Source organism: Streptomyces sp. NPDC104307 (assembly GCF_055584045.1).
The window spans coordinates 207875-305058 of sequence record NZ_JBVJMU010000009.1 but is presented as its reverse complement, the minus strand read 5'-3'; the positions used below and the strand labels follow the sequence as shown (position 1 = coordinate 305058).

General features: G+C 69.7%; 97 protein-coding genes and 2 pseudogenes (1 of these 99 cut by a window edge). 57 read left to right on the top strand and 42 right to left on the bottom strand.

All coding sequences use genetic code 11. From position 1 onward, the window contains the following. Positions 1-99 (bottom strand): biotin carboxylase N-terminal domain-containing protein (locus tag ACZ601_RS23955; RefSeq protein ID WP_217199574.1); only part of this gene is annotated, 99 nt, incomplete at its 3' end. Positions 100-488: 389 nt separating this feature from the next. Here ACZ601_RS23955 and ACZ601_RS23950 point away from each other — a divergent pair. Beyond that, on the top strand, positions 489-947 hold the full coding sequence (locus ACZ601_RS23950) for a hypothetical protein (protein WP_469541217.1): 459 nt from the start codon (positions 489-491) through the stop codon (positions 945-947). Between the two features lie 68 nt (positions 948-1015). Here ACZ601_RS23950 and ACZ601_RS23945 read toward each other — a convergent pair whose 3' ends face one another. From ACZ601_RS23945 to ACZ601_RS23930, 4 genes are all read right to left on the bottom strand, one after another. Further along, on the bottom strand, positions 1016-1633 hold the full coding sequence (locus ACZ601_RS23945; RefSeq protein ID WP_469541216.1) for a Maf family protein: 618 nt from the start codon (positions 1631-1633) through the stop codon (positions 1016-1018). Between the two features lie 87 nt (positions 1634-1720). Continuing rightward, on the bottom strand, positions 1721-1846 hold the full coding sequence (gene mmpB, locus ACZ601_RS23940; protein ID WP_440575325.1) for a morphogenic membrane protein MmpB: 126 nt from the start codon (positions 1844-1846) through the stop codon (positions 1721-1723). A gap of 88 nt (positions 1847-1934) precedes the next feature. Further along, positions 1935-2141 (bottom strand): acyl-CoA carboxylase epsilon subunit, encoded by a 207-nt coding sequence (locus tag ACZ601_RS23935; protein WP_440575324.1) that lies wholly within the window; start codon positions 2139-2141, stop codon positions 1935-1937. A gap of 14 nt (positions 2142-2155) precedes the next feature. Then, entirely contained in the window at positions 2156-3739 is a 1584-nt protein-coding gene (locus ACZ601_RS23930; protein WP_440575323.1) for an acyl-CoA carboxylase subunit beta, read from the bottom strand. A 157-nt stretch (positions 3740-3896) separates the two neighbouring features. Between ACZ601_RS23930 and ACZ601_RS23925 the strand changes: the two genes are divergently transcribed. From ACZ601_RS23925 to hutH, 5 genes are all read left to right on the top strand, one after another. After that, positions 3897-4760: a biotin--[acetyl-CoA-carboxylase] ligase gene (locus ACZ601_RS23925; protein ID WP_469541212.1), complete on the top strand. Its 864-nt coding sequence runs from the start codon at positions 3897-3899 to the stop codon at positions 4758-4760. A 121-nt stretch (positions 4761-4881) separates the two neighbouring features. Next, positions 4882-6066, top strand: a complete 1185-nt coding sequence (locus ACZ601_RS23920; RefSeq protein ID WP_390086629.1) for an adenylate/guanylate cyclase domain-containing protein — start codon at positions 4882-4884, stop codon at positions 6064-6066. 77 nt (positions 6067-6143) lie between these two features. Then, on the top strand, positions 6144-6956 hold the full coding sequence (locus ACZ601_RS23915) for an enoyl-CoA hydratase/isomerase family protein (RefSeq protein WP_469541209.1): 813 nt from the start codon (positions 6144-6146) through the stop codon (positions 6954-6956). 84 nt (positions 6957-7040) lie between these two features. Then, on the top strand, positions 7041-8225 hold the full coding sequence (locus tag ACZ601_RS23910; RefSeq protein ID WP_469541206.1) for a GGDEF domain-containing protein: 1185 nt from the start codon (positions 7041-7043) through the stop codon (positions 8223-8225). Between the two features lie 85 nt (positions 8226-8310). Beyond that, positions 8311-9861 carry a histidine ammonia-lyase gene (gene hutH / locus ACZ601_RS23905; protein WP_469541203.1) on the top strand — a complete coding sequence of 517 codons (1551 nt, stop codon included), beginning with the start codon at positions 8311-8313 and terminating at the stop codon, positions 9859-9861. 73 nt (positions 9862-9934) lie between these two features. Here the strand turns inward: hutH and ACZ601_RS23900 are convergent, their stop codons facing one another. Continuing rightward, positions 9935-10234, bottom strand: coding sequence for an LPXTG cell wall anchor domain-containing protein (locus tag ACZ601_RS23900; RefSeq protein ID WP_469541201.1), 300 nt, complete (start codon positions 10232-10234; stop codon positions 9935-9937). Positions 10235-10353: 119 nt separating this feature from the next. Between ACZ601_RS23900 and ACZ601_RS23895 the strand changes: the two genes are divergently transcribed. From ACZ601_RS23895 to ACZ601_RS23880, 4 genes are all read left to right on the top strand, one after another. Further along, positions 10354-10788 (top strand): hypothetical protein, encoded by a 435-nt coding sequence (locus ACZ601_RS23895; RefSeq protein ID WP_440575316.1) that lies wholly within the window; start codon positions 10354-10356, stop codon positions 10786-10788. A gap of 297 nt (positions 10789-11085) precedes the next feature. Continuing rightward, a complete protein-coding gene (locus ACZ601_RS23890) occupies positions 11086-12351 on the top strand; it encodes a L,D-transpeptidase (RefSeq protein ID WP_469541197.1) in 1266 nt (421 codons plus the stop codon). A 156-nt stretch (positions 12352-12507) separates the two neighbouring features. Beyond that, a complete protein-coding gene (locus ACZ601_RS23885; protein ID WP_469541194.1) occupies positions 12508-13971 on the top strand; it encodes an ABC transporter permease in 1464 nt (487 codons plus the stop codon). A 44-nt stretch (positions 13972-14015) separates the two neighbouring features. Beyond that, positions 14016-14699, top strand: coding sequence for an ABC transporter ATP-binding protein (locus ACZ601_RS23880; RefSeq protein WP_073732467.1), 684 nt, complete (start codon positions 14016-14018; stop codon positions 14697-14699). Between the two features lie 42 nt (positions 14700-14741). On the opposite strand, the gene ACZ601_RS23875 is transcribed toward ACZ601_RS23880, so the two are convergent. Continuing rightward, on the bottom strand, positions 14742-15284 hold the full coding sequence (locus ACZ601_RS23875; RefSeq protein WP_469541239.1) for an RDD family protein: 543 nt from the start codon (positions 15282-15284) through the stop codon (positions 14742-14744). Positions 15285-15862: 578 nt separating this feature from the next. Between ACZ601_RS23875 and gdhA the strand changes: the two genes are divergently transcribed. Next, positions 15863-17242, top strand: coding sequence for an NADP-specific glutamate dehydrogenase (gene gdhA, locus ACZ601_RS23870; RefSeq protein WP_469541191.1), 1380 nt, complete (start codon positions 15863-15865; stop codon positions 17240-17242). Positions 17243-17715: 473 nt separating this feature from the next. Beyond that, positions 17716-17934 (top strand): hypothetical protein, encoded by a 219-nt coding sequence (locus tag ACZ601_RS23865; protein WP_469541188.1) that lies wholly within the window; start codon positions 17716-17718, stop codon positions 17932-17934. A gap of 164 nt (positions 17935-18098) precedes the next feature. Here the strand turns inward: ACZ601_RS23865 and ACZ601_RS23860 are convergent, their stop codons facing one another. After that, complete coding sequence (locus tag ACZ601_RS23860) at positions 18099-18461, bottom strand: YrdB family protein (protein WP_469541187.1); 363 nt, start codon at positions 18459-18461, stop codon at positions 18099-18101. 197 nt (positions 18462-18658) lie between these two features. On the opposite strand from ACZ601_RS23860, the gene ACZ601_RS23855 reads away from it, so the two are divergent. The 9 genes and pseudogenes from ACZ601_RS23855 to ACZ601_RS23815 form a co-directional block, all read left to right on the top strand. Continuing rightward, a complete protein-coding gene (locus ACZ601_RS23855; protein ID WP_469541184.1) occupies positions 18659-19237 on the top strand; it encodes a GNAT family N-acetyltransferase in 579 nt (192 codons plus the stop codon). A 572-nt stretch (positions 19238-19809) separates the two neighbouring features. Beyond that, positions 19810-20346, top strand: a complete 537-nt coding sequence (locus ACZ601_RS23850) for a DUF6879 family protein (protein ID WP_469541181.1) — start codon at positions 19810-19812, stop codon at positions 20344-20346. Positions 20347-20708: 362 nt separating this feature from the next. Further along, entirely contained in the window at positions 20709-21233 is a 525-nt protein-coding gene (locus tag ACZ601_RS23845; RefSeq protein ID WP_469541178.1) for a DUF6879 family protein, read from the top strand. Positions 21234-21252: 19 nt separating this feature from the next. Next, positions 21253-22101: a DUF5753 domain-containing protein gene (locus tag ACZ601_RS23840; RefSeq protein ID WP_469541176.1), complete on the top strand. Its 849-nt coding sequence runs from the start codon at positions 21253-21255 to the stop codon at positions 22099-22101. Between the two features lie 89 nt (positions 22102-22190). Next, the gene (locus ACZ601_RS23835) at positions 22191-22403 is read left to right on the top strand and encodes a hypothetical protein (RefSeq protein WP_469541173.1); all 213 of its coding nucleotides are present in this window, start codon (positions 22191-22193) and stop codon (positions 22401-22403) included. A gap of 5 nt (positions 22404-22408) precedes the next feature. Then, entirely contained in the window at positions 22409-22621 is a 213-nt protein-coding gene (locus tag ACZ601_RS23830) for a hypothetical protein (RefSeq protein ID WP_469541170.1), read from the top strand. 326 nt (positions 22622-22947) lie between these two features. Then, positions 22948-23379, top strand: coding sequence for a glycine-rich domain-containing protein (locus ACZ601_RS23825; RefSeq protein WP_469541167.1), 432 nt, complete (start codon positions 22948-22950; stop codon positions 23377-23379). 75 nt (positions 23380-23454) lie between these two features. Next, positions 23455-23886, top strand: a complete 432-nt coding sequence (locus tag ACZ601_RS23820; protein ID WP_469541165.1) for a hypothetical protein — start codon at positions 23455-23457, stop codon at positions 23884-23886. 32 nt (positions 23887-23918) lie between these two features. Then, a pseudogene (locus ACZ601_RS23815) lies at positions 23919-24065 on the top strand (IS5/IS1182 family transposase); the annotation flags it as partial. A 52-nt stretch (positions 24066-24117) separates the two neighbouring features. Here ACZ601_RS23815 and ACZ601_RS23810 read toward each other — a convergent pair. Next, a complete protein-coding gene (locus ACZ601_RS23810; protein WP_469541162.1) occupies positions 24118-25029 on the bottom strand; it encodes an alpha/beta hydrolase family protein in 912 nt (303 codons plus the stop codon). A gap of 102 nt (positions 25030-25131) precedes the next feature. Here ACZ601_RS23810 and ACZ601_RS23805 point away from each other — a divergent pair, with 102 nt between their 5' ends. Continuing rightward, positions 25132-25701 (top strand): TetR/AcrR family transcriptional regulator, encoded by a 570-nt coding sequence (locus ACZ601_RS23805; protein WP_469541159.1) that lies wholly within the window; start codon positions 25132-25134, stop codon positions 25699-25701. A gap of 186 nt (positions 25702-25887) precedes the next feature. Here ACZ601_RS23805 and ACZ601_RS23800 read toward each other — a convergent pair whose 3' ends face one another. Next, entirely contained in the window at positions 25888-27048 is a 1161-nt protein-coding gene (locus ACZ601_RS23800) for a methyltransferase domain-containing protein (RefSeq protein ID WP_469541157.1), read from the bottom strand. A gap of 1158 nt (positions 27049-28206) precedes the next feature. Between ACZ601_RS23800 and ACZ601_RS23795 the strand changes: the two genes are divergently transcribed. Both ACZ601_RS23795 and ACZ601_RS23790 read left to right on the top strand, forming a co-directional pair. Next, on the top strand, positions 28207-29073 hold the full coding sequence (locus tag ACZ601_RS23795; protein WP_469541154.1) for a helix-turn-helix domain-containing protein: 867 nt from the start codon (positions 28207-28209) through the stop codon (positions 29071-29073). Beyond that, positions 29054-29296 (top strand): DUF397 domain-containing protein, encoded by a 243-nt coding sequence (locus ACZ601_RS23790; protein WP_328865631.1) that lies wholly within the window; start codon positions 29054-29056, stop codon positions 29294-29296. The genes ACZ601_RS23795 and ACZ601_RS23790 overlap by 20 nt, the downstream gene beginning before the upstream one ends. 90 nt (positions 29297-29386) lie before the next feature. On the opposite strand, the gene msrA is transcribed toward ACZ601_RS23790, so the two are convergent. From msrA to ACZ601_RS23775, 3 genes are all read right to left on the bottom strand, one after another. Next, positions 29387-30052 carry a peptide-methionine (S)-S-oxide reductase MsrA gene (msrA, locus tag ACZ601_RS23785; protein ID WP_469541150.1) on the bottom strand — a complete coding sequence of 222 codons (666 nt, stop codon included), beginning with the start codon at positions 30050-30052 and terminating at the stop codon, positions 29387-29389. 84 nt (positions 30053-30136) lie between these two features. Next, positions 30137-30259 (bottom strand): hypothetical protein, encoded by a 123-nt coding sequence (locus ACZ601_RS23780; protein ID WP_440579311.1) that lies wholly within the window; start codon positions 30257-30259, stop codon positions 30137-30139. Between the two features lie 83 nt (positions 30260-30342). Continuing rightward, positions 30343-31446 carry a hypothetical protein gene (locus ACZ601_RS23775; protein ID WP_469541146.1) on the bottom strand — a complete coding sequence of 368 codons (1104 nt, stop codon included), beginning with the start codon at positions 31444-31446 and terminating at the stop codon, positions 30343-30345. 68 nt (positions 31447-31514) lie between these two features. Between ACZ601_RS23775 and ACZ601_RS23770 the strand changes: the two genes are divergently transcribed. Further along, positions 31515-32660 (top strand): cystathionine gamma-synthase, encoded by a 1146-nt coding sequence (locus tag ACZ601_RS23770; protein ID WP_469541143.1) that lies wholly within the window; start codon positions 31515-31517, stop codon positions 32658-32660. A gap of 96 nt (positions 32661-32756) precedes the next feature. Here ACZ601_RS23770 and ACZ601_RS23765 read toward each other — a convergent pair whose 3' ends face one another. The 4 genes from ACZ601_RS23765 to ACZ601_RS23750 all read right to left on the bottom strand — a co-directional run bounded on the left by ACZ601_RS23765 (position 32757) and on the right by ACZ601_RS23750 (position 34426). Beyond that, a complete protein-coding gene (locus ACZ601_RS23765; RefSeq protein ID WP_327338728.1) occupies positions 32757-32948 on the bottom strand; it encodes a DUF1059 domain-containing protein in 192 nt (63 codons plus the stop codon). Positions 32949-33112: 164 nt separating this feature from the next. Further along, positions 33113-33364, bottom strand: a complete 252-nt coding sequence (locus ACZ601_RS23760; protein WP_469541141.1) for a hypothetical protein — start codon at positions 33362-33364, stop codon at positions 33113-33115. After that, positions 33361-33837: a sigma factor-like helix-turn-helix DNA-binding protein gene (locus tag ACZ601_RS23755; protein ID WP_469541139.1), complete on the bottom strand. Its 477-nt coding sequence runs from the start codon at positions 33835-33837 to the stop codon at positions 33361-33363. The genes ACZ601_RS23760 and ACZ601_RS23755 overlap by 4 nt, the downstream gene beginning before the upstream one ends. A gap of 58 nt (positions 33838-33895) precedes the next feature. Next, complete coding sequence (locus ACZ601_RS23750; protein ID WP_073736779.1) at positions 33896-34426, bottom strand: MarR family winged helix-turn-helix transcriptional regulator; 531 nt, start codon at positions 34424-34426, stop codon at positions 33896-33898. A gap of 156 nt (positions 34427-34582) precedes the next feature. On the opposite strand from ACZ601_RS23750, the gene ilvA reads away from it, so the two are divergent. The 3 genes from ilvA (at position 34583) to ACZ601_RS23735 (ending at position 37932) form a co-directional block, all read left to right on the top strand. After that, positions 34583-35812 (top strand): threonine ammonia-lyase, encoded by a 1230-nt coding sequence (ilvA, locus tag ACZ601_RS23745; RefSeq protein WP_440575391.1) that lies wholly within the window; start codon positions 34583-34585, stop codon positions 35810-35812. A 249-nt stretch (positions 35813-36061) separates the two neighbouring features. After that, the gene (locus ACZ601_RS23740) at positions 36062-37069 is read left to right on the top strand and encodes an ATP-binding cassette domain-containing protein (RefSeq protein ID WP_440575392.1); all 1008 of its coding nucleotides are present in this window, start codon (positions 36062-36064) and stop codon (positions 37067-37069) included. Then, the gene (locus ACZ601_RS23735) at positions 37066-37932 is read left to right on the top strand and encodes an ABC transporter permease (RefSeq protein ID WP_469541134.1); all 867 of its coding nucleotides are present in this window, start codon (positions 37066-37068) and stop codon (positions 37930-37932) included. Before ACZ601_RS23740 ends, ACZ601_RS23735 begins: the two co-directional genes overlap by 4 nt. Positions 37933-38014: 82 nt before the next feature. On the opposite strand, the gene greA is transcribed toward ACZ601_RS23735, so the two are convergent. Continuing rightward, positions 38015-38512 carry a transcription elongation factor GreA gene (greA, locus tag ACZ601_RS23730; protein ID WP_024488974.1) on the bottom strand — a complete coding sequence of 166 codons (498 nt, stop codon included), beginning with the start codon at positions 38510-38512 and terminating at the stop codon, positions 38015-38017. 183 nt (positions 38513-38695) lie between these two features. Next, positions 38696-39112: a DUF4307 domain-containing protein gene (locus ACZ601_RS23725; RefSeq protein ID WP_440575394.1), complete on the bottom strand. Its 417-nt coding sequence runs from the start codon at positions 39110-39112 to the stop codon at positions 38696-38698. 149 nt (positions 39113-39261) lie between these two features. Between ACZ601_RS23725 and mca the strand changes: the two genes are divergently transcribed. Together mca and ACZ601_RS23715 are read left to right on the top strand one after the other, a co-directional pair. Next, complete coding sequence (gene mca / locus ACZ601_RS23720) at positions 39262-40143, top strand: mycothiol conjugate amidase Mca (protein ID WP_311303547.1); 882 nt, start codon at positions 39262-39264, stop codon at positions 40141-40143. A 1-nt stretch (position 40144) separates the two neighbouring features. After that, entirely contained in the window at positions 40145-40411 is a 267-nt protein-coding gene (locus ACZ601_RS23715) for a hypothetical protein (protein WP_469541131.1), read from the top strand. Between the two features lie 187 nt (positions 40412-40598). On the opposite strand, the gene ACZ601_RS23710 is transcribed toward ACZ601_RS23715, so the two are convergent. From ACZ601_RS23710 to ACZ601_RS23685, 6 genes and pseudogenes are all read right to left on the bottom strand, one after another. After that, complete coding sequence (locus ACZ601_RS23710; protein WP_469541128.1) at positions 40599-43838, bottom strand: tetratricopeptide repeat protein; 3240 nt, start codon at positions 43836-43838, stop codon at positions 40599-40601. 211 nt (positions 43839-44049) lie between these two features. Further along, positions 44050-45393 carry a hypothetical protein gene (locus tag ACZ601_RS23705; protein ID WP_469541124.1) on the bottom strand — a complete coding sequence of 448 codons (1344 nt, stop codon included), beginning with the start codon at positions 45391-45393 and terminating at the stop codon, positions 44050-44052. Between the two features lie 297 nt (positions 45394-45690). Then, positions 45691-46230: a hypothetical protein gene (locus ACZ601_RS23700; RefSeq protein ID WP_469541122.1), complete on the bottom strand. Its 540-nt coding sequence runs from the start codon at positions 46228-46230 to the stop codon at positions 45691-45693. A 20-nt stretch (positions 46231-46250) separates the two neighbouring features. After that, positions 46251-48245 carry a hypothetical protein gene (locus tag ACZ601_RS23695; protein WP_469541120.1) on the bottom strand — a complete coding sequence of 665 codons (1995 nt, stop codon included), beginning with the start codon at positions 48243-48245 and terminating at the stop codon, positions 46251-46253. Further along, positions 48242-49404, bottom strand: a pseudogene (locus tag ACZ601_RS23690) (5'-methylthioadenosine/S-adenosylhomocysteine nucleosidase family protein). Before ACZ601_RS23690 ends, ACZ601_RS23695 begins: the two are co-directional and overlap by 4 nt. Continuing rightward, complete coding sequence (locus ACZ601_RS23685; RefSeq protein ID WP_469541117.1) at positions 49405-50148, bottom strand: NUDIX hydrolase; 744 nt, start codon at positions 50146-50148, stop codon at positions 49405-49407. It abuts the pseudogene before it with no gap. A gap of 281 nt (positions 50149-50429) precedes the next feature. Here ACZ601_RS23685 and ACZ601_RS23680 point away from each other — a divergent pair, with 281 nt between their 5' ends. After that, positions 50430-52697, top strand: a complete 2268-nt coding sequence (locus tag ACZ601_RS23680; RefSeq protein WP_469541115.1) for a tetratricopeptide repeat protein — start codon at positions 50430-50432, stop codon at positions 52695-52697. 398 nt (positions 52698-53095) lie between these two features. Here ACZ601_RS23680 and ACZ601_RS23675 read toward each other — a convergent pair whose 3' ends face one another. Then, complete coding sequence (locus tag ACZ601_RS23675) at positions 53096-53662, bottom strand: Uma2 family endonuclease (RefSeq protein ID WP_469541112.1); 567 nt, start codon at positions 53660-53662, stop codon at positions 53096-53098. Positions 53663-53858: 196 nt separating this feature from the next. On the opposite strand from ACZ601_RS23675, the gene ACZ601_RS23670 reads away from it, so the two are divergent. Continuing rightward, the gene (locus tag ACZ601_RS23670; protein ID WP_469541109.1) at positions 53859-55877 is read left to right on the top strand and encodes a thioredoxin domain-containing protein; all 2019 of its coding nucleotides are present in this window, start codon (positions 53859-53861) and stop codon (positions 55875-55877) included. A gap of 54 nt (positions 55878-55931) precedes the next feature. Here ACZ601_RS23670 and ACZ601_RS23665 read toward each other — a convergent pair whose 3' ends face one another. The 3 genes from ACZ601_RS23665 to trhA all read right to left on the bottom strand — a co-directional run bounded on the left by ACZ601_RS23665 (position 55932) and on the right by trhA (position 58933). Next, a complete protein-coding gene (locus ACZ601_RS23665; RefSeq protein WP_469541106.1) occupies positions 55932-56567 on the bottom strand; it encodes a TetR/AcrR family transcriptional regulator in 636 nt (211 codons plus the stop codon). 11 nt (positions 56568-56578) lie between these two features. After that, positions 56579-58099, bottom strand: a complete 1521-nt coding sequence (locus tag ACZ601_RS23660; RefSeq protein WP_469541104.1) for an MFS transporter — start codon at positions 58097-58099, stop codon at positions 56579-56581. Between the two features lie 135 nt (positions 58100-58234). Next, positions 58235-58933 (bottom strand): PAQR family membrane homeostasis protein TrhA, encoded by a 699-nt coding sequence (gene trhA, locus ACZ601_RS23655; RefSeq protein WP_469541101.1) that lies wholly within the window; start codon positions 58931-58933, stop codon positions 58235-58237. Positions 58934-59144: 211 nt separating this feature from the next. Between trhA and ACZ601_RS23650 the strand changes: the two genes are divergently transcribed. Together ACZ601_RS23650 and ACZ601_RS23645 are read left to right on the top strand one after the other, a co-directional pair. Further along, positions 59145-60971 (top strand): phosphoenolpyruvate carboxykinase (GTP), encoded by a 1827-nt coding sequence (locus tag ACZ601_RS23650; protein ID WP_469541099.1) that lies wholly within the window; start codon positions 59145-59147, stop codon positions 60969-60971. A 124-nt stretch (positions 60972-61095) separates the two neighbouring features. Beyond that, positions 61096-63225, top strand: coding sequence for a DUF7927 domain-containing protein (locus ACZ601_RS23645; RefSeq protein WP_469541097.1), 2130 nt, complete (start codon positions 61096-61098; stop codon positions 63223-63225). An 87-nt stretch (positions 63226-63312) separates the two neighbouring features. Here the strand turns inward: ACZ601_RS23645 and ACZ601_RS23640 are convergent, their stop codons facing one another. Both ACZ601_RS23640 and ACZ601_RS23635 read right to left on the bottom strand, forming a co-directional pair. Next, entirely contained in the window at positions 63313-63705 is a 393-nt protein-coding gene (locus ACZ601_RS23640; RefSeq protein ID WP_469541094.1) for an SCO4983 family protein, read from the bottom strand. Positions 63706-63830: 125 nt separating this feature from the next. Next, positions 63831-65042 carry a pyridoxal phosphate-dependent aminotransferase gene (locus tag ACZ601_RS23635; protein ID WP_469541092.1) on the bottom strand — a complete coding sequence of 404 codons (1212 nt, stop codon included), beginning with the start codon at positions 65040-65042 and terminating at the stop codon, positions 63831-63833. A 748-nt stretch (positions 65043-65790) separates the two neighbouring features. Here ACZ601_RS23635 and ACZ601_RS23630 point away from each other — a divergent pair. Next, complete coding sequence (locus ACZ601_RS23630; protein ID WP_440579490.1) at positions 65791-66684, top strand: S1 family peptidase; 894 nt, start codon at positions 65791-65793, stop codon at positions 66682-66684. Positions 66685-66803: 119 nt separating this feature from the next. Here ACZ601_RS23630 and ACZ601_RS23625 read toward each other — a convergent pair whose 3' ends face one another. Next, positions 66804-67649, bottom strand: a complete 846-nt coding sequence (locus ACZ601_RS23625; protein ID WP_469541088.1) for a DUF1206 domain-containing protein — start codon at positions 67647-67649, stop codon at positions 66804-66806. 120 nt (positions 67650-67769) lie between these two features. Between ACZ601_RS23625 and ACZ601_RS23620 the strand changes: the two genes are divergently transcribed. Beyond that, entirely contained in the window at positions 67770-67937 is a 168-nt protein-coding gene (locus ACZ601_RS23620) for a DUF5670 family protein (protein WP_440579444.1), read from the top strand. Positions 67938-67947: 10 nt separating this feature from the next. On the opposite strand, the gene ACZ601_RS23615 is transcribed toward ACZ601_RS23620, so the two are convergent. Further along, positions 67948-68778 carry a TetR/AcrR family transcriptional regulator gene (locus ACZ601_RS23615; protein ID WP_469541085.1) on the bottom strand — a complete coding sequence of 277 codons (831 nt, stop codon included), beginning with the start codon at positions 68776-68778 and terminating at the stop codon, positions 67948-67950. Between the two features lie 90 nt (positions 68779-68868). On the opposite strand from ACZ601_RS23615, the gene ACZ601_RS23610 reads away from it, so the two are divergent. Next, entirely contained in the window at positions 68869-69711 is an 843-nt protein-coding gene (locus ACZ601_RS23610; protein WP_469541236.1) for a siderophore-interacting protein, read from the top strand. A gap of 13 nt (positions 69712-69724) precedes the next feature. Here the strand turns inward: ACZ601_RS23610 and ACZ601_RS23605 are convergent, their stop codons facing one another. Both ACZ601_RS23605 and ACZ601_RS23600 read right to left on the bottom strand, forming a co-directional pair. Then, entirely contained in the window at positions 69725-71344 is a 1620-nt protein-coding gene (locus ACZ601_RS23605) for an N-acyl-D-amino-acid deacylase family protein (protein ID WP_469541084.1), read from the bottom strand. Positions 71345-71460: 116 nt separating this feature from the next. After that, a complete protein-coding gene (locus tag ACZ601_RS23600) occupies positions 71461-72777 on the bottom strand; it encodes an amino acid deaminase (RefSeq protein ID WP_469541082.1) in 1317 nt (438 codons plus the stop codon). A gap of 157 nt (positions 72778-72934) precedes the next feature. Between ACZ601_RS23600 and ACZ601_RS23595 the strand changes: the two genes are divergently transcribed. From ACZ601_RS23595 to ACZ601_RS23580, 4 genes are all read left to right on the top strand, one after another. Beyond that, positions 72935-74095: a sugar kinase gene (locus tag ACZ601_RS23595; protein WP_469541080.1), complete on the top strand. Its 1161-nt coding sequence runs from the start codon at positions 72935-72937 to the stop codon at positions 74093-74095. Then, positions 74092-74850 carry an IclR family transcriptional regulator gene (locus ACZ601_RS23590; protein ID WP_073736755.1) on the top strand — a complete coding sequence of 253 codons (759 nt, stop codon included), beginning with the start codon at positions 74092-74094 and terminating at the stop codon, positions 74848-74850. Before ACZ601_RS23595 ends, ACZ601_RS23590 begins: the two co-directional genes overlap by 4 nt. A gap of 6 nt (positions 74851-74856) precedes the next feature. Beyond that, positions 74857-75267 carry a RidA family protein gene (locus ACZ601_RS23585; protein ID WP_073736754.1) on the top strand — a complete coding sequence of 137 codons (411 nt, stop codon included), beginning with the start codon at positions 74857-74859 and terminating at the stop codon, positions 75265-75267. Positions 75268-75391: 124 nt separating this feature from the next. Then, positions 75392-76867: a GntP family permease gene (locus ACZ601_RS23580; protein WP_469541076.1), complete on the top strand. Its 1476-nt coding sequence runs from the start codon at positions 75392-75394 to the stop codon at positions 76865-76867. 102 nt (positions 76868-76969) lie between these two features. Here ACZ601_RS23580 and ACZ601_RS23575 read toward each other — a convergent pair whose 3' ends face one another. Beyond that, the gene (locus tag ACZ601_RS23575; protein WP_469541071.1) at positions 76970-78706 is read right to left on the bottom strand and encodes a chitinase; all 1737 of its coding nucleotides are present in this window, start codon (positions 78704-78706) and stop codon (positions 76970-76972) included. 582 nt (positions 78707-79288) lie between these two features. Between ACZ601_RS23575 and ACZ601_RS23570 the strand changes: the two genes are divergently transcribed. From ACZ601_RS23570 to ACZ601_RS23505, 14 genes are all read left to right on the top strand, one after another. Continuing rightward, on the top strand, positions 79289-80155 hold the full coding sequence (locus ACZ601_RS23570) for a hypothetical protein (RefSeq protein WP_469541069.1): 867 nt from the start codon (positions 79289-79291) through the stop codon (positions 80153-80155). Between the two features lie 139 nt (positions 80156-80294). Beyond that, positions 80295-81002, top strand: a complete 708-nt coding sequence (gene cpaB, locus ACZ601_RS23565) for a Flp pilus assembly protein CpaB (RefSeq protein WP_440575655.1) — start codon at positions 80295-80297, stop codon at positions 81000-81002. Between the two features lie 7 nt (positions 81003-81009). After that, entirely contained in the window at positions 81010-82281 is a 1272-nt protein-coding gene (locus tag ACZ601_RS23560; RefSeq protein ID WP_469541067.1) for an AAA family ATPase, read from the top strand. Positions 82282-82546: 265 nt separating this feature from the next. Continuing rightward, positions 82547-82867, top strand: coding sequence for a septum formation initiator (locus ACZ601_RS23555; RefSeq protein WP_469541065.1), 321 nt, complete (start codon positions 82547-82549; stop codon positions 82865-82867). A gap of 3 nt (positions 82868-82870) precedes the next feature. Continuing rightward, a complete protein-coding gene (locus ACZ601_RS23550; protein ID WP_440575632.1) occupies positions 82871-83242 on the top strand; it encodes a TadE/TadG family type IV pilus assembly protein in 372 nt (123 codons plus the stop codon). Between the two features lie 46 nt (positions 83243-83288). Then, the gene (locus tag ACZ601_RS23545; protein ID WP_440575633.1) at positions 83289-84626 is read left to right on the top strand and encodes a CpaF family protein; all 1338 of its coding nucleotides are present in this window, start codon (positions 83289-83291) and stop codon (positions 84624-84626) included. Positions 84627-84636: 10 nt separating this feature from the next. Then, positions 84637-85575 (top strand): type II secretion system F family protein, encoded by a 939-nt coding sequence (locus tag ACZ601_RS23540; RefSeq protein ID WP_440575634.1) that lies wholly within the window; start codon positions 84637-84639, stop codon positions 85573-85575. A 14-nt stretch (positions 85576-85589) separates the two neighbouring features. Continuing rightward, positions 85590-86474: a DUF5936 domain-containing protein gene (locus ACZ601_RS23535; protein ID WP_469541061.1), complete on the top strand. Its 885-nt coding sequence runs from the start codon at positions 85590-85592 to the stop codon at positions 86472-86474. Positions 86475-86524: 50 nt separating this feature from the next. Further along, positions 86525-87904 (top strand): sensor histidine kinase, encoded by a 1380-nt coding sequence (locus tag ACZ601_RS23530; protein WP_469541058.1) that lies wholly within the window; start codon positions 86525-86527, stop codon positions 87902-87904. Positions 87905-87918: 14 nt separating this feature from the next. Further along, positions 87919-88995, top strand: a complete 1077-nt coding sequence (locus ACZ601_RS23525; protein WP_469541055.1) for a response regulator — start codon at positions 87919-87921, stop codon at positions 88993-88995. A gap of 210 nt (positions 88996-89205) precedes the next feature. Beyond that, positions 89206-89436, top strand: a complete 231-nt coding sequence (locus ACZ601_RS23520; protein WP_469541053.1) for a hypothetical protein — start codon at positions 89206-89208, stop codon at positions 89434-89436. After that, on the top strand, positions 89436-90092 hold the full coding sequence (locus tag ACZ601_RS23515) for a pilus assembly protein TadG-related protein (RefSeq protein ID WP_469541051.1): 657 nt from the start codon (positions 89436-89438) through the stop codon (positions 90090-90092). The genes ACZ601_RS23520 and ACZ601_RS23515 overlap by 1 nt, the downstream gene beginning before the upstream one ends. 31 nt (positions 90093-90123) lie before the next feature. Beyond that, positions 90124-90729 (top strand): hypothetical protein, encoded by a 606-nt coding sequence (locus ACZ601_RS23510; protein WP_469541049.1) that lies wholly within the window; start codon positions 90124-90126, stop codon positions 90727-90729. Positions 90730-90740: 11 nt separating this feature from the next. After that, positions 90741-91391, top strand: coding sequence for an OmpA family protein (locus ACZ601_RS23505; RefSeq protein WP_469541047.1), 651 nt, complete (start codon positions 90741-90743; stop codon positions 91389-91391). A gap of 250 nt (positions 91392-91641) precedes the next feature. Here the strand turns inward: ACZ601_RS23505 and ACZ601_RS23500 are convergent, their stop codons facing one another. Then, positions 91642-91977: a hypothetical protein gene (locus ACZ601_RS23500; protein ID WP_469541044.1), complete on the bottom strand. Its 336-nt coding sequence runs from the start codon at positions 91975-91977 to the stop codon at positions 91642-91644. A gap of 62 nt (positions 91978-92039) precedes the next feature. On the opposite strand from ACZ601_RS23500, the gene ACZ601_RS23495 reads away from it, so the two are divergent. Then, positions 92040-92993 carry a GNAT family N-acetyltransferase gene (locus ACZ601_RS23495; RefSeq protein ID WP_469541041.1) on the top strand — a complete coding sequence of 318 codons (954 nt, stop codon included), beginning with the start codon at positions 92040-92042 and terminating at the stop codon, positions 92991-92993. On the opposite strand, the gene ACZ601_RS23490 is transcribed toward ACZ601_RS23495, so the two are convergent. From ACZ601_RS23490 to ACZ601_RS23470, 5 genes are all read right to left on the bottom strand, one after another. After that, on the bottom strand, positions 92968-94107 hold the full coding sequence (locus tag ACZ601_RS23490) for a hypothetical protein (RefSeq protein ID WP_469541040.1): 1140 nt from the start codon (positions 94105-94107) through the stop codon (positions 92968-92970). The two genes, ACZ601_RS23495 and ACZ601_RS23490, sit on opposite strands and share 26 nt — an antisense overlap. Continuing rightward, a complete protein-coding gene (locus tag ACZ601_RS23485) occupies positions 94104-94679 on the bottom strand; it encodes a sigma-70 family RNA polymerase sigma factor (RefSeq protein WP_469541039.1) in 576 nt (191 codons plus the stop codon). The genes ACZ601_RS23490 and ACZ601_RS23485 overlap by 4 nt, the downstream gene beginning before the upstream one ends. Next, positions 94676-94924 (bottom strand): hypothetical protein, encoded by a 249-nt coding sequence (locus ACZ601_RS23480; protein ID WP_469541038.1) that lies wholly within the window; start codon positions 94922-94924, stop codon positions 94676-94678. Before ACZ601_RS23480 ends, ACZ601_RS23485 begins: the two co-directional genes overlap by 4 nt. 363 nt (positions 94925-95287) lie before the next feature. Beyond that, positions 95288-95479: a hypothetical protein gene (locus tag ACZ601_RS23475; protein ID WP_469541036.1), complete on the bottom strand. Its 192-nt coding sequence runs from the start codon at positions 95477-95479 to the stop codon at positions 95288-95290. 10 nt (positions 95480-95489) lie between these two features. Beyond that, entirely contained in the window at positions 95490-96341 is an 852-nt protein-coding gene (locus tag ACZ601_RS23470) for a helix-turn-helix domain-containing protein (protein ID WP_469541035.1), read from the bottom strand. Positions 96342-96650: 309 nt separating this feature from the next. On the opposite strand from ACZ601_RS23470, the gene ACZ601_RS23465 reads away from it, so the two are divergent. Continuing rightward, positions 96651-97184, top strand: the 5' portion of a protein-coding gene (locus ACZ601_RS23465; protein ID WP_469541032.1) for an ATP-binding protein. 6 nt of this gene lie beyond the right edge of the window; the window shows 534 of its 540 coding nt (coding positions 1-534); its start codon is at positions 96651-96653; its stop codon lies beyond the right edge, outside the window.

Genomic DNA, 97184 nt, shown 5'->3' with positions numbered 1-97184 from the left:
GTCCGCGTAGACGGCCACGCTCCCGATCCCCGCGTCCCGGCAAGCACGGGCAACACGGACAGCAATTTCGCCACGGTTGGCGATGAGCACCTTGCGCACGATGGCTCCCTCCTTGAAACAAGCTGAGTTTAGGGACTACCGACACGGCCCTACGACCCGTCCCCAATGGTGAGCTTGCCCACACGGAGTGTGATTCGAGGCCTGCTCAAGTCGCGAAATCCCTTGTGGAACCACGGTACGCCGGGAACCATAACCGCACAGTAGCCACGAGGTGTGGTCCAGGTCTCTGTCGGTACGGGCAGCGACGCCCGGTGTTTCTTTGTCTGATTCCTACTAACGGCCGCGCATTTCTTTGCCCAGCGCCCGGCCGCCCGCGCCGCAGGGGCCCGCATTGCCGCCCGCAGGACCCCGAAGCGGTCCAAACCCTTGTCCCGGGCATTACCCGTTAGTAGGGTCCGCGCTATCGCACGTACTGCAGGTAACAGGGGGTGAGCGCCGTGGTGCGCAGGCCGGTGGCATTCATATCCGCGATCGTGCTGGTCGCGGAAGCCGTGGGCGTCGTGATCGTCAACGGTGTCATGGCGACGTTCGTCAAGAACCAGGACATGTCCCTGGCGGGGACGGATCCCGACGTCATGGCCAACGGCGCCTGGGTACTGGGCGGGATCTCCGGACTGTTCCTGCTGCTCTGCGGTGTGCTGCTCCTGCTCACCGGCATCCGCGACCGGGCCCCCGGCCGGATCGCCAGGGTCGTCCTCATCGGCTGCGCCGTCATCCACGGGGTGCTGGGCGCGCTCGCGGTAGGGCTGATCGGCTGGACCGCGTTCGTGTCCATGATGGTGGTGCTCGGCCTGATCGTGCTGACGCTGGTGGCGTACGGCCCCGGCCGCGAGGAACCGGCCACCGGGACGGACGCCGAGAAGCCGGTGGCCCCGGCCACCGCCTGACCGGACGGGCCGCCTTCGTCTGCCGCCCGGACGGGCCGTCTCCGCTCAGCCCGGACGCCCGGTTCCGCTCAGGCCCACAGCTCGGTCACCGTGATCCCCAGCTCGCCCAGGAGCCGCCGCAGCAGGGGCAGTGAGAGCCCGATGACGTTGCCCGGGTCGCCGTCGATGGAGTCCACGAACGGCGCGGAGCGGCCGTCCAGGGTGAAGGCGCCCGCCACGTGCAGCGGCTCGCCGGAGGCCACGTAGGCGGCGACCTCCGCGTCCGTCGGCTCACCGAAGCGGACCGTCGTGGACGCGGTCTCCGAGACGGTCCGGCCGCTCGCGGTGTCGGTCAGGCTGTGACCGGTCCGCAGCACCCCGGACCGGCCCCGCATCGACTTCCAGCGGGCCGTGGCCTCCTCGGCGTCGGCCGGCTTGCCGAGCGCCTCGCGGTCCAGTTCGAGCACCGAGTCGCAGCCGATGACCAGGGCCCCCGCGACCTCCGGCAGGGCGGCCACGGCGGCGGCCTTGGCCTCGGCGAGCACCAGCGCCAGCTCGGCGGGGGTGGGGGCGCTCAGCGCGTCCTCGTCCACCCCGCTGACGATCACCTCGGGCGCGAAGCCCGCCTGCCGGAGCAGGCCGAGGCGGGCGGGGGAGGCGGAGGCGAGCACGAGGCGGCGGGGCGCGGGATCAGTCATGCGCGCCATCGTACAAATCAGCCGCGGGCGTGGACGGCTCCCGGGGGCGCTGCCTGGGCCTGTAGAGCCCCCCGCTCCTCGACCGCCGGAGGGGCTCTACAGGCCCAGTACGAACATCGCGACCACCATGGCCAGCGCGAGCACCAGACCCGCGCGCCGCATCATGTCCTGGGCGTCGCGCAGTTCCTTCGGCGGCTTGTTCTCGGGATCGGACCACAGCATGCCTCCGATCCTGCTGCGAGGGGTCGCGCCCGCGCCTGAGTACGCATACTCAACAACCGTTTCGCGCGTACCTGCCCCGGACCAGCCCCTACCCGGGCCAGTACGTACGGGCCCAGGCGCGCGGCCCCGGCAGAGGGCGGCCGCGCCGGGCGACCCGGCCGGGGTCGGACCACTGTCCGGGCAGCTCCGGCGCTCCGGACGAGACGGCGGCCACCGCGGCGGCGCGTGCCTGGACGACCGCGAGCGCGGCTGCCAGTTCTTCCGGGGTGGGATTGCCCCGTACGACCTTGATCATGGCCAGAGCCCTTTCTAGAGAGGGATGTTGCCGTGCTTCTTCGGCGGCAGCGACTCCCGCTTGGTGCGCAGCTGCCGCAGTCCCTTGACCACGTGCGCCCGGGTGTCAGAGGGCATGATCACCGCGTCCACGTAGCCGCGCTCTGCCGCCACGTACGGGTTGAGCAGCGCGTCCTCGTAGTCCGCCATCAGCCCGGCGCGGGTGGCGTCCTGATCCTCCGCGGCGGCGATCGTGCGGCGGTGCAGGATGTTGACGGCGCCCTGGGCGCCCATGACGGCGATCTGGGCGGTCGGCCAGGCGACGTTGATGTCGGCGCCCAGGTGCTTGGAGCCCATGACGTCGTACGCGCCGCCGAACGCCTTGCGGGTGATCACCGTGATCAGCGGGACGGTCGCCTCCGCGTACGCGTAGATGAGCTTGGCGCCGCGCCGGATGATGCCGCCGTACTCCTGGTCGACGCCGGGCAGGAAGCCGGGCACGTCCACGAAGGTCAGCACCGGCACGTTGAACGCGTCGCAGGTGCGGACGAAGCGCGCGGCCTTCTCGCTCGCGTTGATGTCCAGACAACCGGCGAACTGCATCGGCTGGTTGGCGACGATGCCGACCGGATAGCCCTCGACCCGGCCGAAGCCGGTGAGGATGTTCGGCGCGAACAGGGCCTGGGTCTCCAGGAATTCGCCGTCGTCCAGCACGTGCTCGATCGCGGTGTGCATGTCGTACGGCTGGTTCGCGGAGTCCGGGATCAGCGTGTCCAGCTCGCGGTCCTCCTCGGTGACCGCGAGGTCCGCCTCCTCCGGGAAGGACGGGGCCTCCGAGAGGTTGTTCGACGGGAGGTAGGAGAGCAGCGACTTGACGTACTCGATGGCGTCCTTCTCGTCGCCCGCCATGTGGTGCGCCACCCCGGAGGTGGTGTTGTGGGTGCGGGCGCCGCCCAGCTCCTCGAAGCCGACGTCCTCGCCGGTGACCGTCTTGATGACGTCGGGCCCGGTGATGAACATGTGCGAGGTCTGGTCGACCATGACCGTGAAGTCGGTGATCGCGGGGGAGTAGACCGCGCCGCCCGCGCACGGTCCCACGATCAGCGAGATCTGCGGGACGACACCGGAGGCGTGCACATTGCGCCGGAAGATCTCCGCGAAGAGGCCCAGCGCCGCCACGCCTTCCTGGATGCGGGCGCCGCCGCCGTCGTTGATGCCGATGACCGGACAGCCGGTCTTCAGCGCGAAGTCCATCACCTTGACGATCTTCTCACCGTAGACCTCACCGAGCGAGCCGCCGAAGATGGTGAAGTCCTGCGAGTACACGCAGACGGGACGGCCGTCGACCGTGCCGTACCCGGTGACGACACCGTCCCCGTACGGCCGGTTCTTCTCGATCCCGAAGTTCGTCGAGCGGTGCCGGGCGAACTCGTCGAGCTCGACGAAGGAGCCCTCGTCCAGCAGCAGCTCCACGCGCTCGCGCGCCGTCAACTTGCCCTTCGCGTGCTGCTTCTCCACCGCGCGGGCGGACCCCGCGTGGGTCGCCTCCTCGATACGGCGCTGCAGGTCCGCGAGCTTGCCCGCGGTGGTGTGGATGTCGGTCTCTTCCGGCTCGGACATCGGGTTGCGGCTCCCTGCCTGGTCACGGGGACGACTGCGCTGCTGATCAGCGGATGAACGGCTGAGGGTCCGCAGCGCCGAACGGCTACTGATCCGTAGCGTATCGGCGCGGATACGGTTCGGCAGTGCGTCGTTTGACACACCTAGGGTGGCTTGCATGACACCCTCGGATGCGTCTCACAGCCGTTGGTCGGACCTGGACCGGCCGCCCCTGAACGTTCCCGCGCTGCGGCGCGGTCTGCTCCGGCCGGACGGCCTGTGGAGCGCCCTCGACGTGGTGGACGCCACCGGGTCCACCAACTCCGACCTCGCGGCGCGCGCCGACGGGCTCACCGAGGGCACCGTGCTGGTCGCGGAGGAGCAGACCGCGGGACGGGGACGCCTCGACCGGACCTGGACCGCACCGGCCCGTTCTGGCCTCTTCTTCTCCGTCTACTTGACGCCGGGCGCGGTGCCCGTCCAGCGCTGGGGCTGGCTGCCGCTGCTCACCGGGGTTGCGGTGGCGACGGGCCTGGCGAGGTCCGCGGGTGTCGACACGGCACTGAAGTGGCCCAACGACCTGCTGGTCACCGTCGGCACCGAGGAGCGCAAGGCGGGCGGCATCCTGGCCGAACGCGCCGGGGACGGCGTCGTCATCGGCATCGGCCTCAACGTCTCCCTGCGCGAGGACGAGCTGCCCGCCCCCACGGCCGCCTCGCTCGCCCTGGCCGGAGCGGTCTCCACCGACCGCGAGACGCTGCTCAGGGGCGTCCTGCGGTCGCTGGAGCAGTGGTACGGGAAGTGGCGTGCGGCGGACGGGGACGCGGCCGCGAGCGGCCTCCAGGAGGCGTACGCGGCCGGCTGCGCGACGCTCGGGCGCACGGTGCGGGCCCAGCTGCCGGGCGACCGCACGCTCACCGGGGAGGCGGTGGCGATCGACGGGGACGGGCGCCTCGTCCTGTCGGCCGGCGACGGTCTCCGGGAGCCGGTCTCCGCAGGCGACATCGTGCACCTGAGGGGCGCCGGGGGCGGTCTGACCTGAGCGGCGCGTCCCAGGTCGGGGCGGACTGAGGACGTGAGGTAGGGCACACCTGCCGTATCGTTGAGGCGATCCACCGACAGATCGGCAGGGCAGTGCGCAGGGAACGGGCAGGAGGCGGCTGGTGACCGTCGACGACACGACGTCCGGCGATGGCTCGGAGCCCTCGTCGGACCCATCGGTCCACGCGACACCCCATCACGAAGTCGACCACACGGCGGAGCCGACCGACGATCCCCTCGCGATCAGGCTGGAAGCGCTGATCCTGGGCGCCGACCGGCGCTACACCCCGTTCCAGGCCGCCCGGACCGCGGGCGTCTCGATGGACCTGGCGTCACGGTTCTGGCGGGCCATGGGCTTCGCGGACATCGGCCAGGCCAAGGCACTGACCGAGGCGGACGTGCTGGCGCTGCGGCGGCTCTCCGGTCTGGTCGAGGCCGGGCTGCTCAGCGAGCCGATGGCGATCCAGGTGGCCCGGTCCACCGGGCAGACCACCGCCCGGCTGGCGGAGTGGCAGATCGACTCCTTCCTGGAGGGCCTGACAGAGCCGCCCGAGCCCGGCATGACCCGCACCGAGGTCACCTACCCGCTGGTCGAGCTGCTGCTGCCGGAGCTGGAGGAGTTCCTGGTCTACGTGTGGCGGCGCCAGCTGGCCGCCGCCACTGGCCGGGTCGTGCAGGCGGCGGACGACGACGAGATGGTCGACCGCCGCCTCGCCGTCGGCTTCGCGGACCTCGTCGGCTTCACCCGGCTCACCCGCCGCCTGGAGGAGGAGGAGCTCGGCGAACTCGTCGAGGCCTTCGAGACCACCTGCGCCGACCTGGTCGCCGCCCACGGCGGCCGGCTCATCAAGACTCTCGGTGACGAGGTCCTCTTCGCCGCCGACGACGCGGGCACCGCGGCCGAGATCGCGCTGCGCCTGATCGAGGCGATGACGCTGGACGAGCAGATGCCCGCGCTGCGCGTCGGCATCGCGTTCGGCACGGTCACCACCCGGATGGGCGATGTGTTCGGCACCACCGTGAACCTCGCCAGCCGGCTCACCTCGATAGCGCCGAAGGACGCCGTCCTGGTGGACGGGGCGTTCGCACAGGAGCTGACCCGTACCGGCGACGCCCCCGCCTCCGAGGCGCGGGCCGCCGAGGAGGCCGCCGCTGCCGCCGAGCGCGCCGGCCGGGAGGGCGCGGACGGCGAGGAGCCGAGGCCGGTGCCCAAGTACCGCTACGGGCTCCAGCCGATGTGGCAGCGCCCGGTGCGCGGCCTCGGCGTCGTCGAACCGTGGCTGCTGGCCCGTCGCGGCGGCTCCTGACCCGTTCCGGGCCCCCTGTGACGAGAGAGCTCTAGGATCCCTCCGGTAACGCTCGTTAACCGAACAGGGGTGCAGCCATGACCGTCACGTCCGAGCAGCGGTTCGGGGAGTTCGTCGTCGTCCGGGGTCACGAGGGCCTGGAGCACGTCGCCGAGCTGGTCCTCGACCGGCCGGGGGCCATGAACGCGGTGTCCACGGACATGGCGCGCTCGATCGCCGCCGCCTGTGGAGCGCTCGCCGCAGACCCGGACGTCCGGGTCACCGTCCTCACCTCCAGCCATGAGCGGGCCTTCTGCGTGGGGGCGGACCTCAAGGAGCGGAACTCCTTCACCGACGCGGACCTGGTGCGGCAGCGGCCCACCGCCCGCGCCGCGTACACCGGTGTCCTCGAACTGCCGATGCCGACGATCGCCGCGGTGCACGGGTTCGCGCTCGGCGGCGGCTTCGAGCTGGCGCTGTCCTGCGATCTGATCGTGGCCGACGCCACCGCGCTGGTGGGCCTTCCCGAGGTCTCCGTCGGGGTCATCCCGGGCGGCGGCGGTACCCAGCTGCTGCCGCGCCGGATCGGGGCGGCGCGGGCGGCCGAGCTGATCTTCACCGCCCGCCGGGTGGCGGCGGCGGAGGCCCGCGAGCTGGGGCTGGTCGACGAGCTGGTGGCGGCGGGCGAGGACCGGTCGCAGGCGCTGGCGCTGGCCGGGCGGATCGCGGGGAACTCCCCGGTGGGCCTGCGGGCGGCCAAGCGGGCGCTGCGGCTCGGGCACGGGCTCGATCTACGGGCAGGGCTGGAGGTGGAGGACTCCGCGTGGCGCTCCGTGGCCTTCTCCGGGGACCGTGCGGAGGGGGTCGCCGCGTTCAACGAGAAGCGGAAGCCGAACTGGCCCGGAGAGTGACCCTCGGTGACCCCGGGGGTTGCGTGGTGACGCTCCGGAGTTTTCTGGCGGCGCATACATCTCTTTTCAACCTAAACTGGGGCAATGGGTGAAGATGCGCGGCTCCGGGCCGTGGTTTCGCTTGCACAGGCGATGGCAGCGGCGCACACCCCACGGGGGTGCTGGCGGGCGGCCGCGCTGGGGGCGTGCGAGGCGCTGGGCGGCTCCTTCGCCGCGCTGTCGGTCTGGGAGCGCGGACGGGGGCGGCTGCGGGTCCTGGTGAACGCGGGCGACCGGGCCGAGGGGGAGGAGGAGTTCCCCGACGAGGAGACCTACCCGGTGCACCAGTTCCCGGAGATCACCGAGTTCCTCCACGAGCGGTGGGCCGGGGGCGGTGAGCCGGACGCCTGGGTGGAGACGGCCGAGGGGCCGGTGGAGCCCGAGGCCTCGGATAGTGGCCGGGAGGCCGGGGCGGCGGGTGCGCACGGCTACCGGCACGGCTACTGCCACGAGCGCGTGGCGGCGCTGCGCCGACGCGGGCGGGGCTGCTGCGTGGTGGCGCCGATCGTGCTGCACGGCCGGGCCTGGGGCGAGCTGTATGTGGCGCGGCCGGTGGGGGAGCCGGTTTTCGGGCGGGCGGACGCGGACTTCGCCACCGTGCTGGCCGCCGTGGTGGCCGCCGGGATCTCCCAGACGGAGCGCCTGGAGGAGGTCCGCAAGCTGGCCTTCACCGACCCGCTGACCGGCCTCGCCAACCGGCGGGCCGTCGACATGCGCCTCGACGAGGCGGTGGAGCGGCACCGGGCGGACGGTTCGGTGGTCAGCCTGGCCGTCTGCGATCTCAACGGGCTGAAGACGGTCAACGACACCCATGGCCACGCGGTCGGAGACCGACTGCTGGAACGTTTCGGCTCGGTGCTGTCCCGGTGCGGCGCGATGCTGCCCGGAGCGCTCTCCGCCCGGCTCGGCGGGGACGAGTTCTGTCTGCTGGCGGTGGGGCCCGGCGCGGACGAGGTGGTCGCGGTGGCCACCGAGCTGTGCGAGCGGGCGGCCGAGCTGGAGTTCGGGAACGGGGTCGCCTGCGGGATCGCCTCCACCGGCGACCCGATCGGCCCGGTCGTCTCCGCGCGGCGGCTGTTCCGGCTCGCGGACGCGGCCCAGTACCGGGCGAAGGCCGACCGCTCACTGCGGCCCGTGGTGGCGGGGCGCGACGGCGAGGTGATCCGGCTGGCCGACTCCCCGCCGGAGGCCGCCCACGACCGCCGCCGGCTGCGCGGCAACCGCCCCTGAGCCGCCCCGGTGCCGTCCCGGCGGTAAGGGGTCAACCCGGCGACCACTAGTGACATGAAGAGATTCAATCCGTACGCTTCTGAATATGGATATGCATACAGTCGTGGTGGGGACGTCCGGTACCACCGCCCAGGACGTCATCGCCGTGGCCCGGGGCAACGCCCGTGTCGAGCTCTCCGCCGCCGCGGTCACCGCACTCGCCGCCGCCCGCGAGGTCATCGACGCGCTCGCCGCGAAGCCCGAGCCGGTCTACGGCGTCTCCACCGGATTCGGGGCGCTGGCCAGCCGCCACATCAGCCCGGAGCTCCGCGCCCAGCTCCAGCGCAACATCGTCCGCTCGCACGCGGCCGGCATGGGCCCCCGGGTCGAGCGCGAGGTCGTCAGGGCGCTGATGTTCCTCCGGCTGAAGACGGTCGCCTCCGGCCACACGGGCGTGCGGCCCGAGATCGCGCAGACCATGGCGGACGTCCTGAACGCCGGGATCACACCCGTCGTTCACGAGTACGGTTCGCTCGGCTGCTCCGGCGATCTGGCACCGCTCTCGCACTGCGCGCTGACCCTGATGGGCGAGGGCGAGGCGGAGGGCCCCGACGGCACCGTGCGCCCCGCGGGCGAGCTGCTCGCCGCGCACGGCATCACCCCGGTCGAGCTGCGCGAGAAGGAGGGCCTCGCCCTCCTCAACGGCACCGACGGGATGCTCGGCATGCTCGTGATGGCCCTCGCGGATCTCCAGAACCTCTACACCTCGGCCGACATCACCGCGGCCCTCTCCCTGGAGGCCCTGCTCGGCACGGACAAGGTCCTCGCCCCGGAGCTGCACGCCATCCGCCCGCACCCCGGCCAGGGCGCCAGCGCCGACAACATGCTCCGGGTGCTCGCCGGTTCGGGCCTGACCGGGCACCATCAGGACGACGCCCCCCGGGTCCAGGACGCCTACTCGGTGCGCTGCGCGCCCCAGGTCAACGGGGCCGGCCGGGACACCCTCGCGTACGCCGCGATCGTCGCGGACCGCGAGCTCGCCGCCGCCGTCGACAACCCGGTCGTGCTTCCCGACGGCCGGGTCGAGTCCAACGGCAACTTCCACGGGGCGCCGGTCGCGTATGTCCTGGACTTCCTGGCGATCGTCGCCGCCGACCTCGGCTCGATCACCGAGCGCCGCACCGACCGGCTGCTGGACAAGAACCGCTCGCACGGGCTGCCGCCGTTCCTCGCGGACGACGCGGGCGTCGACTCGGGCCTGATGATCGCCCAGTACACCCAGGCGGCCCTGGTCAGCGAGATGAAGCGGCTCGCCGTACCGGCCTCCGCCGACTCGATCCCGTCCTCCGCCATGCAGGAGGACCACGTCTCGATGGGCTGGTCGGCGGCGCGCAAGCTCCGTACCGCCGTGGACAACCTCGCCCGGATCGTCGCCGTCGAGCTGTACGCGGCCACCCGCGCGGTCGAGCTGCGCGCCGCGCAGGGGCTGAGCCCGGCACCCGCCTCGCTGGCGGCCGTCGAGGCGCTGCGCGCGGCAGGCGTGGAGGGCCCGGGGCCGGACCGCTTCCTGTCGCCGGACCTGGCCGCCGCGGACGCCTTCGTGCGCGCGGGCGGACTCGTCGCGGCGGTGGAGCCGGTGACGGGGAAGCTCGCCTGAGAGGCTGCCCGCCGGAACGCCCGCTGCCGCGTGAGGGTCAGTGCGCGGGCAGCGGGCCCGTGCCGCGTGACCGTCAGTGCGCGGGCAGCGGGCCCGTGCGGCGTACGGAGTAGGTGACGAAGCCCGCGCCGATGCCCAGGAACGCCATGCCCCCGATCAGGTACGGGGTCGTGTCGGTCCCCGTACCGGTGTCCGCGAGCCTCGCGCTCTCCGCGTCGGTGGCGCCCATCGCCTCGATGGCGGCCGTCCGGCCCGGCGCGTCCTGGGCGCCGGTGGTCCCGCCCGTCGCGGTGGCCGTCGGAACGAACCAGAGGGCGCACAGCAGCGTTCCCGCGGCAGTGGCGGTCAGGAGCGGGCGGCGGGTGCTGGCCACGGAATCGATCCCCCTTGTGACAGCCGCGAGTTAGCCCTGCGGCCGGTGCTGCGGGCGATGCTAGTGAAGGCAGCGGGTCGCGGGGAAGCCGGGGCGGCCGGGAGCTTACGCTCCGGCGTATGAGCACATCTGAGACGTCACGTTATGTTCGCCTTCGGGTCGAAATGGTGTTGGAGATCACGGACGCCGATGCCCTGAGCGGAACCGCTCTGGAGAGCCTCGCGGCCGAGTACGGCGAGCCCGGCGGCGATTCCGCCGAGGAACGCACGCATGCCGAGACCGCCGTCCGGGAAGACGGTGCGGAGGCCCTGGCCTCACTGATCGACCCGTTCGACCTGGTCAGCGAGGTGCCCGGGGTCGAGCTGACCCAGGCCTCCTGGAGCAGCGAGAGCATCGCCTACGACCCGCAGGACCCGGAGGGATGGGACCTCGACGAAGACGATGACGAGGACGGTGACGAGGAGTACGGGGACGAGGACGGCGAAGACGCCTCCCGCGTCCCGCACAATGGGGAGGAGAACGACGACGACGGCAGTGCGGAGCGGCGGGCGTAACAGGTGGAGAGTCACCGGCCCCGGCCCGTCTCCGGCGGCCCGGGGCCGGTGCGCGTGACAGCCGGCCCACCGGATCGCGAAGCTGCCGCACAACAGGGCCGGACACCGGTGGCACCTACGTGGTGGAGCACAGAACCACCGCACGGGAACCACTGCGGATACCGATACGCCGATGAGTGGTGTTCCCCACATCCCCCGCGGATGTGGAACGGGCAACCCTTTCAGGGGGTTCTTGGAACATTGACGGGTATCGCCGGTCAACGGCCTGGCTCGGGGTTTTTGGGGATTTCGGCAACGATGGAGAAGCGTGTGATGACGGACAGCAAGCGGCGCAAGGGCCTCATGGCCGCGTCCGCACTGCTCGGCGGCGTGCTGGTGCTCACGGCCTGCAGCGACGACGGCGACAAGGGCGCAAGCCCCGACAGCTCGAAGAAGTCACAGGCGGCCGAGGTCGACAAGGCGGCGGCCGAGGAGACCTCGGAGGCGCAGATAGCGATCTCTCCGAAGAACGGCGCGACCAACGCGAGCATCAACAACGACGCGAAGGTCACCGTCGCCAAGGGCAAGCTGACGGTCGTCACGATGACCACGGCGGCCGGTGCGAGCGTCAAGGGCACCCTCTCCGCCGACGGCACCACCTGGAAGCCGGACGCCCAGCTGGAGCGCTCGACCACGTACAAGATCAACGCCACCGCGAAGGACTCGAAGGGCCGCGAGGCGCACGAGAACTCCTCCTTCACCACCGTGTCGCCCGCCAACAGCTTCATCGGGAACTTCACCCCCGAGGACGGCTCCACGGTCGGCGTCGGCATGCCCGTCTCGATCAACTTCAACAAGGCGATCACGGACAAGAAGGCCGTCCTGGACGGCATCACCGTGACGTCCAGCAGCGGCCAGCAGGTCGCCGGCCACTGGTTCAACGCCCAGCGCCTGGACCTGCGCCCCGAGGACTACTGGCAGGGCGGCTCCACCGTCACCCTGAAGCTGGCGCTGGACGGCGTCGAGGGCGCGGACGGCGTCTACGGCGTGCAGCAGAAGACGGTCACCTTCAAGATCGGCCGCAACCAGGTCTCCACCGTGGACGCCAAGACGCACATGATGACCGTCGCCCAGAACGGGAAGACGATCAAGACCATCCCGATCTCCGCCGGATCGCCGGAGAACCCCACGTACAACGGGCAGATGGTGATCTCCGAGAAGTACAAGGAGACCCGGATGGACGGCTCCACGGTCGGCTTCACGGACGACGACGGCAAGGGCGAGTACGACATCAAGGACGTGCCGCACGCCATGCGGCTGTCCACGTCCGGCACCTTCATCCACGGCAACTACTGGGGCAAGGGCATCTTCGGCACCGCCAACACCAGCCACGGCTGCGTGGGGCTCGCCGACGTCAAGGGCGCGGGCGATGCCGCCCAGCCCGCCGCATGGTTCTACAACAACTCCATGATCGGCGACGTGGTCGTCATCAAGAACTCCCCGGACAAGACCATCCAGCCCGACAACGGTCTCAACGGCTGGAACATGAGCTGGGCCCAGTGGACGGCGGGCTCCGGGGCCTGAGCGGACGCCCGGCCCACCCCCTCCCCTTCGACGCAGGCGGCGGCACCCGATCCCCAGGGATCACGGGTGCCGCCGCCTGCGTCGAAGGGGAGCGTTCTCATCCGTCTCTCATCGTGGCCTTAACCCACCATCACAACCGCTCCATAACCTCGCGCCATGTTCTTCACCTACCTCCGGCGCGAGCTGCGCCGCCGCAGAAAGGCGGCGCTCGTCGTCGCCTCGGGGCTCGGCCTCGGCATTGCGCTGGTCATCATCGTCAGCTCGGTCTCCTCGGGCATGAGCAAGGCCCAGGACAAGGTCCTGGAATCGCTGTACGGCCTCGGCACCGACATGACCGTCACCAAGGCGGCGGCGGCGCCCGGCTCTGGCACGGAGCGGCCCAGGTTCGAGTTCGACGCCAAGGAGAACGGCGACGACTCGACCCAGAGCACGGACCGGGTCATGGTCCAGGGCTTCCAGACGCTGGCCGCCACCACGGTGGACAAGGTGGGCGGGCAGGACGGCGTGGCCGACGCCGTCGGCGGGCTGAGCATGACCGTCATGAAGGTGGACGGCCAGTTCAAACGTGGTGAGTTCAAGCAGGAGGGCGGTACGTCCCAGGGCGGCGGCCGGGGCGGCTTCGGGGGCGGCGGCCAGCCGCAGGGCGAGGTCAAGGGCGGCGGCGCCTCGTTCGACGTCAACTCCTACACGGTCTACGGCACCGACGTCACCAAGCAGGACCTGGGCCCGCTCACCTCGTCGAAGATCACCTCGGGACGCACGTTCAAGTCCACCGAGACCAACGGCAAGGTGGCCGTCGTCGACGCCGCGTACGCCAAGGAGAAGAAGCTCTCGGTCGGCAAGACGCTGACCGTCCACGGCACGAAGTTCACCATCGTCGGCGTCTCGGCGGCCGACAGCGGCGACGCGGCCGCCAACCTCTACATCCCGCTCCAGCAGGCCCAGACCCTGGCCGACGCCAAGGACAAGGTCACCACGGTCTACGTGAAGGCCGCGGATTCGCAGCGGATCGACGGCGTCAAGACCGCCATCCAGAAGAACATCACGGGCACCACCGTCACCACCTCCGCCGATCTCGCGGACACCGTCTCCGGCTCCCTGTCCACCGCCTCCGACCTGGCCTCCAGCGTCGGCAAGTGGCTCTCCATCGCCGTGCTGATCGCGGCGTTCCTGGTGGCCGGGCTGCTCACCTCCTCCGCGGTCAGCCGCCGGGTACGGGAGTTCGGCACGCTCAAGGCCCTCGGCTGGAAGAGCGGCCGGGTCACCCGCCAGGTCGTCGGCGAGGCCCTCGTCAACGGGCTGATGGGCGGCGTCCTCGGCATCGCGGTCGGCCTGGCCGGCGCCTACGCCGTCACCGCCGTCAGCCCCACCCTCACCGCCCAGCTCGGCGCCTCCGGCGGCGGGGGCGGTGGGATGCGCGGCGGAATGATGGGCGGCGGCGGGCCAGGCCGGCAGAGCGCCGCCAAGTCCCTCGACATCGCGCTGACCGCGCCCGTCTCCCTCTCCATCATCCTGATCGCTGTCGCCCTGGCCGTGGCGGGCGGGCTGATCGCGGGCGCCTTCGGCGGCTGGCGCGCCTCCAGGCTGCGCCCCGCGGACGCGCTGCGCCGCGTCGAATAGTCCGCCCGTAGTCCGCCCGCCCACCGTTCAGCAGGAGTTGACCCATGTACACCCTTCAAGGCGTCACCAAGCGCTACACACGCGGCAAGTCCACCGTCCACGCGCTCGCCGGCGTCGACCTGACCATTGAGGACGGCGGTCGCCTGGTCATCCAGGGCCCCACCGGCGGCGGCAAGTCCACCCTGCTCCAGATGCTCGGCGGCCTGGACCGCCCCACGGCCGGCAGCGTCGAACTCGACGGCGTCGACCTCGCGAAGCTCAGCGAGGCCAGACTCACCAAGGTGCGCGCGCAGAACATCGGCTTCGTCTTCCAGAGCTTCAACCTCATCCCGACGCTCACCGCCCAGGAGAACGTCGAGACCGCCCTCGTACCGCTGGGCGGTAAGGCGTCCGAGCGGCGCAGAAGAGCCGCGGAGGCGCTCGACTCGGTCGGCCTGGGCGAGCGCCTCGGCCACCTCCCCGGCGAGATGTCCGGCGGCCAGCAGCAGCGGGTGGCGATAGCCAGGGCCCTGGTCAAGCAGCCGAAGGTGCTGCTCGCGGACGAGCCCACCGGCAACCTCGACGAGTCCATGCGCGACGAGATCATGGAGGTGCTGGAGACCATGTGGAAGGAGCACGGGCTCACCTTCATCATGGTCACCCACGACAGCGCGATCGCCCGCCGGGCCCCTCGGCTCGCGACGATCCGCAAGGGCAAGGTCACCATCACGGAGAACGCGGCGGCGTGAACGTCTCCCCTGCGTAAGGCTGTCGCGGCAGGCGGTACGGGCTCAGGCGGCCCGTCCTGCGGCGGTCCGGCCGGCGGCGGCCCGGCGGTGTGCGGCGAGATCGCTGCGGCGGACCTGGCGCACCCCGGCCGGGTCCGCGTACGGCTCCGCGTACGGATCGCCCTCCTCGCAGCCGCGCGGGGCGGGCCCGTGGCCGTCGTCGGCACGGGTGAGACGGGCGCGGAGCCCGTACCAGGGCTGGAGCGGCAGCCAGCACAGGCCGTGCAGCCAGCGTCGCACGAGCTGCCCCGGCCCCGGACGGCCGCCGTCCGGCAGGCTCACGACCCGGATCCCCATGATCAGCTTTCCGGCCCCGGCTCCGACCAGCGCGGTGAGCACGACCTGGTTGAGGAAGGAGAGGGCGAGCACCGGCCCGAGCAGCAGGGCGACGTCCCCGGAGAGGGGCGCCGAGCCCACGTGCGGCCGGGCCAGTAACCCGGCGGTGACCAGGCAGAGGTAGCAGTCCAGGCCCACCGCGAGATAGCGGCGCGTCTCCCCGGCCCGGGGCGGTGTCCGGTAGCCCGCCCCCGTCGTCCTGCCGGGTATGTGCGGGGGCCGCGCGGGGCCGTGTCCGGACAGCGGATCTCCGGCCAACGGCGTTGACCGGTAAGGCTGGTGGGGAGCCCGCGCTCTGTGGTTCCCCCGTGAAGTCTTCATGACGGCATCATGGCTGATCGCCCGTCACGGCGGGCCCGGTCCGCGCAGGCCGCCCGCACAGGCCGCGAGCACGGCCGCCCGTACAGGCCGTCGGCGCAGGCCGCCCGCACAGGAAGGCTGCCCACCCGGACCTCACAGCGGCGGTCGGCGCACTGTGAGGTTCACCACTTCGAGGGGTCTACGGGCATACCCCCCAACCCGGTCGTTCCGCCCGGAACCGTTCCGGGGCAAGGCTTCCGAGGCCGCCCCATATCGGGCCCGGCGGGAATCACCATGTGGATGGGCATGGAGGATTCGGCGGTCCCACTGGGAGAATCGGTAGGCCACAACGGTCCTGTACGTCGCAGTCGTGAGTGCGCGGGTACACGCGCTATCCGGGCGACGCCCTCAATGGGGAGGGGGGACCTGGTGCCCTCCGGGACGGGGGCGCCTTCGCGATGAGCCGACCCATGGAAGGTCTTGATCAGATGACGGCCACCCCTGACTCCGCAATCCCGCACGCCGCCGAGAACCGGATCATCGAGCCGCTGTACGCGGAGATCCTCCGCCGCAACCAGGGCGAGAAGGAGTTCCACCAGGCGGTACGGGAGGTGCTCGAAACGCTCGGCCCGGTGCTGGCCCAGCGGCCGGAGTTCGTGGACGCCCGGATCATCGAGCGCATAACGGAGCCGGAGCGCCAGCTCATCTTCCGGGTGCCGTGGTCGGACGACTCGGGCGACATCCACGTCAACCGCGGTTTCCGGGTCGAGTTCTCCAGCTCGCTCGGCCCGTACAAGGGCGGACTGCGCTTCCACCCCTCGGTCAACCTCGGCATCGTGAAGTTCCTCGGCTTCGAGCAGATCTTCAAGAACGCCCTCACCGGCATGCCCATCGGCGGCGGCAAGGGCGGCTCGGACTTCGACCCGAAGGGCCGCTCGGACGCCGAGATCATGCGGTTCTGCCAGTCGTTCATGACCGAACTCCACCGCCACCTGGGCGAGTACACCGACGTACCGGCCGGGGACATCGGCGTGGGCGGCCGCGAGATCGGCTATCTCTTCGGCCAGTACAAGCGGATCACCAACCGCTTCGAGTCCGGTGTCCTCACCGGCAAGGGCCTCGGCTGGGGCGGCGCCCTGGTGCGTACGGAGGCGACCGGCTACGGCTGCGTCATGTTCACCGCCGAGATGCTCCGCAGCCGGGGCGAGTCCCTCGACGGCCAGCGCATCGCCGTCTCCGGCTCGGGCAACGTCGCGATCTACGCGATCGAGAAGGCCCAGCAGCTCGGCGCCACCGTGGTCACCTGCTCCGACTCCGGCGGTTACGTCGTGGACGAGAAGGGCATCGACCTCGACCTGCTCAAGGAGATCAAGGAGCAGGGCCGAGGCCGCATCTCCGAGTACGCCGAGCGACGCGGCGCGCACGTGAAGTACGTCGAGGGCGCGGGCGTCTGGAACGTCCCCTGCGATGTGGCGCTGCCCTGCGCCACGCAGAACGAACTCCACGAGGCCGACGCGCTGACCCTCGTACGCAACGGCGTGAAGGCCGTCGCGGAGGGCGCCAACATGCCCACCACCCCCGAGGCCGTCCGCGTCCTCCAGGAGGCGGGCGTGGCCTTCGCCCCCGGCAAGGCGGCCAACGCGGGCGGCGTCGCCACCAGCGCCCTGGAGATGCAGCAGAACGCCTCGCGCGACTCCTGGACCTTCTCCCACACGGAGGAGCGCCTCGCGGAGATCATGCGGCACATCCACGACTCCTGCTACACCACGGCGGAGCGCTACGGCTGCCCCGGCAACTACGTGGTCGGCGCCAACATCGCCGGCTTCGAACTGGTCGCGGACGCGATGCTGGCGCAGGGCCTGATCTGACCGGGAGTTCCTGTGCGGTGGGGGTCGCGGTCGATCCGGCGGCCCCCACCCGCGCTCTCGTACGCCGCGACGGCCTGCTCGAAGCTGTCGGAGCCGGCCTTCACCGGCGGCCGAGCTCGGTGCGTCGGCACGGGATCTTCACTTCGTGTAGGCAACTTCTCCGTACGGCAGACGCGGAATGTCCATAACTGGCTGTTCTTGCCAACCGGTATGCCCGAAAATGAGCGCAGCAGGGTCATCATTTTCCATGCGGCAACTGTTTGATCATCTAAATGGATGTGGTCGGAAAACACCTGCTGGACCATCCAGGGCTCGCCAACCAACCGGCGCGCGCTCAAGATCAGGCAAATGATCGGCGCATCGCTGGGGGAGAGATGAGCGGACACGCACCGGGGGCGAGACCGGGATTCCGTAGGATCGACCGGGCCACCCGATTGGCCGGGCGGTCCCTGTGCTGGGCCCACGCCGCCGCGATGGCAGGCACCGCCGCCGAAGCGCTTCTCCACCCCACAGCCGCATGGTGGCCCTATGCGTGGCCCGCCCTCTGGGTCGCGACCGGGATATCGCTCATCGCCTGGGCCGCGCTGCGCATCAGGCAGAAGAGTCACCTCCAGCGGCCCGCCCAGACCCTCGGCGACGACCCCGGCACACCCCTGCCCGACACCACCGTCGCCTACGACCGAGCAGCCTGAGGGGTCGGTTCGCGAGGTGGTGTCCGTTTCCGGGTCAGGTTCGGGCAGGGCAGGACGGCTGGTGGAGGTTGCGCCGGTTATCGCTTCCTTCTGAACTGGTCCGGTCTCACCCGCCCCGGCGGCCGAGACCACGACCTCCGCGACCGCGCCCCCTCGCGGCCGGCCTACTCGACCGGTGCGGGCCGCCGCCGGAACGTCTCCACGAGCCCCGTGTTCGCCACCATCACGACGGCCAGGACCACCGCGGCGCCCGGGTGCCCCACCCGGTACAGCCCGAAGGCGCCGCCTCCGAGCACCACGGCCTTCACCACGAGCACGCCCGCCAGCGGCAGCCGGATCCGGGCGCGAGGGGCGGCGAACGTGCCCCACAGGGCGATACCGGCCGCCGGCAGCCCGATTCCCAGCAGCAGGTGCACGGCCAGGCCGTCCCCGGCGGTGAAACCCCACCAGCACAGGCAGACCACCGCGAACAGCTCCAGCAGGAACGCCAGGCCCTCGTTCGCCGCCCACCAGGGCCGCCCGCTCAAGGAAGGTATCGCCGGTTCGTCCGTCCGGTCCCCGCTCATCGTTTCCCCCGCCGCACTCGCCGTTCAAGTCGCAGTGAGGGTACCGGTACCGGCCGGAGCCACCCCGCTGGTGGTGCAAGTGGCCTGCCGAGAAACCCCGTTGCGAGGGACCCGCGTCGGATGTCTGATGGACCGGCCACCGATCAGCGGAGGGAACCATGCGGCCGTCGCTGCCCACCCCCTCGTTGCACACCAGTCGCCTTCGACTGCGCGCCTTCGAGGATGCCGATGCGGACAACCTCTTCGCACTGCACAGCAACGCCTACGTGCTCCGCTACTGGGACTCGCCCCCGTGGAACGAACGCGCGCGAGCCGCGAAGTTCATCACGGCTTGCCGACAGCTGGCCCAGGAGGGCACCGGGGCGAGACTGGCCGTGGACCGCGTCTCCGACGGGGCGTTCATCGGCTGGTGCAGCCTCAGCAGCTGGAATCCGGAGTACCGCAGCGCGTCGCTCGGCTACTGCTTCGACGAAGCGGCCTGGGGCCACGGCTACGCGACCGAGGCCGCCCACGCCGTGCTGCGGTGGGCGTTCGACACCCTGGACCTCAACCGCGTCCAAGCCGAGGCCGATACCCGCAACATGGCGTCCGCCCGTGTGCTGGAGAAGCTCGGCTTCGTACGGGAAGGGACGCTGCGGGAGGACTGCGTCGTCAACGGCGAGGTCTCCGACTCGTGGGTCTACGGACTGATCGGGCGGGAGTGGCAGCCGTCGCCCGAGCCGGGTCCCACTCGCTGATTTCGTTGTCCGGCCCACCGTCGCCAGCCACCGCGAACCGGGGTCTGCCACCTTGTTCGGAGGGGCGAGGGTGATCCCGTACGCCTCCAGGTGTTTTCCGAGCGCGGAGGCCGGGACCGCTGTGACCGCACCCAGCAACGGGCACGGCCCACCGCGAGATGTTCGTGATCAGCAACGGAGTTACGGGCCTGGGGGCCGGAGCTGGTCAGGCACCGCGCACGTAGCCCGCCTCCGTCTCAGCCGCTCAGGCAGTCTGGGCCGGTGACTCACACCCACGCGTCTATGCGACTTCGTGACCGGACGACGGACCAGCCTTGCCCCTCGGGCATGACAGTCCGTAGCTTGCTGACCACACAGACCGGAGGGGGTCTCAGTGGGGGAACTGCGGATGATTGCTGGCGGGCCGTGCAGGAGCGGTGACGACGACAACTGCGGGAACGGCGACTGCCCGACCGCGTACGTCACTCCGTAGCCGGGCATGTTGGCCATCCAGGGCTACGACGTGGCCCACCCGACGCCGGATGGCGAGTCCGTAGTACTGATCCCGGAAGACATTCTCAAGGAGGCCGCACGTGCCCGTGGATGGTTCTAGCCCTGCACTGCTGGACGGGGACGAGTGGCAGGCGTACTTCCGCGACTTCGAGCGCTCGGCGTTCCGGCTGGAAGTCCACCAGACCTACACCATGCCTGCCGAGGCCGAGACGGTCCGCAGCTTCCTCGCGGGTGCGTCGATGCCTGAGGGCTTCAACGTGCCATGGCACCAGACGATCCGGAATCACACGACGGCCGGGCGGACGGCAACCCGAGCCAAGATCGTGCGCCGCCCTCTCACGCCGTACAGCCGTTACCTGTTCGAGTGGTGTGTTCCCGGTAACGTCGCAGCTGGGGAGAACTACCAAATCGTTGATTTGACGGATCGACCGAATCCAGGGCTGCCGGAGCAAGATTTCTGGCTGTTCGACGAATCAACCGTGGTGCATCTCAACTACCGTCCCGACGGGACGCAGATCAATCGGGAACTGATCCGGGACCCTGACATCGAAAAGTATCTCGCATGGCGGGATCTGGCGCTAGCAAGTGCCACACCGTTCAGTGCCTATCGAACCTGAGGGGTGTGTGATCAACCGCCTGTCTGCCCTGGTCAGGTCACTGCGGTGTCTACCGTTCGCCTTGGGGCGCCGTGGCGACCTCTTGACCAGGCCGATCCGCCAGGGTGAAGGTCGTGCAACCAAGTGCAACGCGCTCGACAGGGAGGGATGCCATGGCCTTACGGTTCGTTGGTAAAGATCCAGAGTCTGGGGATCACGATTGCCCAGCCGTATGGGTGGACGACGACCGACGCATCCTGGTTCAGGATCGCCGGTGGGCACTTAGAAGGTCAGCCGAGCCTCGTCCGGCCCACCCAGATCTGAAAATGAGACTCTGATCATCCTTGAGCCCAGGATGATTCCGCTCCTCAAGGAGGTAATTCGTGTCGCGGAGTCTGACTGGCTTATCCGATCTCATCAGGCCGGTCCAGAGGTCAGCCGTACATCTGGAGATGCGCGACGGGTATGGCATCGACAACGAGATCAAAGGCTTCGCTGAGCGGGAGCAGGGGCGCCGACTGGACCGGGACGACAAGGCGTTTTGGTGGTGTCCCTGGTTTGACTTCGTGCAGGAGGTCGCCGACAGAGGTGTGTTGATCCGGAGGGCTTGGGTGTTCTCGGAACCTGCAAGCGACAACATCGCGTTTGAGTACTCCTTCACCCTCAGCGACGTGGCGGCAGATGAACAAGTCCGCCGGCTCCCGCGTAGGCAAGCCTCTGACCTTCCTCTCCCGGGGAATGACTTCTGGCCGTTCGACGGGAAGCCGGTCCAGTCCAACATGTTCGATGTGGTCGGCCGGGGGGTCCACACCGATCGGAACGGCGACCCCGCCGTAGCCGCCCACTGTGCGGCGGCCTTCGAACCAATGTGGGAACGTGGCGTTCAGCACGAGAAGTACAACGGCTGAATCACCGGCCGGTCGGCTCATGTCTTCCTCCCCGTTTTCCGCAGCCCAAGCAGCACGGGCTGCCGTGGCCACTCGCCTTCTAGGGTTGATGAAAGACGCTGGGCTCTCAGGGCATGACCTGGCCGTCCTGTGCGGCTGGCACAGGGCCAAGTCGTCCAGGATCGCCCGGGGGGTTTCCTCGCCGTCAGACGCGGATATCCGGGCATGGTGCGCGGCCTGTGGCGCCGCCGACCAGGCGGCCGACATCATCGCTGCCTCCCGAAACGCAGAGTCCATGTACGTCGAGTGGAAGCAGATCCACCGCGACGGCATGCGCCGCGTCCACGAGAAGACAACCCCGCTCTACCAGCGGACACGCTCATTTCGCGTCTACGCGTCCAACCTCGTGCCCGGCATGCTCCAGGTTGCCGGATACACGACGGGTCTACTCAAGGCCATCACGGCTTTCCAGGGCACCCCGGACGACGTAGCCGACGCTGTGAAGGCCCGTCAGTCCCGCTCCCGCGTAATTCGGGAGGGTGACCACCGCTTCGCGATTCTCCTCGAAGAGACGGTTCTCTACTACCGCGTCGCGGACGACGCTGCGATGCGCAGGCAGCTTGAATACCTGCTCGCGGTCATGGGCCAGCCGAACGTGTCCCTCGGGATCATCCCCGCCCGCGCTCGCAGGACCGTCTGGCCTCTCGAAGCCTTCTACGCCTTTGACGACCAACAGGTAGCCGTCGAGACCCTGACAGCGGAGATCAACCTGACTGCGCCGGGGGAGATCGGAACCTACCTCCGCGCCTTCACGGACCTGTCTCGAATCGCCGCGCTTGGAGTGTCGGCCCGCGACCTGATCGCCAAGGCCATCAACGCACTTGAGTGAATCCATGCAACAGCTTGCAACAACGTGGAAGCCTGTTCAGAACCCTCCCTAACGTCGTCAGTAGACCCGGCGGAGCGGAGAGGTGCGGCATGGCAAGGACCAAGAAGGAAGAGGCCCCGGACTACGACCGGGACGCCTGGGAGTACGTGACCTACGCACCGGGACACAAGTGCTCCGCCTGCATGCGCACGGTCAAGCCGCTCGAAGTTGTCCTCAGGGGAGTAACCGAGCGCGCGTCGGGTGCGTCGGCCGTTGTCTACCGGCACTACACGTGCCCGAAGATTGAAGCAGTGGCTTCCTGATGGAGATGAGGGCCTGGCGAGACGGCCGGGAGAAGGCCAACGACGCCGCAGAGGCGATACGTACCGCGCTGGCCGCCCTCGGAGTACCCGAATCGGTATGGAGTGGTATACGCCCCATCGTCAGCCACAGCGGGAACGTGTACGTGCACCTTGGCGCCCTCCCCGCACCCGCCGTGAAGCAGATCTCCGAAGTTCTCCGACTTCCCTCCGCCCGCTGAGTCGGTCCCTGGCTCCTGCCACCGCCTCCTCCCTGCGGTTGGTAGGCCCGGCCTGATCCGGACACGGCATCGATACGGGATGACGTTTCCCTGTCCGGGCTTACTAAGCCCCGGTCTTCTCCCCGGCTCAGCCCCTTACTGCGGTGCCGCCCTCGCGACGAGGGCAACGCTCCGGCACCAGCGAAGGCCGGGTCCTCTGATCAACCGAAGGAGGTGAGGCGATGGCCGGCCCCGGCGACAAGGAGGGTGGCGAGAAGTTCCCGCCCCCGCCCACCGCGTAACCAGTCCTCAACTGTCGAGAGAGAGGAAATCTCACTGTGACGACCATGCTGGAATCTGCCGTCGCCTTACGGCGCGGGCGGGACCTAGTCAGTCCCGAGCTGTTCGAGAGGGTGTCGGGGTTCTGTGCGGAGGAGTACGGGCACGAGTTGTCCGCCGCCCGCCGGATCGTGGACCAGGCCCTTGCCTTTCTCAAGGTCATGGGCGACACCCGCGCGTTCGACATGACTCCGTCCGACGCCGTGGACCCCGGATGGCACTCGTTCGTGCTCCACACCCAGGCATACGGGGCTTGGTGCGAGGAGCAGTTCGGGTTCTTCCTCGGACACGAGCCCAGGGCCACCATCCGGACCCGGCCGCTGATCGGTTCCGTGGTGGACCGTGTCAGGGCCGCCGGGTTCCACGTCGATGACCGGCTGTGGGGCGCGGCCAAGGACTGCAATCCGCCCGCGTGCTGCGGTGACGGCGACGGCTGCTGATCCCACCCCGCACTGAATGGAAGCCGTCCGGGCGTGGCTAAGGCGCCCGGACGGCCACAGCCAAGGGTTCCAAAGATGAGCAGCAATGACGAGGGTCTGACCGGACGAGGTCGGGTCACGGTGTTCGCCATGTTCGGCACGGTCTTCGGCTACGCCACCCACCATCTCGACGAACGACGGATCGGTGACGTGGCCGTGATCGGCCCGGTGACCCCTGGTGTCGAGTGGCCACGGCTGTGGCAGATGGCCCGTTCCTGTGGCAGGCCCGCAGCCAAGGACACCGAACTTGCCCGCTGGATTCTGATCCAGGCAACCCGGGCGTTCGTCTGCGGCAGCGACCGTATCGCCCAGTTCCACGACCAGGGCTGGAAGTTGCAGCCCGGTGGGAAGCGCACCAGCTTCGAAGTCATCTACGCCAACCGAGACCACCTGTGGACCGGCAACCTGACCGTGGACGGTCTCGGCCCTGCCCAGGTGGCCGAGCGGTCTTCGCCCTACCGGACCTAAAGGTTGTTGCAGAACGCCTGAGTTAGGGCATTCCCGTCGCGGATGTCGAACGGTTGTGGATCGTGGACGGAACCCTCGTCCCGGTCCGCGACCGAACGGTTGCCGCGTCCTCCCGTAACTACCGGAATCGTGCAGCGGATTCCGCGTCGGCGCGGGCAGTCGCGGTTGGTGCGGACCCGTGGGCCCGCTCCGCCCGCACCCGCCTCGATCGAGAGCGCGGTCTGGCGGCGTTCACTTGCTGGCGATGCTCCACGTGCCGTCGCTGGCGGCAGCGGCGTTGTTGAGATCCGTCCACGCGGCGTCGTTGAGTTTGAAGGCGTCGTGGAGGAAGGCGGAGATCGCGTCGGCGACAAGCGCGGCGCGGGCGGGGTCCTCGTCGGTGGTCTCGGCGACCATCTCGCCGGCGAGGCCACCCAGGGTGTGCTCGCCCTCGGTGATGGCGAGCAGGCTCTTCGGGGACGGGCTGAGGTGGTAGGCGTCGGTGAACCACTCCGGCCCCCGGGTGGAGAGCTGGGACTGGTCCTTGCCGCCCGCGATGACCAGGGCCGGGGTGGTCATCGTGGAGTAGTCCGGCCTCATGAACGGAAGGTGCTCGACGGCGAGGGGGGTGAGCGTGTCGCCCGCGCCGGTCGCGGCGATCAGCGCGCCGGCCGAGACCGCAGCGTGGGAGAAGTCCTCTCCGGGCACACCGTCGGCGTCGAGCACGCGCGCGCCGAGGAGCGCGCCTGCGGTCTGGGCGCCCCAGGAGTGGCCGACGACCGCGATGCGCTCACGGTCGACGCGGGTCTCCAGGCCGCCGGCCTGGATGAGGAGGTTGTCGAGGCCGTCGATGACGGCATGGAGATCGGCGATCCGGACGCGCCAGATGGTGGCGAAGCGCGGGTCGTCCCACCCGATGCCGTTGCGGCGGGAGTCCAGGTGGGTGGGCTGCACGACGACGAATCCGGCCGCGGCCCACCGGTCGACGAGGGGCTCGTATCCGTCCAGGGACCATGCGTTGCCGTGGGAGAACACGATGACGGGAAGGTTTTGCCCTGACAGCGGGGCGGTGACCTTCACCTGGAGGTCACCGCTGCGGTCAGGGGCGGGAACGGTGATTGGCTTGACCGCGACGGTCCGCTGGGTGAGGTGGGTGGAGGACATGGGGGACCCCTACTTTCTCAAGAGGATCGCTCTGCCATACTTTGGCGGAGCGCCGTTCCGCCAATTTAGCGGAACATTGTTCCGCGAGCAATGGAGGGTCTCGTGCCGGAAGCGGTCGGAGTACGCCAAGCACAGGCGCAACGCACCCGTAGCGGCGTGCTGGCAGCCGCAGCGGCGGTCTTCGTGGACCAGGGCGTCCAAGCCCCCATCCGCGACATCGCCGAACGCGCCGGCGTCGGCGTCGGCACGATCTACCGGAACTTCCCGACCCGGGCGGACCTCGTCACCGCCGTCTACCGGCACCAGATCGACACCTGCGCCGCACTCGCGCCCCAGCTCCTGGAGGAATCAGCCTCCCCGTTCACCGCCCTGACCCGCTGGGCGGACGCGTTCGTGGAGTTCCTCGTGACCAAGCACGGCCTCGGTGCCGCCCTGGGGTCCGGTGATCCAGGGCTGGAGAACCTCCACGCCCTCATGCTCGACACCCTGGTCCCGGCCTGCGCAACGCTGCTTGACGCCTGCGTCGCCGCCGACGAGCTCGACCCCGGCATCACCGCCTACACGCTCATGCGTGCCATCGGAAACCTCTGCATCACCGGCCCCGACTACGACCAGGCCGACGCCAAGCACATGGTCGCGATCCTCCTCGCCGGATGCCGTCGCAAGGGGTAGCGACAGGACCCGGCCGCCTGCCGTGCGCAACATCGCTCTGTGCCTGGGGCGTTGGGCCGTGCCGCCCGCCGCGTGACGGCCGGAGGCCATAGCCACTCGCTGATGGCTGCGACAAGGACGGTTGCCTCGTAGCGGACCGTGAGCTCCCTCCAGCCCATTCGCTGCGATCACACGAGGAGCCCGGAGCTACCCGGCATCCCCGAGGGACGCGTTCCATCCACCACGCGAGAAGTGGCACACTCCGTCCTTCGAGATGCGAACGTGCGCGCCGAGCAGAGGCAACGAGCCTTCGACGTTGAGCCGGTTGCGGATACGTTCCAAGGCGGTCCACAGCTTCTGCGGCCCGCTCTGGTGCACCTCTGGCGGATCGGTCCACTCCGCGGATGCCCGCGCCCACGACCCGTCAGGATGAGCGAGGCGGGCAACCCGGGTCTGGTCGTCGAACTCTTCGTAGGCGACTTCCACGCCGGGAACGGTGAGCTCCAGCATGGACCGCAGCTCCCACGCGTTCGCCACGTCCACCACCGGATAGCGGCCCGTACTGACCTGTTCCCCCTCCGTGCTCCACGCATCCGCGAACAGTTCAATGTGCCCTGGCGGGTAATCGTCCCCGGAGCGGGTGACCATGAACCCCGCCATGTCACTCTCCACTCGCCCCACCACCTCACCGTTGGCATGCTTCCACCCGGTGACGATCAGGCATGTGCCCCCGAGTGTCGTGGCGATGCGTCCACCAGGTGCCAGCGCAGCCAGCACCGGTCGCAGTCCCCGACCGGCGGGCAGGCCGACCGTTGACACGATCCGGTCGTACGTACCAGGTACGTGCTCCGTCGCGTCGGCTGTGACGAAGTGGGGGTGAATGCCGAGCCCGGCCAGCCGCTCACAGGCTGCACCGGTCAGGTGAGAATCCACATCCAGACTGGTCACGTGCTGGTCCCCGATGCGCCGGGCCGCATAGGCGGTGAGCCCGCCGCTTCCGGTCCCCAGGTCCAGGACCGAGAGCCCGTCTCCCAGTCGCCCGTGTCGGAGCATGCGCACAACGAGGCTCGGCATCGTGGCCGACGAGGTGGGACGGCCGTGCGCCCGGTCCCCGATCTGGCCGTGGTCGGCGTGCAGGGCGCCGACCTTGGTGATCAACGACCGGTCCGAGTAGGCCGCCCGCGCCCATCCCTCAGGATCACTGGAACCGTCGCGCAGCACCCAGTCCGAGCCGTCCCCCTCGCCGTCCTTCTCCCACCATCGTGGGACCAGTTGATGACGGGGCACGCTCGCCACCATCGCCAGCCACCGCGAATCGGGGTCCGCCACCTTGTCCGCGAGCCGCCCCGCAGGTCCGTGCCAATCCATGCTGGCCAGCCTCTCAGTACTTGGGCAACCCGAGTTGCTAAGGACGATCTTCGCCGCGTCGCTGGTAGGCGACGTGCCGCGCCAGGGCGTCGAGTTGTCGGCAGTGGTAGGCGGTGCCCGGGAGGAGGAACCTCAGTTCCGTCTCCCAGGGCCGGCCCCCGGGCCGTACGACGCGCACGCGGGTGCCAGTCGCGCTGATCACCATGCAGGGCATGCCCTTCACCCGCTCGTACATGACCTGCCCCGGCCGCAGGCCCGCCGGAACGAATGGCCTCTCTGGACGGGCGGCCCCAGTGGTGGAGGGGCGGCCCCATGCCGGGGTTGGGGCCCTCGGCCGTGGGGCGTTCATCCCAACTCCCGGAACCAGGCGCGGAACTGGTTCTCCTCGCGGATTCGTGAGCGGAGGCCGAGCAGGAGGGGGCTGTCGGGCCTGGGGACAGGGCGAGCGGGACTCGGCTCGTCGGGGTTGGGCGGAGTGCGGAGGTCCGGGCAGACGGGGGCTCCGCAGTCGCATGGAGGGAACGTGAGCGGCGACTTGTGTGCCGGGTAGTCGGCACCTTGGGGCGGTGCGGAGTCCATCAGCGCCTCGCCGCGCCGTGGATGACGCGGGGCCCCACCTCGATCCCGTGCGACGTCAGCCAGAACGCGCGCCGCCGCCTCTCGGCGCAACCGGATCTCCGCACGCTCCCAACGGTCGTACGCAGCCTGCGAGTACGGGCCGTTGGGCGGACGCGGAACCATGCTCTTCGGCATCGCGGAGCGGCACACCACAAGGCGGCGGGGGCCGATTCTCGCGGGCCGAAAGTTCGCCCGAGGGGCCAACCTCTCAGCCGGCAACTCCCGGCGACGTAAGCCGAGAAGTAGGCACACCGGTTCGACTAACCGGGCGATAAGATTATGCATGCGGACGCTCCTTCAAAGCGTTGGCCACGCCCCGGGACGGCTACCACCGTCGCCGGGGTCCTCTGTGTGGGCATGTCAGCCCGTAGCTATTCACCGTCACGACTCAGCGACTGTGGGTAGCTATGCCAAGCATGCATCCGCATGGTCAAAGAATGCAAGGGTTGCGAAATACGTCATGGCGTTCACGTTGACTTGAGAGGGGCAGCGGTCAGACACGAGACTCACGGGTACCACCGAGGCAGGGAGGCACGCACCGTGTCAGGCAAGCGACAGAATCCACCCACCGTCAGACTGCGTCGACTCGCCGCCGAACTTCGGCTCCTCCGCTCTCAGGCAGACCTGACACGCGAGGAGGTGACTGCGCAGACAGGCGTCAACGGCGTGACCCTGTACCGGATCGAGAAGGCGATCTCTCGACCCCAGAAGCGGACATTGCAAGCGCTCCTGGATCTATACGGAGCGAGCGAGGCTCAGAGAAAGGACTTGCTCGCCCTTCAGAGCCGCTCCCAGGACCAAGGGTGGCTGCGGCCGTATCACTCAGAGTTGCCAGAGGAATACACTGCATACATCGGGTTCGAGGCCGAGGCTCGTACCGTGCGGAACTATGAATCGCTCTTCGTTCCAGGACTTGCGCAGACAGAGCGCTACGCACGAGCTGTGATCAAAGGCGTGTTGCCCACGGCTAATCAAGAGGACGTAGAACGGCGCGTACAGGCACGGATCGAGCGACAGGCAGTGCTCACCAAGCCCGAACCTCTACAGCTCTGGGCGATCATGGATGAAGCCGCCGTACGCCGGATGGTCGGAGGGCGCGAGGTGATGGCTGAGCAAGCACGACACCTATGCCAGCTCGCGGAGGAACCCCAGGTGACATTGCAGTTGATCCCCCTGGCAAAGGGCGCGCACCCTGGCATGACCGGGAGTTTCGTACACATGGACTTCCCGGACCCGCAAATTCCGGAGTTGGTCTATGTAGACACCCCAGCGGGTGACTTGTTCCTGGAGTCCGAGACGGAGATCCGGAGGTACAAGTCCATGTTTGAGCACCTGCAAGCTGTGGCGCTGGACCCAGGCGAGAGCGTCAAGCTGCTGGGTACTGTGTGTGCTGGTCAGAGTGATTGAGAGAAGGTGTTTGGAAGTGCATTACGAAGCAACGAAGTTGACATGGCGCGCGAGCAGCTACAGCAGCGGCAACGGTCAGTGCGTCGAGGTCGCGGACGCACAGGGCGCTGTTCCCGTGCGGGACAGCAAGACCGCAAGTGGCCCTGTCCTGGTTTTCGGCGTCGCCACGTGGGGCGCCTTTGTGACTGGAGTGCGCGACGGTGGCATCAGGACCGCCATCTGACTCCTGACGGGCTCCCATCTCAACCCGCGCAGGGAGTGCCCGCCGGTCAAAAGCAGGCAGGCGGGTACTCCACTGGCCTCGGGCAGCCTGTCACTCCCCGGCCGGAGCCACCCCGATCGGGCACGAGACGCCCGTCCCGCCGATTCCGCAGTAGCCCGCCGGGTTCTTGTCCAGGTACTGCTGGTGCGCGGCCTCCGCAGGCCAGAAGGGGCGGCCCTCCGCGGGCAGGATCTCCGTGGTGATCTCGCCGTGGCCGGAGCCCGTGAGGACCTTCTGGTAGGCCTCGCGGGACGCTGCCACGGCCGCCGCCTGCTCGGGGGAGTGGGGGTAGACCGCGGAGCGGTACTGGGTGCCCACGTCGTTGCCCTGGCGGAAGCCCTGGGTGGGGTCGTGGGACTCCCAGAAGACCTTCAGGAGCTGCTCGTACGTGACGACGCGCGGGTCGTACACGACACGTACGGCCTCCGTGTGGCCGGTCAGGCCGGAGCAGACCTCCTCGTACGCGGGGTTCTCCGTGTAGCCGCCCTGGTAGCCGACGAGCGTCGTCCAGACGCCGTCCGTCTGCCAGAACTTGCGCTCGGCGCCCCAGAAACAGCCCATCGCGAAGTCCGCGACCTCCAGGCCGTCCGGGTACGGGCCCAGCAGGGGGTTGCCCAGGACCGTGTGGCGGGACGGGACGGTGAATTCGGGGGTGGGGCGGCCGCGCAGCGCCTCCTGCGGTGTGGGGAGCTGCGGGGTACGGCGGTGCAGGAACATGCGGGGGCTCCTCATGGGTCGGGGTGCACCCCGTACAACGCACCGGGACCGCCGTGGATTCCGCCACCCGGTCCGAAGCGCCGGTCAGCGGCGGGGCGTGCCGTTCTCCGACTCCGTGTCCTCGACGTAGGCGCCGGTCCGCTTGCGGGCCTTGAACCAGAAGTAGAGGCCGAGGCCGATCAGGATCAGGGGTATCAGTCGGGCCATGAGGTGTACCGGTCCCATCAGTCAGTCAGTCAGTCGGTCGCCGTGTCGGTGCCCACCGTCGCACACCCCCGGCGCCGGGGGCTCTACCTCGGCAGCGTCGCCGGGCTGCCGCCGTTCGCCTCGTAGCCGGCCACCGCCAGCGCGCGGTACACGGTGTACTCGGCGGCCGGGTCCGAGCTCTCCGTCCACGGCAGCGCGCCCACGTGCCCGTCGATGTGGACGAACTGGTTCATCGCCTCCGACCAGCGCTCCATCCGGACCAGGAAGAGGACCAGCAGGTGGCGGACGTGGGCCAGCATCGGGTCGTCCGGGCGGGCCGCGTGGACCGCGAACAGGGCGCCCTCGACCGCCTTGGTCACCGACTGGCTCTGATAGAAGCTCCGCACCATGTTGACCTCGGGCAGGTGCTCGTACAGCGCGAAGAGCGGCAGCGCGGCCAGCAGGGAGCCCTGCGGGGCGCGGGCCGCGGCCGCAGTGGCGAAGCGGTCGGCCTCCTCGCGGGAGCCGTGCCACTTCTCGCACCAGAAGTGCAGCGCCGCGATGTGCGCGCCCATGTGCGCGGGCGCCCGGTCGATGATCTTCGCCCAGAGCTGGTCGAACTCCTCGTGGGAGTAGCCGAGCCCACGCGCCGCCGCCAGCTCCACCAGGTACGGCACCGGATCGCCCGGAGCCAGCAGGGCCGCCTCCCCGACGACCGTACGGGCCTCCTCCAGGATGATCCGGAAGTCGTCCGTACCCACGGTGGAGGAACGCCAGGCCTGCTGCACCAGGAACTCGGCGTGCACGGCCGCGCCCCCCGCGTCCTTCGGGGACTCGGCCCGCCACTTGCGCAGCCACGCCCCGCCGACACCCGGCCGCTGCGCCAGCTCCAGCGAGGCTGCACCGGCGAACGCCTGGACCCGCTGCCACCGCACCTCGCCCTCCTTCGGCGTCCCGGACAGCAGCTGGGACGCGGCCCGCCACTCCTGGGTGCCCTGGACGACATCGAGGACGTCCAGGAGGTCCTGGTCGGGGCCTGGCATCCGGATGTCCAGCTCCTCCTGGCGCGCGAAGCCGTAGGTGTCCGGGTCGGCGGCGTCCGGGGAGCCGGGCGCCACCTGCCGGATACCGCCCCGGCGCCGCAGCGCGAAGGGGCCGATCACCGCGGCGAGCATGCACAGCGCGAGCAGGAACCAGAGAATCTCCATACACCCATTGTCGCCGGACGGCCCAGGTGCTCCGTGAGCGCCCTCGGGACGAACTACGCTCGGGCCCCATGAGCGACCAGCACAGCTTCGAAACTCTCGCGATCCACGCGGGAAACACCGCCGATCCCCTCACCGGCGCTGTTGTTCCGCCCATTTACCAGGTCTCCACGTACAAGCAGGACGGCGTGGGCGGGCTGCGCGGCGGCTACGAGTACAGCCGCAGCGCCAACCCGACGCGCACCGCACTGGAGGAGAACCTCGCGGCCCTTGAGGGCGGCCGCCGGGGGCTCGCCTTCGCGTCCGGTCTGGCCGCGGAGGACTGCCTGCTCCGTACGCTGCTGACGCCCGGCGACCACGTGGTCATCCCGAACGACGCCTACGGCGGCACGTTCCGGCTGTTCGCGAAGGTCGCCTCGCGCTGGGGCGTGGAGTTCTCGGTCGCGGACACCTCGGACGTGGCGGCGGTACGGGCCGCCATCCAGCCGCGCACCAAGGCGATCTGGGTGGAGACGCCCTCCAACCCGCTGCTCGGCATCACCGACATCGCGGCCGTCGCCGGTGTCGCCCGCTCCGCGGGTGCGCGGCTGGTCGTCGACAACACCTTCGCCAGCCCCTACCTCCAGCAGCCGCTCGCCCTGGGCGCCGACGTGGTGGTGCACTCCACCACCAAGTACATGGGCGGCCACTCGGACGTCGTCGGCGGCGCGCTGATCGTCAACGACCCCGAGCTGTCGGAGGAGTTGGCGTACCACCAGAACGCGATGGGCGCGGTGGCCGGGCCCTTCGACGCCTGGCTGGTGCTGCGCGGCATCAAGACCCTCGCCGTCCGGATGGACCGGCACACCGAGAACGCCACCAGGGTCGCGGACCTGCTGACCCGGCACGCGAAGGTCAGCCACGTCCTGTATCCGGGGCTGCCCGAGCACCCGGGGCACGAGATCGCCGCCAAGCAGATGAAGGCGTTCGGCGGCATGGTGTCCTTCCGCGTCGCGGGCGGCGAGCAGGCGGCGGTCGAGGTCTGCAACCGGGCGAAGCTGTTCACGCTCGGTGAGTCCCTCGGCGGCGTCGAGTCGCTCCTTGAGCACCCGGGCCGGATGACGCACGCCTCCGCCGCCGGATCCCCGCTGGAGGTCCCGGCCGACCTGGTCAGGCTCTCCGTCGGCATCGAGAACGGCGACGACCTGCTGGCCGACCTGACGCAGGCCCTCGGTTAGAGCCCTTCCGTCCGGGACCCGGGGAGCGCGTACCCCGGGCGCGTGACAGCGGGACGGAACCGGGCCACCGGTTCCGTCCCGCCGCGGCCGGACATCTCAGACGGCGGTCTTCTCGTCCTCCAGCATGCCCCGGAGCTGTTCCCGCAGCTCCGGGCTGTCGGTGTGCTGATGGACGGAGGCCGCGTGCTCGGCTGCGGCCCGCACGACTTCGTCTTCCTCGCCGGAGATCGTCAGCGAGCAGTTCGACTCGCTCGGATACTTGCGGCAGTCGGCGACCTTCCTCGTCATGACAGCCTCCTCGGCCGGTTACCGGACCGGTGCGTGACGCTTGCCTCCAGGATAGATCCGTCCGGCCCGGTACGGCCTGTGCTCGCGGCCTCACCCACGACGGGTGTCGCACGACGGCTGTCGCATGACGGCTGTCGCGTAACGGACGTCGTGGGGTGAGGCCGTCACCATCCGACCAGCGGTGGTGTCGTCTCGGCCGGCGGCGCCTGCCAGGGCTGGACCGTCACCGCCCACACCGCGAACACCACCACCGCGGCGATCAGCACCAGCAGCCCCAGCCGACGCAGGGCCCGCCGCCGGCGCAGCACCCGGCCGCCGAGCTCCACCGCCCGTTCCGCGAGGTCGGCGGGGACCGGCGGATGCGGCCTCTCCAGCATCCGCCGGACCTCGTCCTCCTTGCGGCCGGTACCGCTCATGACGAGGCCTCCCGCCGGACGGTGGGACCGCGGGTGCCGCGCATCGTCGCCACCGAGCGGTTGAGAATCGCGCGGATCCGGTCCGCCGGCAGCCCGAGCAGCGCCGCGGTCTGTTCCTCCGGGACGCCCTCGTGCAGCCGCAGCACCAGCACGAGCCGTTCCTGCGGGGTCAGCCCGGCCAACAGCCCGCCGCGCGGCTGGTGGTGGCGCCAGGCCTCCCGCGCGAACCGGGCGGCCAGATCCTGCCGGGTCCGGTTGTACGGGTCCTCGCCGTGCAGCCGGTCCCAGTCCGCGTACGTACGGGCCAGCGCGGCCGTCAGCAGCCGCTGCGCGCGCTCGTTGGCACCCGGCGGCCGGGCGGGTTCCGCGGTGAGCAGGGTGGCGGCGCGCAGCAGCCGGCCGCCCGCGCCCGCCACGAAGGCCTCGAACTCCTGGGCGCGGCGCCGCTGTCGGCCCGCCTGGCGCTCTCGCACCCTGTCATCCGAGCGCGCCGCGGGGCCCCGGTCAAGGCCTGGAGCCCGAGTGGGGCCCTCAGTCCGCCGCAGGCGGCTGGTGCGCGCTCTGCCGGGCGGCCAGCGCCGCGTTGAATCGGGTGAGCAGCGCGCAGAACGTGTCCCGCTCCTCCGCGTCCCAGTCGCCCGTCACCTGGGACATCAGCTCGCGCCGCGAGGCCCGGACCTCGTCCAGCCGGGCCTGGCCGCGCGGGGAGAGCTGGAGCACGACGGCCCGGCCGTCCTCCGGGTGCGAGGTCCGCTTGACCAGGCCGGTGTCCACGAGCGGCGCGACCTGCCGGGTCACGGTCGAGGAGTCGATCCCCATCCCCGCGGCCAGCGCCTTGACGCCCATCGGGCCTTCCCGGTCCAGCCGGTTGAGCAGCAGATACGCGGCCCGGTCCATGGAGTTGCGCACCTGGCCGACACCGCCGAGGCGGGTCTGCTCGGCACGGCGGGCGAAGACCGCCACCTGGTGCTGGAGGGCGTCGAGGAGGTGGTCGGGACCCGGGTTCTCCGGGGCTGCGCCCCCGGAAGGAGACGCGGCAGTCGTCATGTCCTGAGGGGGCATGGCCGGGGGCTCTCTTCGTGCGGTGTCGGATGGGTGGGGGACAGAGTACGCGGCCCCGGGGCAACGCGTACCAGCGCTGCACAAACCTGCGGACATCGGCGCAGGACGGCATCCCTCGCGGCGGCCGCAACCCCTTTCAGCTGCAAGACTTACGGTATGAACTTCCCGCCGCCCAACCGGTTTCCCCCGCTGATCCTCGATGACGTCAAGGGGGCGCAGAAGATGCTCTCCGGTGTGTCCAGGGTCACCGCCATGGAGGGCAGCCGCCATCTGACCGAGCTGGTGGGCGCTCCGGTCCGGTTCAAGTGCGAGAACCTCCAGCGGACCGGCTCGTTCAAACTGCGGGGTGCGTACGTACGGATCGCCGGACTCTCCCCGGTGGAACGGGCGGCGGGCGTGGTGGCCGCGAGCGCCGGGAACCACGCGCAGGGTGTCGCGCTCGCGTCCGCGCTCCTCGGCGTACGGTCGACGGTCTTCATGCCGGTCGGGGCGCCGCTGCCGAAGGTCGCCGCGACCCGCGAGTACGGGGCCGAGGTGCGGCTGCACGGCCATGTCGTCGACGAGACGCTGGCGGCGGCGCAGGAGTACGCGGAGCGGACCGGCGCGGTGTTCATCCACCCCTTCGACCACCCGGACATCATCGCCGGTCAGGGCACGGTCGGCCTGGAGATCCTGGAGCAGTGCCCGGAAGTGCGCACCATCGTCGTCGGGATCGGCGGCGGCGGGCTCGCGGCCGGGATCGCGGTGGCCGTGAAGGCGGTCCGGCCCGACGTACGGATCGTCGGTGTGCAGGCGGCGGGCGCCGCCGCCTACCCGCCCTCGCTGGCCGCCGGCCACCCGGTGTCGATCGGCTCGCTCCAGACGATGGCGGACGGCATGAAGGTGGGCCGGCCCGGCGATGTCCCCTTCCCGCTGATCAGGGACCTGGTCGACGAGATCCGTACGGTCTCCGAGGACGAGCTGTCCAGCGCGCTACTGCTCTGCCTGGAGCGGGCCAAGATGGTCGTGGAGCCGGCCGGGGCGAGCCCGGTGGCCGCCCTGCTGAGCGACCCGAAGTCGTTCCGCGGTCCGGTGGTGGCGCTGCTCTCCGGCGGCAACGTGGACCCGTTGCTGATGCAGCGCATCCTGACCCACGGCATGTCGGCGGCCGGCCGCTATCTGAGCCTGCGGCTGCGGCTGACGGACCGGCCCGGCGCGCTGGCGACGATGCTCGCCGCGCTCTCGGTGGCCGATGCCAACGTGCTGGACGTGAGTCACGTACGCACCGACCCCCGGCTCGGCCTCACCGAGGCCGAGGTGGAACTCCATCTGGAGACGAAGGGCCCGGAGCACTGCGTGGAGGTCGCGGCGGCGCTGCGCGAGGCGGGGTACCTGGTCCTGAACTGAACCGCTCCATCGGTGTGGAGCGGCTGCGAGCCGTCGTGAGCGGAACCTTGTGTGTCGCGATGTATCGCGTTACATTTCCACCGCTCGACCCCTCCGCGTCCATGCGCCGACGTGCATGCGCCGACGTACACGCGTTGGCGCACACGGGTTGGCGCACATGCGTTCGTTTTCGCTGTTCGCCGGGCGGGGGGAGACGGGCAAATCTAGGATCTGTGAGGAAGCCACCCAAACCCACTGGGGGAACTCCATATGCCAGGCGCGATATACGCCGAAGGTCTGGTCAAGACCTTCGGTGACGTCACCGCACTCGGCGGTGTCGATCTCGACGTGCCCGAAGGCACCGTCCTCGGGCTTCTCGGCCCCAACGGCGCCGGTAAGACGACCGCCGTGCGCGTCCTGACGACGCTGCTCAGGCCCGACAGCGGCAGTGCCTTCGTCGCGGGCATCGACGTCCTGAAGCGGCCCAACGAAGTACGGCGTTCGATCGGGCTCTCCGGCCAGTTCGCCGCCGTCGACGAATACCTGACCGGCCGCGAGAACCTCCAGATGGTCGGCCAGCTCTACCAGATGAGCCGGCGCGACGCGAAGGTCCGGGCGGGGGAGCTGCTGGACCGCTTCCACCTGGCCGACGCGGCGGACCGGCCGGCCAAGACGTACTCCGGAGGTATGCGCCGCCGGCTCGACCTGGCGGCGGCACTCGTCGTCTCCCCGCCGGTCATGTTCATGGACGAGCCGACCACCGGCCTCGACCCGCGCAACCGGCAGCAGCTCTGGGAGGTCATCGAGGAGCTGGTGGCGGGCGGTACGACGCTGCTGCTGACCACCCAGTACCTGGAGGAGGCCGACCGCCTCGCCCACGACATCTGCGTGATCGACCACGGCCTCGTCATCGCCCGCGGCACCTCCGACCAGCTCAAGGCCCGCACCGGCGGCGAGCGCGTCGAGGTCGTCGTGCACGAGCCGGACCAGATCGACCCGGCCCGCTCCGTCCTGGGCGCCCTGGGCAAGGGCGAGGTCGCCGTCGTTCCGCACATGCGCAAACTGACCGTCCCGGTCGACGGCGGGGCCAAGCTCCTCGCCGAGATCATCCGCGACCTCGACAGCCGGGGCGTGGAGATCGACGACATCGGTCTGCGCCGCCCCACCCTCGACGACGTTTTCATCTCCCTCACCGGCCACGCGGCCGAACAGCAGAAGAACGAGGGCGACGGGGCGGACGGACAGCCCGCGGCCGCCGGATCGGAGGCAGCCAAGTGAGCGCCATCAGTGGTACGGCCCCCACCCGCGCGCCCCGGGCGGGTGGCGGCATCGGCCAGTCAATCCGGGACTCACTGGTCATCGCCCAGCGGAACCTGATCCGGATGACCCGGATCCCGGAGATGATCCTCTTCGGGATCATCCAGCCGGTCATGTTCGTGGTGCTGTTCACGTACGTCTTCGGCGGCTCCATCGCCATTCCGGGCGCGGGCGTCAGTGCCGGCGCCTACAAGGAATTCCTGATGGCCGGCATCTTCGCGCAGACCGTCACCTTCGCCACCGCGGGCGCCGGTGCGGGCATCGCGGACGACATGCACAAGGGGCTCATCGACCGGTTCAGGTCGCTGCCCATGGCGCGGGGCGCCGTGCTGACCGGGCGCACACTGGCCGATCTGGTGCAGACGGCCATCACCCTCGCGGTACTCGCGGGCGTCGCCCTGCTCGTCGGCTGGCGCACCCACGAGAACATCGGCAAGGTGCTCGCGGGCTTCGGGCTGCTCCTGCTGCTCGGCTACGCGTTCACCTGGATCGGCGCACTGATCGGCCTCTCCGTCCGCACCCCGGAGGCGGCTACCTCCGGCGGGCTGATCTGGCTGTTCCCGCTGACCTTCATCTCGAACGCGTTCGTGCCGGTCAACGGCATGCCGAGGTTCCTGCAGTACGTCGCGGAGTGGAACCCGTTCAGTGCCACGGTGGCCGCGGCCCGCGAGCTGTTCGGCAACACGATCGAGGGCGTGCCGAAGTCCGTGACGGGCGCCTGGCCGATGGAACACCCCATCTGGGCATCGCTCATCTGGTCCGTGCTGATCATCCTGGTCTTCCGGACCCTGGCCGTCCGCAAGTACCGCTCGGTCGCCGTCTGACCGCCCAGGACGTGCGGAGAGCCCCGGCCGCCAGTGGCCGGGGCTCTCTGCTCTCTGTCTGCTCTGCCGAGCTGGGTGCGGATCAGCCGGAGTACGGCTTCGCCGAAAGGATCTTCACCGTCGCGGTCTTGCCGTTCGGCAGCTCGTAGTCCGCGGTCTCGCCCATCTTCTTGCCGTTCACGCCCACCCCGAGCGGGGACTGCGGGGAGTACGTCTCGATGTCCGCGCTCGCGTACTCACGGGAGGCCAGGAGGAAGGTCGTCGTGTCGTCGTCATCGCCGTCGAAGGCGATCGTCACGACCATGCCGGGCTCGACCACACCGTCGTCGGCCGGCGCCTCGCCGACCTTCGCGTGTTCCAGGAGCTGGGTCAGCTGGCGCACCCGGAGCTCCATCTTGCCCTGCTCCTCCTTGGCCGCGTGGTACCCGCCGTTCTCACGCAGGTCCCCCTCCTCACGGGCCGCCGCGATCTTTACGGCGATCTCCGTGCGCGCGGGACCAGACAGGTACTCCAGCTCGGCCTTGAGCTGGTTGTACGCCTCCTGCGTGAGCCAGGTGACGTTTTCGCTGGTCTGGGTCACAGGGTGCTCCTCGTCGGTACTGGGAATACAAAGCATCGCCCTACCCCGAAGCATGCGCTTCCACGGGTGGGCGAAACCACGAGCCTAACAATTCACCGGGAAAAGGGGGAGAAGGTTACCGACCGATCCTGTCGAACCGCAGGTCAGCGGTGTCAAGAGCGGTTCAGGACGTGCGTGCGGCGGTCAACGCGACGCCCCGTCGTCGTCCGTGCAGCCCAGCAGCTCGACGCTGGTCGCCCTGGACGTCGTACGCAGCGAGAGAACGCGGTCGATCCGGTCGGTGTCCTCGTCGAAACGGAAGTCCTTGCGGGCCACGTCGGTGCCGTCCTCGCGCTGCGAGCGGATCGTGCAGTAGCCCTTGGCATCCCGGTCCTTGCGGACCTCCAGATGCACCTCGACCCGGTCGTCCGAGACGACCTTGAACTTGATCACCTCGGCGCTGATCCCCTGGCCCGAGACGTAGTCGTAGCCGATCCAGCCGACCACGCCGAGCAGGGCGACGCCCAGCACCGAGCCGATGATCTTGAGTTTGCGGTCCGCACGCTGGTCCGCGGAGCGGCCGTAGCGGTTCTCGGGGGGCGCCTCGCGCACCGCAGTCATGATCGTTCCTCCCGTGCCGGGGATCGAAGGAATTTTCCGCCCCCCGGTTCGGTCACTATAGAAGCCTCCACCCGCCACCCGACCGCCACCCCACACCGACGTCCCTGCGGGACGGCACCTGATGGCGACCGATCACTGAGGAACGAGTCTTGACTGAGCAGCTTCGACTGATGGCCGTGCACGCCCACCCCGACGACGAGTCGAGCAAGGGCGCGGCCACCATGGCCAAGTACGTGTCCGAGGGGGTGGACGTGCTGGTAGTGACCTGCACGGGCGGTGAGCGCGGCTCCATCCTCAACCCGAAACTCCAGGGCGACGCGTACATCGAGGAGAACATCCACGAGGTGCGCAGGAAGGAGATGGACGAGGCCCGCGAGATCCTGGGCGTCAAGCAGGAGTGGCTCGGCTTCGTCGACTCCGGACTGCCCGAGGGCGACCCGCTGCCGCCGCTGCCCGAGGGCTGCTTCGCGCTGGAGGACGAGACCGTCGCCGCCGGACGCCTCGTCGCCAAGATCCGCGCGTTCCGGCCGCAGGTCATCACCACGTACGACGAGAACGGGGGCTACCCGCACCCCGACCACATCATGACCCACACGGTCTCGATGATCGCCTTCGAGGGCGCGGCCGACGCCGAGAAGTTCCCCGAGGCGGAGTTCGGACCGGTCTGGGCGCCGCAGAAGCTCTACTACAACCAGGGCTTCAACAAGCCGCGCACGGTGGCCCTGCACGAGGCGCTGCTGGCCCGCGGCCTGGAGTCCCCGTACGCGGACTGGCTGAAGCGCTGGAAGGAGTTCGAGCGCGCCGAACGCACGCTGACCACGCATGTTCCGTGCGCGGACTTCTTCGAGATCCGTGACAAGGCGCTGATCGCGCACGCGACGCAGATCGATCCGGACGGCGGCTGGTTCCGGGTTCCGATGGACATCCAGCAGGAGGTCTGGCCGACCGAGGAGTACGAGCTGGCGAAGTCTCTCGTCGATACCTCCCTCCCCGAGAGCGACCTCTTCGCGGGCATCCGCGACAATGCCTGATATGTACGCGACTCAGGCACTGCCGCACCTCGTCCCGCTCGCCGAGGAACTGGACAAGAACAAGGTGACCCCCGGGGTCCTCGGCTTCATCGTCTTCGCCGCGCTCGCGGTGGGCGTGTGGGCGTTGATGAAGTCCATGAACCGGCACATGGGGAAGGTCGACTTCGAGGAGGCTCCGGAGGTGTCGGGGACGCCGGGGACGCCGAAGGCGTCCGCTGCGGGTTCTGTCGGTTCCGCCGGTTCCGCCGGTTCCGCGAAGCGGAAGTAGTGGGGCGGGGGCGGGGCGGTACCGGAGGCCGGTGACCGCTCCGCCCCCTGGGCGCGGGCTGAAAAGATGCCCTCAATCGCCGGGCGGGCTGGGTTTTGGCTGGGCGGGTTGGGTTTTGGCTGGGCGGGTTGGGTTTGGCCGGGCGGCCGGATTGTGCCCGGGAGGGCTCAGGGTGGCTCGGGAGGGCTCAGGGTGTCGAGGCCCGGACCCCCATGATCTCTCGGGCGTGGCGGGTCGGGGTCAGGCCCAGGCGCCAGGCCTGCCAGCCGTCCTCCAGGTCCACCCCTCGGTTCAGGACCACCCGGAACGCCTCCGCGCAGTCCTCCAGCTTGCCGTCCCTGCTCGGGTGGCCGGCCGCGATCAGCTCGTCGAGCTCCTGCTGGGCCACCACCGTGCCGACCTCGATGCCGCCCGGTGAGGCGTACGGCAGCAGCGTGCAGCGCAGGAAGCGGGCCCAGTCGGCGCCCCGCGCGTCGCCGTACGAGTCGAACAGCCCGGCCGCCTCGCCGCACAGGTCCAGCGCCTGCGGCGCGCGCTGGTTGCCCGCGTCGATCAGGGCCAGCTCCAGACACGTCCACGCCTCCCCGTGGGCGACCCCGATCCGCCGGAAGTCGGCCCGCGCGTCCACCAGGAGCTGCCGGGCGAACCCGGAGTTGCGCAGGTTGCCCGTCTGCGCGGCCCGCTGGTCGCGGGTGACCCGGCCCGAGTGGTGCCGGGCGCACGCCAGCCCGTACACGTCCCGCATCCGGGAGAACATCGTGCGCGACCGCTCCAGCTGCCGCACCGCCTGGTCGGTCTCGCCGGTCTCCTCCAGGGCCTGGCCCAGGTAGTAGAGCGTCCACGCCTCGCCCCGGGCGTCCTCGTTGTCGCGGTGCCGGGACAGCGCGGCGTTCAGCTGCTCGACCGCGGGGACCGGATCGCCGTCCAGCAGCCGGGCGCGGGCCAGCTGGGTCAGCGCCCAGGCCTCGCCGCGCTCGTCGCGGGTGCGACCGTACAGATCCAGGGCCGTACGCAGCGCGAGCTCGGCCCGCTCCACATCGCCCAGCCGCAGGTGCACCTGACCCAGCTGGAACTGCGTCCACGCCTCCCCGTGCAGCGACTCGCCCTCGCGGTGCAGGACCAGCGCCGTGTCCAGGAGCGCCAGCGCCTCGGCCGGGTGCGCCCGGTCACGCTCCACCGCGGCCAGCGCGTGCATCGACCAGGCCCGGTCGGCGGCCTGGTCCTCGGAGGTCTGGAGTTCGAGCGCCTCCCGCAGCCGGGCCGCCGCCTCGGTCAGATTGCCCTGGTGGTGCAGGGTGATGCCGAGCGAACAGAGCGCCAGCGCCGTACCCGAGTCGTTCTGCGCCTCCCGGTACAGGCCGACGACGGAGGAGAGCGTGGTGCGCGCCTTGTCCAGCTCGCCCAACTGGCGGGCCGCGATCCCGGTCCGCCACTGCACGGAGCGCTCCAGCAGCCCCTGGTCGACCGCCTGCGTCAGCTCGCTGATCTCGCCGAGGCGGTAGAGGTCGCCGCGCAACAGGCAGTAATCGCACAGCGCGCCCAGCAGATCGAGCACCGCCGCCTGGTCGACGCCCTCCGCGTGCCGCAGCGCGGAGGTGATGAAGCTCGACTCCTCGTCCAGCCAGCGCAGCGCCGCGTCCAGCGAGGTGAAGCCGTGCGAGCCGAACTGCCCGGCCCTGGTGGACATCTTGCCGTCCACCATCCGGATCACCGCACCGGCCAGCTCCGCGTAGTTCACGATCAGCCGCTCCTGCGCGGCCGTGCGCTCGGCCGGCTCCTCCTCGTCGAGCAGCCGGGCCAGTGCGAAGCCCCGTACGAGGTCGTGCAGCCGGTAGCGCGAACCGCGTACGTGGTCCAGCAGCCCGGCCCGGGACAGGGCGGTCAGCAGCCGCTCGGCCTCCTGCTCGTCGGCCGACAGCAGCGCCGCGGCCGCCGCGGCGCCCAGACTGGCACGACCGGCCAGCGCGAGCCGCCGCAGCAGCCGCCGCGCCTGCTCGGACTGGTCGGTGTACCGCAGCCACAGCGCACGCTCGACCGGGGTCACCGGTCCGTACGCGCCGAGGTCGGCGGCCAGGGTGCTCGGGGAGCGTTCCCCGAGCGAGGACCCCGCGATCCGCAGCGCCAGCGGCAGCCCGCCGCACAGTTCGGTGATCGCCTCGCCGGCCGGGTAGTCGTACGGCCCCCGGTCCTCCTCCTGGGACGCCTCGCGCAGCAGCTCCTCCGCGCCCGCCGGGTCCAGCGCCCCGACCTCCAGCTGGTGCACCCAGGCCTGGAGGGACCCGGGCAGTTCGAGCGGCTCGCGGGCGGTGACCAGGACCAGGCTGTCGGAACGCTCCGGGATCAGCGTGCGGACCTGCTCCACGTCACTGGCGTCGTCGAGGACGATCGTCACCGGCGTCCCGGTCAGATGCTGGTGGTACAACTCGCTGAGCCGGCGCACCTGCTGCTCCGCGGAGGACCCCGCGGAGCGGCCGGCCGAGCCCCCGTCCCGGAACAGCAGCTGCTCGCGCGGCGCGCCCAGCCGGTTCAGCAGGTGGAGCAGCGCGTCACGGGTCGGCAGCGGCGGTTCGCCGTCCGCGCCACCGCGCAGGTCCACCACGCACGCGCCCCGGAACTGGTCCTTCAGATCGTGGGCCGCCCGCACGGCCAGCGTGGTGCGCCCGGCGCCCGGCGGGCCGTGCAGGACGACCACGGTGGGCTTCGTCTCGGTGGACGCACGGGCCGCGTGCACCCACTGGCCGATCCGGGTGAGTTCACCCCGACGTCCGGCGAACTGGCTCTCGGTGGAAGGGAGATGGCTGAACGACTGGTCGAGGATCGCGCGCATGCGAGCCGCCGCGCTGCGGTCCCCGCCGCGCAGGGCCGGGGCGGTGCGGGCCTGTGCGGTGGCGGCCTTCTTCGCCGGGGTGCGGGACGAGGCGGTCAGCATCCGCTGCTGGTCGAGGAACGGCCGGATGCCGCGTACCTCCAGCGCGGTCAGCCACTGCAGCCGCAACTGCTCGGTGCCGCCCGGCTGTCCGAGGGCCCCGGCCCGGCGGGAGGCGGCCGGCCAGTGCGAGGCGGTGACCTTGGCGACGGTCGCGGTGGCGCCGGCGACCGCGACGACCGCCCCCGCGCCGAGCGCCAGCCCCGACGCCGTACCCAGCACCAGATCCGCCCCGAAGGCGGCCGTCGCGGCAACTCCGGTGACCAGCAACGGTGTTCCGAGCGAGGTCTTGTCGAACTTCTGCTTTCCGGCCGCCGCGGCGTCAAGGGCCTGGACGTACGAGGCGTACTCCTCCGCCGCGCCCGACGCCATGGAGTCCAGGGCGCCCCGCGCACGCGTCATCAGCACGCCGGAATCCGCCCGTCCGCCGGTGCGCCGCACCTCCTCCTCCACGGCCCGCACCAACAGCCGTTCGGCGTCCGCCCGGTGGCTGTCCCGCATCCGCATATGTCCCCCTCGGTTCCTGCCCTCGGCCGGCCCCGAATCCGGCCGGGTGGAGGACCAGTCTCCTGCCTGGGACCGGTGCGCGACAGGGCGTCCGCGAGACTGCGGTGCTGTTTCTGTCTCGCCGGCAGGCGGGCCTTGTGGCCCGAACGAGGTCCGGTTGCGCGAACGGGGCGGGCTCGCGCCCGCCCCGTCGGATCGGACGCCGCTACCGCTGCCGGGCGGCGCGACGGCGTGCCACCAGGACTCCGCCCGCCCCGAGGACCACGGCCCCGGCGGCCGCGGCCGCGAGGGGCAGGGCGGAACCGGAGCCGGTCGCCGCGAGGCCGCCACCCGTGGAGGACGAGCCCGAGTCGCCGCCCGTGGCGGAGGCCCCGGACCCGGACGCCGAACCGGAACCGCCGGACGCGCCCGTCCCGGAACCGCCGGACGTGTTCGTCCCGGAACCACTGGAACCACCCGTGCCGCCCGAATCGCCCGAGCCGGATGTCGAACCGGAACCGCCGGAGGCGGCCGTCCCCGAACCGCCGGAGCCGCCCGTCGAGTTGCCGCCGCCTGTCGCGCCGCCGTCGGCGCCGTCGACATCGAGCAGGATGTCCGCCGTGTCGTTCGACTTGACCGGGTCGAAGGGCCGGGACTTCTTTTCGAGCGCCACAGAGCCCTTGGCCCCGGCCACCGCCTTGTCGATCTTCAGCTTGAACTTGTAGCTGGTCTCGCTGTCCGGGTAGACCCACGAGTTCGGGGTGCCGCAGTCGTACGTCTCCTGCCCCAGGCTCTTGCAGGAGGCCTGGGTGACCGTCGTTCCCGCAGGCATCTTGATGCGGACGTGAGTCACGGAGGAGTACGGCTCCCCTGCCACCCAACCGGGCCCGGCGTTGGTGAACTTCACGGTCAACGGCACCGTGTCGCCGACCTTGCCCTTCAGCCGGGCCCCCGTCACCTGGAAGTCGGCCGTGCTCTTGGCGGTCACGTCCGTCTTGCCCCAGGCGGGCTCCGTGGAGCCCGGGGCGGCCGGGGTCTCGTCGGGTCGTTCCACCAGCTTCACCGCGGGCCCGGTGCCCTGGTCCGGCGGGCCCTCCTCACCCGTACCGGTCTCGATGCGGCTGTCGCTGACCCGCACGGCCAGCTCGTCGTTCAGGGCGCTGTCCTGCACCTTCAGCTTGAGCCCCTCGGGCGCGTAGACGACGCCGGGGCTCACCGGCTGGTCGAACTCGCAGACCATGACGAAGGACTGAGGCGTTTCGTCGGCGCCCCCGAGGTTCTGGGTCGAGCAGTTGGAGGGCGTCTGCGAAAAGCCGAGGCCAAGGGTCACGGACCAGGCCATCCAGACCTTGTCGAGCGCCGCGGTGCCCGTGTTGGTGAAGGAACCCGGCAGGCTGAGCTCGCTGCCAGGCTTCACCCCGTCGATCGGGCCTATCTTGCCCAGCGCGAGACCGGGGCCGTCCGAGTCCGCGGCACCCGCGGGTGCGGCGCCCAGCGCCATCAGGGCTACGACGCCGGCAGCACCGGCGGTCCGGACAAGGGCGCGACGGCGGGGAGAAGCATGGGCCATGGAAACCTCTGAGTGAAGTGACAGATACGGAAACCGCAACAACGCGGGAACGTTTGTTCGCTCAGGAGACCTTCGGCGCGGCCGGGGGGTTGTACGGGAACGAGAACCGCATTCGGATCGCAGCCTCGAAAGCGGACCGGGGCCAGGTCTCCGCCGATCGGACCAGGTGCCCGCAGCACGCGGAGTGTCCCAGCTCATTGGCTCCGCCCGCCCGGACGCTCTGTGGCTGTACTGCGGAGCCCTGCTTGCACCCCGCGGCCGGAGGTGGCCTGCGAGTGTGTGGCGAGGGGGCGGGTGCTACCGCTCCTTACGGCGCAGGAACTGCCAGCCCAGTACGGCCAGGGCGAGCGTCTGCCCGAGAGAAGCGAACACGAGCAGGGGCTGAATGAAGGGAGAGCACCAGAACGCGGTCGTGCAGACCATGGGCAGGACCAGGTACGTGAACAGGTCCACCGCGGTCTGGAACCGCTTGCGCACGGTGCGGCCTGCAACATTGCGGTGGTAGACCTCCCAGCCGAACACTGCGCCGTGGGCAGAGGTGAGTTCCCCCAGGCGCGGCCCCAGCCGGTCGCGTACGTAGCAGCCGATCGCTGAGATCTTCTCGTCATTGACCAGATAGGTCCAGCCCAGGATCAGGCAGATGGCGGGGGCTGAGAGCAACAGCCGGGACTGTCCGCTGTGGACGGTGACCGCCACGACCGCGGTGACCGCGGCGAGCGTGAAGTAGAGCAGGTTGTCGCGGAATCCTATGCGGGTCTTCTGCTCCTCCTTGAGGCGGTCGTACTCGGCCAGCAGGACTTTGCTCTCGGTGACATCGTCCATGGAGGTCACAGCCATCCCTCTGCTCGATTTCAGGATCAGCCGGCGACCTGGAAGGGCGTCAGGTTGTCGGGGTTGTGCCGTTCGATCCAGTTCTTCCCGTCTGCCGCAACTCCCTCCAGGAGGCGAAAGGTATGGGTGAAGCCGGCCGCGCTGAGACTGATTTCGGAAATCTCCCGAGCGCTCTCGTCCGGTGCCAGTTGATGCGCATCGGCGTCTTTCACGCGGATCTTCCGGGCAGGTCCGTTGGTGAGGAAGAGCTCCAGGTCATAGCCGACATCGGCGTTCTCTGTCACCTGCACCGAGGACAGCGCGTCGAATCGGTAATTGCTCCGCTGCTCGTTCTTGCGCGTTGCGTTGGAGAACTTGAACTCGGAGCTGATCTCGCGGATGCCGTCCCGGGTGAAGAGGAACAGGCGGATGACGTAGTGCGAGTACCGCCATGGTCCGCCCCGGACCCGGCCCCGTTTGTAGTGGGGCGCCGGGACCACCAGGATGGTGTGCGTGATCAGATCCCGCCAGGTGAGCCGGTGGTGTCGCAGCGCCTCATCGATGAACGAAGTCTTGTCGCAGGTGAGCCAGGTCTCCATTTCCAGCTCGCTGGGGCGGGTCTCGTCCAGGAGCGCCTTCCAGCGCCGGTGGGCGTTCTGTCGTGCGGTCAGCTCTTCCTGGTACTCGTGAGCCTCCCGGGCCACTCGGTGTCTATCACGCCGAACCTCCAGCCACAGCTGGGCGGCCGCGTGCCCCGACCAAGCCGCACTGAGCAAGGCCAGGAACGCCCACAGCGGCCGCGGCTGGGCGGCGCCCGAGACCGCCGTCCCGAACCCCGACAGAACCGCGGCGCCCAGAACGGCGAGGGCCACCACGGTCAGGGCCATTGTTCTGGCCGGCGTCCGGCCCTGGTGGAGCTGATCGAACAGGGTGCCGTTGTTGTGGCGGTTCCGGGTCTCCTCTGCGAGGTACCGGATCAGCCAGGTGACTTGATTTACAGTGACCCGGCTCTCCCGGTAGAGATCTGAGATCTCGGCGGCGAGGTCGCTGCGGACCTCTGCCGTGTGTGCGAGCCAGGCCTCCGAGGTGAACCCGTAGGGTGTGCGGACGCTGAAGTAGTGTTCGAACTTGCTGTGGACGCCGCTGGTGAACCCGGCCTTGGCGGGTGCGGGACTGTGCGGCTGTGGGTGTGGGTCGCCGGCCCCGGCTGTGTGGTCCGGCCGGGGATCCCGGCCCCACCACCGGACGCCGTATCGGGCTGCGATGCGGCCCGCACCGAGTGCCACCAGTGACTCGGAGATCGCCTGGGCTGGATGCGTGATCCATGCCAGAGCCCCGAGGACCACGCTGCTGATCACGAACAGGGCCACCCGGAGCGGGAGGGCGGCCCGCGCAGAGACGGCAGCAGCGGTACTCGGACGGGGCAGTACGGCTCGCGCCCCGATGGGGGAGGGCTCGAAGTAGGCCCAGACCCGTTGGACCCGGGCGTTACCGAAGCGCTCCGCCCTGGCTCGTTCGAGGGTCTCCGTCCACAGGTCGTCCTTCAATCCTCCGGTGAGCATGAGGTCGAGGTGGCGGAGGATCGCATCATGTTGGCGGGATGGCAGGTCCTGCAGTTGTTTCAGTACAGGTCCGGTGCCTCCGCTCGCGGTGCCGAGCGTCGCCAGCAGGTCGAAAGTGACGCGCAGGGCTTCCTTCCACTTGTCCTCGGCATACGCCCGCACGAGCCCGGAGGCGTAGTGCAGCCGCTGGACATCCTCGGCGCTCAGGTCGTGGTAAGTGCGTGCGCTGAGCATGGCGAGCACCCAGTGGAACCGAACCTCCGCGTTGTGGTAGCCGTGAGCGATCGCGTCAGTGATCATTTCCCGGGCGCGGCTGGGAATTCCGTCCTCCAGGAGCCGCACGCCCACCCTGTACTTCTCCTGCGGCGACGCATCCGGGTGGACGAAGTAGACGTTGGAGTTGTGTACGGTCTCCGCCTGGATCCCGATGGTGGAGTCGTACGCGGCCGAGCTGTACGTGGCTCCCTCGCTTTCGCTCATGCCCGGTCACCGGCCGCGGCAATCAAGGGGACCAGCTCGGCCAGCAGCGCAGGGCATTCCGCGACCAGTCCCCGCAGTCTCCTGAGCGTCATGGTCGCCCGCATCGACGAATCAGGGGTGTTCCCTCGGCGGACTGGAGGGCGGAGTCCAGGTCGGCCAGGGCCTCCCGGTACGTGTCCTTGTCGAGGGCGCCTTCAGCGTGGTGTCGCCCCAAATTCTCACGGAAGCCCTTGAGCGCCGCGTTCAGGTTCATGGGGCCGGACTCCTGTGAAGCCGTTTTCATGTGAACGCTGCTGCCCGTGACCGAACCGGCCATGATGCCGACGGTGCTGTTGTGGGCGGTGTTGCTGATGGATCGGCCGAGCGGGTCGGTCGAACCGAGCCTGTCGTCCCGGGGCGCGGCGGTCTCCTCCTGTTCCGCTGCCAGTTCCACCGCCAGCCGGACGGCGAACGTCGCCGCGTTCGCTGCGGCCTGCGGCTGCCAGCTGCGATCGTCCGTGCTGTTCTTCGTGCCGTCTGCCCGGTCGCTGATTCCGCGGATGATGGCCACGGGCGCCCCGCTGAGATGGCCGGCCTGTGCCACACCGGCCGCCTCCATCTCGATGGCGAGGGCGTCGTTGTAGTGCTGGCGGATCCACTTAGCCTCTGCCGAGATCCTTGAGTTCTGGACGACCTCGCCGGCTGCGATCGCCCCGAAGCGCACCTGTGGCGCGTCCTCGTGACCGGAGGCGGAGTCCGCCCAGTCGTTCAAGCGGGCCAGGTGCGCGGCGAGCTGGCTGATGCCGTGCGGTGCTTCCCACACTCGTGGGCGGGCTTTGAGTCCGTCGTCCTCGCTGGTCCCACCGTGGTAGGCGTATACGTGTGACGCCACTACCACGTCACCCAGTCTGGTTGCGTCCCATAAGGCGCCGGCGACCCCGACGAACAGCACGGCCATCGGCGAGAACTCTTGGATCGCGCGTTCGGCGATCACTGCGGCGGATTGGTTCCCCTTGCTCGTCAGGCCGAGTGCGACACGGTGCGACGTGCCCTGAACAGTTCCCACTTCGAACCGTGTACCGCGCTCATGGCGGTGCATCTGCGGACTCGCCAGCTTCTGGCGCACGGCCTGGTACTCAAGATTGAGGGCGGTGAGAATCACCACTGGGCCTTTCGACATCTATTCCTCTTCCCCTCTCGTGTTCTTTTCCGTAGTGGACGGCACAGGCCGGATCAGCGGTGGGAACAGCACGGTTTTCGGACCGGCCCGGTAGAGCCGCGCGGGTCGTCCGCCCGTGCTCCTGCGGTCTGTGCCGACGGGGATGATGAATCCCTTCGCGGCTTGGACCTTCCGGTAAAAATTGCGAGTGTCGAGTTCGGTGCCCCAGACGGCCTCGTACACCTGTTGTAGCTCTGCGATGGTGAATGCTTCCCCGCAGAACGCCGTGGCCAGCGACGAGAACTCAATCTTGGTACGGGCGTGTTCGATTCCATCCGTTGCGATGCGACGGTGGTCGAAGGCGAGTTCCGTCTCCCCGGACAGCACGGCTTCTGCGGGAACCCATGCGGCATCGGAGGCATCCGTTCCCGCGACCGGGTCGGGCAGCCCTGGCGCGATCGCCAGGTGCGCCACCGAGACGACCCGGCCCCGGGGGTCGCGGCCCGAGTTCCCGTACACGCCCAACTGTTCAAGGTGTACCCAGCTGGATGCCAGTGCCGTTTCCTCGCTCAGCTCGCGGTGAGCGGCATCCAGAATCTCCTCGCCGTCGTGGTTCAGGAATCCTCCAGGCAGGGCGTGCATACCCCGGAAAGGGTCTTCGCCCCGCTCCACCAGGAGGACGTGCAGATGGCTCTCCCGCAGCGTCAGGATCACGAGATCGACCGTCAGCAGGACAGAAGGCGGTGACCACACATCACGGCGCATGCGGGACAAGGTACTTGAGTTATTGTCACTTGCACAAGAAGGGACTCAAGGGCTTGTTGTCGCTCTCGATTCGGCAGCCTCGGCGCGGGTGGTGGGCCCGCGGCATCGAAGGCGTCGAGGCTCACGGCTCGACGATGTCGTCGGTGTGCGGCCACGGGGCGGGCTTGGGCCCGGCTATGGCCGTTTCCTCGGCGAGAGTGCGTGGGGCATGGAAAGCTGATCGGTGCCGGGCGCAGGAGTGGTCGGATCAGGAGATGCATTGTCGACAAAGGTGGAAGGCCTTGCTTGATTTAACGTCACCAGAAGCCATTAACGCGGCACTTGACGCGTCGACAGCGGCGCTTGCGGCCGAGGTCGGCCGGCGGGCCCTCGACGAGGCCATCGTGCTGGCGCGTACCGTACGAGAGGGGTATGCGCCAGCACTTACAGGCCCTGCCGAGCGTCTCCGGCTGAGCGATGAGCTCAGTGAGGAAGCGCGTCGGGACCGGATTGCGCGTGCGCGTGCCGCTGCCTTCGCTCGCCGCTACAGTCCTGCTGAGTTCAACATCAAGCTGCCGGACATGCTTCCGTCGCGCACCGAGCCCTGGATCGACCGGGCCGACGTGTTCGACTGCCTCTTGAAGGCACGCGTGCGCCCCGGGCACGGGTGCCGTGGCGCAGTCCTGCACGGAACCCGGGGTGTCGGGGCGAGCTCCTGTGCTATCGCGTTCGGCAAGGAGAACGCACAGCTCTTCGATGATGGTCAGTTGTACGCTGACCTGCGAGGTTCGGCGCACACGACGATCTCGGTAGGTGAGGTGCTGAGGGTATTTCTTGAGAAGCTCGGCATGCCCCGGGACGCCGTCCCGCCCACCCCCGACCAGCGCGCGGAACGATTCCGGGAACTCATATCTGGAAGGCGTCTGCTAGTGGTTCTGGACCACATCAGCGATGCCGATCAGGTCACTCCGCTGCTGACCGATGACGAGAACGTCTTCACCGTGGTGGTCTCCGCCAACGGTCCGATGCCCGAACTGCCGCTCATGGAGTTGGAGATCGGCCCGCTGCGCGACCGCTATCCGCAGGAAATGGTCGCCTCGATCACCAGCGAGAAGCGCGTCAAGGCCAGCCGTCGTAAGGCCCGTAGTGTGATTCAAATGTGCGACGGCTCCCCGTTCGCCCTGCATGCTCTTGGCGAACACATGCGCCTTCGCTCCCAACGCAGTTGGGCGGAGGTCGAAGGCGAGTTCCGTGCCCTCGCCGACGGTGTACCCGACAGGGATCCCGTTGCGCTGATTGTGCGATGGCTCACGCAGCAACTCGAAGTAGAAGAACGACAGCTCCTCACGCCACTCGTCATGCGTCCCTGGCCGTCGTTCACCAGCGCGCTCGCGGCCGAGATCGCGGGAATCGGTGAGATCGAGGCCGAGCGCATGCTGCGCCGCATGGTGAAGTACGGACTCGTGAGGTCCTGCGGAACGGCCCGGTACACCATCCCCGTCCGACACCACCTGTCCGGCGTCATGGACGATGACGCGTCCAGGCGGGACAGCGTCGTACGTGCGATGCTGGACGCCTACCTGCGCCTGGCCGTCCACCTCGACTACATCGCGCTCCCGGAGCGGTGGCACCTGAACCCGATGTACGACGAGGTCAAGCTGCGGACGCGCATCGATCACGGTCGGCTCAGTGTCCAGCAGGCCCTTGCGAGGCTGCGCGACGAGTTGCCCAACATCTTGGAAGCCGTCCGTACCGCGCACGCGATGGGCGAGTGGGTCAAGACCTGGCAGCTGGTCGATGCCCAATGGGCGCTGCAGCTCAAAGTCGGCTTCGCCGAGGCACTGCTGCCGGTCATAGGCCTGGCCATCGAAGCAGCCCAACGCTGCGGTAATGAGCGCGCGGAGTCGCGGATGCGCTTCCAGGCCGCCTTCGCGCACATGGCTCTCCACCAGATGCGTCAGGCCCAGGGGCAGCTGGAGGCCGCGCTCGCCGTGGCTGAACGCGACGGCAACCTCCTCAGCAGGGCAAGTGTCCTGGAGGGCATGGCCCAGCTGAATCTGAACCGCTGCACCACCAGTCCGGTCCAGGGCCTGATCGACGCGGCGACGTTCCTGTTGGAAGGCATTCCCGCAGACGACCCGGATGCTACTCACACCCTCCGGGCCCGCGCGCTCCTCATCCAGTTCACCGGTCTCAGGCACTTCATCGACGGTGAGGAGGACGAGGCCCTCGACACCTACCGTCGCGCGTTCGACGCGTTCGGCGACGCGAAGGACTCCTACAACCAGGCGCGGGTACGGATGCGCATGGCGCTGGTCCACCGTGTGCTCAAGCAGCCTGCCGTTGCGGCCGAAGCGCTCGACTGGGCGCTTGTCGTGCTGAATACCGAGGCACCCGGCAAGATCCGTTCGGATGCCGCCGAGCAACGTGCCGCCTGCGCACGAGAGCTCGGTCGGCCGGACGAGGAGATCCATTTCCTTGAGAGGGCGTTGCGGGACCACGAGGCGGATGGACGCCCCGCAGCCGCCACCAAAGTCCGGCAACTGATTGAGGATCGCTCCCGCGGTTAGGTCGCGCGGTCGGCGTCTTCGGCGGGGAGCCCGGACTTCCGCCCGCTCACACCGGAGTCGAGGGGGCACCGCGGATGGTCGTCGACATTCGCAAGGCCATGGCCGGGGTTCGCGGGTGGAAGTGGTCTGTCATGGCTCGTCGCAAGTAGTTCCCGATCCACCCCCGCACCGCATGGACGGTCGGCTGGTCGCCGAACACGTCAGCTCGTACCTGGCCGCAGTGCCGTGGTTCCAGTCGCAGCCGGCGCGGTAGGTGGCCTCGATGACAGAGCGGGACAGCCGTGGTCCGTTGGTGTCGGTGAACTGCAACTGGATGCCGAGGGCCCGGGTCGTCGTGTAGGCGGTCGCCCTGATCGGTCCGCGAAGAATCACGATGCGGACCCTGACGGTCAAGTTACTTACAGGACCCCAAGAACGACCGTGATGGGAAAAGGTGCAGTGGCCTTGATCGTGCCGGTGAACATTTCGCCGTCTCGGTAAGCCTTGGTGGCGGGGTCAAGGACGTACGTGTAGATGATCGGGACCCCGGTGGCGGCTTGCTCGATCCGCCAGTAGAAGGGGATGCCGGCCTTGGCGTACTGGTCCACCTTCACGATCCGGTCGGTGGTCTCCGAGCCCGGCGACACGACCTCGACGACCAGGAGCACGTGCTCTGGACGAGTGGGCGTGAGGTCGATGGTCTCCGCACGGTAGACGGTGACATCCGGACGGCGATTGGTGAGGGGAACGTCCTGCAGGCGTACGTCGAAGTCCGTGTCGGCGTTCCAGTCCGGGCCCGCGGCGGCGTCCAGGGCATTGGCCAGGACCCGGGCCAGCCGGTTGTGCCGCTTGGAGGCGCTCGGGCTCACGACGACCATCCCGTCCACGATCTCGATGCCGGCGCACTGCTCCTCGGACCAGGAGTCGTACTGCTCCGCGCTGATCTGCGTATGCATCCACGCGGGCGCCACCATCTCGGCGGTCATGGTGTACCTCCTTCGAGAGGCCTCGGCAGGTCCGGCGCTGCTGCGCTCAGCCTACTGTTCCGAGGTGCCGGGCTGCCCGGTTCGGAAGGGGAGGACCCGCCCACCACGTCATGGCGCCCAAGTGCGGTTCGGCCGAGCGAGGCAGGCTCGTCAGTGTTTCACCGGTCGCGGCAGACGCTGTGAGAGGGTGAATCGCATGAACCGCCTGGCCGATGCCACCTCCCCGTACCTCCTCCAGCACGCCGACAACCCGGTCGACTGGTGGCCCTGGTCGCCCGAGGCGTTCGAAGAGGCCCGGCGGCGAGATCTGCCCGTCCTGCTGTCGGTCGGGTACTCGGCGTGCCACTGGTGCCATGTGATGGCTCATGAGTCGTTCGAGGACGAAGAGGTCGCGGCGTACCTGAACGAGCATTTCGTGCCGGTCAAGGTCGACCGAGAGGAGCGTCCGGATGTGGACGCCGTCTATATGGAGGCCGTGCAGGCGGCGACCGGGCAGGGCGGCTGGCCGATGACCGTGTTTCTCACGGCCGACGCGGAGCCCTTCTACTTCGGGACGTACTTCCCGCCCGAGTCCCGCCACGGACTGCCCTCCTTCCGGCAGGTGCTCGAAGGTGTCGTCGCGGCCTGGACGGACCGGCGTGACGAGGTCGGTGAGGTGGCCGGGCGCATCGTCCGCGATCTGTCGCAGCGCACGCTCGCGCACGGCGGGGAGGGCCTTCCGGCCGAGGCGGAGCTGGCGCAGGCGCTGCTCGGGCTGACCCGGGAGTACGACGAGAAGAACCGCGGCTTCGGCGGAGCGCCCAAGTTCCCGCCGTCGATGGTGATCGAGTTCCTGCTGCGCCACCACGCCCGTACCGGTGCGGACGGTGCGCTCCAGATGGCGGCCGACACCTGCGAGGCGATGGCCAGGGGCGGGATGTACGACCAGCTCGGCGGCGGCTTCGCCCGGTACTCGGTGGACCGGGAGTGGGTCGTCCCGCACTTCGAGAAGATGCTCTATGACAACGCGCTGCTCTGCCGGGTGTACGCCCATCTGTGGCGCTCGACCGGCTCCGAGTCGGCCCGCCGGGTGGCGCTGGAGACCGCCGACTTCATGGTGCGCGAGCTGCGTACCGCCGAGGGGGGCTTCGCCTCCGCGCTCGACGCCGACAGTGAGGACGCGGACGGGAAGCACGTCGAGGGCGCGTACTACGTCTGGACGCCGGTGCAGTTGAGGGAGGTGCTCGGGCAGGACGATGCCGTCTTCGCCGCGGAGTACTTCGGGGTGAGTGAGGAGGGCACCTTCGAGGAGGGGGCCTCCGTGCTCCAGCTGCCGCTCAACGGCCCGGTCGACGAGGCGCGGGCCGCCGGCGTACGGGCCAGGCTGCTCGCCGCACGTGAGCTGCGCGCTCGGCCGGGGCGGGACGACAAGGTGGTCGCCGCGTGGAACGGGCTGGCCGTCGCGGCGCTCGCGGAGGCGGGCGCGTACTTCGACCGCCCCGATCTCGTCGAGCGCGCCACCGAGGCGGCGGACCTGCTGGTGCGGCTGCACATGGGGCCGGTCGCTCGGCTGGTCCGGACGTCCAAGGACGGGCGTGCCGGGGAGCACGCGGGCGTGCTGGAGGACTACGGCGATGTCGCGGAGGGCTTCCTCGCGCTGGCGGCGGTCACCGGTGAGGGCGTCTGGCTGGAGTTCGCGGGCTTCCTGCTGGACATCGTGCTGGAGCACTTCACCGGCGAGGGCGGTCAGTTCTACGACACCGCGGACGACGCCGAGCAGCTGATCCGCCGCCCGCAGGACCCCACCGACAGTGCCACCCCGGCCGGCTGGACGGCGGCGGCCGGCGCGCTGCTCTCGTACGCCGCGTACACCGGCTCCGAACCCCACCGCACCGCCGCGGAGGAGGCGTTGGGCGTGGTGAAGGCGCTGGGGCCGAAGGCGCCGAGGTTCATCGGCTGGGGGCTCGCGGTGGCGGAGGCGCTGCTCGACGGCCCGCGTGAGGTGGCCGTCGCCGGGCCGGTCGGCGGTGAGCTGCACCGTACGGCGTTGCTGGGACGGGCGCCCGGCGCGGTGGTCGCGGCGGGGGAGACGTCCGGCTCCGAGTTCCCGCTGCTGGCGGACCGGCCGATGGTGGACGGCGCGCCGACCGCGTACGTGTGCAGGCACTTCGTGTGCGAGGCGCCGACCACGGACCCGGAGGCGCTGGCCCGCGCCCTCGGCGGTGCCGCGTCCTGACCGGCGGTCACAGCACGGCCCGCGCCCTCGGCGGTGCCGCGTCCTGACCGGCGGTCACAGCAGCAGGCCGCCCTCCAGGGTGTCCATGGCCTCGTTGATCATGGCCACCAGGTCGCCGGTCTGGCCCTGCTCGCCCCAGTACAGCGTCACCTCACGCAGTGCGCCCAGCACCGCCGCGACGAAGATCCGGATCTTCAGGTCGTCCGCTCTCCGGCCGGTGCGGTCGGCGAACACCTGAGCCAGAACCTTCGCCGTGTCCGACATGGTCTCCGTCATCCGCGCCCGGATGGCGGGGACCTCCACCATCAGCCGGGTGCGCTGGTGCAGCTCCTCGTTCTCCGTGGCGATGAGAGACGCCAGCGACTCGATCATCATCAACCGCACCGATACCAGGGGCGGTTCATCGGCCGGACGGCTCCGCAGCGAGGCCTCCATGACCGGGTCGTACTCGTCGGTGAGGACGATGTCCTCCTTGGTCGCGAAGTACCGGAAGACCGTGCTCGGCGACACCTCCGCCGCCTCCGCGATCTGCTCGATGGTCGTCGCGTCGTAGCCCTGCTCGGCGATCAGCCGGTAGGTCGCCTTCCGGATGGCGACCCGGGTCCTGAGCTTCTTGCGCTCGCGCAGCCCCAGCGGGGGCTGCGGCTGCGCGCCGGGTGCGGTGGCAGGGGTGTGAGAGGTGGCGGCCATGCTCGCCATTGTCAGGCATCGACGGGGGTGGCGGCCACGTCGGCCGGCTCCTCGCGCCCCGGCTTCATCGGGGCGGTCAGGAAGGCTCCGACCAGCAGGGCGCTGACCAGTGCGGTGGCGCCGATGACGAGCATGACCAGGCTCATGCCGTGCAGATAGGCGGCGTCGGCGGAGTCCGCGAGCCGCTGTACCCCGAGCTTCGCCGCGACGGCGTGGGCGGCGACGACCGAGTCCCCGGCCGAGTCCGCCGCGGCGGCCGGCAGCCCCGCGGTGTCGAGCCGGCCGCTGTAGGCGCCGGCGAGCAGGCTGCCCAGCAGGGCGATCCCGAGCGCGCTGCCCGTCTGGCGCACGGTCATCAGCAGTCCGGAGCCGCTGCCCGCCCGGTCCGGGGGCAGGGCGCCCAGTGCGGCGTCCATGGCGGGCACGACGGCGAAGCCGAAGCCGATGCCCGCGATGGAGAGCCAGAGCGCGGTGAAGCCGTAGCCGCTGTCCACCGTCGTACGGCTGCCGAGGAGCGCGGCGAAGGCGAGCACGACGAGTCCGGCCGACATCGTGGCGCGGGCCCCGAAGCGTGCGCTGAGCGGGCCGCCCGCCCGCGTCGCGACGATCAGCCCGCCCATCATCGGCAGCATCCGTACGCCCGTGCCGAAGGCGTCGTTGCCCAGTACGGCCTGGAGGTAGCCGGGCAGGATGAACATCAGCCCGGCCAGTACGAACATGACGAGTGTCGCGGCGAGTGTGCTGAGCAGGAACGTCCGCTGCCGCAGCAGGGCCATGTCGAGCATCGGGCGGGTGGCCTTGCGCTCACGCAGGACGAGTGCGGCGATCAGGAGCACGGAGGCGGCCAGCATCGCCAGGACCAGCGGGTCGCCCCAGCCTCGGCCCGGCGCCTCGATGACCGCGTAGATCAGGGTGCCGAGGCCGGTGGCGGTCAGCACGGTGGAGACGAGGTCGACCCTGGGGGCCGCGGGGTCGCGCGTCTCGGGGAGCAGGAACACGCAGGCGGCGACGCCGATGCCCACCATCGGGACGTTGACCACGAATACCGAGCCCCACCAGAAGTGGTCGAGCAGCCAGCCGCCCAGGATCGGGCCGAGCGGCATGCCGAGCGCGGAGGCGGCCGAGACGATACCGATGGCCTTCATCCGGTCCTTCGGCTCCCCGAACAACGAGGGCAGTACGGCCATGGCGAGCGGCATCACGAGGGCGCCTCCGACCCCCATCACGCAGCGGGCCGCGATCACGGTGGGCACATCGGTGGCGAGCGTGCCGATGACCGAGCCGGCGAGGAAGACGCCGAGACCGGTGATGAGCATCCGGCGTCGGCCGAAGCGGTCCCCGAGCAGACCCGCCGGAAGCATCAGCGCGGCGAACACCACGACGTACGCGTCGGCCATCCACTGCTGCTGGCCGGTGGTGGCCCCGAGATCACCGGCCATGGTCGGCAGCGCCACATTGAGGATGGTCATGTCGAAGCCCAGGACGAGCATGCTCGCCACCAGCGCGCCCAGGGCCCACCAGCGTCGGTTCATGGCGTACTCCTTTGAGAGTTACAGTCAAGTGACAGTAACTTTCAAAAGGTGGTTGGTGTCAACATGGGTCCCGGGCTCCCGGTGTCCGGGCATGCGAAAGGGCCGCGGCTCGAACGCCGCGGCCCTTTCCGGGATTCAGCTCTGGCTGTACGCCACCAAGGAGATGCCGACGTAGTGCACGACGAACGCCGCCAGGGTCAGTGAGTGGAAGACCTCGTGGAAGCCGAACCAGCGCGGTGACGGGTTCGGCCGCTTGATGCCGTAGATGACACCGCCGGCGCTGTACAGCACTCCGCCGACGACCACCAGTACGAGCACCGCGATCCCGCCGGTCCGCATGAAGTCGGGCAGGAAGAAGACCGCGGCCCAGCCCATCGCGATGTAGCACGGCGTGTAGAGCCAGCGCGGGGCGCCGACCCAGAACACCCGGAAGGCGATGCCCGCGACCGCCGCGCCCCAGACCGCCCACAGCAGCGGGGTTCCGGTCGAGCGGGGGAGGAGCAGCAGGGTCAGCGGGGTGTAGGTGCCCGCGATGATCAGGAAGATGTTGGCGTGGTCCAGCCTGCGCAGCACCGCCTCGCCGCGCGGCCCCCAGGTGCCGCGGTGGTAGACGGCGCTGACGCCGAACAGCAGGCACGCGGTCAGTATGTAGATCCCGCAGGCGATCCGGCCGCGGGTGGTGTCCGTGAGCGCGATGAGCACGATGCCCGCGATCAGGACCGCGGGGAACATGCCGGCGTGCAGCCAGCCGCGCATCAGTGGCTTCAGCTCGGCATGGTCGGTTCCGGCTGGTTCCAGCCCGGTGGGCTCGGGTGCGGCGGCGGCAGCAGTCATCCCCGCATCGTACCTACGCCACCGTAGGTTGCGGATATGAGTGGTGATGCTCACGTGGGCGGCCCCCTGGACATATGGGCGGAACGGTCGGATGATCAAATGAGTGCGGTCGGCACCGGATGAGCGCCAGGGGTAATTCGAAGGGGTAGAAGCATCCGGGTCGCAGCCCCCACGGGGCCTAACAGACAGACACCCTCATCAAGGAGCGATCGTGGCGCGCGACATCGCGGCTCCCCTCACTGTCCCCACCAACCACCAGGAGCTCGTCTCCTGGGTCGACGAGATCGCAGCCCTCACCGAGCCGGACCGGGTGGTCTGGTGCGACGGCTCCGAGGCCGAGTACGAGCGCCTGTGCGGGGAGCTCGTGGCCAAGGGCACGTTCACCGAACTCGACCCGGTCAAGCGCCCGAACTCCTACTACGCTGCCTCCGACCCGAGCGACGTCGCACGGGTGGAGACCCGTACGTTCATCTGCTCCGAGAAGGAGGAGGACGCCGGTCCGACGAACCACTGGAAGGACCCCGCCGAGATGCGGGAGATCTTCGTGGGCGGTGAGGGCGTCTTCCGAGGCTCCATGCGCGGCCGGACCATGTACGTCGTGCCGTTCTGCATGGGCCCCGTCGGCTCGCCGCTCTCCGCGATCGGTGTCGAGATCACCGACTCCGCCTACGTCGCCGTCTCCATGCGCACCATGACCCGCATGGGACAGCCGGTCCTCGACGAGCTCGGCACCGACGGCTTCTTCGTCAAGGCCGTCCACACCCTGGGCGCTCCCCTGGCCGAGGGCCAGGAGGACGTCCCGTGGCCGTGCAACTCCACCAAGTACATCTCGCACTTCCCCGAGGACCGCGAGATCTGGTCCTACGGCTCCGGCTACGGCGGCAACGCCCTGCTCGGCAAGAAGTGCTACGCGCTGCGCATCGCCTCCGTCATGGCGCGCGACGAGGGCTGGCTCGCGGAGCACATGCTGATCCTCAAGCTCACGCCGCCGCGCGGGGAGTCGAAGTACGTCGCGGCGGCGTTCCCGAGCGCCTGCGGCAAGACGAACCTCGCCATGCTGGAGCCCACCATCTCCGGCTGGACCGTCGAGACCATCGGTGACGACATCGCCTGGATGCGGTTCGGTGAGGACGGCCGGCTCTACGCGATCAACCCCGAGGCCGGCTTCTTCGGCGTCGCGCCCGGCACCGGCGAGCACACCAACGCCAACGCCATGAAGACCATGTGGGGCAACTCCGTCTTCACCAACGTCGCGCTCACCGACGACGGCGACGTCTGGTGGGAGGGCATGACGGAGGAGCCGCCCGCGCACCTCACGGACTGGAAGGGCAACGACTGGACCCCCGAGTCCGGTACGCCCGCAGCCCACCCCAACGCCCGCTTCACCGTCCCGGCCGGCCAGTGCCCGATCATCGCGCCCGAGTGGGAGGACCCCAAGGGCGTGCCGATCTCGGCCATCCTCTTCGGCGGCCGCCGCGCCTCGGCCGTTCCGCTGGTCACCGAGTCCTTCGACTGGCAGCACGGGGTCTTCCTCGGTGCCAACGTCGCCTCGGAGAAGACCGCCGCCGCCGAGGGCAAGGTCGGTGAGCTGCGCCGCGACCCGTTCGCCATGCTGCCGTTCTGCGGCTACAACATGGGCGACTACATGAAGCACTGGATCAAGGTCGGCGCGGACAAGCCGGACCAGTCCAAGCTGCCGAAGATCTACTACGTGAACTGGTTCCGCAAGAACGAGGCCGGCAAGTTCGTCTGGCCCGGCTTCGGCGAGAACAGCCGCGTCCTGAAGTGGATCGTCGAGCGCCTGGAGGGCAAGGCCGAGGGCGTCGAGTCCCCGATCGGCATCCTGCCGGCCAAGGGCTCCATCGACACCGAGGGCCTGGACCTCTCAGAGTCCGACCTGGACTTCCTGCTCAAGGTCGACAAGGAGGTCTGGCGCGAGGAGGCGGCGCTGATCCCCGAGCACCTCAACACCTTCGGGGACCACGCGCCGAAGGAGCTGTGGGACGAGTACCGCGCCCTGGTGCGGCGCCTGGGCTGAGGCCCTGGTCCGCCCCGTCCCGCACGCTGCGGGACGGGGCGGACCGCCGCCGTTCGGCCCCAGGTGCGGCGTGTCGGCCTGCAGGGGCCCGGGGTATTTATGTGGTCTTCATATGGTTCCTGCCATGCGTAGACACACACGGTTGCTCCATGTTCCGGCCGTGGCGGTGACGGCGTGCGCGGGAACCGCGCTGGGGCTGCTGCTGACCGCCACTCCGGGGCTCGCCGACCCCGCACCCGGTCCCTCGACGCGGGCGGGTGCATCGGTCCTGCTCGACGAGACCTTCACCGGTACCTCGGTACCCGACCCCGGGTTCGTCCCCCTGGACAACGCCTGTCTGACCGGAGCCTCGGCGGAACCGCCCGCCGACCAGTCCCAGGTCGGCCCGTGCGACGACCCCGCCACCCAGACCACTCCGCCCGTGCCGACCCCGGGGGAGACCCCGGGCTGGCTCCAGCTCACCGACCACGCCAATTACCGGGTCGGCGGGATGCTCTACAACCGTCCGCTCCCGGGCAACGGCGGGCTCGACGTCACGTTCGAGCAGTACCAGTACGGCACCAACGACTCCGGTGCCGACGGCATCGGCTTCTTCCTGGTGGACGGCTCCGTGGACCTCACGGAGGCGGGTGCGGACGGCGGCTCGCTCGGATACGCCCAGCGCAACCTGGATCCGGGTGTCAACGGCGGCTATCTCGGCGTCGGCCTCGACGCCTACGGCAACTTCGCCAACGACGCGGAGCTGCGCGGCAACGGCTGCCCCGACTCCCAGAAGTCCCCGGTCACCAGCGGGCTCCCGGTGACGGACACCGTCACACTGCGCGGTCCGGGACAGGGCGACGACGGTTACTGCTATCTCGACTCCACCATCGAGCCGGACGACACCCAGGCCTCGGGCTTCCGCTCCACGCTCCCGGGCAGCCTCCGCCAGCAGGGCACCGACCCGCTGCCCGCCAAGCGCACCGTGCACATCACGGTGAGCCCGGAGACCCGGCCGACCGTGAACGTCGAGATCGACTTCAACGACGGCGCGGGCTTCCAGCCCGTGCTGTCGACGCAGATGACGGCCGACGCGCCGCCCACGTACAAGTTCGGCTTCTCCGGATCCACCGGCGGCAGCATCGACACCCACCTGATCCGCGGGCTCCAGGCGAGCTCCGTCACCACCCTTGACCAGTTGAACCTGGTCAAGACGGTCGCGCCCCCGGACAACGCCGCGACCGAGCCGTTCGAGGTCGGTGACACGGTGCATTACCAGTTCCTGGTCACCAACACCGGCACCTCGGAGCTCACCGACGTCCAGGTCGCCGATCCGTCCGTGACCGACGTGACCTGCCCGCGCGACACTCTCGGGCCGATGGGCTCCAGCACCTCGTCCATGGTCTGCGAGGGAACCCATGTCCTCACCGAGGAGGACGTCGTCGACCACGACACCTTCACCAACACCGCGACGGCTCAGGGCGACCACGACGGTGACGACGTGACCTCCAACGAGTCCTCCGCCTCCGTGCCCGTCAAGGAGAAGGACCAGGCGCTGGAGATCTCCAAGAGCGCCGATCCGCAGACCGCCGAACAGGGCGACACCGTCACCTACACCATTCAGGCCGCCAACACGGGCGAGACCACCCTGAGCCCCGCCCACCTCACCGACGACCTGTCCGGGGTGCTCGACGACGCGGCGGTCACAGCGGGTCCGACCGCGACCACCGGCACCGCGACCGTCACCGGGAACACCCTCGACTGGTCCGGCGAACTGGCCCCCGGTGCCACCGCGACGATCACCTACACGGTCACCGTCAACGATCCGGACACCGGTGACGCGGTCCTGGACAACGCGGTCACCTCCGACACGCCCGGCGCGCGGTGCGCGACGGAAGGGGCGACCGAGCTCCCGTGCACGACGGAGGTCCCGGTGACGATCCCGAGCCCGAGTCCCAGCCCGACCGACTCCCCGAGCCCCACGCCGACTCCCACCTGGACGCACTCACCCCGTCCGACCCCCACCCCGTCGCACACCTGGCACCCGAGCCCGAAGCCCACGGATTCGCACGGTCCGAGCTGGAGTCCGGGCCCGCACCCCACGCACGACCGTCCCTCGGGACATCACCCGCCTCACACAAACCCCGGCGGACCCGGTGACCACGGCGGTCTCGCCAACACCGGAAGCACCACGGTGGGCATCGGCATCGCTGCCGTCCTGCTGCTGCTGGCCGGTCTCGCCACGGTCCGGTTCCGGACCCGGGGCAAGCACTGACCCGCTGAACCGAGAGTGACCGCGGCGAGGGCCGCGGTCAGGTGGCACCCGGTCCACGCGCCTCTACGGCACGTGGACCGGGGCCGTTCAGAGGGCGCCGACCAAGCGCGACGGGTCGGCGGAGAGCGCCGCGGTGTGGGCGTCCATGCGCTCGGCCGAGAGGATCGCGACGGCTGTGTCGGCGCGCGACGCCGCCACCACCAGGGTGCGGCCCGCGAGGGCGTGGGCGCGGCGGTGCAGGGCGGGGGCGGGCGCTGCGCTCAGACCGGCGTGCCGGGCGGGCGGTGTGCCGCGCAACCGGGCGACCTGTTCGGCGATGCGGTCGCCCGCCTCGCCGAGCCCCAGCTCGTCGGTGACCGCGAGGAGCGCGGCCAGATGTCCGGCGAGCTGGATGTCCAGCTCCTCCTCGCGGGTGCGGTGCGGGAAGTCGGCGTGGTCGGCCGGTGTGTGGACCGATTTGGTGCGGATCGGTTCGTACATGGATGGCCTCCTGGTGTTGCTGTGGATCCATCCTAGCTTAGATTCAGTCTAAAGTTATCCAGCTTCACGATTGATTGGTACGCACCATCGCCCGGACCGCGTCCACACCTCGCCGCACCCGTCGCCTACACCTGGCAGTAGCCGTCCAGGAAGCGGGCGATCCGGCCGATCGCGTCTGTCAGGTCCTCGGTCGAGGGCAGGGTCACGACCCGGAAGTGGTCGGTCTCCGGCCAGTTGAACCCCGTCCCCTGCACCACCATGATCTTCTCGGCCCGCAGCAGGTCGAGGACCATCTGCCGGTCGTCCTTGATCTTGTAGACCTTGGGATCGAGCCTCGGGAAGAGGTACAGCGCACCCTTCGGCTTCACGCACGTCACGCCCGGGATCTGCGTCAGCAGGTCGTACGCCACGTCCCGCTGCTCCAGGATGCGGCCGCCCGGCAGCACCAGGTCGTTGATCGACTGCCGCCCGCCGAGCGCGGTGGCCACCGCGTGCTGCGAGGGCATGTTGGCGCAGAGCCGCATGTTCGCCAGGATCGTCAGCCCCTCGATGTACGAGGAGGCGTGCGCCTTCGGGCCGCAGACCGCCATCCAGCCGGAGCGGTAGCCGGCCACCCGGTAGTTCTTCGACAGCCCGTTGAAGGTGAGGACCATCAGGTCGGGCGCGATGGTCGCGGTCGGGGTGTGGGTCGCTCCGTCGTACAGGATCCGGTCGTAGATCTCGTCGGAGCAGACGACCAGGTTGTGGCGGCGGGCGATCTCCGTCAGCCCGCGCAGCATCTCGTCGTCGTACACCGCACCCGTCGGGTTGTTCGGGTTGATGATCACCATGGCCTTGGTGCGGTCGGTGATCTTCCGCTCGATGTCGGCCAGGTCCGGCATCCAGTCGGACTGCTCGTCGCACCGGTAGTGCACGGCCGTGCCGCCGGCCAGCGAGACCGACGCCGTCCACAGCGGGTAGTCCGGAGCCGGGACCAGCACTTCATCGCCGTCGTCGAGCAGCGCCTGCATCGACATCTGGATCAGCTCGGACACGCCGTTGCCCAGGTAGACGTCCTCGACGTCGAGGTCGATCCCCTTGGTCTGGTAGTGCTGCATCACCGCCCGCCGCGCGGACAGCAGCCCCTTCGCGTCGCCGTAGCCGTGCGCCCCGGAGAGGTTGCGCAGGATGTCCTCAAGGATCTCCGGCGGGCACTCGAAGCCGAACGCGGCGGGGTTGCCGGTGTTCAGCTTGAGGATGCGATGGCCTGCCGCTTCCAGCCGCATCGCCTCCTCCAGCACGGGGCCCCGGATTTCGTAACAGACGTTGGCGAGCTTCGTGGACTGGATGACCTGCATGTCTGCGAGCTTACGACTGTGTTTCGCGGGGTGCCCGGCCTTTCCCCGCAGGTTGACCCAGCCGGGTCGCCCGGTCCACCAGGCCCGGCTTCCATCCCATGCGCCGACCGCCCGCGAACCGTGGGAACGCGGGGCGCGGACGGGGGCCGGGCTTGGAAAGGCGTGGGGCAGGGGCGTGACGGAGCAGGCCGGGTGAGATGCGCCACGGAGGCCTCGGCCGGGGGGCGCGCGGGGCCTTGGGGTCTTGGGGCGCGGGGCGCTTGTGGGGTGCGGGGTGCTCCGGCGGGCCGGTTCCGTCCTCAATCGCCGGACGGGCTTGAGTGGTGCGGGTGCTCCCCTGCACGCCCCCGAATCCGCCCGTCGCGCGTCTGCGACAGCAGTCCGGCCGGTGTGCAGACGCGCACGATGCCGGGGTGGGGACGTGCAGGGGAGTCCCCGCAGAAAATGGCGTACGACCCGGGTCCCTCACGTACCCGGGTGAACACGCCATTTTTGAGGAGACGCCCCGGAGGGGCACCACCCCCCACCCACCGGGCAGGCGCACCCCACGAACAAGCCGCACCCGCACACCAAGCCCGTCCGGCGTTTGAGGACGGAACCGGTCAGCGCGGGGCCCCGCGCCACGATCTCGCCGATCCACCCCTTGTGCGGCTCCTCTCCATGCGCCAACATGCGCATGTCAAACCGGAAGAACTTCGGTCGCAGAGGCCCCACACGCTCTGCGCAGGTCACTTGAGGGGACCCCCACATGAAAAAGCCTCTCGTCGGTGCGCTCTTCGCCGTGCTGCTCCTCGGAGCCGGTACGGCGCCCGCGACCGCGGCCACAAGCCACGACGCGACAGCACCCAGCACGGTCAAGGCGGCAGCGTCGTCGAGCCACACGGCGGTCCGGGCGAAGGCCAGGACCAAGGCGGTCGGCTTCGCCGGAACCGTGGCGCTCAGCAACTGTTCGGGATCGGTCGTCCGTACGCCCGGCTCACAGTCGGACGACCCCGCGCTCGTGCTCTCCAACGGGCACTGCATGGAGTCCGGATTCCCCGGGCCCGGTGAGGTCGTGAAGGACCAGCCGTCCACCCGCAGCTTCACCCTGCTGAACGCCTCCGGCGGCGACCTCGGCACGGTGCGGGCGAGCAAGATCGCGTACGGCACGATGACGGACACCGACATATCGGTGTACCAACTCACCTCCACGTACGCCCAGATCGAGAGCAAGTACGGCATCAAGGCGCTGGAGCTCGACACCGCGCACCCGGTGCAGGGCAAGGCGATCACCGTGGCGTCCGGCTACTGGAAGCGCACGTACAGCTGCAACGTCGACGGGTTCGTCTACCGCCTCAAGGAGGGCGAGTGGACCTGGAAGGACTCGGTCCGCTACACCTCCGCCTGCCAGACCATCGGCGGCACCTCCGGCTCCCCGGTGATCGACGACGCGACCGGCAAGGTCGTCGCCGTCAACAACACCGGTAACGAGGACGGGCAGGAGTGCACGGACAACAATCCGTGCGAGGTCGACGAGAACGGCCAGGTGACGGTCCGCGAGGGCATCAACTACGCCCAGGAGACGTACGGCATCGTGCCGTGCATCGGGGCGGGCAACAAGTTCGACCTGGACGCAGCGGGTTGTGAGCTGCCCAAGCCGTAACGGCCCCGGACACGGCGGACCGCCCGGCCTACGGCGGCCGGGCGGTCAGGTAGTCAGGCAGTGAGGTGGACCGGGTGGGGTGGGGCGGCAGCTTCCGCCCCACCCGGCCCACCCGTGCCTCAGATCTTGCGCCAGCGGGCGTTCGCGAAGGAGAAGAGGCCGAAGGCCGCCAGGCCGACGGCGATCAGGGCCAGCAGCCACGGCCCCGCCGGAGTCGAGGCGAAGGAGCGCAGGGTGTCGTCCATGCCCTTGGCCTCGCTGGAACGGGCCTTCAGCGCGGCGGACACGGCGAATCCGCCGGCGACCGCGAAGACGATCCCTCGCGAGAGGCCACCGAAGACTCCGACCACGTCGACCCCGCGCCGCTGCACCCGCGACATGGCTTCCATCCGCAGGTGCTTGTGGAACTTGCGCATCACGGCCCGGCCCGCGATCCACAGACCCGCGCCGAGCACGACGACACCGGCCACGCCCACGATCCAGCGGCCGCCCGGCAGGTCCAGCACCTTCGCCGTCACGTCCTGGGACTTCGAGTCGCTGGAGCCGCTGCCACTGCTCTTGCTGCCCGCGGCGAAGGACAGGACCGAGTAGGCGACGAAGCCGTAGAACACGGCCCGGCCCGCCGATGTGAGCCGCTTGGTGGCCTTGTCCCCGTCCTCCCCAGGGGCCCCGAAGAGCGCCTCTGACAGCCGCCACAGGGCCATGCCCACCACGGCTATCCCGAGAACCCACAGCAGCACCGAGCCGAAGGGCTTCTGGGCTATCTCCGAGAGGGCGCCGCCCCGGTCGGCCTGCTTCTTGCTGTCCCCGCCGTTGAAGGCGATCCGCAGCGCGAGGAAACCGACCAGGAAATAGATCACACCGCGAGCGATGAAGCCCGCGCGTCCGCCCATCTCGACCGCTTTGCTGTCGCCGGCCCGGCGAGCCTTCCCTTTGCCTCTTTGCGCTGCCGCAGATGTATTCATGTCCCCCGGTTGCCCGGGAGAGCGATCGGGAAACGATTCCGCCGCGGCCGGGAGAGAGTTCAGGTGCCGGGGTGTGGACCGCCGGGCCCTGGGCACCTGGCTTTCCGGAGGTTGATAAAGATGGTTCCCCTGCTTGTCGTTCTTCTGATCGTTCTGTTGCTGTTCGGTGCCGGGTTCGCGCTCAATCTGCTCTGGTGGATCGCGGGCATCCTGCTGGTGCTGTGGCTGCTGGGATTTCTCCTGCGGTCGGGTTCCGGCACCGCTCGCGGCCGTTGGTACCGATGGTGAGTCGCGGGCGTCAGGGCGTGTCCGTGCGCCCTGACCCCGGGCCCCGTCGGACGGCGGTCTCGATGCCGTCCAGCAGGACGTCCAGTCCCGCGGTGAACGTCTCCCGTGCCTCGCGCTCCGGATACGGCACCGCGTCGTCCCCCGCCGGTTCCGGCCGCGCCGACTCCCGCTCCATCCGGCTCAGTTCCGGGTAGCGGTCCGCGAAGTCCGGGACCAGCTCCATGAGCGCCGCCGAGCGGGCGTACCACCATTCCTCGTCCGCACGCCCCGTCGCCGACGCCGCCTCGCGCGCGTCGGCGACGGTCTGCGCGGCGCCCCGCACGAAGTGGAACAGCGTCCCGACCAGGCGCCGCAGCACCCCGGCGTCGAGCCCCGTGCCGTAGAGGAGGCGCACGAGCGCGTCCAGTCCGGCGTACTCGTGCGGGCCGAGCACCGGACGGGCCTGGGAGACCTGGAGCACCCACGGGTGGCGCAGGTAGAACGCGAGGGTGTCGCGCGCCCAGTCCGTCAGATCCTTACGCCAGTCGCCCGATCCGGCACGGCCTGCGGGGAGTTCCGCGTGTGCCGCGTCGTACATCAGGTCCAGCAGCTCGCTCTTGCCGGGAACGTAGGTGTAGAGCGCCATCGCCGTGCGCCCCAGCCGCTCGCCCACCGCCCGCATCGACAGCGCGGCCATGCCGTTCTCGTCGGCCACGGCGATCGCGGCGGTCACGATCGCGTCGGCCGTCAGCCCCGGCCTGGGCCCCGGACCGGCTGCCGCACCTGCCTCGCGCGGTGCGGCCGAACGCCACAGCAGCGACATCGACCGACGGGCATCGCCCTGCCCGGCATAGACCACCACTTGCGACTCCTTACGTCGTAAAGTAACTTCGGTCCAGCAATTCCTTATGGCGTAAAGTACCAAAGTCGGCTGAGGGGCTGGTTTCGCGTGGTGGTGCAGGGGCTGGCTGTGTCGTATGTGCGGGTCGAGGGTGTCGAGCGGATCAGCCCGCGGATGCTGCGGATCAGCTTCTCCGGGGACGGGCTGGCGTCGCTCATGGAGGACCGCCCCGATCAGCAGATGAAGCTCTGCTTCCCGAGGCCGGGGCAACGGGTGCCCCGGCTGCCGGAGCCGGACGCCCAGGACGCCTACGGCATGCGCTGGTACGAGGCGTACCTCGCGATCCCCGAACCGGAGCGGCCGCTCATGCGGAGCTTCACCGTCCGCTCGTACCACCCCGGTTCCGGCCTGATGGCCGTCGACTTCGTGCTCCACGGCGACGAGGGGCCCGCCACCCGATGGGCCCGTACCGCCGGGCCGGGGGACGTGGCCGGCATGGTCGGCCCGTCCTCCGCGTACGCCAGGCCGCTGCCCGGGGCCGGGCACCTGCTGCTGGCCGGTGACGAGTCGGCGCTCCCGGCGATCGGGACGATCCTCGAAGCCCTGCCGGCCGGGGCGCGGGCGACGGTCTGCGCCGAGGTGGCCGACGCCGCAGAGGAGCAGCGGTTCGACAGCGCGGCCGAGGTGACGGTGTGCTGGGTGCACCGGGACCGGGGCGCATCGCTGCTGGACGCGGTCCGGTCCGCCGCACTGCCGCAGGGCGATACGGCCGGCTGGCTCGCGGGCGAGGCCGGTACGGTCCGGGCGCTGCGCCGCCATCTCGTGGAGGAGCGCGGACTGCCCCGGTCCGCCGTCGAGTTCAGCGGTTACTGGCGGCGGTCGCTCACCCAGGACGACGCGCCCACGGAGGAGGACCTCGCGTGGGCGGCGGAGCGGTCGGCGGAGACTCCCTGAGCGCGGAGACTCCCTAAGCGGGGCGCCCGGAGCGCACGGAGCGGCCGGCCAGGGTCTGGGTCCGCTTCCCGTCCTCGATGACGAAGCGGCCGTCGATCAGTACGTGCGGGATGCCGAACGGCAGGGTGCGCGGCTCCTCGAACGTGGAGCCCGCCGCCACCGTCGACGGGTCGAAGAGGACCAGATCCGCCCGGTAGCCCTCGCGCACCAGCCCTCGGTCGGCCAGCCGCAGCCGGGCCGCCGGACGGGACGTGAGGTGGGCGACGCACTCCTCCAGGCCGAGGATGCCCAGCTCCCGGGTGTACCGGCCGAGGTACTGCGGGAAGGTGCCGTAGGCGCGCGGGTGGGGTTTGTCGCCCTGGAGGATGCCGTCGCTGCCGCCGGTGTGGACCCGGTGGCGCATGATCTGCCGGACGTTCTCCTCGTGGCCCACGTGCTGGAGGATCGTCGTGCCGAGCCGGTCGTCCTGGAGGACCCGCCGCGCGGTCACCCAGGGCTCCTCGCCGCGCAGCCGCGCGGACTCGGCCACCGTACGGCCGACGTAGCCGTCGAGGCCGGGCACGCTGACGCCGGAGATCTCGATGCGGTCCCACTCGATCGGCACGCCGTGGCAGCCGTCCGCCCCGACGACCTCCATGTCGTGGCGGATCCGCGCCGCCGTCGTGTCGTCGGCCAGCCGGGAGAGGATCGATTCGGGGCCGCCCTCGCTCGCCCAGCTCGGCAGCATGGCGACCAGGGTCGTGCAGCCCGGGGTGTAGGGGTAGGTGTCGAGGGAGATGTCGGCGCCCGCGTCCAGGGCCCGGTCCAGGAGGGTGAGCAGCTCCGGCGCCTTCCCCTCGTTCACGCCGAAGTTCATGGTGGCGTGGGCGAGGTGCAGGGCGCAGCCCGCGGTACGGGTGAGCCGCACCATCTCCTCGTACGCCTCAAGGGCGCCCGCGCCGTAGGAGCGGTGGTGCGGGCAGTAGTAGCCGCCGTGTTCGGCCACCACCCGGCACAGCTCGGTGAGTTCGGCGTCGTCCGCGTACATGCCCGGGGTGTAGGTGAGCCCGGAGGACATGCCGACGGCGCCCTCGGTCATGGACCGGGCGACGAGTTCCTTCATCCGGGTCAGCTCGGCCTCCGTGGCGGGCCGGTCGTCCCAGCCGACCGCGTACATCCGGACGGTGCCCTGCGGGATCAGGTAGGCGGCGTTGACGGCGATGCCCTGTCCGCCGAAGTTGCGGTCGAGCCGGTCCAGGTACTCGCCGACCGTGCGCCAGTCGAAGTCGATGTCGCTGCCGTCGCCGTTCCAGCCGGTGATGGAGCGGCGGACCTCCGCGAGGGTGCGGTCGTCGACCGGGGCGTACGACAGCCCGTCCTGGCCGATGACTTCGAGGGTGACGCCCTGGGCGGCCTTCGCGCTGTGGTCGGGATCGCGGAGCAGCGCGAGGTCGCTGTGGGCGTGCATGTCGATGAAGCCGGGGGAGAGGGCGAGACCGTCGGCGTCCAGGGTGCGCGTGCCGGTGGGGCGGGGGCCCGGGGCGTGCTCCGGGTGGATCTCCGCGATCCGGCCGTCGCGGACGGCGACATCGGCGCGGTAGGAGGGGGCGGAGGTGCCGTCGATGACGCGCGCGTCGCGGATGACCAGGTCCATGGGGGGTGCCTTTCGAGGGGGTGCTGTTCAGCCTCGCCGGCGTTTGAGGCGCGGGGTCCGGGGCGGAGCCCCGGACACGGGAACGGGCGGGGTGGGGAAAGGCACCCCGCAGGGGATCAGAAGAACGTGCGGATGTAGTCCGTGACCGTGCCGTCCGCCGCGACCAGCGGAATCAGCTGCCACTTGTCGAAGCTCGTGCAGGGGTGCGAGAGCCCCATCCCCACCCAGTCCCCGACCTCCAGCTCGGCCCCGTCGGCCGTCCGTACCCACGCGTGCTGGTCGGACAGTCCGGTGATCTCGATCCCCGATGCCTCGCGGACCGATCCGTCCCGCCCCGACCGCACGACCTGCGCCACCGGCAGGTCCAGGTCGTAGGCCGCGTCCCGCTTGCCCGCGTTGAGGAACGCCTGCCCGGGGGAGGGGCGGGAGACGACCTGCGCCCAGAGCCGGAAGGCGGGCTGCAGCGCGCCCTCCTCGGGGACCCGGTTGAAGGGGGTCAGGTGGCGGTAGTGGCCGTCGTCGTGCGAGACGTACGCCCCGGAGCGGAGCAACTTGAGTACGGGGGAGGACAGTTCCGGGATCTCCGCGAACACGTCCGCCACCGCGTCGAACCACGCGCTGCCGCCCGCACTGATCACGATCGGCTCACCGGCCCCGAGCGCGGCGAACCGCCCCCGCGCGTCGAACTCCGCGGCCAGCGCGACGAGCCGGCGCAGCCAGTCCCGTACCCGCTCACCGGAGGCCTGCGGCACCTCGCCCTCGTAACCGGCCACGCCCACCAGACGCAGGGTCCCGGCCTCGGCCACCGCGTCCGCGACCTCGGCGCAGTCGGCCTCGGTACGGGCCCCCGTGCGGGCGCCCTCGCCGGCGCCGAGCTCCACGACGACGTCGACCGGGCGGGAGGCACCGGCCGCGCGCAGCGCCTCGTCCATCAGCTCGACGCCGCGCACCGAGTCGACGTAGCAGACGAACCGGAAGCCGGGGTCGGCGTCCAGCTCACCCGCGAGCCACCGCAGCGCGGCGGCGTCCACGAGCTCGTTGGCGAGGAAGATGCGCTGGATCCCGTAGGCCCGGTAGACCCGCGCCTGGTGCGGGACGGCCGCGGTGATGCCCCACGCGCCGTGCTCCAGCTGACGGGCGAACAGCTGCGGGGACATCGACGTCTTGCCGTGCGGGGCGAACGCGAGGCCGTGCCGCTCGGCGTACGTCTCCAGCAGGGCGAGGTTGTGCTCGACGGACTCGGCCGACAGGGCGAGCACCGGGGTGGTGAACCCGCCGGTGAAGAGGGAGCGCCGCTCGGCGGCCAGCGCCGCCACGGTCAGCCCCTGCGCGTCGGGCGGGAGCGCCTTGAACCGGTGGTCGACCCGCTCGTCGGCGAGTCCGGCCAGACCGGTCAGCCCGGCCACGGGACGGTCGGCAGCCTCGGCAGCCATGGGGTGCCTCCTCGATCGAAGTAGGTCATCGTCGTACTGTTGCGTTGCAGCATATGCAACACCCATTGCGCATATCGCTCAGGGCTGTCTAACATCCGAGCCGACGCCCGGTCAATGGTGAGAACCGGTGCCGCCCGCAGACCAAGAGGAGCCCCGAGTGTCCGGAACCCCGGCCAGGACCGCCGCCGACGCAGCGACCACGGATGTCGTCTGCCTCGGTGAGTCCATGGTGACGTTCCTGCCCTCGCAGCCGGGGCGCCTCGCCGACGTGCCGTCCTTCGGCCGGGGCATCGGCGGCGCGGAGTCCAACGTCGCCTGCGCGCTCGCCAGGGCCGGACACCGGGCGGCCTGGGTGAGCCGGGCCGGGGCGGACGGCTTCGGCGACCACCTCGTCGACACGATCGCCGGCTACGGCGTCGACACCTCCGCCGTCCGGCGCGACCCCGACCGCCCCACGGGCATCTACTTCCGCACGGCGACCGACCGCGCGGCCGACGTCCACGAGGTGGCGTACTACCGGGCCGGCTCCGCCGCCTCCGCGATGTCCCCCGCCAACGTCCCGTACGAGGCGCTGCTCGCCGGCCGGGTCCTGCACCTGTCCGGCATCACCGCCGCGCTCTCCGCCGACTGCCTGGCGCTGCTGCGCGAGCTGACCGCCCCGCGCCCCGGCCGCCCGCTCGTCTCCTTCGACGTCAACCACCGGCCCGGACTGTGGCGGGGCGGCGAGGCCTCCCCCCGCGTCCTGCTGGAGCTGGCCCGGGGCGCGGACCTCGTCTTCGTCGGGGACGACGAGGCGGAGGAGGCCTGGGGGATCACGGGCGCGGAGGCGATCCGCGCGGCGCTGCCGGAACCGGCGGTCCTGGTCGTGAAGCGGGGGGCGGAGGGCGTGACGGTCTTCTCGGGGCTCCGCCCCGAACCCCGCTCCTCGATCGCCGGAGGGGCTGATCTTCCGCCCGACACCGTCACGGACGTCCCCGCCCTCCGGGTCGACGTCGTCGCGCCCGTCGGAGCCGGTGACGCCTTCGCGGCCGGATTCCTCTCCGCCACCCTGCGCGGACTGCCCGTCCGCGACCGGGCCCGGCACGGCCACCTGATGGCCGCAGCCGCCCTCACCGTCCCCGGCGACCTCACCGACCCGCCCGCCCGCGACCGGGCCGACCGCCTGGTGGCCCTCGACGACACCGCCTGGGGGAGACTGCGTCTCGGCCCCGGGTGGACGGGGGACGACCAGGAGGGTACGTACGCAATGAGCGAGGGATTCGGCAAGAGGGGCGTCAGCGGCGAAAGCCGGGCTGCGGACGGCGAGGGACGCGCATGAGCCAGACCGTCGACCGGGCGCTGAGCATCCTGCCGCTGCTCGCGCAGGGACCCGCCGACCTCGGGCAGGTGGCCGAGCGGCTCGACGTCCACAAGTCCACCGCGCTGCGGCTGCTGCGTACGCTCCACGAGCACGGACTCGTCTACCGGCAGCAGGACCAGCGCTACCGGCTCGGCGCACGGCTCTTCGCGCTCGCCCAGGAGGCCGTCGAGAACCTCGACGTCCGGGAGATCGCCCACCCGCACCTCGCCGAACTCAACGAGAGCTGCGGACACACCGTCCACCTCGCGGTGTACGAGGAGAACGAGGTCCTCTACATCGACAAGGTCGAGAGCCGCTACCCGGTCCGGATGTACTCCCGGATCGGCAAACCCGTCGCGATCACCGTCGCCGCCGTCGCCAAACTCCTGCTCGCGGACCTGACGGAGCCGGAACGGCGCGCCGTCGCGGAGAAGCTCGACTACCCCATGTACACGTCCCGTTCGACCCCCGGCGCCGGCGCGTTCCTCAAGGAGCTCGCCGCCGTACGCGAACAGGGCTGGGCCACCGACCTCGGTGGCCACGAGGAGTCCATCAACTGCGTCGGCGCCCCCATTCGCGGCGCCGACGGGCGCGTCGTCGCCGCCATGTCGGTCTCCGCACCGAACGTGGTCGTCACGGCGGAGGAACTCCTCACCCTGCTCCCGCTGGTGCGGCGCACCGCCGACACCATCAGCCGGGAGTACTCCGGCACCACCCGACCCAAGAAAGCCTGATCAGCGATGACCGACAAGACCCCCCTCACCCCGAGCACCCACACCGCCCCGCCCGCGAAGTTCTCGCACGGGGTACGCAAGGGGAACATCCTCCAGGTCGCCGGCCAGGTCGGCTTCCTGCCCGCCGTGGAGGGCCAGGCCCCGACCCCGGCCGGACCCACCCTGCGTGAGCAGACCCTCCAGACCTTCGCCAACGTCAAGGCGATCCTGGAGGAGGGCGGCGCGAGCTGGGACGACGTGATGATGATGCGCGTCTACCTCACCGACGTCGACCACTTCGCCGAGATGAACGAGATCTACAACACCTACTTCGGCGAGCAGGACCTCAAGGCCGCCCCCGCCGCCCGTACGACGGTCTACGTCGGTCTGCCCAAGGGCCTGCTCATCGAGATCGACGCCCTCGCGGTGCTCGGCTGAGCCTGATCACCACCTTGCCGCACCCGCACCACCGCACCACGCACGGCACGGCGCCCCGCCCCACCGGGGCGCCCTGCCGCGCTCCTCCCTACCCGAAGCCCCATGGACGACAACGGAGTTACCCATGCAGCTCGCCGCCAGCCCCCCACCGGTCGAGACGCCACCCCACACCGGTGGACTCCTCCTCCTCATGGACGGGACGGCCGGTCTCCTGACCGTCGCCGTCCTCGGTATCGCGCTCCTCCTCTTCCTGATTATCAAGGTCAGGCTCCAGCCGTTCGTCGCACTCCTCGCCGTCTCCATAGCCGTCGGCCTGGGCGCCGGACTCTCCGTCACCGAGCTCTTCGGTACGGTGCAGAGCTCCGCCGCCGTCTCCATCATCGAATCCGGCATGGGCGGCATCCTCGGCCATGTGGCGATCATCATCGGCCTCGGCACGATGCTCGGCGCGATCCTCGAAGTCTCCGGCGGGGCCGAGGTGCTGAGCGCCCGGCTGCTGAACCTCTTCGGCGAGAAGCGTGCCCCGCTCGCCATGGGCCTGACCGGTCTGATCTTCGGTATCCCGGTCTTCTTCGACGTCGGCATCTTCGTCCTCGCGCCGATCGTGTACGCCGCCGCCAAGCGCTCGGGCAAGTCGATCCTGCTGTACGCGATGCCGCTGCTCGCGGGTCTGTCCATGACCCACGCCTTCCTGCCGCCGCACCCCGGACCGGTCGCCGCCGCAGGCCTCTTCCACGTCTCCCTCGGCTGGGTCATCCTGATGGGCGCCCTCGTCGGCATCCCGTCCGTACTGGCCGCCTGGGGCTACGCCGCCTGGATCGGGAAGCGGCTCTTCGTCGACGTCCCGCAGGACATGGTCGAGGCGGCCGAGGAGGCCAAGGCCGCCGTCGTCACCGAACAGCGCGCCGCGGGAGTCACCCCGCAGGAGGCCCCGGTCGCGCTCGGCACCGTACTCGGGATCATCGGCACCCCGCTGCTGCTGATCCTCGCCGCGACGTTCTCCTCCATCGCGCTGGACCCCTCGACGCTCCGCTCGGTCATCGAGTTCTTCGGCCACCCGTTCGTCGCCCTGACCATCGCGCTGCTGCTCGCGTACTACCTGCTCGGCATCCGGCGCGGCTGGTCCCGCAAGTCCCTGGAATCGGTGTCGACCTCCTCCCTCAAGCCGGTCGGCAACATCCTGCTGGTCGTCGGCGCGGGCGGGATCTTCGGCGCCGTGCTCAAGAACAGCGGCATCGCGGACGCGCTCGCGGACACCTTCAACGACGTCGGCCTGCCGGTCATCCTGCTGGCCTGGCTGATCTCCGCGGTGCTGCGCATCGCGCAGGGTTCCGCGACCGTCGCCATCGTCACCACGGCGGGCATCGTCGTGCCGCTGGTCGAGGGCCAGGGCATGTCGCAGCCGCATCTGGCGCTGATCATCATGGCGATCTCGGCCGGTTCGATCATCGCCTCGCACGTGAACGACGGCGGCTTCTGGATGGTGTCGAAGTACTTCGGCATCTCGGAGCGCGACACCCTGAAGTCCTGGACGGTGCTGGAGACGGTCCTGTCCGTCGCGGGCTTCGCGGTCGCGTCGCTGCTCAGCCTGGTGATCTAGCCTCCATCGGGCTTATGGCCCGTGACACGCAGCAGCGCCGCCGGGGGAGCGGCGGCGCTGCTGGTCATGGACGCGGGCCCCGTGGTGCGGGACTGCGGAAGGTTACGGCAGGCCGTGCACGTGCGGTCCGACGGCGTTGGACCAGGCGTTGCCCGACTTGGCGTCCCAGTTGGTCGACCAGGTCATCGCGCCGCGCACACCGGAGTAGGTCTTCGACGGCTTGAAGGAGCCGCAGCCGGTGCCCTTGGCCAGGCAGTCCAGGGCCGCGTTCACGACCGAGGGGGCGACGTAGCCGCTGCCCGCGCCACTGGTGGAGGCGGGGACACCGAGGCCGACCTGCGAGGGGTCGAGGCCGCCCTCCAGCTGGATGCAGGCGAGCGCGGTGAGGAAGTCCACCGAACCCTGCGAGTAGACCTTGCCGTCGCAGCCGAGCATCGAACCGCTGTTGTAGTACTGCATGTTGACGACGGTCAGGATGTCCTTGATGCCGAGTGCCGTCTTGAAGTACTCACCGGCGGTGGACTGCATGTCGATGGTCTGCGGCGCCATCGTGATGACGAGGCCGGAGCCCGCCTTCTGCGACAGCGAGCGCAGCGCCTTCGTCATGTACGTGGAGTTGACGCCGTTCTCCAGGTCGATGTCGACACCGTTGAAGCCGTACTCCTGGATGAGCGAGTAGACGGAGTTGGCGAAGTTGGTCGCGGACGCGTCGCTGTTGACCGAGACCGAGCCCTTCTCGCCGCCGACCGAGATGATGACGTTCTTCCCGGCCGCCTGCTTCGCCTTGATGTCGGCCTTGAACTGGTCGACGGTGTAGCCGTTCAGCCCGGCGGTGTCCAGGTTGAAGGTGACGGCGCCGGGTGTGGTGGTGGCGTCGGCGAAGGAGACCGCGATGATGTCGTAGTTCGCGGACACGTCGCTGAGCTTCTGCACGGTCGCGCCGTTGTTGAAGTTCTGCCAGTAGCCGGTGACGGCGTGCTTGGGCACGGAGGTGGACGGGACGCCCGGGTCGGTGCCGCCGCCCCCGACGGCCGTACGGCCGCTGACCGAAGCGGACTTGACGGACTCACCGGCCGCGTTGGTGGCGGTCACCGTGAACTGGTACGCCGTATTGGCCGTGAGTCCGGTGACGGTGGCCGAGTTGCCGGTCGTGGTGGTGACCTTCGCGCCGTCCTTGTAGACGGTGTAGCCGGTCGCGCCGGACACCGCGTTCCAGGAGAGGGAGACGGAGGAGGCCGTGGTCGTGCCGACCGCGAGACCGGCCGGGGCGGCGGGGATCGTCGGGCCGGGGTCGGTCCCGCCGCCGCCGTCGGGGCCGCTCACCGAGAGGTCGTCGACGAAGTAGGCGGACTGGCCGTACCAGCCGTGCGTGTACACGGTGACCGAGGTGGTGTTCGCCCCGGTCTTGAAGCTGGTCGAGAGCTGGGACCAGCTGCTGGAGCCAGGCGTCCAGGTGGACACGTCGGTGGTGCCGGTGCCGCTGACGCCCAGGTAGGCGTAGCCGCCCTGGACCCAGGAGCTGAGCGCGTAGGTCGAGTTGGGCTTCACCGCGACGGTCTGGGTGCACTGGGCGTTGTCCTGGCCGGCCGGGGTGGCCTTGAGGGCGGAGGTGCCGCCGTGCACGGGGGACGAGACGGTGGCGCCCGAGCCGCCGGAACAGGTCCAGTTGGCGAGGCCCGATTCGAAGCCCGCGTTCTTGGCCACGTTGACGTCGGCGGCCTGCGCGGTGCTGACGAGACCGGTGACGGTCAGGGCGCCGGCCGCGACGACGGCCACGGCGGCGCCCAGCGCCTGACGGGTGCGACGCCCTCTTCGGCTGGTTACGGGGGAACGTTCCACTTGCTGCCTCCGTGGGGGAGTTATGGGGATGGCGGGGGAGCGACACGGGGATGTCGGGGGTGTGGAATCGAGGAACGGTGGCCACCGCTGGCCGATAAACTGGTCCAGACCAATCAAGTTGTCAAGACCTCTGGCAGCGGCAGCTGTCCGCGCACGCCGCCGGCCCGTGGACGGCAACCGGCTGCCCGGCGCGCGTCCCTCTCACGGGTGACGTGAGCGACGGGGCCGGACAGTGACGGTTTCCGCCGCCCTTTCGTATGGCAAGTGCATGTCAAGATCCACAGTGACGTGCGCAAATGAATTCCAGCGGTACGGAAATGAGAATGCCTGACAGTAACCCTCCGCAGTGGTACGGGAGTTAACAACCTTCGGTTTGGTCCGATTTCGTACGGGAGCGTTGTACCGGCGATGGAACAGTGGTGCTGTTGCCGCGTTCCTTTGGGTGTTCTCTGCCGTGTAGGACACGGTTAAAGTGCTGGAGGAGGGGCTGAGGCGGAAGCGCGGAGCAGTAGCGATTGCGGCCGACGTCAAGGCGACGCCGACCGGGACCGAACGGGGAACAGCGTGCCGACCGCAATAGCAGTGACCAGCACCGATCTGGTCCTGCCGCCGACAGACCAGCAGACGCCGACAGCGGCCCTGCTCCAGTCGCCCGATGACCAGGCGCTGGATCTGGCAATCGGCGACATGCACATGATGCTGGAGCGGCACGGGTACGTAATCGCTGTGTACCCGACAGGAATCGCACTCGCGCACGAACGGCGGCTGCACGCCGTCCGCTCGGTGCTGGAGAGCGACCGCATCGCGCTGCTCAAGGTGGATCTGCCGCCGCTGGGCGTGGCCGTGCTGGTCAGGCAGTTACGCCAGCTGTCCGTCTGCGACTTCAGCCCCGGAGTGATCGCCTCCTCCGTGCGGCTTCTGTCCCACTACATCCACGCGGGCGCCCTGCTGAATTCGGTGACCAGGTTCGACCGCGTCCCCGTCAGCCTGAAGACCCACGCCCATTCCTGGTTGCCCGGCTCCCAGTTCGCCGTACTCGCCGGACCGAATCCGCAGCTCATCAAGGTCGGTCCGGCGGCGGAGCCGTTGGCGGGACCACAGTTTGGCACCCATCTGCAGGTGGCCCAGGGGCAGTTGCAGTCCGATTGGGTGCGGCAGACCCTGGCGCCCGCCTGGAAGGTACAGGCGATTCAGGACGCAAAGCTTCCCGCTGAATCCCCCCGATGGTGGGGAACCGGCAAGCTGATCGAATTTGCCGCCTACCTTCCCGATATCTCCGTCCTGTATCAACTCGTGTCCTCAGTAAGACGCGTGACGTGTCACTGGTGCGGAATGGAGCTGATCGGTGATCGTTGCGGTTTCTGTTCCTCACCCCTTCCCGCCACCGAGGTCCGAATGCTGTCGTCCGGTGTCATGAACCAAGGGGCGCCCGCGCCGCCGCGGCCGTAGCGACCGCGGATTCCTCCTCCGCGGCTCCCCTCGCGGCCCGGACGCACCCGTGCCGCATACCCGGATCAGCCCGCCCGGCCCCCCGCGCCCTTCCCCCGTCCGCCCCCACACATCCGACCCGAACGAGGTTGTCCGGCCCATGAACTCCCGACAGCGCCGTGGCGTGATACTCCTGCTGCTCTCGGTCCTGTGCGCCTTCGGCGCCTTCGCCGGTGTGCTCTCGGTGATCAGTGACGTGAACTCGAAGGTCGGACCCGAGGTCTCGGCCTACCGGCTGAAGAGCGACATCCCCCCCTTCACCGGCCTGACTCCGGACAGGTTCGAGAAGGTGTCGATGCCGAAGCGGTGGCTCTCGGCCAACGCGGTCACCGACCTCTCGGACGTCAGCGGCAAGATCGCCCTCACCACGCTCAAGAAGGGCTCGCTGCTCCAGTCCGACATGATGGAGGCACGGCCCGCGCTGAAGCCCGGTGAGCAGGAGATCGCGATCATGATCGACGCGGCCACCGGCGTGGCCGGGAAGATCACCTCCGGCGCCACGGTCAACGTCTACGCCACCTTCGCCGGTGAGCGCGAGGGCGAACCGGCCCAGTCCAAGGTCATCGTCTCCAACGCCAAGGTCCTGGACGTGGGCAAGCTGACCCCGCTGGACCCGAGCCGCGACGGCAAGGGCAGCCAGGCCACCGAAGCCGTGCCGATCACCTTCGCGCTGAACACCCTCGACACCCAGCGCATCGCGTACGCGGAATCGTTCGCGCAGCACGTACGCCTCGCGCTCATCGCACCCGGCAGCGACAGCAAGATCCGTCCGGGCGACCGCACCTACACGCTCGACAAGGACAAGTGAGGATCGGATGACCACGAGGATCCTCCCGGCCGTCGGCGAAGCCGACGCGGCCAGATCCGTCACCACCCTGCTCAGCCAGCTCCCCGACGCGGAACCGGCCGTCCCGGTCGGTGACTCGACCCAGCTCATCGACACACTCGCCCGGCTCGCGGGCGAATCGCTCGACGAACTGCCCGAGGTGGTGCTGGTCCACGAGCGGATCGGACCGGTGCCGGCCCTGGAGCTGATCCGGGAGGTGTCCCTGCGCTTCCCCGCCGTCGGGGTCGTGCTCATCACCGCCGACGCGAGCCCCACCCTGTTCTCCGCCGCGATGGACTCCGGGGCGCGCGGCTTGGTCACCCTGCCGCTGGGCTACGAGGAACTGGTCAACCGGGTCCAGTCCGCCGCCCAGTGGTCCGTCGGCGTACGCCGCCACCTCGGGGCCGGCGGCGACGTCTTCACCGGGCCGGGCGGCACCGTCGTGACGGTCAGCGGCGCCAAGGGCGGGGTGGGGACCACCGTCGCCGCGGTACAGCTCGCCCTCGCCGCCCAGGCCTCCGGACGGACCGTCGCCCTGGTCGACATGGACCTCCAGTCCGGGGACATCGCCTCGTACCTGGACGTCCAGTTCCGCCGCTCCATCGTCGACCTGGCCGCGATCAGCGACATCTCCCCGCGCGTCCTGGCCGACGCGGTGTTCAGCCACAGCACCGGAATCGCGCTGCTCCTCGCCCCCGGGGAGGGGGAGCGCGGCGAAGAGGTCAGCGACCGCGCGGCCCGGCAGATCGTCAGCGCGCTGCGCTCGCGCTACGAGATCCTGATCATCGACTGCGGCGCCCAGATGAGCGGTGCCAACGCCGCCGCGATCGAGATGGCCGACACCGCGTTGCTGGTCACCACCCCGGACGTGGTCGCGGTACGCGGCGCGAAGCGCATCGTACGGATGTGGGACCGGCTCCAGATCCGCAAGGCGGAGGAGACGACGACAGTCGTCAACCGCTTCAACCGGAACACCGAGATCCAGCCCGCGCTGATCCAGAAGATCACCGGGACCCGGCTCGCCGCAACGTCGGTTCCCGCGAATTTCAAGGAACTCCAGAGCGCCGTCGATGCCGGACGGATGCATGAACTCGACCAGAAGAGCGTGGTGAAGCAGGCGCTCTGGGCACTGGCGGGGGAGCTGGGCCTGGTGAAGCTCCCCGCCGCCCAGCCGGGCCGGGAGAAGTACCGGGGCGACCGTGGCTCGATCGGCCGTCCGCGCAGGCGGGGCGAGATCGCCGGCCGTGGCAGAACCGACTGAGAGGGCGGGCGCATCCATGGCAACCACGCGGACGGCGGCGGCGGACACCGGTACGGGCGGGGGCACAGGCGGGGCCAAGGGCAGGGGCACGGGCAGAGCCGCGGGCTTACGCGGGAGGCGTCGCTGCCGCGACCGCGACCGTTGCAGGGACCGGGACCGGGGCCGCGACCGTTACAGGGACCGCGACCGTTGCAGGGACCGGGACCGCGACCGTTGCAGGGACCGGGACCGCGACCGCGGGCAGACCGCGATCGAGTTCGTCGGGGTGACGCCTCTGATCATTCTGCTGCTCGTGCTGCTCTGGCAGTGCGCCCTGTTCGGCTACACGTTCACCCTGGCCAGCAACGCCGCGGACATGGGGGCGCGGGCCGGGGGCGGGACGCAGGGGAACCGCGGCGCCGCCTGCGAGCAGGCGGCGAACGAGGACCTGCCGGACGCCTGGCGGGGCGGCTCCATCGAGTGCGGCGTGAGCGGCTCCGGCCTGTACCGGGCCAGGGTCCACCTGGACGTGCCCGTCCTGGTCCCCGGCGTACTCGACTGGGGGCCCACGGTCACCGGCGAAGCGGCTTCGGTGAAGGAGGGCTGAACGATGACCGGAATCAGGCGCGGGTCCCGTCGTGAGCGCGGCCAGGTCGCCATCGAGTACCTCGGGTTCATCCCGCTGCTGCTGCTGGTCGGCCTCTGCGCCATCCAGCTCGGCATCGCCGCGTACACCGTGAACCAGGCGGGCACCGCCGCGCGCGTCGCCGCCCGCACGGCCGGCCAGGACGACCCGACGGCCGGATCGCCCGAACAGGCGGGCGCGAGCGCGATCAGCGGCTGGCTCGCGGACGGACTGAGCTGGAGCTCGTCGGGCGGCACCGACGACGTCACCTACACCGCCGACGTGGACATCCCCACCGTCATACCCGGCCTCTCATGGGGGACGGCCACCCGCAGCTCCACCATGCCGCGCGACTGAGCCCCCGCACCGCACCACCAGCAAGCAGGACCGAGGAGTTGGCACCATGAGTCTGCGGGCACGCATCACCGCCCCCGATGAGCACCGAGGGGGCCGCGAGGACGGCCACCTGGTCGCCTCCTACCGGGCCAAGCTGCTGGAGGAGATCGACCTCGCGGAGATGTCCTCGCTGGCCGCCGCCGACCGGCGGGCCCGACTGGAGCGCGTACTCGGCCACATCATCAGCCGCGAGGGACCGGTCCTGTCGACCGTGGAGCGCTCGCAGCTGATCCGCCGCGTCGTCGACGAGGCCCTCGGCCTCGGCATCCTCGAACCGCTCCTGGAGGACGCGTCCATCACCGAGATCATGGTGAACGGGCCCGACCAGATCTTCGTGGAGCGCAGCGGCAAGGTCGAACAGCTCCCGATGCGCTTCGGCTCGCACGAACAGCTGATGCAGACCATCGAACGCATCGTCTCCACCGTCAACCGCCGCGTGGACGAGTCGAATCCGATGGTCGACGCCCGCCTCCCCAGCGGGGAGCGCGTCAACGTGATCATCCCGCCGCTCTCCCTGACCGGCGCGACGCTCACCATCCGGCGGTTCCCCCGGTCCTTCACCCTCCCCGAGATGATCAGCTTCGGCTCGCTCGACGAGCAGATGCTGCTGCTGCTCTCGGGGCTCGTCCAGGCCAAGCTGAACATCATCGTCTCCGGCGCCACCGGCACCGGGAAGACCACCCTCCTCAACGCGCTCTCCGCGCTCATCCCGAACAACGAGCGCATCGTCACCATCGAGGACTCCGCCGAACTCCAGCTCCAGCAGAACCACGTCATCCGGCTGGAGGCCCGGCCCGCGAACGTCGAGGGCAAGGGCCAGGTCACCATCCGCGACCTGGTCCGCAACTCCCTGCGCATGCGCCCCGACCGCATCATCGTCGGTGAGGTCCGAGGCGGCGAGTCGCTCGACATGCTGCAGGCGATGTCCACCGGCCACGACGGCTCCCTCGCCACCGTGCACGCCAACAGCGCGGAGGACGCGCTGATGCGCCTCCAGACACTCGCCTCGATGTCGGAGATCAAGATCCCCTTCGAGGCGCTGCACGACCAGATCAACAGCGCCGTGGACGTGATCGTCCAGCTCACCCGGCACGCCGACGGCACCCGCAAGGTCACCGAGATCGCCGTGCTCGACTCGCACGGCCGGGACCACTACCGGATCATCAGCGTGGCCCGCTTCAACGCCCGGCCCATGGGCGCCGACGGCCGGGTCCACGGCCACTTCCAGTACCTCCCGCTGCCCCGGAAGGCCGCCGAGCGCCTCTACATGGCCGGCCAGCCCATCCCGCAGGCCTTCGGGGTCGCCACGTCCGAAGAACAGCTCGCCACCCGAGAGGCCAAGTAGGTACCGCGCCATGACCAATCTCGCCCTCCTCACGATTGGCGTCACCCTCGTCTGCGGCGTACTCGGCGTCGTGGGTCTGCACGCGTACGCCGGCGGGAAGGCCGACCGCGACGCCCTCCTCGACCGCCTCTCGCACCCCGGGCAGCTGCCGTCCGCCGGGCGCCACCGCCGCTTCCAGGGCGTCGACCGCCGACTGCGCAGGACGGGTCTCGGCCGCCGGATCGAACTGAAGCTGACGGCCACCGGTCTGGACATCACGCCGGGCGAGTTCGTCGTCTACGCGCTGGTCGCCATGGCCGGACTCTGGCTGGCCGCCTCCTCCGTCCTGGCCTCCTTCTTCGGCCCCGTGGCCGCCCTGATCGGCCTCTGGGGCACCAACGCCTTCCTGAACTGGCAGCGGACCAAGCGCACCGACCGCTTCATCAACCAGCTCCCCGAACTCTCCCGCATCCTCGCCAACGCCACCCAGGCCGGACTCGCCCTGCGCACCGCGCTCGCCATGGCGGCGGAGGAACTGGAGGACCCCGCGGGCGAGGAACTGTCCCGGGTCGTACGCCGGCTCGACGTCGGCGAATCACTGGACGACGCGCTGAGCGAGCTGACCGACCGGCTGCCGTCCCGCGAACTCGTCGTCCTGGTCACCACCCTCGTGCTGTCCAACCGGGCCGGCGGCATGGTCGTCAGCTCGCTGCGCAACCTCACCCAGACACTGGAGGAGCGCAAGGAGACCCGGCGCGAGGTCAAGACCCAGCTCTCCCAGGTGACCGTCACGGCGTACGCCGTACCGGGCTTCGGCTTCGCCGCCATGCTCCTGATGAACGCCGTGATGCCGGGCGCCCTGGACCGGATGACCGGCGCGCTGATCGGCCAGGTCGCGGTGGTCGTCGCGCTCATCCTGTACGCGATCGGATTCGTCGTGATCCGCCGCCTGTCCCGTATCGACGTCTGAGGGGAGGAGCGGACATGGACCTGTTGCTCGCACTCGTCGTGGGTCTCGCCGTGTACGGCGCGATCGCCGGCATCCGGATGTACCGGGCCGACGCCAAGCTCCCCGGCGACCTCGCCATCGCCCTGGAGGTCGGCTCCACCCGTACCGGCGCCGTCGGCTCCGTCATCGACCGGATGGGCATGCGGTGGGCCCCCGCGGTGCTCAGGATGATGGGCGCCAAGGCGGTCGGCAGGAAGCGCCGCCAGATCGACATGGCCGGCAACCCCGGCGGGCTCACCATCGACCGGTACGCCGCCCGCCGCGCCGTCTACGGGGTGCTCGGAGCGTTCGGCGCCCTGACGATGCTGATGCGCGGGCAGTTCTTCCTCGCCGTCCTGCTCGTCGCGTTCGGCGCCTTCTGGGTCGAGGTCGGCATCTGGTCGGCCGTCCGGGTCCGCAGGGACCACATCGAGCGCACGCTCCCCGACTTCCTGGACGTCCTCGCCGTCGTCGTGTCCGCGGGCCTCGGCTTCCGGCAGGCGCTGGAACGCGTCGCGGAGAAGTACGAGGGCCCCTGGGCCGACGAACTCCGCATCACCCTGCGCCAGATGGACATGGGCGTCAGCCGCCGCCAGGCCTTCGAGGAGCTCCGCAGGCGCAACGACTCGGAGCAGGTCGCGATGTTCGTGACGACGCTCCAGCAGGGCGAGGAACTCGGTGCGCCGATCGTCGAGACGCTGATCCAGATCGCCAACGACATGCGCCGCACCGATGCCCAGAACGCCCGCCGCAAGGCCGCCAAGGCCGTCCCGAAGGCGACCTTCGCCGTCACCACCTTCCTGCTCCCCGGCACCCTGCTGCTCCTGACGGTCGGATTCGTGTACGGGGCCGACGTCGACTTCTCGTTCCTCGGCGGATGACCCGCATGACGAGGATGATGAGCAGCATCCGCAGGCGGAGGTGACAGGCCATGGCATTCCCACTCGGCGAGCAGCGGGCGGACCAGCTCGGCGGCCCTCGGGCGGAAGCGACGGACGACGTGCGCCACGCGCTCGCCAACCCGACCGCCCGCCCCGCCTTCGCGATCCAGCTCAACGCCCTCCAGGCCATGTGCCGCCAGGTCTTCGGCTTCCGGCTCGCGATGATCGCCATGGCGACACCGTTCGCCATCGACCGCACGGCACGGGGCCCGGCGACCTGGCTCATCGGCGCGGCCATCGTCGTCACCTTCATGGGCTCCTACGTCCTCTTCCGGGACTGGGAGCGCTTCGGCCCGGTCTTCCTGCGCCACCGCTGGCTGATCGGCGTCGACGCCTGCTTCGGCGCACTGCTGCTGGTCACCGCCACACCGGAGTCCACCCTGGCGTACGTGACGGTCTGCACGCCGCTGCTGGCCGGGCTCGTCTACGGATGGCGGGGTTCCGCGGTGTTCACCGCACTCCAGACGGTGATCATCTTCCTCGTCTACGGCGCCGACCCGAAGCTGGACGGGAGCGAGGCGACCGCGCTCCTCCTCCCCGGATTCTGCGTGATCGCCGGGGCCGTCGGCGTCACCCTGCGCAATCTGCTGCTCCGCTTCGGCACCGCGAGCCAGGCCCTCACGGAGACCAGGGCCCGGCTCGCGGTCAGCGAGGCCATCGTGACCGAACGCACCCGGCTGGCCCGCGAGATGCACGACTCGGTCGCCAAGACCCTGCACGGACTGGCCCTCGCCGCCGACGGCCTGGCCCACTCCTCGGACCGGATGGACCCCCTCACGGTCAAGCACCAGGCGGAACTGGTCGCCCGCTCCGCCCGCCGCGCGGCAGCCGAATCACGCGAACTCCTCTCCGATCTGCGCCGGGATCACGGCCTGGACGGCGGGGTGGACATCATCACCGAACTCCGTTCCCGTACAGCCGACTTCACCCGCCGACACAGCCTCACCGCCACCTTCAGGACCCTCCAGGAGACGCCGGTCCCCCCGGTGCCCCAGGCGGTCGGCCGCCAGCTCCTCACCATCGCCTCAGAGGCGATGGAGAACGCCCAGCGCCATGCCCGCCCCTCCTACGTGGTCGTGCTGGCCGGAGTACAGGGCGGCATCCTGCGCGTCAGCGTGTACGACGACGGGCAGGGCCTCCCCGTCGGCACCACGCTCGACGACCTCCAACGGGCCGGCCATTTCGGTCTCGTCGGCATGGTCGAACGCGCCGCGTCCATCGGCGCCCGCATCCGCATCGGCAGGGGCGAGGCGGCCACCGGCACGGAAGTCCGCCTGGAACTGCCGCTGAAGGCCCTGTCCCCAGCACCGCCCGTCCAGCACCCCGTACAGCACCTCGTACGGCAGCCCACCCGAAGTACCGCTCTCTGAGAGGAGGTCGCACCATGCCGGACGAGATCTCGCAAGCAGCCGGCCGGAACCGGGAAGCGCGGTACCACGCCTCCCAGCACACGTCCTCGCATGCCACGCCCATCAATTCGGAATCCAGCTCCCCGGGTTTCCCCGCCCCGAGGCAGACCGCGCCACCCGTTTCCGTCCCCCTGCCCGACTTCCCGTCCGCGACCGGCCTGCTGCGGGTCGTCGTGGCCGACGACAACCCGGTGGTCAGGGCCGGCCTCGGCGCCCTGCTCTCCGGACGCGAGGACATAGAGGTCGCGGCGGAGGCGGCGGACGGCCGCCAGGCCTACGAGATGGCGTTGCGCCACCGCCCCGACGTCGTCCTGCTCGATGTCCGGATGCCCGGCGTGGACGGCATATCCGCCCTGCCGCACCTGGTGCGGGTCGCCCCCGTGATGATGCTGACCTACAGCCGCGAGAGCGAAGTCGTCCATGAGGCGCTGCGCCTGGGCGCGAGCGGCTACCTGGTCCACGGCGAGTTCACGGCGGACCAGCTCGTACAGGCCGTACGCGACACCAGGAGCGGCCGCGCGCACTTCACCGCCACGGCGGCGGACGCCCTGCTCGCCCACATGCGCCAGGACCCCGGCCCGCGGAGCGCCCCGCTTCCGGAGGGCCTCGGATCCGCCCTGACCACGGGCGTTCCCTACCAGGTACCCGGCTACGAGAGCCACGCCCCCGGCCCTGGTGCGTATGCACACGTCCTCCCACCCGGGACGCCCGCGCCGATGCCGCCGCCTGCGATTCGCCCCGTACAGCAACTACAAGGTCTTTCGCATGTGCAATTAGGTATGGGACAGTCTTCAGTGACCGGGGGGCCGGGTGCAGCCCCTAACAGACCCGATTATGGGCTGAGTTCGAGGGAGGTGGAGGTCATGGAGCTGATCGCTTCGGGAATGAGCAACCAGCAAATCGCCGCCACCTGCTTCATCAGCGAGAAGACCGTGAAGAACCACATCAACCGGATCTTCACCAAGCTGCACAGCACCAGCCGGAGCGAGGCGATCGCCCGCTGGCTCGGCACGGCCCCCACCCCGGGCCCCGGCGCACAAGGGGGCAGGTAGCCATGCCGGGCCGGAACGGGAAGCGCGGTACCCAGGTGGGTGATTGGGCCCGGGAATGGGCCCTGGGACCCTCTGGCGGACCGGGTGTTCGGCCATATGGTTCTCCCGTCACTCACGGTACCGGCCGGGAGGAAGCCGGTACCGGGAGCGACAGCGAAGAAACGCGCGAGCCCGCCGGCAATCGGTCGGCCGAATCCGGAGGGGAACACCATGTCGAACACCACCCTGAAGACCGCCGTCCGCATCAACGGCTGGGCCAACACCGCGGTGTCGAACATCCAGAAGCGCTACGAGACCGCAGACCGTGGCCAGACGGCGTTCGAGTACCTCGGCATCATTCTGGTGGTCGTCGCGATCATCGGGGGGATGGTGGCTTCGGGGATCGGTGCGGCGATCACTACGCGTATCACCGGTCTGGTGACCTCTATCACCGCTGGTTAGTGGCTACGCGCCAACGCGGCGAGGCAGGGCAGGCTTTCCCCATCTACATCGTGATGGTGGCGGGCCTGCTCTTCCTCGCGTTTGCCCTCTTCGCAGTCGGTCAGGCATCAGCGGCGCGCAACGGCGCCCAGGGTGCTGCGGACGCTGCCGCGCTGGCTGCCGCCCAGGAAGCCCGCGAGGACTTGAGGGTGCCGTTCCTTCAAGCGCTGCGGGAGCCTGACGGTCTTGATGAGTTTCTGAGTGGCGCTCAGAACCCGGGAATGGGACGCGAGGAAGCCAATCGGCTGGCAGCCAGAAACCGTTCGGACGTTACCGACTTCTACTGGCGTTCGGGGTTCTGGCAAGACAGGGTCACTACCAGGGTAAAGACGCGTTACACCGTCGGGAATTCGGTGATCCCGACGACCAAGGACCGGCATGCCACGGCGTCGGCGACGGCAGTAGTCGAGTTCCGATGCAGCTTGAACGCCACGTCGGAGCCGACCGACCCCCAACAGGGTGATGGCGACGAGAAGGACAAGGACGACTCGAAGGACGCACCCGGCCCGTTCAAGTTCACCTGCGATGGGCGCCCTGTCAGCATCGACCTGAATAGCAGCGACCCGTTGGCCGAACTGAGTAAGTTGATCTTTTCCGTCCACCTGATCGACGAGTGACAGCCAACGACGAGTAGAGGAATCAGAATCCATGAGCATTCGGCGCACTGCGAAGTCCAGAAGGGTAGTGGCGGCTGTCTCGATGGCAGCCGCATTCGCCCTTGCCGTAACTGCCTGCGGAGGCGACGACGGTGGAGGAGAGACCTCGCACGCGGGCTCGTCGGCATCCTCGAAGCCATCTGAAGACGGTGCGAACGGTGCGGACGAAGACACCGCCGCAGGGGACGAAGTGGACTCGAATGCGAAGCTCGCAGAGGCGAAGGGACAGGGGGGTCTTACGTTTGTCGTCAACCAGGTCAAGCGTGACTCCGGCGGTTTCGTCACAGTTCAGGGAACGATCAAGAATGAGGGCGATCAGCCGAAGAACTCTGGAGGCTGGGGCGGTGCGGAGAGTGCGGTCGTAGCAGCGAATCCCAACTCGGTCGCCGGTGCGACGCTCGTAGACAAGGTGGGCAAGAAGCGCTATTACGTTCTCCGGGACACGGAGTCGCGATGCCTTTGCACGACGGGCATCCTGCCGCTCCAACCCGGGAAGTCGACACCGGTCTTCATGCAGTTCCCGACACCTCCGGCGTCCACGAGCGAAGTTGACTTCACCTTGCCTACGTTCGCCACCACATCTCTGAAGATCTCTTAGTGATGGCCGAGATGAACAGCATGCATACGCGGCACTGGCCTCGCCGTGTCCCTGGCCGTGCCGCCGCAGTGGCACTGCTGCTGGCAGGCACCACCGCCTTCGGCACCACGTCCGCGTTGGCCGACGACGGCCCAAGCGTCCCGCCCGGCACAGAGGCCTCGTCCGAGCCGCCCGTCAAGCTCGACGGCGACGACCCTGACCTCAAGATGCCCGAGGGTGGCACACTTGCCCCGGGCAAGGTGCTCGACATCATCCAAGTGGTCGAGGACCAAGGCGGCGAAGAGCGCCGCGAGGACACGAACGCGGACATCAAGTTCGCCCTCCAGGCCGAGGTTCTCTTCGGCAAGGACAGCGCGAAGCTGAGCGCCGAGGCAAATTCGCGCATCGTCGGCATCGCTGCTGAGGCCAAGAAGCAGAACGCCACCAAGGTGCGGGTCTTCGGCTTCACGGACAACCTCGGCTCCTCCGCCCACGGAGACGTGCTGTCGAAGCAGCGTGCCGAGGCGGTGAACAAGGTGCTGTCCAGTGAGCTCGACGCGACCGTCACCTTCGAGATCCGCGGCTACGGCGAGCAGTACCCGATCGCCGACAACAGCACGGAGGAGGGCCGGAAGAAGAACCGCCGCGTCGAGGTCTCCTTCCCGCGCGGGGGCTCCTCCTGACCTGACCGTTGGACCGAGAGAGATGCCCAAGTGGCGGAAGATGAAGTAGTTCTGGGACTGCGAGCTCAGGTGGCCCCTCGCTCAGGGTGGCCCGGACTTCGGTTAGGGCCCCCCAGGTGGTGATCATTGGCGCCGTGGTCTCACAGGTGCGCGCCTGTGAACCGGAAGCAGAGGGTGGCAACCAGGCTGTATTGGCCTGGTTGGCCTCCTCGGAGCGAACGTGACGGTATCGAGCTGACCGGCGAGGTGGTCAGGTCTCGAATCGCGAGCCGATGTTGTTCCACATGAAGCCGTGCTTCCAGTCCGACGTGCCCTTCGCCCACCCAAGCATGGCGGTCAGTACTTTCTCCTGGGAGATGGTCCGGGTCTGACAGTGCTCGGCGGCGACGCCATCCCGGAATTCGAGTTGGTACGTGTTGTCGTCACGAAGCAGCACTTGGACATACCAGCAACCTTCGGTGTGCTCCTCCATACGCTCCAGGATCAGATGCGCGTTTCCCCGCCGCAGGTTGGCCAGCATCCCGCCTATCGTGGGCTTGGAGGGCCTCTTCACCACGCGCCCTGCCTCATCAGTCGCAATCAGCATGGAGTGATCCTCCAACACCGCTCTGGCATAGCCCCCGATGAGTCCGCCAGGGACGATGAAGCATGCGTCTGGATGAATGGAAACTGACGGAAGACCTAACCGACTTCTTGGCCCATGCGGGAGACTTCCTGCGTTCGCGCCCCGCCCTGCACAACACGCCGCTGACAGACATCGAGAAGCTGCGGACCCGCGGCGCGAAGGCGCATGGTGGCCAAGCCACCGTCTTCGGCCGGTTGGAGGCAGATGGTGAGATCCGCGCCATCTTCTATCGCGCTCCCAATGGTCGTCTGAACCTCACTCCCCTCTCAGTCGCCCAGGCAGTCACCCTCGCTCGTCACCTCGCGGGCCTCGGCCACTGCCTTTCCAGCGCCATTGCGGACCATGACACTGCCACCGTCTTTGCCGAGGCGTGGCGGCAGCACACGGGCGCAGCGACGGCTCCGTTCTGGCGGGCTCACCTCTACCGACTCGGTGCGCTCACCGCCCCGGAGCCGCAGCCGCAGGGCCGGGGCCGGTGCGTGGGCGAGGATGAGCTGGACAACGTCGTGCGGTGGTGTCGCGAGTTCTGCGTCGATGCCGAAGAGAGCGTCTCCATCGCCGCTATCGACGCCGGCTCTTGGGCAGACACGCGTTTCGCTGACAAGGACTTCACCTTCTGGGAGGCCTCGGACGGTGTCCCCGTATCCATGGCCGGTTCGACGTCGGCAGTCGGTGGCATGGTCCGGGTGGACCCTGTCTACACCCCGGCCCAATTCCGTGGCCGCGGTTACGCCGGTGCCGTGACGGTCGAGGTGAGCAGAGCCGCACTGGCCGCCGGCGCGACGGATGTCGTCCTGTTCGCTGACCCGGCCAACCCCACCAGCAACGCGCTCTATCAGCGCATCGGATATGTCCACGTCGTCGACTTCACCGGATACAGGTTCTCCACCCCCGTGCCGGAGACGGGCACGGCCGTAGATCCGAGGAGCCGAAAGAGGCCGCCCCATCCTGTCACCGGTCGGCAAGGTCGTGGATAGTTGCAGTGCCGAATCGGACGACCCAGGTGCCGCTGCCTGGGAAGGTCTCCTCCGAGCGGGCCTTGAGGCCCTCAACGTCCAGGCCGGCCGGCCACTGTGTGCCGCGTTCCGACCAGTACACCCCGCCGAGGTCGATACCCGTCAGGTCAGCACTTCTCAGGTCGGCGGTGACGAAGTCGTCCAAGAACGTGAGCAGCGAGTCCGCGTCGAGTACGAAGGACCTCTGGCGGAGTGCCAGGCCGATTGCTCGGCACATCTCAGCAGTGCGGATATCGACGATCAGGGCGACGAGGCCAGGTGTGGCGAGGTTCCATTCCGTGCCGGGTTCGAAGCCGAGCAGACGGTCCAGGTGAAGAGCACGGTCGTGGGCGATGTCCAGGGCCAGGTCGAGTTCGTGGGCAACGTTGAGACGAAAGGTGAGCGCGATGCCACGGTTGCGGTCGAGGTCGCGGGCGAGATCGATGGCACGAGAGTGGGCGAGGTCGAGGGCAAAGGCCAGGTCCCTGTTGCGGGTGCGGGCGACGAGGCTTGTGCCGGTCCCCAATCCACGAGCATGTCCAAGGCAGGCGGCAGCTGCGGCGGCCCGACTGAGATCGAGGTGGCGTGCGGCGGTGATGCTGAGGTCGCGGGCGAGGTTGCGGGCGACGCCAAGGTCGTGGGTGAGGTTGTGGGTGAGGTCGAGAGCGAGGTCGAGAGCGAGGTCGACAGCGGCGTCGGCGTTGCGGGGTGGGTTGTCGACGATCGCGAGCGCGGCGTCGAGAGTACGTACGAGAGCGTGACTGGTCAGTTTGACCTCGGGTTCGTTGCGCAGGGTCAAGCGGTCTTCAGGCTTGACCGCGCGCAGGAGGGCCTCTGTCCCGATCCTGTCGTGTGATGTGCGGGCTGGGCTGCTTGGTGGGGTGGGGGGCAGGATGGCGGCGAGTCCGGCCTCGGCGTCCAGGACGCTGTCAAGGCTATCGACGGCGTTGTCGTGGTGAGAGAGGATGAGGATTTCCCGCAGGCCGGCTTCTACATCGAGAATGCCGGCGAGGGCGTGGTCCAGCGCGGGCTGCATCTGGACGAGCCGCTGGTGCGGGTCCTGCCCGTCAGGGTCGTGTGCGGGGCGGCGGGTCATTGGTCCTCCTCACGTTCTTTGAGACGGGCGGCTGCGGCTCGGCGGGCCTTCTTGAGATTGGCGCGCACAGTCTCGGCCGACAGACCAAGATGGTTGGCGATGTCGGTGGGCCCGAAGCCATTCAAGGTCCAGGCCATGACCTGGCGCTGTCTCGGAGGAAGGCTGCGCAGGATGAGTAGCGCATCGTGCCGTACTTCCCACTCGGCAATGGCGTCGGGGCGGGGCAGCAGAGATGTGGGCTCGGGAACTTCCTCGACGAGTTCCTCGACCTCCGCGATCTTGCGTACCAGGGCGCGGGAGGCAGCCCTGTAGACCCACGCCTTCGGATACTCGATGTCGCCCCAACACCGGTAGGCGTCGGTCATGCTCTCTTGAGCGATGTCCGCAGCGCCCCGCACGCCGGCCCCTTGGTTGATCAGGAAGCCGACCAGCGGGCGCAGCTGATTGCGGTAGAACGCGGCGAACTCTGTGTCCGTCCGCTGCCGGACAGCGATGTGTTGGTCGAACGGGGCAGGAGGTGCGGGGACGGCCGCCGAGCGGTCAGCGCCCTCGGCTGGATCGTGGGTGCTCACGCTGCCTGGTCCTCCTCTCCATCGACCGGAGTGCCGTTGATCTTCACGTACAGGTAGTGACCGGTATCGCTACGGTCGTCCAGTACCGCCGTTCCTCCTAGCGGCAACTTCTCGGTCATCCCGAGCAGATAGCGGTGCCGATCCCGTTCACGCTTTGCCCGCCAGCGCAGACGCAGCCAGAGCGCCGTCAGAGCGAAGGCTTTGGCGATGGCGATTGAGACGATTACCGTCGTGGCCGACTCCATTAAGGGATCCTCCTCCTCGTAGGGACCGGCCGCGAGGCCGTCATGAGTTAAGGGGGAACAAGCTCATGATCGTGAACCTCCCAGCCGGAAATTCTCAAGAAAGGGAGCGGCGTTGTCCTCAACCTGCTCGTCATGAACCGCGGCCCTTGCGGAGCTGGATCGGGAGCTTTTGTGTCGGTGGACTCTGGTCACGGCGACGTGACCCGGCCACCCGACGGTGGCACTGGTTATACGGAAGACCGCTACTGGGACCAGCAGACAGGAGATGCAGCCGCCCACTCCCGGCCCAAGGAACGAGACTCGCCGCAGACCTCGCTCCCATACCGGAAGGAGCTCGGCGCCGGGTGCCGGCCGACGACGTCGTTACAGCAGGTGGTCCGCCTTGCCGGCCTTGATATCGCGGATCATCTGCTGGAGCGACTCGCGGCTGTCGGTGAGGAAGTGTTCCTCAGAACCGGCGACGGCGATGTAGCTGTTGCCCTCCCGGTCGGTTCCCAAGCGGTAGCAGCTGGCGCCCTCGCCGCAGAACGCGTCTTCCCACGTGACGTCCCGCATGATGTCCCCCTCAGAGGTGGCGTGCGATGTCATGGATGAAGTCCCGCGACTTCTGGGGCGGCAGAGCGATCCGTTCCATCCAGTCAAGATGTGAACGATACTTCGCCAACTGTTGTGCCCCGTCAAGGAATTCAGGCCCATGAGCGCTGTCCACCTGCACAGTGTCCAACTGAGGTACGGGGCCTTCTGCGTAGTTGACCGTCTGCCCGGCCCCGGGAAATGCGCCTGCTTCGAAGGGGATGACTCGCAGCGTGATGTGGCGCCTCTCCGAGGCAGTGAGCAGGTGGTCGAGCTGAACGCGGGCGACCCCGCGACCGCCGAACTGCATGCGCAACGCGGCTTCGTGTATGACGCCCACGTACTCGGGCGCGGTGGCGCCCTCCAGCACCTGCTGTCTCTCCACGCGGTGCGCAAGGCGTAGAGCGACTTCGTGTTCCGGGAGGACCGGGACGACTACTCGGAAGACCGCCAACGCGTGGTCGCTGGTCTGGAGGATCCCCGGGATGTGCACGGAGTGCGCGGTCCGCATTCGGAGGGCGTTGGCCTCCAGCTCGGCGATGTCGAGCAAACCTTCGGGGAGCGAGTCGCGGTACCGCTCCCACCAGCCTCGTCGCGCGCGCCTCGTCATGGTCGCCAGCGCCTCAACGTAGGGCTGGTCCTCGCATCCACATGCGCGGGCAAGGGCGAGCACCCGGTCCTCGCTGATGGCGCGAATGCCCTGCTCGATGTTGGAGAGCCTGGACCGGTCGACTCCGAGGACGCTTGAGGCGGCCTCGGCGGATACGTCGGCCGCCAAGCGCATCTTCCGGAGTTCGCGCCCCAAGCGCTTCTGGCGCTCGGTCGGTGCGGTTCGCGATGACATGTCAGTCCTTCCGTGACCTTCTCTGGGAAGTCTGCCGTGTGACTGCAGACTTGAGCCACGTACGGGTCATGTTTCGCAGTGATTGGTGGCCAATATGACCCCCTGCGCGCTACGTTCAGTAACGCACCGCTCACGCAACGGCAAGCAAGAAGTGCATCGCGCGGTCCTGCCCGCATCCTCCTTCCCTGGGAGGGGCGGTCCCGCGCCAGGGGGACAGGCCACTGCTCGTCCGTCACGCGAAGCCACTCGTGCGCACCCATGAGGAAGAGAGACACCGCCAACTCGCCACCCTTCACAGGGGAGTCAGCCATGCACTCATCTCCACTCACCCCGCTCTGCCCGGTCGCCGCCGAGACGCGCGCGTCGGAGTCGCACCCGTACCCGCCGCACCCCGCACCCCGGAGGGGAACGCAGCCCTACCTGCGTCCGAGGGGTCGCACGAGGCCGGAGCTCTCGCTGAGCCTCACCCTCCCCGGCGACATCCGCAGCGCACGCATCGCCCGTACGGCGACCGCCGCCGCTCTGGAGGCCCATGGGCTTGCCCCGTACGTCTGGCCGGTGACGTACGCGGTCACCGAACTCGTCTCCGTCACGGCCAGGATGAGTCCGGGCAAGGAGCTCTACGTATCCCTGCGGCACCGTGGCGACGCGGTCCGCCTCCTGGTCTGGGACCAGCACCGGCATCCGCATCACGCCGAGTCCGGCCTCACCGCGCTCTGCGAGGCTCGGCGCCGACGGGCGCTCTGGTTGCTCGCGGTGGTCACGGACGACTGGGGAGGGGAGTGGGGGATGTGCGAGGCGCCGCAGCCGCAGTCGGGCACCAAGTCATGGGTGGTGTTGCCG

Bases quoted from the DNA above. Each gene is read 5' to 3' on its own strand.
- ACZ601_RS23705 (WP_469541124.1), bottom strand. From the start codon at position 45,393: ATGGCCCATGCTTCTCCCCGCCGTCGCGCCCTTGTCCGGACCGCCGGT.
- ACZ601_RS23495 (WP_469541041.1), top strand. From the start codon at position 92,040: ATGCGTCTGGATGAATGGAAACTGACGGAAGACCTAACCGACTTCTTG.
- ACZ601_RS23620 (WP_440579444.1), top strand. From the start codon at position 67,770: ATGGTTCCCCTGCTTGTCGTTCTTCTGATCGTTCTGTTGCTGTTCGGT.
- ilvA (WP_440575391.1), top strand. From the start codon at position 34,583: ATGAACTTCCCGCCGCCCAACCGGTTTCCCCCGCTGATCCTCGATGAC.
- ACZ601_RS23885 (WP_469541194.1), top strand. From the start codon at position 12,508: ATGTTCTTCACCTACCTCCGGCGCGAGCTGCGCCGCCGCAGAAAGGCG.
- ACZ601_RS23740 (WP_440575392.1), top strand. From the start codon at position 36,062: ATGCCAGGCGCGATATACGCCGAAGGTCTGGTCAAGACCTTCGGTGAC.
- ACZ601_RS23710 (WP_469541128.1), bottom strand. From the start codon at position 43,838: ATGCGGGACAGCCACCGGGCGGACGCCGAACGGCTGTTGGTGCGGGCC.
- mmpB (WP_440575325.1), bottom strand. From the start codon at position 1,846: ATGCTGTGGTCCGATCCCGAGAACAAGCCGCCGAAGGAACTGCGCGAC.
- ACZ601_RS23600 (WP_469541082.1), bottom strand. From the start codon at position 72,777: ATGGCTGCCGAGGCTGCCGACCGTCCCGTGGCCGGGCTGACCGGTCTG.
- ACZ601_RS23825 (WP_469541167.1), top strand. From the start codon at position 22,948: ATGCTGGAATCTGCCGTCGCCTTACGGCGCGGGCGGGACCTAGTCAGT.
- ACZ601_RS23510 (WP_469541049.1), top strand. From the start codon at position 90,124: ATGAGCATTCGGCGCACTGCGAAGTCCAGAAGGGTAGTGGCGGCTGTC.
- ACZ601_RS23830 (WP_469541170.1), top strand. From the start codon at position 22,409: ATGAGGGCCTGGCGAGACGGCCGGGAGAAGGCCAACGACGCCGCAGAG.
- ACZ601_RS23780 (WP_440579311.1), bottom strand. From the start codon at position 30,259: ATGGCCCGACTGATACCCCTGATCCTGATCGGCCTCGGCCTCTACTTC.
- ACZ601_RS23475 (WP_469541036.1), bottom strand. From the start codon at position 95,479: ATGCGGGACGTCACGTGGGAAGACGCGTTCTGCGGCGAGGGCGCCAGC.
- ACZ601_RS23930 (WP_440575323.1), bottom strand. From the start codon at position 3,739: ATGTCCGAGCCGGAAGAGACCGACATCCACACCACCGCGGGCAAGCTC.
- ACZ601_RS23865 (WP_469541188.1), top strand. From the start codon at position 17,716: ATGGCAGGCACCGCCGCCGAAGCGCTTCTCCACCCCACAGCCGCATGG.
- ACZ601_RS23800 (WP_469541157.1), bottom strand. From the start codon at position 27,048: ATGGATTGGCACGGACCTGCGGGGCGGCTCGCGGACAAGGTGGCGGAC.
- ACZ601_RS23550 (WP_440575632.1), top strand. From the start codon at position 82,871: ATGACCGGAATCAGGCGCGGGTCCCGTCGTGAGCGCGGCCAGGTCGCC.
- ACZ601_RS23945 (WP_469541216.1), bottom strand. From the start codon at position 1,633: ATGGCGCGCATGACTGATCCCGCGCCCCGCCGCCTCGTGCTCGCCTCC.
- ACZ601_RS23470 (WP_469541035.1), bottom strand. From the start codon at position 96,341: ATGTCATCGCGAACCGCACCGACCGAGCGCCAGAAGCGCTTGGGGCGC.
- ACZ601_RS23750 (WP_073736779.1), bottom strand. From the start codon at position 34,426: ATGCCCCCTCAGGACATGACGACTGCCGCGTCTCCTTCCGGGGGCGCA.
- ACZ601_RS23525 (WP_469541055.1), top strand. From the start codon at position 87,919: ATGCCGGACGAGATCTCGCAAGCAGCCGGCCGGAACCGGGAAGCGCGG.
- ACZ601_RS23855 (WP_469541184.1), top strand. From the start codon at position 18,659: ATGCGGCCGTCGCTGCCCACCCCCTCGTTGCACACCAGTCGCCTTCGA.
- msrA (WP_469541150.1), bottom strand. From the start codon at position 30,052: ATGTTCCTGCACCGCCGTACCCCGCAGCTCCCCACACCGCAGGAGGCG.
- ACZ601_RS23915 (WP_469541209.1), top strand. From the start codon at position 6,144: ATGACCGTCACGTCCGAGCAGCGGTTCGGGGAGTTCGTCGTCGTCCGG.
- ACZ601_RS23670 (WP_469541109.1), top strand. From the start codon at position 53,859: ATGAACCGCCTGGCCGATGCCACCTCCCCGTACCTCCTCCAGCACGCC.
- hutH (WP_469541203.1), top strand. From the start codon at position 8,311: ATGGATATGCATACAGTCGTGGTGGGGACGTCCGGTACCACCGCCCAG.
- ACZ601_RS23505 (WP_469541047.1), top strand. From the start codon at position 90,741: ATGAACAGCATGCATACGCGGCACTGGCCTCGCCGTGTCCCTGGCCGT.
- ACZ601_RS23645 (WP_469541097.1), top strand. From the start codon at position 61,096: ATGCGTAGACACACACGGTTGCTCCATGTTCCGGCCGTGGCGGTGACG.
- ACZ601_RS23535 (WP_469541061.1), top strand. From the start codon at position 85,590: ATGGACCTGTTGCTCGCACTCGTCGTGGGTCTCGCCGTGTACGGCGCG.
- ACZ601_RS23520 (WP_469541053.1), top strand. From the start codon at position 89,206: ATGTCGAACACCACCCTGAAGACCGCCGTCCGCATCAACGGCTGGGCC.
- ACZ601_RS23765 (WP_327338728.1), bottom strand. From the start codon at position 32,948: ATGACGAGGAAGGTCGCCGACTGCCGCAAGTATCCGAGCGAGTCGAAC.
- ACZ601_RS23675 (WP_469541112.1), bottom strand. From the start codon at position 53,662: ATGACCGCCGAGATGGTGGCGCCCGCGTGGATGCATACGCAGATCAGC.
- ACZ601_RS23725 (WP_440575394.1), bottom strand. From the start codon at position 39,112: ATGACTGCGGTGCGCGAGGCGCCCCCCGAGAACCGCTACGGCCGCTCC.
- ACZ601_RS23500 (WP_469541044.1), bottom strand. From the start codon at position 91,977: ATGCTGATTGCGACTGATGAGGCAGGGCGCGTGGTGAAGAGGCCCTCC.
- ACZ601_RS23480 (WP_469541038.1), bottom strand. From the start codon at position 94,924: ATGGAGTCGGCCACGACGGTAATCGTCTCAATCGCCATCGCCAAAGCC.
- ACZ601_RS23760 (WP_469541141.1), bottom strand. From the start codon at position 33,364: ATGAGCGGTACCGGCCGCAAGGAGGACGAGGTCCGGCGGATGCTGGAG.
- ACZ601_RS23820 (WP_469541165.1), top strand. From the start codon at position 23,455: ATGAGCAGCAATGACGAGGGTCTGACCGGACGAGGTCGGGTCACGGTG.
- ACZ601_RS23625 (WP_469541088.1), bottom strand. From the start codon at position 67,649: ATGAATACATCTGCGGCAGCGCAAAGAGGCAAAGGGAAGGCTCGCCGG.
- ACZ601_RS23775 (WP_469541146.1), bottom strand. From the start codon at position 31,446: ATGGAGATTCTCTGGTTCCTGCTCGCGCTGTGCATGCTCGCCGCGGTG.
- ACZ601_RS23585 (WP_073736754.1), top strand. From the start codon at position 74,857: ATGACCGACAAGACCCCCCTCACCCCGAGCACCCACACCGCCCCGCCC.
- ACZ601_RS23490 (WP_469541040.1), bottom strand. From the start codon at position 94,107: ATGACCCGCCGCCCCGCACACGACCCTGACGGGCAGGACCCGCACCAG.
- ACZ601_RS23810 (WP_469541162.1), bottom strand. From the start codon at position 25,029: ATGTCCTCCACCCACCTCACCCAGCGGACCGTCGCGGTCAAGCCAATC.
- ACZ601_RS23560 (WP_469541067.1), top strand. From the start codon at position 81,010: ATGACCACGAGGATCCTCCCGGCCGTCGGCGAAGCCGACGCGGCCAGA.
- ACZ601_RS23685 (WP_469541117.1), bottom strand. From the start codon at position 50,148: ATGCGCCGTGATGTGTGGTCACCGCCTTCTGTCCTGCTGACGGTCGAT.
- ACZ601_RS23665 (WP_469541106.1), bottom strand. From the start codon at position 56,567: ATGGCCGCCACCTCTCACACCCCTGCCACCGCACCCGGCGCGCAGCCG.
- ACZ601_RS23840 (WP_469541176.1), top strand. From the start codon at position 21,253: ATGTCTTCCTCCCCGTTTTCCGCAGCCCAAGCAGCACGGGCTGCCGTG.
- ACZ601_RS23580 (WP_469541076.1), top strand. From the start codon at position 75,392: ATGCAGCTCGCCGCCAGCCCCCCACCGGTCGAGACGCCACCCCACACC.
- ACZ601_RS23895 (WP_440575316.1), top strand. From the start codon at position 10,354: ATGAGCACATCTGAGACGTCACGTTATGTTCGCCTTCGGGTCGAAATG.
- ACZ601_RS23925 (WP_469541212.1), top strand. From the start codon at position 3,897: ATGACACCCTCGGATGCGTCTCACAGCCGTTGGTCGGACCTGGACCGG.
- ACZ601_RS23880 (WP_073732467.1), top strand. From the start codon at position 14,016: ATGTACACCCTTCAAGGCGTCACCAAGCGCTACACACGCGGCAAGTCC.
- ACZ601_RS23590 (WP_073736755.1), top strand. From the start codon at position 74,092: ATGAGCCAGACCGTCGACCGGGCGCTGAGCATCCTGCCGCTGCTCGCG.
- ACZ601_RS23715 (WP_469541131.1), top strand. From the start codon at position 40,145: ATGTACGCGACTCAGGCACTGCCGCACCTCGTCCCGCTCGCCGAGGAA.
- ACZ601_RS23630 (WP_440579490.1), top strand. From the start codon at position 65,791: ATGAAAAAGCCTCTCGTCGGTGCGCTCTTCGCCGTGCTGCTCCTCGGA.
- ACZ601_RS23770 (WP_469541143.1), top strand. From the start codon at position 31,515: ATGAGCGACCAGCACAGCTTCGAAACTCTCGCGATCCACGCGGGAAAC.
- ACZ601_RS23605 (WP_469541084.1), bottom strand. From the start codon at position 71,344: ATGGACCTGGTCATCCGCGACGCGCGCGTCATCGACGGCACCTCCGCC.
- ACZ601_RS23635 (WP_469541092.1), bottom strand. From the start codon at position 65,042: ATGCAGGTCATCCAGTCCACGAAGCTCGCCAACGTCTGTTACGAAATC.
- ACZ601_RS23530 (WP_469541058.1), top strand. From the start codon at position 86,525: ATGGCATTCCCACTCGGCGAGCAGCGGGCGGACCAGCTCGGCGGCCCT.
- cpaB (WP_440575655.1), top strand. From the start codon at position 80,295: ATGAACTCCCGACAGCGCCGTGGCGTGATACTCCTGCTGCTCTCGGTC.
- gdhA (WP_469541191.1), top strand. From the start codon at position 15,863: ATGACGGCCACCCCTGACTCCGCAATCCCGCACGCCGCCGAGAACCGG.
- trhA (WP_469541101.1), bottom strand. From the start codon at position 58,933: ATGACTGCTGCCGCCGCCGCACCCGAGCCCACCGGGCTGGAACCAGCC.
- ACZ601_RS23545 (WP_440575633.1), top strand. From the start codon at position 83,289: ATGAGTCTGCGGGCACGCATCACCGCCCCCGATGAGCACCGAGGGGGC.
- ACZ601_RS23695 (WP_469541120.1), bottom strand. From the start codon at position 48,245: ATGAGCGAAAGCGAGGGAGCCACGTACAGCTCGGCCGCGTACGACTCC.
- ACZ601_RS23540 (WP_440575634.1), top strand. From the start codon at position 84,637: ATGACCAATCTCGCCCTCCTCACGATTGGCGTCACCCTCGTCTGCGGC.
- ACZ601_RS23700 (WP_469541122.1), bottom strand. From the start codon at position 46,230: ATGGCTGTGACCTCCATGGACGATGTCACCGAGAGCAAAGTCCTGCTG.
- ACZ601_RS23835 (WP_469541173.1), top strand. From the start codon at position 22,191: ATGGCAAGGACCAAGAAGGAAGAGGCCCCGGACTACGACCGGGACGCC.
- ACZ601_RS23660 (WP_469541104.1), bottom strand. From the start codon at position 58,099: ATGAACCGACGCTGGTGGGCCCTGGGCGCGCTGGTGGCGAGCATGCTC.
- ACZ601_RS23910 (WP_469541206.1), top strand. From the start codon at position 7,041: ATGGGTGAAGATGCGCGGCTCCGGGCCGTGGTTTCGCTTGCACAGGCG.
- ACZ601_RS23935 (WP_440575324.1), bottom strand. From the start codon at position 2,141: ATGATCAAGGTCGTACGGGGCAATCCCACCCCGGAAGAACTGGCAGCC.
- ACZ601_RS23640 (WP_469541094.1), bottom strand. From the start codon at position 63,705: ATGTACGAACCGATCCGCACCAAATCGGTCCACACACCGGCCGACCAC.
- ACZ601_RS23890 (WP_469541197.1), top strand. From the start codon at position 11,086: ATGGAGAAGCGTGTGATGACGGACAGCAAGCGGCGCAAGGGCCTCATG.